At 59.6% G+C, this 115,343-nt stretch carries 102 protein-coding genes (1 of these 102 running past the window's edge); 72 read left to right on the top strand and 30 right to left on the bottom strand.

Going from position 1 to position 115,343, the window contains the following annotated elements; translation table 11 throughout:
* Both F8N44_RS06635 and F8N44_RS06630 read right to left on the bottom strand, forming a co-directional pair.
* Window positions 1-1,938, bottom strand: the 5' portion of a protein-coding gene (locus F8N44_RS06635; protein WP_150649758.1) for a type I secretion system permease/ATPase. The gene continues 222 nt to the left of window position 1, outside the view; only the first 1,938 of its 2,160 coding nucleotides appear in the window; the start codon lies at window positions 1,936-1,938; the stop codon falls past the left edge of the window.
* Between the two features lie 157 nt (window positions 1,939-2,095).
* A complete protein-coding gene (locus F8N44_RS06630) occupies window positions 2,096-3,454 on the bottom strand; it encodes a TolC family outer membrane protein (RefSeq protein ID WP_150649757.1) in 1,359 nt (452 codons plus the stop codon).
* A 532-nt stretch (window positions 3,455-3,986) separates the two neighbouring features.
* On the opposite strand from F8N44_RS06630, the gene F8N44_RS06625 reads away from it, so the two are divergent.
* Entirely contained in the window at window positions 3,987-12,599 is an 8,613-nt protein-coding gene (locus tag F8N44_RS06625; RefSeq protein ID WP_150649756.1) for a retention module-containing protein, read from the top strand.
* 212 nt (window positions 12,600-12,811) lie between these two features.
* Here F8N44_RS06625 and F8N44_RS06615 read toward each other — a convergent pair whose 3' ends face one another.
* From F8N44_RS06615 to F8N44_RS06605, 3 genes are all read right to left on the bottom strand, one after another.
* On the bottom strand, window positions 12,812-13,171 hold the full coding sequence (locus F8N44_RS06615; RefSeq protein WP_064119605.1) for a DUF6124 family protein: 360 nt from the start codon (window positions 13,169-13,171) through the stop codon (window positions 12,812-12,814).
* A gap of 368 nt (window positions 13,172-13,539) precedes the next feature.
* Complete coding sequence (locus F8N44_RS06610) at window positions 13,540-13,935, bottom strand: YbaN family protein (protein WP_150649754.1); 396 nt, start codon at window positions 13,933-13,935, stop codon at window positions 13,540-13,542.
* A gap of 10 nt (window positions 13,936-13,945) precedes the next feature.
* Window positions 13,946-14,533, bottom strand: coding sequence for a YecA family protein (locus tag F8N44_RS06605; protein WP_016984205.1), 588 nt, complete (start codon window positions 14,531-14,533; stop codon window positions 13,946-13,948).
* 408 nt (window positions 14,534-14,941) lie between these two features.
* Between F8N44_RS06605 and recQ the strand changes: the two genes are divergently transcribed.
* From recQ to F8N44_RS06590, 3 genes are all read left to right on the top strand, one after another.
* Window positions 14,942-17,071 (top strand): DNA helicase RecQ, encoded by a 2,130-nt coding sequence (gene recQ / locus F8N44_RS06600; protein WP_150649753.1) that lies wholly within the window; start codon window positions 14,942-14,944, stop codon window positions 17,069-17,071.
* A gap of 407 nt (window positions 17,072-17,478) precedes the next feature.
* Entirely contained in the window at window positions 17,479-17,913 is a 435-nt protein-coding gene (locus F8N44_RS06595) for a MarR family transcriptional regulator (protein ID WP_007919713.1), read from the top strand.
* A 127-nt stretch (window positions 17,914-18,040) separates the two neighbouring features.
* Complete coding sequence (locus F8N44_RS06590; protein ID WP_150649752.1) at window positions 18,041-19,810, top strand: FimV/HubP family polar landmark protein; 1,770 nt, start codon at window positions 18,041-18,043, stop codon at window positions 19,808-19,810.
* A gap of 136 nt (window positions 19,811-19,946) precedes the next feature.
* Here the strand turns inward: F8N44_RS06590 and F8N44_RS06585 are convergent, their stop codons facing one another.
* Complete coding sequence (locus F8N44_RS06585) at window positions 19,947-22,136, bottom strand: patatin-like phospholipase family protein (RefSeq protein WP_150649751.1); 2,190 nt, start codon at window positions 22,134-22,136, stop codon at window positions 19,947-19,949.
* A gap of 71 nt (window positions 22,137-22,207) precedes the next feature.
* On the opposite strand from F8N44_RS06585, the gene F8N44_RS06580 reads away from it, so the two are divergent.
* Window positions 22,208-22,495, top strand: coding sequence for a SelT/SelW/SelH family protein (locus tag F8N44_RS06580; RefSeq protein ID WP_150649750.1), 288 nt, complete (start codon window positions 22,208-22,210; stop codon window positions 22,493-22,495).
* Here F8N44_RS06580 and F8N44_RS06575 read toward each other — a convergent pair.
* Window positions 22,489-23,382, bottom strand: coding sequence for a DMT family transporter (locus F8N44_RS06575; RefSeq protein ID WP_150649749.1), 894 nt, complete (start codon window positions 23,380-23,382; stop codon window positions 22,489-22,491). The two genes, F8N44_RS06580 and F8N44_RS06575, sit on opposite strands and share 7 nt — an antisense overlap.
* A 112-nt stretch (window positions 23,383-23,494) precedes the next feature.
* On the bottom strand, window positions 23,495-24,259 hold the full coding sequence (locus F8N44_RS06570; protein WP_150649748.1) for an AraC family transcriptional regulator: 765 nt from the start codon (window positions 24,257-24,259) through the stop codon (window positions 23,495-23,497).
* Between the two features lie 135 nt (window positions 24,260-24,394).
* Here F8N44_RS06570 and F8N44_RS06565 point away from each other — a divergent pair, with 135 nt between their 5' ends.
* Entirely contained in the window at window positions 24,395-25,210 is an 816-nt protein-coding gene (locus F8N44_RS06565; protein ID WP_150649747.1) for a UDP-2,3-diacylglucosamine diphosphatase, read from the top strand.
* Window positions 25,211-25,294: 84 nt separating this feature from the next.
* On the opposite strand, the gene F8N44_RS06560 is transcribed toward F8N44_RS06565, so the two are convergent.
* Window positions 25,295-25,885, bottom strand: coding sequence for an HD domain-containing protein (locus tag F8N44_RS06560; RefSeq protein WP_150649746.1), 591 nt, complete (start codon window positions 25,883-25,885; stop codon window positions 25,295-25,297).
* 14 nt (window positions 25,886-25,899) lie between these two features.
* Window positions 25,900-26,211 carry a DUF962 domain-containing protein gene (locus F8N44_RS06555; protein ID WP_095187810.1) on the bottom strand — a complete coding sequence of 104 codons (312 nt, stop codon included), beginning with the start codon at window positions 26,209-26,211 and terminating at the stop codon, window positions 25,900-25,902.
* Window positions 26,212-26,375: 164 nt separating this feature from the next.
* On the opposite strand from F8N44_RS06555, the gene F8N44_RS06550 reads away from it, so the two are divergent.
* Window positions 26,376-27,437: an AraC family transcriptional regulator gene (locus F8N44_RS06550; protein ID WP_224794737.1), complete on the top strand. Its 1,062-nt coding sequence runs from the start codon at window positions 26,376-26,378 to the stop codon at window positions 27,435-27,437.
* Here F8N44_RS06550 and F8N44_RS06545 read toward each other — a convergent pair.
* Window positions 27,394-28,848 carry a TrkH family potassium uptake protein gene (locus F8N44_RS06545; protein WP_150649745.1) on the bottom strand — a complete coding sequence of 485 codons (1,455 nt, stop codon included), beginning with the start codon at window positions 28,846-28,848 and terminating at the stop codon, window positions 27,394-27,396. The genes F8N44_RS06550 and F8N44_RS06545 overlap by 44 nt on opposite strands.
* Window positions 28,849-28,969: 121 nt before the next feature.
* Between F8N44_RS06545 and F8N44_RS06540 the strand changes: the two genes are divergently transcribed.
* Complete coding sequence (locus tag F8N44_RS06540) at window positions 28,970-29,536, top strand: nitroreductase family protein (RefSeq protein ID WP_150649744.1); 567 nt, start codon at window positions 28,970-28,972, stop codon at window positions 29,534-29,536.
* 372 nt (window positions 29,537-29,908) lie between these two features.
* Here the strand turns inward: F8N44_RS06540 and F8N44_RS06535 are convergent, their stop codons facing one another.
* The 6 genes from F8N44_RS06535 to F8N44_RS06510 form a co-directional block, all read right to left on the bottom strand.
* Window positions 29,909-31,249, bottom strand: coding sequence for a sensor histidine kinase (locus F8N44_RS06535; RefSeq protein ID WP_150649743.1), 1,341 nt, complete (start codon window positions 31,247-31,249; stop codon window positions 29,909-29,911).
* Between the two features lie 172 nt (window positions 31,250-31,421).
* Window positions 31,422-31,871, bottom strand: a complete 450-nt coding sequence (locus F8N44_RS06530) for a Spy/CpxP family protein refolding chaperone (protein WP_016987938.1) — start codon at window positions 31,869-31,871, stop codon at window positions 31,422-31,424.
* A 231-nt stretch (window positions 31,872-32,102) separates the two neighbouring features.
* Window positions 32,103-32,780 (bottom strand): response regulator transcription factor, encoded by a 678-nt coding sequence (locus F8N44_RS06525; RefSeq protein WP_150649742.1) that lies wholly within the window; start codon window positions 32,778-32,780, stop codon window positions 32,103-32,105.
* Window positions 32,781-32,787: 7 nt separating this feature from the next.
* Window positions 32,788-33,198, bottom strand: coding sequence for a translation initiation factor 2 (locus F8N44_RS06520; RefSeq protein WP_150649741.1), 411 nt, complete (start codon window positions 33,196-33,198; stop codon window positions 32,788-32,790).
* A gap of 122 nt (window positions 33,199-33,320) precedes the next feature.
* A complete protein-coding gene (locus F8N44_RS06515) occupies window positions 33,321-33,620 on the bottom strand; it encodes a YciI family protein (RefSeq protein ID WP_007919677.1) in 300 nt (99 codons plus the stop codon).
* A gap of 1 nt (window position 33,621) precedes the next feature.
* Window positions 33,622-34,218: a septation protein A gene (locus F8N44_RS06510; protein WP_127926280.1), complete on the bottom strand. Its 597-nt coding sequence runs from the start codon at window positions 34,216-34,218 to the stop codon at window positions 33,622-33,624.
* An 87-nt stretch (window positions 34,219-34,305) separates the two neighbouring features.
* Here F8N44_RS06510 and F8N44_RS06505 point away from each other — a divergent pair, with 87 nt between their 5' ends.
* The 6 genes from F8N44_RS06505 to rluB all read left to right on the top strand — a co-directional run bounded on the left by F8N44_RS06505 (window position 34,306) and on the right by rluB (window position 39,321).
* The gene (locus F8N44_RS06505; protein ID WP_122608965.1) at window positions 34,306-35,169 is read left to right on the top strand and encodes a PHP domain-containing protein; all 864 of its coding nucleotides are present in this window, start codon (window positions 34,306-34,308) and stop codon (window positions 35,167-35,169) included.
* A gap of 13 nt (window positions 35,170-35,182) precedes the next feature.
* Entirely contained in the window at window positions 35,183-35,812 is a 630-nt protein-coding gene (locus tag F8N44_RS06500; protein ID WP_038363745.1) for an L-threonylcarbamoyladenylate synthase, read from the top strand.
* A 123-nt stretch (window positions 35,813-35,935) separates the two neighbouring features.
* Window positions 35,936-36,634 carry a segregation and condensation protein A gene (locus F8N44_RS06495; protein WP_172828192.1) on the top strand — a complete coding sequence of 233 codons (699 nt, stop codon included), beginning with the start codon at window positions 35,936-35,938 and terminating at the stop codon, window positions 36,632-36,634.
* Between the two features lie 11 nt (window positions 36,635-36,645).
* Complete coding sequence (scpB, locus tag F8N44_RS06490; protein WP_150649740.1) at window positions 36,646-37,650, top strand: SMC-Scp complex subunit ScpB; 1,005 nt, start codon at window positions 36,646-36,648, stop codon at window positions 37,648-37,650.
* Window positions 37,651-37,754: 104 nt separating this feature from the next.
* The gene (locus F8N44_RS06485; protein ID WP_034153249.1) at window positions 37,755-37,946 is read left to right on the top strand and encodes a DUF1289 domain-containing protein; all 192 of its coding nucleotides are present in this window, start codon (window positions 37,755-37,757) and stop codon (window positions 37,944-37,946) included.
* 154 nt (window positions 37,947-38,100) lie between these two features.
* Window positions 38,101-39,321 carry a 23S rRNA pseudouridine(2605) synthase RluB gene (gene rluB / locus F8N44_RS06480; RefSeq protein ID WP_095050147.1) on the top strand — a complete coding sequence of 407 codons (1,221 nt, stop codon included), beginning with the start codon at window positions 38,101-38,103 and terminating at the stop codon, window positions 39,319-39,321.
* A gap of 197 nt (window positions 39,322-39,518) precedes the next feature.
* Here the strand turns inward: rluB and F8N44_RS06475 are convergent, their stop codons facing one another.
* Together F8N44_RS06475 and F8N44_RS31280 are read right to left on the bottom strand one after the other, a co-directional pair.
* A complete protein-coding gene (locus F8N44_RS06475) occupies window positions 39,519-40,484 on the bottom strand; it encodes a leucyl aminopeptidase (RefSeq protein ID WP_150649739.1) in 966 nt (321 codons plus the stop codon).
* A 71-nt stretch (window positions 40,485-40,555) separates the two neighbouring features.
* Window positions 40,556-40,693: a hypothetical protein gene (locus F8N44_RS31280; RefSeq protein ID WP_003222780.1), complete on the bottom strand. Its 138-nt coding sequence runs from the start codon at window positions 40,691-40,693 to the stop codon at window positions 40,556-40,558.
* A gap of 892 nt (window positions 40,694-41,585) precedes the next feature.
* Here F8N44_RS31280 and F8N44_RS06470 point away from each other — a divergent pair.
* The gene (locus F8N44_RS06470; RefSeq protein WP_150649738.1) at window positions 41,586-43,004 is read left to right on the top strand and encodes an amino acid permease; all 1,419 of its coding nucleotides are present in this window, start codon (window positions 41,586-41,588) and stop codon (window positions 43,002-43,004) included.
* A 67-nt stretch (window positions 43,005-43,071) separates the two neighbouring features.
* Here F8N44_RS06470 and glyA read toward each other — a convergent pair whose 3' ends face one another.
* On the bottom strand, window positions 43,072-44,421 hold the full coding sequence (gene glyA / locus F8N44_RS06465; RefSeq protein WP_150649737.1) for a serine hydroxymethyltransferase: 1,350 nt from the start codon (window positions 44,419-44,421) through the stop codon (window positions 43,072-43,074).
* Window positions 44,422-44,984: 563 nt separating this feature from the next.
* On the opposite strand from glyA, the gene F8N44_RS06460 reads away from it, so the two are divergent.
* Complete coding sequence (locus F8N44_RS06460) at window positions 44,985-45,590, top strand: helix-turn-helix transcriptional regulator (protein ID WP_150649833.1); 606 nt, start codon at window positions 44,985-44,987, stop codon at window positions 45,588-45,590.
* Window positions 45,574-46,452 (top strand): queuosine precursor transporter, encoded by an 879-nt coding sequence (locus F8N44_RS06455; RefSeq protein WP_150649736.1) that lies wholly within the window; start codon window positions 45,574-45,576, stop codon window positions 46,450-46,452. Before F8N44_RS06460 ends, F8N44_RS06455 begins: the two co-directional genes overlap by 17 nt.
* Before the next feature lie 57 nt (window positions 46,453-46,509).
* Here the strand turns inward: F8N44_RS06455 and queC are convergent, their stop codons facing one another.
* Complete coding sequence (gene queC / locus F8N44_RS06450; protein ID WP_150649735.1) at window positions 46,510-47,208, bottom strand: 7-cyano-7-deazaguanine synthase QueC; 699 nt, start codon at window positions 47,206-47,208, stop codon at window positions 46,510-46,512.
* Window positions 47,209-47,365: 157 nt separating this feature from the next.
* Here queC and arfB point away from each other — a divergent pair, with 157 nt between their 5' ends.
* Window positions 47,366-47,779, top strand: a complete 414-nt coding sequence (gene arfB, locus F8N44_RS06445) for an alternative ribosome rescue aminoacyl-tRNA hydrolase ArfB (RefSeq protein ID WP_007920134.1) — start codon at window positions 47,366-47,368, stop codon at window positions 47,777-47,779.
* Here arfB and F8N44_RS06440 read toward each other — a convergent pair.
* From F8N44_RS06440 to phhA, 6 genes are all read right to left on the bottom strand, one after another.
* Window positions 47,776-48,963 carry an MFS transporter gene (locus F8N44_RS06440; RefSeq protein ID WP_191630871.1) on the bottom strand — a complete coding sequence of 396 codons (1,188 nt, stop codon included), beginning with the start codon at window positions 48,961-48,963 and terminating at the stop codon, window positions 47,776-47,778. The two genes, arfB and F8N44_RS06440, sit on opposite strands and share 4 nt — an antisense overlap.
* Window positions 48,964-49,077: 114 nt before the next feature.
* On the bottom strand, window positions 49,078-49,260 hold the full coding sequence (locus tag F8N44_RS06435) for a hypothetical protein (protein ID WP_127926289.1): 183 nt from the start codon (window positions 49,258-49,260) through the stop codon (window positions 49,078-49,080).
* Window positions 49,261-49,330: 70 nt separating this feature from the next.
* Complete coding sequence (locus F8N44_RS32025) at window positions 49,331-49,462, bottom strand: hypothetical protein (protein WP_008088845.1); 132 nt, start codon at window positions 49,460-49,462, stop codon at window positions 49,331-49,333.
* A 267-nt stretch (window positions 49,463-49,729) separates the two neighbouring features.
* On the bottom strand, window positions 49,730-50,923 hold the full coding sequence (locus F8N44_RS06430; RefSeq protein WP_150649733.1) for an amino acid aminotransferase: 1,194 nt from the start codon (window positions 50,921-50,923) through the stop codon (window positions 49,730-49,732).
* Window positions 50,923-51,279 carry a 4a-hydroxytetrahydrobiopterin dehydratase gene (locus F8N44_RS06425; protein WP_003222798.1) on the bottom strand — a complete coding sequence of 119 codons (357 nt, stop codon included), beginning with the start codon at window positions 51,277-51,279 and terminating at the stop codon, window positions 50,923-50,925. Before F8N44_RS06425 ends, F8N44_RS06430 begins: the two co-directional genes overlap by 1 nt.
* A gap of 117 nt (window positions 51,280-51,396) precedes the next feature.
* Entirely contained in the window at window positions 51,397-52,188 is a 792-nt protein-coding gene (gene phhA, locus F8N44_RS06420) for a phenylalanine 4-monooxygenase (protein ID WP_007920123.1), read from the bottom strand.
* A gap of 387 nt (window positions 52,189-52,575) precedes the next feature.
* Between phhA and F8N44_RS06415 the strand changes: the two genes are divergently transcribed.
* From F8N44_RS06415 to F8N44_RS06155, 54 genes are all read left to right on the top strand, one after another.
* Complete coding sequence (locus F8N44_RS06415; protein ID WP_150649732.1) at window positions 52,576-54,135, top strand: sigma-54-dependent transcriptional regulator; 1,560 nt, start codon at window positions 52,576-52,578, stop codon at window positions 54,133-54,135.
* 311 nt (window positions 54,136-54,446) lie between these two features.
* Window positions 54,447-55,187, top strand: coding sequence for a flagellar basal body rod protein FlgF (locus F8N44_RS06410; protein ID WP_007920119.1), 741 nt, complete (start codon window positions 54,447-54,449; stop codon window positions 55,185-55,187).
* A gap of 45 nt (window positions 55,188-55,232) precedes the next feature.
* Window positions 55,233-56,018 (top strand): flagellar basal-body rod protein FlgG, encoded by a 786-nt coding sequence (gene flgG / locus F8N44_RS06405; RefSeq protein ID WP_007920118.1) that lies wholly within the window; start codon window positions 55,233-55,235, stop codon window positions 56,016-56,018.
* 52 nt (window positions 56,019-56,070) lie between these two features.
* Window positions 56,071-56,766, top strand: a complete 696-nt coding sequence (gene flgH, locus F8N44_RS06400; protein WP_038363773.1) for a flagellar basal body L-ring protein FlgH — start codon at window positions 56,071-56,073, stop codon at window positions 56,764-56,766.
* Between the two features lie 27 nt (window positions 56,767-56,793).
* On the top strand, window positions 56,794-57,882 hold the full coding sequence (locus tag F8N44_RS06395) for a flagellar basal body P-ring protein FlgI (protein ID WP_064119566.1): 1,089 nt from the start codon (window positions 56,794-56,796) through the stop codon (window positions 57,880-57,882).
* Window positions 57,883-57,893: 11 nt separating this feature from the next.
* Window positions 57,894-59,186 carry a flagellar assembly peptidoglycan hydrolase FlgJ gene (gene flgJ, locus F8N44_RS06390; RefSeq protein ID WP_150649731.1) on the top strand — a complete coding sequence of 431 codons (1,293 nt, stop codon included), beginning with the start codon at window positions 57,894-57,896 and terminating at the stop codon, window positions 59,184-59,186.
* 24 nt (window positions 59,187-59,210) lie between these two features.
* Window positions 59,211-61,256, top strand: coding sequence for a flagellar hook-associated protein FlgK (flgK, locus tag F8N44_RS06385; protein ID WP_150649730.1), 2,046 nt, complete (start codon window positions 59,211-59,213; stop codon window positions 61,254-61,256).
* A 13-nt stretch (window positions 61,257-61,269) separates the two neighbouring features.
* Window positions 61,270-62,838 (top strand): flagellar hook-associated protein 3, encoded by a 1,569-nt coding sequence (locus F8N44_RS06380; protein ID WP_150649729.1) that lies wholly within the window; start codon window positions 61,270-61,272, stop codon window positions 62,836-62,838.
* Window positions 62,839-62,953: 115 nt separating this feature from the next.
* Window positions 62,954-66,556: a glycosyltransferase gene (locus F8N44_RS06375; protein ID WP_150649728.1), complete on the top strand. Its 3,603-nt coding sequence runs from the start codon at window positions 62,954-62,956 to the stop codon at window positions 66,554-66,556.
* Window positions 66,557-66,781: 225 nt separating this feature from the next.
* Complete coding sequence (locus tag F8N44_RS31615; RefSeq protein ID WP_224794736.1) at window positions 66,782-68,029, top strand: calcium-binding protein; 1,248 nt, start codon at window positions 66,782-66,784, stop codon at window positions 68,027-68,029.
* 56 nt (window positions 68,030-68,085) lie between these two features.
* Window positions 68,086-69,210: a calcium-binding protein gene (locus F8N44_RS31610; RefSeq protein ID WP_224794735.1), complete on the top strand. Its 1,125-nt coding sequence runs from the start codon at window positions 68,086-68,088 to the stop codon at window positions 69,208-69,210.
* Between the two features lie 292 nt (window positions 69,211-69,502).
* Entirely contained in the window at window positions 69,503-70,276 is a 774-nt protein-coding gene (rfbF, locus tag F8N44_RS06365) for a glucose-1-phosphate cytidylyltransferase (protein WP_150649727.1), read from the top strand.
* A complete protein-coding gene (rfbG, locus tag F8N44_RS06360; protein WP_007920090.1) occupies window positions 70,258-71,340 on the top strand; it encodes a CDP-glucose 4,6-dehydratase in 1,083 nt (360 codons plus the stop codon). Before rfbF ends, rfbG begins: the two co-directional genes overlap by 19 nt.
* On the top strand, window positions 71,337-71,897 hold the full coding sequence (gene rfbC, locus F8N44_RS06355; RefSeq protein ID WP_150649726.1) for a dTDP-4-dehydrorhamnose 3,5-epimerase: 561 nt from the start codon (window positions 71,337-71,339) through the stop codon (window positions 71,895-71,897). The genes rfbG and rfbC overlap by 4 nt, the downstream gene beginning before the upstream one ends.
* Window positions 71,894-73,120 (top strand): class I SAM-dependent methyltransferase, encoded by a 1,227-nt coding sequence (locus F8N44_RS06350; RefSeq protein ID WP_150649725.1) that lies wholly within the window; start codon window positions 71,894-71,896, stop codon window positions 73,118-73,120. Before rfbC ends, F8N44_RS06350 begins: the two co-directional genes overlap by 4 nt.
* Window positions 73,117-73,962, top strand: coding sequence for an NAD-dependent epimerase/dehydratase family protein (locus F8N44_RS06345; protein WP_150649724.1), 846 nt, complete (start codon window positions 73,117-73,119; stop codon window positions 73,960-73,962). The genes F8N44_RS06350 and F8N44_RS06345 overlap by 4 nt, the downstream gene beginning before the upstream one ends.
* A 78-nt stretch (window positions 73,963-74,040) precedes the next feature.
* Window positions 74,041-74,775, top strand: a complete 735-nt coding sequence (locus F8N44_RS06340; RefSeq protein WP_150649723.1) for a cephalosporin hydroxylase family protein — start codon at window positions 74,041-74,043, stop codon at window positions 74,773-74,775.
* A gap of 55 nt (window positions 74,776-74,830) precedes the next feature.
* Window positions 74,831-77,746: a glycosyltransferase family 2 protein gene (locus F8N44_RS06335; RefSeq protein WP_150649722.1), complete on the top strand. Its 2,916-nt coding sequence runs from the start codon at window positions 74,831-74,833 to the stop codon at window positions 77,744-77,746.
* A 23-nt stretch (window positions 77,747-77,769) separates the two neighbouring features.
* Entirely contained in the window at window positions 77,770-78,771 is a 1,002-nt protein-coding gene (gene pseB, locus F8N44_RS06330; RefSeq protein ID WP_007920072.1) for a UDP-N-acetylglucosamine 4,6-dehydratase (inverting), read from the top strand.
* Complete coding sequence (pseC, locus tag F8N44_RS06325) at window positions 78,768-79,925, top strand: UDP-4-amino-4,6-dideoxy-N-acetyl-beta-L-altrosamine transaminase (RefSeq protein WP_150649721.1); 1,158 nt, start codon at window positions 78,768-78,770, stop codon at window positions 79,923-79,925. Before pseB ends, pseC begins: the two co-directional genes overlap by 4 nt.
* A gap of 31 nt (window positions 79,926-79,956) precedes the next feature.
* Window positions 79,957-80,577: a pseudaminic acid biosynthesis-associated methylase gene (locus F8N44_RS06320; protein ID WP_150649720.1), complete on the top strand. Its 621-nt coding sequence runs from the start codon at window positions 79,957-79,959 to the stop codon at window positions 80,575-80,577.
* Window positions 80,574-81,269: a pseudaminic acid cytidylyltransferase gene (gene pseF, locus F8N44_RS06315; RefSeq protein ID WP_150649719.1), complete on the top strand. Its 696-nt coding sequence runs from the start codon at window positions 80,574-80,576 to the stop codon at window positions 81,267-81,269. The genes F8N44_RS06320 and pseF overlap by 4 nt, the downstream gene beginning before the upstream one ends.
* Window positions 81,266-82,771, top strand: coding sequence for a UDP-2,4-diacetamido-2,4,6-trideoxy-beta-L-altropyranose hydrolase (pseG, locus tag F8N44_RS06310; protein WP_150649718.1), 1,506 nt, complete (start codon window positions 81,266-81,268; stop codon window positions 82,769-82,771). Before pseF ends, pseG begins: the two co-directional genes overlap by 4 nt.
* Entirely contained in the window at window positions 82,764-83,816 is a 1,053-nt protein-coding gene (pseI, locus tag F8N44_RS06305; RefSeq protein WP_150649717.1) for a pseudaminic acid synthase, read from the top strand. Before pseG ends, pseI begins: the two co-directional genes overlap by 8 nt.
* A gap of 226 nt (window positions 83,817-84,042) precedes the next feature.
* Window positions 84,043-84,969, top strand: a complete 927-nt coding sequence (locus F8N44_RS06300; protein ID WP_007920064.1) for a ketoacyl-ACP synthase III — start codon at window positions 84,043-84,045, stop codon at window positions 84,967-84,969.
* A gap of 88 nt (window positions 84,970-85,057) precedes the next feature.
* Window positions 85,058-86,347: a motility associated factor glycosyltransferase family protein gene (locus F8N44_RS06295; protein ID WP_150649716.1), complete on the top strand. Its 1,290-nt coding sequence runs from the start codon at window positions 85,058-85,060 to the stop codon at window positions 86,345-86,347.
* Window positions 86,344-86,610, top strand: coding sequence for a hypothetical protein (locus F8N44_RS06290; RefSeq protein ID WP_127926309.1), 267 nt, complete (start codon window positions 86,344-86,346; stop codon window positions 86,608-86,610). Before F8N44_RS06295 ends, F8N44_RS06290 begins: the two co-directional genes overlap by 4 nt.
* A 242-nt stretch (window positions 86,611-86,852) precedes the next feature.
* Window positions 86,853-87,704 (top strand): flagellin domain-containing protein, encoded by an 852-nt coding sequence (locus tag F8N44_RS06285; protein WP_123376257.1) that lies wholly within the window; start codon window positions 86,853-86,855, stop codon window positions 87,702-87,704.
* 73 nt (window positions 87,705-87,777) lie between these two features.
* A complete protein-coding gene (locus tag F8N44_RS06280) occupies window positions 87,778-88,134 on the top strand; it encodes a flagellar protein FlaG (RefSeq protein WP_064390852.1) in 357 nt (118 codons plus the stop codon).
* Window positions 88,135-88,216: 82 nt separating this feature from the next.
* Window positions 88,217-89,674, top strand: a complete 1,458-nt coding sequence (fliD, locus tag F8N44_RS06275) for a flagellar filament capping protein FliD (RefSeq protein ID WP_123376256.1) — start codon at window positions 88,217-88,219, stop codon at window positions 89,672-89,674.
* Window positions 89,675-89,803: 129 nt separating this feature from the next.
* A complete protein-coding gene (fliS, locus tag F8N44_RS06270; RefSeq protein ID WP_150649715.1) occupies window positions 89,804-90,199 on the top strand; it encodes a flagellar export chaperone FliS in 396 nt (131 codons plus the stop codon).
* A 10-nt stretch (window positions 90,200-90,209) separates the two neighbouring features.
* Window positions 90,210-90,506, top strand: a complete 297-nt coding sequence (gene fliT, locus F8N44_RS06265) for a flagellar protein FliT (RefSeq protein WP_122593386.1) — start codon at window positions 90,210-90,212, stop codon at window positions 90,504-90,506.
* A gap of 172 nt (window positions 90,507-90,678) precedes the next feature.
* Window positions 90,679-92,154, top strand: coding sequence for a sigma-54 dependent transcriptional regulator (locus F8N44_RS06260; protein WP_007920053.1), 1,476 nt, complete (start codon window positions 90,679-90,681; stop codon window positions 92,152-92,154).
* Window positions 92,155-92,281: 127 nt separating this feature from the next.
* Entirely contained in the window at window positions 92,282-93,475 is a 1,194-nt protein-coding gene (locus F8N44_RS06255) for a sensor histidine kinase (RefSeq protein ID WP_191630870.1), read from the top strand.
* A 5-nt stretch (window positions 93,476-93,480) separates the two neighbouring features.
* Entirely contained in the window at window positions 93,481-94,872 is a 1,392-nt protein-coding gene (locus F8N44_RS06250; protein ID WP_150649832.1) for a sigma-54-dependent transcriptional regulator, read from the top strand.
* A 128-nt stretch (window positions 94,873-95,000) separates the two neighbouring features.
* Window positions 95,001-95,330, top strand: a complete 330-nt coding sequence (gene fliE / locus F8N44_RS06245; protein ID WP_123452716.1) for a flagellar hook-basal body complex protein FliE — start codon at window positions 95,001-95,003, stop codon at window positions 95,328-95,330.
* A 15-nt stretch (window positions 95,331-95,345) separates the two neighbouring features.
* Window positions 95,346-97,133, top strand: coding sequence for a flagellar basal-body MS-ring/collar protein FliF (fliF, locus tag F8N44_RS06240; RefSeq protein ID WP_122608306.1), 1,788 nt, complete (start codon window positions 95,346-95,348; stop codon window positions 97,131-97,133).
* A complete protein-coding gene (fliG, locus tag F8N44_RS06235) occupies window positions 97,126-98,145 on the top strand; it encodes a flagellar motor switch protein FliG (protein ID WP_016771079.1) in 1,020 nt (339 codons plus the stop codon). Before fliF ends, fliG begins: the two co-directional genes overlap by 8 nt.
* 4 nt (window positions 98,146-98,149) lie before the next feature.
* Window positions 98,150-98,956, top strand: a complete 807-nt coding sequence (fliH, locus tag F8N44_RS06230; RefSeq protein WP_150649713.1) for a flagellar assembly protein FliH — start codon at window positions 98,150-98,152, stop codon at window positions 98,954-98,956.
* Window positions 98,946-100,304, top strand: coding sequence for a flagellar protein export ATPase FliI (gene fliI, locus F8N44_RS06225; RefSeq protein WP_077571658.1), 1,359 nt, complete (start codon window positions 98,946-98,948; stop codon window positions 100,302-100,304). The genes fliH and fliI overlap by 11 nt, the downstream gene beginning before the upstream one ends.
* Before the next feature lie 6 nt (window positions 100,305-100,310).
* Window positions 100,311-100,763 carry a flagellar export protein FliJ gene (gene fliJ, locus F8N44_RS06220; RefSeq protein WP_127926314.1) on the top strand — a complete coding sequence of 151 codons (453 nt, stop codon included), beginning with the start codon at window positions 100,311-100,313 and terminating at the stop codon, window positions 100,761-100,763.
* A 159-nt stretch (window positions 100,764-100,922) separates the two neighbouring features.
* Window positions 100,923-101,228: an STAS domain-containing protein gene (locus tag F8N44_RS06215; protein ID WP_150649712.1), complete on the top strand. Its 306-nt coding sequence runs from the start codon at window positions 100,923-100,925 to the stop codon at window positions 101,226-101,228.
* A 5-nt stretch (window positions 101,229-101,233) separates the two neighbouring features.
* Entirely contained in the window at window positions 101,234-102,937 is a 1,704-nt protein-coding gene (locus F8N44_RS06210; RefSeq protein WP_150649711.1) for a fused response regulator/phosphatase, read from the top strand.
* Between the two features lie 31 nt (window positions 102,938-102,968).
* Entirely contained in the window at window positions 102,969-103,316 is a 348-nt protein-coding gene (locus F8N44_RS06205) for an Hpt domain-containing protein (RefSeq protein WP_150649710.1), read from the top strand.
* 104 nt (window positions 103,317-103,420) lie between these two features.
* On the top strand, window positions 103,421-104,782 hold the full coding sequence (locus F8N44_RS06200) for a flagellar hook-length control protein FliK (RefSeq protein WP_150649709.1): 1,362 nt from the start codon (window positions 103,421-103,423) through the stop codon (window positions 104,780-104,782).
* Window positions 104,783-105,497: 715 nt separating this feature from the next.
* On the top strand, window positions 105,498-106,001 hold the full coding sequence (gene fliL, locus F8N44_RS06195; protein ID WP_007920033.1) for a flagellar basal body-associated protein FliL: 504 nt from the start codon (window positions 105,498-105,500) through the stop codon (window positions 105,999-106,001).
* A 9-nt stretch (window positions 106,002-106,010) separates the two neighbouring features.
* Window positions 106,011-106,979: a flagellar motor switch protein FliM gene (fliM, locus tag F8N44_RS06190; protein ID WP_003222890.1), complete on the top strand. Its 969-nt coding sequence runs from the start codon at window positions 106,011-106,013 to the stop codon at window positions 106,977-106,979.
* Between the two features lie 56 nt (window positions 106,980-107,035).
* A complete protein-coding gene (gene fliN, locus F8N44_RS06185; protein ID WP_007920031.1) occupies window positions 107,036-107,485 on the top strand; it encodes a flagellar motor switch protein FliN in 450 nt (149 codons plus the stop codon).
* Complete coding sequence (gene fliO / locus F8N44_RS06180; protein ID WP_150649708.1) at window positions 107,486-107,938, top strand: flagellar biosynthetic protein FliO; 453 nt, start codon at window positions 107,486-107,488, stop codon at window positions 107,936-107,938.
* Window positions 107,938-108,696 carry a flagellar type III secretion system pore protein FliP gene (gene fliP / locus F8N44_RS06175; protein WP_150649707.1) on the top strand — a complete coding sequence of 253 codons (759 nt, stop codon included), beginning with the start codon at window positions 107,938-107,940 and terminating at the stop codon, window positions 108,694-108,696. The genes fliO and fliP overlap by 1 nt, the downstream gene beginning before the upstream one ends.
* Window positions 108,693-108,962, top strand: coding sequence for a flagellar biosynthesis protein FliQ (fliQ, locus tag F8N44_RS06170; protein WP_038363854.1), 270 nt, complete (start codon window positions 108,693-108,695; stop codon window positions 108,960-108,962). The genes fliP and fliQ overlap by 4 nt, the downstream gene beginning before the upstream one ends.
* A gap of 3 nt (window positions 108,963-108,965) precedes the next feature.
* Window positions 108,966-109,751: a flagellar biosynthetic protein FliR gene (gene fliR, locus F8N44_RS06165; RefSeq protein WP_095114145.1), complete on the top strand. Its 786-nt coding sequence runs from the start codon at window positions 108,966-108,968 to the stop codon at window positions 109,749-109,751.
* A 3-nt stretch (window positions 109,752-109,754) separates the two neighbouring features.
* A complete protein-coding gene (gene flhB / locus F8N44_RS06160) occupies window positions 109,755-110,894 on the top strand; it encodes a flagellar biosynthesis protein FlhB (protein ID WP_150649706.1) in 1,140 nt (379 codons plus the stop codon).
* A gap of 139 nt (window positions 110,895-111,033) precedes the next feature.
* Window positions 111,034-111,270 carry a hypothetical protein gene (locus F8N44_RS06155; protein WP_150649705.1) on the top strand — a complete coding sequence of 79 codons (237 nt, stop codon included), beginning with the start codon at window positions 111,034-111,036 and terminating at the stop codon, window positions 111,268-111,270.
* A 168-nt stretch (window positions 111,271-111,438) separates the two neighbouring features.
* On the opposite strand, the gene F8N44_RS06150 is transcribed toward F8N44_RS06155, so the two are convergent.
* From F8N44_RS06150 to F8N44_RS31270, 3 genes are all read right to left on the bottom strand, one after another.
* On the bottom strand, window positions 111,439-111,798 hold the full coding sequence (locus tag F8N44_RS06150; RefSeq protein WP_150649704.1) for a DUF6124 family protein: 360 nt from the start codon (window positions 111,796-111,798) through the stop codon (window positions 111,439-111,441).
* Between the two features lie 654 nt (window positions 111,799-112,452).
* The gene (locus F8N44_RS31275; RefSeq protein WP_191630863.1) at window positions 112,453-113,418 is read right to left on the bottom strand and encodes a hypothetical protein; all 966 of its coding nucleotides are present in this window, start codon (window positions 113,416-113,418) and stop codon (window positions 112,453-112,455) included.
* Window positions 113,419-113,470: 52 nt separating this feature from the next.
* On the bottom strand, window positions 113,471-115,213 hold the full coding sequence (locus F8N44_RS31270) for a hypothetical protein (protein ID WP_191630862.1): 1,743 nt from the start codon (window positions 115,211-115,213) through the stop codon (window positions 113,471-113,473).
* Window positions 115,214-115,343 lie beyond the last annotated feature (130 nt).

Raw genomic sequence — 115,343 nt, 5'->3', positions numbered from 1 at the left:
TTCGTCGAGCAGCATGATCGGCGGATCGAGCAGCAGCGATCGCGCCAGCAAAACGGCCTGACGTTGGCCGCCGGAAAGCAATTGTCCGCGTTCGCCCACGGGCCGGTCGAAACCTTGCGGATGCTGGCGAGCGAGTTCGGTAACGCCGGTCAGTTCGGCCACTTCAAGCATCCGCGCATCGCTGATGTAGCGCGCGCCGAGCGTGAGGTTGTCGCGCAGACTGCCGGCCAGCAGCGGCAGATCGTGAGCGACATAACCGATTTGCTGGCGCAGGTCGGCGACATCGAGCTGGCGCAGATCGAGGCCGTCGAGCAACAGCTGACCTTCCTCGGGTTCATAGAAACCCATGACCAATCGCGCCAAGGTGCTTTTGCCCGACCCGCTGCGACCGATGATGCCGACCCGCTCACCGGGTTTCAGGCTGAAGCTGACATTGCTCAGCGCCGGCGCATTCTGGCCGTTGTAGTGAAAGGTCACGCCGTTGACGTCCAGCGCGCCTTGCAATTGCGTGCGTTCCAGCGGCCGCTGCTTGCCATCGCGCTCTTGCGGCAGAGCCATCAGCGCATCGGTGCTTTTCATGGTCAGTTGCGCTTGCTGATAGCGGGTGATCAGCCCGGCGATCTGTCCCAGCGGCGCGAGTACGCGGCTGCCGAGCATGTAACTGGCGACCAGCGCACCGACGCTTAGGTTGCCGGCGATGATGCTGTAGACCCCAGCCACAATCGTCGCCATCCCCGAGAATTGTTGAATGAACAGCGTGCCATTGGTGGCCAGCGCTGACAAATTGCGCGCATGGCTGTCGAGGCGGGTGAGGGCGCCGTGGGTACTTTCCCATTTGTGCTGGCGCTCGCTTTCGGCGCTGCAGGCCTTGAGGGTTTCCAGGCCGCCGAGGGTTTCGATCAGTACGGCCTGGCGTTCGGCGCCGAGGCTCAGGCTCTTTTGCACGGTGTCACGCAGGCGCACTTGAATGATCATTGCGAAGACGATGGTGATCGGAAACGCCAGTAGCGGAATCACCACCAGCCAGCCGCCGAGCAGACCGATCACCACCAGCATCAGCACCACGAAGGGCAGGTCGATCAGGCTGGTCAGGGTTACCGCCGTGAGGAATTCTCGCAGCCCCTGAAAATCATGAATGCTCTGGGCAAAACCGCCGATGGTCGCCGGCCGTGCCTTCATCGACATGCCGGTGATGCGTTCAAATAAAGTCGCGGAAAGGATCACATCGGTTTTCTTGCCGGCAGTGTCGAGCAGGTGCGCACGCACCACCCGCAACACCAGTTCGAAACCGGTGCCGATCAGCAGCCCGATCGACAGCACCCACAAGGTCGAGGTGGCCTGATTCGGCACCACGCGGTCGTAGGTCTGCATGACGAACAGCGGCACCATCAGCCCCAACAGGTTGATCAGGAAACTCGCGAGGATCGCATCGCTGTAGAGCCATTTCGACAGCTTCAACGTGTCGCGAAACCAGGCATGCACCCGTGGCACCAGCGGTGAACGGAGGTCTTCGAGTTCGTGGCGCGGGCGGGCGAACAAGGCTTGGCCGCTGTAGTGCTCGGTGAGTTCTTCGCGGCTGATCCATTGCTCGCCGCCATCGGCTTCGCTGGGCAGGATCAGCGCTTTGCCGTCGTCGCCGAAACGCCGTAAAACAGCAGTGCGACCGTCGTTGAGCAGCAGCAGAATCGGCAAGTTGAGTGGCGAGATGTCTTTCAGCTCACGGCGCAGAATCCGCGCCTGCAACCCGGCACGGGCGGCGGCGCGGGGCAGCAGGTCCAGGCTCAAGCGTTGTTTGTTCAACGGCAGCCCGGCACTCAGGCTGGCGCGACTGACGGTGGCGCCATGCAGTTTGCAGAGGATCAACAGACCGTCGAGTAACGGATCATCGAAGCTCAGCCGCGGATCGATCCCGGTGTGGCCGGGTTCCATGCTGGTCATATTGATCGCCTCTGTTGAACGGGCACGGGAATCCACACATTGATCGTTCCCACGCTCCGCGTGGGAATGCAGCCCGGGACGCTCCGCGTCCCAAAGCGGACGCAGAGCGTCCATTGAGTCATTCCCACGCAGAGCGTGGGAACGATCAACAGGGGACTTATTTCAGTTCGGGCAGGCGCGCTTCGTTTTTGACCTCAGTCGCGGCGATCGCATCGGCCGGCAGCACCACCCGTTGTTTGCTCAGCAACTGGCCCATGTTCGCCAGCACGCGGTACATCGAATATTCCTCGGTGTAGCGGATTTCGGTGTAGCGACGGTTGGCGTTGTACAGCTCGTTTTCACTGTCGAGCAAGTCGAGCAAAGTCCGTTGGCCGAGGCCGAACTGATCCTGATACGCGGCGCGTACGCGCTTGGTGGTTTCAGCGTATTCGCGGGCGGTCGGGGTCTGTTTCTTCGCGTTTTCCATGGCGTTCCACGCCAGGCGAATGTTCTCGTTGAGCTGACGCAGGGCATTGTTGCGGATGTCCATCGCCTGGTTGATCTGGTGCGCATCGGACGCCAGTCGTGCCTTGTCGCTGCCACCGCGGAACAGGTTGTAGTTCATCACCACACCCACACGCCATTCGTTGTCGTGGCCTTCATCGCCTTGCACGTTGTTGTTCGCGCCGACGGCCGCTTCGGCATCGAAGCGCGGATAGAACGGCGACTTGGCGACTTCGTACTGGCTCTCGGCCGATTGCACGTCAGCCTGCGCGGACTTCAGGTACGGGTTGTTGTCGACCATGCTCTGCTGCGCTTCACGCAATTCGGTCGGCAGTTCGCCACGGGTCGACGCCGGGGTTTCCAGCTCATCGGGCATGCGCCCGACCACGCTGTAGAAATTCGATTCGGCGTCGGCCAGATCAACTTCAGCGGTGTCGAGGTTGTTCTGTGCCAAGGCCTTACGAGCGACCGATTGATCCGAGTCAGCGGTACTGCCGACGCCACGCTCGGTACGCAGGCCGATCTGGTCGTTGACGCGCAAATGCGCCTGCAGGTTGTTCTTGGCCAGGGTCACCAGTTCGCGACGCTTGAGTACTTCGAGATAGACCTCGATGGTGCGCAGGGCCAGATCCTGAGCGGTGCCTTGCGCGTAATACGCACGCGAATTGGACACTCCTTTGGTGCGCTCGACCTCGTTGGCGGTGTTGAAACCGTCGAACAGCATCTGCCGCAGACGCAGCTCGGACTGGGTGTAATTGAGGATTTCGGTGTGGTGATTACCGAAAGCCCGAGTGTTGGTGTTGTCGCTGTAGCCACGGCCATACGCGGCGTTCAAATCGACGGACGGATAGAAGCCGCCCTTGGCCACTTTGACTTGCTCATCTGCCGACAGGCGGGCGTCCACGCGCGAGGCCAGTTCCGGGTGAGTGGCGATGGTGCTTTGAATAGCCTCGGTAAGGTTCATGGCCTGGGCTTGAGAAGTGCAAGCCATGGCCAGCAAAACCGCGCTGCAGAGGGGGGTTAAAACGCGCATGGGTGCATCTCCCTGAGTCCTGATGGTGTGTTACTGTCGCCAAATATTTGACGATATTTTTAGGTGTAAGCGTTTCACTCTTGTAACAACAGAGCTAAGAACATCCTGAAGCGTAGCTAAGAAAAAATTTTCATAAGGCTTATGCCGAAAAAAACTTATGCGCTTTGTAAAAACCAGCACATTGTTCAGCATGAAAGCCTTTGTTTTATGCGCTTCAGGGAGCACAGAAAGGCTTGAGGAAAGTTCCACTCACTTTGCGACATACGGCGAAGTACTGCTGAAGGGGAGGGACGCGTAGCGGCTGAGGGGTGACAGATTTTTGTCACTCGGGTGATTCATCAGCGTTACGTAGCGTTAGTGGGCGTATTGCTTTGATCGGGATGCGGAAGTGCTTGATAGCACTGATGTTTCCGAAAGAAGCCACCTGCGAAACGAACTGTTGAAGGTGCGAGCGTCGCCTCCAACAACCCGGTTGAGCCATGGGCTGCTTCGCTTACCAGTGCCGACGGTGGTCGGCAGCGGAGGATTTCACATGGCAACGCTCATCGGCACAGTCACTAAAGTTATTGGCCAGGTTTTCGCCCAGTCAGCCGACGGTACCAAACGCGCACTGGTGGAGGGGGATCGACTGTTTGCCGGCGATCAACTGATCACCGGCGCAGAAGGTGCCGTCGCCGTTCATCTGCAAAACGGCCAGGAACTGACCCTCGGACGCGGCAGCAGCATGACCATGACCGGTGACCTGCTGGCGGGTCAGGCGGCGCATGTAAATGCCGCTGAGGCCGTGACCCCGAGCGACGCGCAATTGACCGATGTCGAGCAGATCCAGAAAGCCATCGCCGCCGGTGACGACCCGAGCAAAACCGCAGAAGCCACCGCGGCCGGACCGAATGCCCCAGGCGGTGCACCAGGTGAACTGGGCGGCGGCCACAGTTTTGTCTTGCTGACAGAGGTCGGCGGACGAGTCGACCCGATCATCGGTTTCCCCACCGCCGGGTTCGGCGGTATTCCCGAATTCCCTGAAGAACGCCACAACGCGGTGATCGACAACGGCGATGACACCCCGGCTGTGGTGGTGCCGCCACCGGTGAACAATCCGGTGACCCTTACCGGCCTGAATGTGGCGGGCGGCGAACTGAGCCTCAGTGAAGCCAATCTGCCTGACGGTTCGTCGGCCAACCCGGGTGCATTGACACAAAGCGGCAGCTTCACGGTGTTGGCGCCGGACGGATTGACCAGCCTGAGCATCGGCGGCATCAACGTTATCGTTGGCGGTGTGCCGATCGGCTTTGCGCAATCGATCACCTCGCAGCTGGGCAACACCCTGACCATCACCGGCTACAACCCGGCGACTGGCGTTGTCAGCTACAGCTACACCCTCAACGGCAACGAAACTCATGCGGCCGGCGACGGCGTGAACAATCTCAGCGAACAATTCACGGTGATTGCCGGCGACAGCAATGGCGACACCGCGACCGGCACGCTCGACGTCAACATCACCGACGACGTGCCCAAAGCCTTTGATGACAGCAATGGCACGGCGTCTGAAACCCAGCTGACACTGACCGGCAACGTGCTGACCAATGACGTGCAAGGTGCTGATCGCGTGCCCACCGGTCCGGTAACCCCGGGCACTTTTACTGGCACCTACGGCACCTTGGTGCTGAATGCCGACGGCACGTACACCTACACGCTGAACACCAGCGACGCGGACTTCAAAAACCTGCACGGCGGCGGCAACGGCACGGAAACCTTCGCCTACACCCTCACCGATTCCGACGGTGATACCAGCACTGCCAACCTCGTCCTGCAGATCCACAACAACGACGATTCAGTGGTCATCAATGGCCTGAACGTCGAGGGTGGCGAGCTGACGGTCTACGAGAAAAACCTCAGCGACGGCAGCACGCCGGATGCTACCGCGCTGACCCAGAGCGGCACCTTCACCATCACTGCACTCGATGGCGTCACAACGCTGACTGTCGGCGGCATCGCCGTCGTCACCAACGGCGTGGCCGCAGACTTCCCGCAATCGGTTACCACACCGCTGGGCAGCACGCTGACCATCACCGGTTTCAACGCCACCACCGGCGTGGTCAGTTACAGCTACACCCTGGTCGACAACGAAGCACATCCAGCCGCCGGCGGTGCGAACAATCTGCCTGAGCAGTTCGCCGTTACCGTGGTCGATGACAACGGCAGCACTGCCAACGGCACCCTTGACGTGAACATTGTCGATGACCTGCCAAAAGCCGTGGATGACAGCAACGCCGGTACCGCATCGGAAACCCTGCTGACGCTGACCGGCAATGTGTTGACCAACGATGTGCAAGGCGCCGACCGTGTGGTCACCAACGAAAGTACCGGGCCGATCACCGCCGGAACATTCACCGGGACTTACGGCACGCTGGTCCTCAACGCCAACGGCACGTACACCTACACTTTGAACACCAACGACGCCGACTTCAAAAACCTCCACGGCGGCGGCAATGGCACAGAAACCTTTGCCTACACCATCACCGATTCCGACGGTGATACCAGCACCGCCAACCTCGTCCTGCAGATCCACAACAACGACGATCCGGTGATCATCAACGGCCTTGACGTGAATGGCGGCGAACTCACCGTTTACGAAAAAAACCTCACTGATGGCAGCGCGCCAGACTCTACCGCGTTGACGCAAAGCGGCACGTTCACCATCACCGCACTCGATGGCGTAACAACGCTGACCGTCGGCGGCATCGCTGTCGTCACCAATGGCGTGGCCGCAGGGTTTCCACAATCGGTCACCACACCGCTGGGCAGTACGCTGACCATCACCGGTTTCAACGCGACCACCGGCGTGGTCAGCTACAGCTACACCCTGGTCGACAACGAAGCGCATCCAACTGCCAACGGCGCGAACAATCTGCCTGAGCAGTTCGCCGTTACCGTGGTCGATGACAACGGCACCACCGCTAATGGCACCCTCGATGTGAACATCGTCGACGACCTGCCCAAAGCCGTGGATGACAGCAACGCCGGCACCGCATCGGAAACCTTGCTGACCTTGACCGGCAACGTTCTGACCAACGATGTGCAAGGTGCCGATCGCGTACCCACCGGACCGGTAACCCCGGGCACGTTCACCGGTACATACGGCACTTTGGTGCTCAACGCCAACGGCACTTACACCTACACGCTGAACACCAACGACGCCGACTTCAAAAACCTGCACGGCGGCGGCAACGGCACGGAAACCTTCGCCTACACCATCACCGATTCGGACGGTGATACCAGCACGGCGAATCTGGTGCTGCAGATCCACAACAACGACGATCCGGTGATCATCAACGGCCTCGACGTCAATGGCGGCGAACTCACCGTTTACGAGAAAAATCTCACGGACGGCAGCACGCCGGACGGCACTGCGTTGACGCAAAGCGGCACGTTCACCATCACTGCGCTTGACGGCGTCACCACGCTGACCGTCGGCGGCATTGCCGTGGTCACCAACGGCGTAGCCGCAGGCTTTCCGCAATCGATTACCACGCCGCTCGGCAGTACGCTGACCATCACCGGTTTCAACGCCGCCACTGGCGTGGTCAGTTACAGCTACACCCTGGTCGACAACGAAGCGCATCCAGCCGCCAACGGCGCCAACAATCTGCCTGAGCAGTTTGCCGTCACGGTCGTTGACGATAACGGCACCACCGCCAATGCCACTCTCGATGTGAACATCGTCGACGACCTGCCGAAGGCCAACGATGACAGCAACGGAACAGCGTCAGAAAGCCAACTGACCCTGACCGGCAACGTGCTGACTAACGATGTGCAAGGTGCTGACCGTGTACCCACCGGCCCGGTTACGCCCGGCACGTTCACCGGCACTTACGGCACCTTGGTCCTCAACGCCAACGGCACTTACACCTACACGCTGAACACCAACGACACAGACTTCAAAAACCTCCACGGTGGCGGCAACGGCACGGAAACTTTCGCCTACACCCTCACCGATTCCGATGGTGATACCAGCACCGCGAACCTGGTGCTGAACATCCATAACAACGACGATCCGGTGATCCTCAACGGCCTCGACGTCAACGGCGGCGAGCTGACGGTCTACGAGAAAAACCTCAGTGATGGCACCAGCCCCGACACCCCGGCGCTGACCCAAAGTGGCACCTTCACCGTCACCGCTCTCGACGGCCTGCAAACCCTGACCGTGGGCGGTATCAATGTGGTCACCGGCGGCGTGGCCGCAGGCTTCCCGCAATCGATCGTCACGCCGCTGGGCAGCACGTTGACCATTACCGGTTACAACCCGGCGACCGGCGTGGTCAGTTACAGCTACACCTTGGTCGACAACGAAACCCATCCGAATGCCAACGGCGCCAACAGCATCACCGAGAACTTCAACGTGGTGGCGACGGATACCGATGGCAGCACCGCCAACGGCCAGATCAACGTCAACATCGTCGATGATCTGCCCAGCGCCCACCCTGACGCCGCCTCGGTGGCGGAGGGCGGCACGGTCAGCGGTAATGTGCTGAACAATGACATCGGTGGCGCCGATGGCCCGGCCGTGACCGGTGCAGTGGTCGGCGTGCGCGCCGGTGCCGACACTTCGACCTCAGCCATCGGCGGCCTCAACAGCAACATCAACGGCACCTACGGTTACTTGACTCTGGATGCCAACGGCAACGCGGTCTATCACAGCAATCCCAATGCGGTGAACGGCCCGGGTGCGGTGGATGTGTTCACCTATACCGTGCGCGATGCCGATGGCGATGAAAGCACCACCACCATCACCATCGATGTCTCCAACAGCAAACTGTGCGCGACCAGCGACACCGACGTCACCGTCTTCGAGAAAGCGCTGGATTTGACCAAGGACGGCGCGGATCTGGCGCCCGGTACGGTCACTGGCAGCGACCCGACCAGCACCGGCGAAACTGCGTCGGGCACGTTGGTCGGCTCGGTCACTGGCGCAGTCGGTGCGATCAGTTACGCGCTGGTTGGCAGTGCTACTGGCAACTACGGGCAGATCGTCCTCAACCCCAACGGCACGTACACCTACACGCTGACCTCGCCGGCGAGCACCACGCCACATGCCGACGATGGTGCCAACAGCCTGAGCGAAACCTTCACCTATCAGGCCACCGATTCGCTGGGCAACATCGTCACCAGCACCATCGTCGTCAACATCGTCGATGACGTGCCGAAAGCCGTGAACGACAGCAACGCCAACAGCGCCTCGGAAACCCAACTGTCCTTGACCGGCAATGTGCTGACCAATGATGTGCAAGGCGCCGATGTGGTCGCGACCGGGCCGAATGCCGGGCCGATCAGCGCCGGCACCTTCACCGGGACTTACGGCACGCTGGTGCTCAACGCCAACGGTACGTACACCTACACGCTGAACCCCAACGATGCCGACTTCAAAAACCTGCACGGCGGCGGCAACGACACCGAGACGTTCACCTACACCCTGACCGATGCTGACGGCGACACCAGCACTGCCAACCTGGTGCTGAACATCCACAACAACGACGATCCGGTGGTGCTCAACGGCCTCGACGTCAATGGCGGCGAACTCACCGTCTACGAGAAAAACCTCGGCGACGGCACCAGCCCCGACACCCCGGCGCTGACCCAGAGCGGCACCTTCACCGTGACCGCGCTTGATGGTCTGCAAACCCTCACAGTCGGTGGCATTGCCGTGGTCACCAACGGCGTGGCCGCAGGCTTCCCGCAATCGGTCGTCTCGCCGCTGGGCAGCACCTTCACCATCACCGGTTACAACCCGGCCACTGGCGTGATCAGCTACAGCTATACCCTGGTCGACAACGAAACCCACCCGAACGCCAACGGTGCCAACAGCCTCACCGAGAACTTCAACGTGGTGGCGACGGATACCGATGGCAGCACCGCCAACGGCCAGATCAACGTCAACATCATCGATGACCTGCCGACCGCCAAACCCGACACCAGCTCGGTGGCCGAGGGCGGTACGGTCAACGTCAGCGTATTGGGCAATGACACCAGTGGTGCCGATGGCGCAGCGACAGTGGTCGGCGTGCGAGCCGGCAGCAATACCGGCACCTCGGCCATCGGCGGCCTCAACAGCAACATCAATGGCAACTTCGGTTACCTGACCCTCGATGCGGCGGGCAACGCCGTCTATCACAGCAACCCGAACTCGGTGAGCCCACCGGGTGCCACCGACACCTTCACCTACACCATCCGCGACAGCGACGGCGATGAAAGCACCACGACCATCACCATTAATGTCGCCGACAGCAAACTGATGGCCTCGGTCGATCAGGACGTGACGGTGTATGAAAAAGCCCTCGACCTGAGCAAGGACGGCGCGGACCTGGCCCCCGGTACGGTCACCGGCAGCGACCCGACCAACACCAGCGAAACCGCCACCGGCACACTGGTTGGCGCGGTCACCGGCGGCAGCGGCGCGATCACCTACACCCTGGTTGGCAGCGCCACTGGCACCTATGGGCAGATCCAGCTCAACGCCGACGGCACCTACACCTACACGCTGACCTCGGCGCCGAAAACTTCGCCGAGCGCCAACGACGGTGCGAACACCCTTAGCGAAAGCTTCACCTACAAAGCCACCGATGCACTGGGCAACAGCACCACCAGTACCCTCGTGGTCAACATCGTCGATGACGTGCCAAAAGCCGTGGCGTCGGATCGTTCAGTAGCAGCGGTGGAGATCGATTCCAACCTGCTTATCGTTCTCGATATCTCCGGCAGTATGGCCGACGCCTCCGGTGTGCCGGGCCTGTCGCGACTGGCGCTGGCCAAGCAGGCAATCAGCGCCTTGCTCGACAAGTACGACGATCTCGGCGACGTCAAAGTCCAGCTCGTCACCTTCAGCAGCAACGCCACTGACCGAACCTCGGTATGGGTCGATGTGGCGACCGCGAAGACGATTCTCGCCGGCCTGACGGCGGGCGGTGGCACCAACTACGACGCCGCGGTGGCGGTGATGCAAACCGCGTTCAACACCTCGGGCAAACTCACCGGGGCGCAGAACGTCGGTTACTTCTTCTCGGACGGCAAACCCAACGAAGGTGACATCAACGCTGCTGACGAAGCCGCGCTGAAAAACTTCCTCGATGCCAACAACATCAAGAACTACGCGATTGGCCTGGGCAGCGGCGTGAGCAACGCCAACCTTGATCCGCTGGCCTATGACGGCATCAGCCACACCAATACCAACGCAGTGGTGGTCACCGACCTCAATCAACTCAACTCGGTGCTGTCGGGCACTGTGCAGGGCGCGCCGGTCACTGGTTCGTTGCTGGGCGAGGGCGGCACCTTCGGCGCCGATGGCGGTTTCATCAAGTCCATCGTGGTCGACGGCACCACTTACACCTACGACCCGAAAGCCCTCAGTGGCCAAGGCTCGTTGACGCCAAGCGGCGGCACCAATCACGGTACTTTCAACACCGCCAACAACACGTTGAGCATCGCCACCAATAATGGCGGCACATTGGTGATCAACCTCGACAGCGGCGACTACACCTACACCTCGCAGAAAACCACGGCGGTGGTGATCACCGAGAACATCGGCTTCACCGTCAGCGACAACGACGGCGATCTCGCCAGTTCGACCCTGACCGTCAAAGTGATCCCCAACGCGCCGCCAGTGGCGGTGGACGACCACGTCATTACCAACGTGCTCTCGGGCAATATTGTCGTACCGGGCGAACTGCTGCTGGCCAATGACACCGATCCGAACGGCGATACGCTCAACGCCACGCCCACCAGTTTCAACACGGGCTGGATCTCGAAAGCGGCGGACTTCACCGGCACCGGCGCGATCAATTTCACCGGCACCAACGTCAACACCGCCGCCAACCAGAACCTGGCCAACGTGCGTAATTCGTTCAGTGCCAACGCTGCGACAATGACTGCCGTGCTGGTGGTCAGCGGCTATCTCGGCGCGGTGACCAACAGCAACGCTAACGATGAAGACCGCATCACCGTCAACCTGCGCCAGGGCGAAACCCTCAACCTTGATCACAATCTGGCGGCCGGTCACGTCACCATGGAGTACTCGATCAACGGTGGCGCCTACACAACCCTGGCGGACGGGCAAACCCTCACCGCCTCGGCCGATGGTGTTTATCAGATCCACATCACCAATATCACCAACACCTCGGGTGGCAACGTCAACGCGGCGGAAAACTATCAGCTGACGATGACCCTCAACTACGCCGGGGCGCATGACATTACCCCGGACTTCCACGGCAGCTACACCGCCAATGACAACCATGGCGGCAGCGATACCGCCAATGTGAGCATCAGCTATCAGGACGGCCACACCCTCACCGGCACCTCGGGGGATGACGTGCTGGTGGCCGGCAGCGGCGACAACATCATCAACGCTGGCGACGGCAACGATGTGCTCACCGCAGGCTCTGGCAACAACGAGCTGCACGGCGGCGCCGGTAACGATTTGCTCTACAGCGGCCCGGGCAATGATCTGCTCGACGGCGGCACTGGCAGCGACACCGCCAGCTACGCCCATGCCACGGCTGCCGTCACCGTCAACCTCGGCCTGCTCGGTGCGCAAAACACCCTCGGCGCCGGCACTGACACCCTGACCGGCATCGAAAACCTGGTCGGCTCGAACTTCAACGACACCCTCACCGGCGATAACAATAACAACGTCATCAACGGCGGCCTCGGTAACGACATCCTCAACGGTGGCGGCGGTGATGACCTGCTGATTGGCGGTATGGGCAACAACACCATGACCGGTGGCGCAGGGGCCGACACCTTCCAGTGGCTCAAGGGCAACAGCGGCCACGACCTCATCACCGACTTCACCCCCGGCACCGACAAGCTCGACCTGTCGCAACTGCTGCAAGGTGAAAACGGTACCACCGCCTCGCTGGATGACTACCTGCACTTCACCGTCACCGGCAGCGGTGCCTCGGTGCTTACCAGCATCGACGTCAGCGCCATGGCTGGCGCCACGCCGAACCAGACCATCGACCTGGCCGGCGTCAACCTCGCCAGCCACTACGGTGTGACGCCGGGGGCGGGCGGGGTGGTGGCTGGCGGGCATGACACGGCGACGATCATCAGTGGGATGCTGAATGATCATTCGTTGAAGGTGGATACCGTGTAAGCGACTTTTGATTCGGGCCTGAAACGACAAAACCCGCCGTCCCGATCATCGGGGCGGCGGGTTTTTTCTGTCTGATGATATGGCGTTGCTCATTCTGGCCCCTTCGCGAGCAGGCTCGCTCCCACATTGGAACGCGGTCACTGTGGGAGCGAGCCTGCTCGCGAAAGCGCCAGATCTGACGCCGCATAACTCAGCGGTTGATCACGCCTGCATCAACCCGGCAACTCCAGATTATCCATCACCCGATTCACCGCCAGCTCCCCGAGCATGATCAGTTGCGCGATCCCCAGCAGCGTCCTGCGCTGCGACGCGGGGATGAGATGGGCGAAGTCATGGGCGATGGTTCTGGCTGAGGCGAGTGTTTCGCTGGCATCGGCCAGCAGTTCTTCATTTTTGAAGTCTGCGGTCACGGCGTACATCCGGCGGGTTTTTCGGGGCGGTGGCGTGGAGCCGGGTGGGCAGAGATAGTGGTCGAGAGCGCGTTCGGCGGCGTCGTTGAGCTTTTTTGAATCGAGGGATTCGTAGGGGGAGGCGAGATCGGTTTCGGGCGGGTTGGGTGTTGGTTTGATCATGGTGAAGCTCCTATAAGAGTGGAGCCGCCCAGAACTGTCGCTAAACAGGAAGGTGGCGGCTGTACGCAGGTTAGCGAACCGGTTATAGGCACCCGGCAGACCCGAGGGTCTCCCGCATACAGCCACCATAGCGAAGTTGCAGACATTGAATCTGCCACAAAGCATGGAGCGCTGATGCACCTATTACAGATTTGGGTCGCTAAACCCGATCGCTGACTCTTCAGCGACCGCACCACAATAGAACCCGACCCCAAGGCGCACAAGCCGGCGGATTCTGGCGTAGCTGTAGGCAATGGCGCAAGAATTTGTAGCCTGTAAGGCGTGTCTGAAGGTGTCTTTTAAACAATGTTGTTTAAAGGCAAAGAGGCTCAGGATTTGCGCAAAGTCTTCTGCCGCAAAATATAAACCGTCACCAACACCGCACTGGTCAACATGAACCCCCGCGCCCACGGCAATGGCACCAGGTAACACGAGAACAGAATGCTCGCCCACATCAGCCCGATCGCGTAGACCTTGCCTTTGAGCGGAATGCCGTTGCCATCGAGGTAATCGCGGATCCATGGCCCGAGCCGTGGATGCTCGACCAGCCATTGATAGAAACGCGGAGAGCTGCGCGCGAAGCAGGCTGCGGCGAGCAGAAGGAAAGGGGTGGTAGGCAGGACGGGCAGGAAAATCCCGATCACCCCCAATGCCACGCTGAGCCAGCCGACGGCCAGCAAGAAGTAGCGCAACATCAGGGATCGGTTGCCTATGGGATTGTCCATAGGCCGGATCTTAGTGGTGGCGAGGCTTGAGGATCGCCGGTTTTTCGTCGGGTGCCTGGCACAGCAGGTACAGCGCGGTCAGGGCTTCCGGGATCTGCACGATCATGTCGTCCATCAGGTTGGCGTCCTTGGCAATGTCTTCGAACTCGGGTTGTTCGTCGAACAGGCCCGAACCAACCATGATCGGCAGGAGCATTTCGCTGACTTCTTCTTCGGCGGTTTCGAACCAGGCCGCTTCACGCAGGAACACGCCTTCCATGAAGCCGATGCACCAGCCGCGCAGTTCGGAATCGTCCGGCTCGTCGCCCAGGTCCAGTTCGCATGGCAGTTCGAATTCTTCATCCGAAGCCAGTTGACGGGCGATGTGCGCCTTAAGGCCGATCAGGGTGGCTTCGATCTCTTCGCGCTGGGCGTCGCTGCTGTAATGCGGCTCTTCGGCGAACAGGGCGTCGATCCACTCACGCTCCGGTACGTCTTCAGCGCAGATCGACAGCGCGGTCAGGTAGCCGTGAGCGGCCACGTAATCCAGCGCCTCGTCATGCAGCTCGTCGGCGTCGAGGAAAACTTGCAGGCGGGTCAGTTGCTCAGCGAAGGACATTACGGGGCTACCTTGGGGAATAAACAATGCGGGAATTCTAGGCCTTCTTGCGCGCTCAAGCCAGCCGCATGGCAGATTTGCCCGAATTACAGGACTTACTGGACAACAGGAATAACCCTGTGGGAGCGAGCCTGCTCGCGAAGGCGGTGCATCAGACACTTTTGCATCGACTGACGCGCCGCTTTCGCGAGCAGTCTCGCTCCCACAGGGTATTTGTTGTGTGGCAGGTTTATCAGTGTCTTATCAGCGGCACCCTGTGCAGGGAAGGGCTCGGGTATACTGCCGCGTTTTGCGATCCCTGCCCGCCTTGCGGCTGTCGTGCAATGCGCTCTTACGTTTTGTTTAAGCAGCCCCGGCTGTTCTGAACCAGCCTGCGCAGGGATGTATTGGTAGATTTTTGGAGTTTTTATGCTCGAACAGGCTCAACGCGTCCTCAAGGACATCTTCGGCTACGACAGTTTCCGTGGCCGTCAGGGTGCAATCATTGAGCGCGTGGCCAGCGGTGGTGATGCGCTGGTGCTGATGCCTACCGGTGGCGGCAAGTCCCTGTGCTTCCAGGTGCCGGCGCTGTTGCGCGATGGTCTGGCGGTGGTGGTCTCGCCGCTGATCGCGCTGATGGACGATCAGGTCGCCACCCTCGAAGAACTCGGTGTGGCCGCCGCCGCGCTTAACTCCACGTTGAGCGCCGAGCAGCAGCGTGACCTCGCGGCGCGGATCAAGCGCGGTGAAGTGAAGATGTTGTATCTGGCGCCCGAGCGCCTCGTGCAGCCGCGCATGCTGTCGTTCCTGCAAGGCCTGAACATTGCGCTGTTCGCCATTGACGAAGCGCACTGCGTGTCGCAATGGGGTCACGATTTCCGTCCGGAATACCTGCAACTGGGCCAGTTGGCCGAGATGTTCCCCGACGTACCGCGCATTGCCCTGACCGCCACCGCCGACAAGCGTACCCGCGAGGAAATCGTCACGCGTTTGCACCTGCAAAATGCCGAGCGCTTCCTGTCGAGTTTCGACCGTCCGAACATCTTTTACCGCATCGTGCCCAAGGAGCAGCCGCGCAAGCAGTTGCTGGCGTTCCTGGCCGAGCGGCGCAGCGATGCCGGCATCGTCTATTGTCTGTCGCGCAAGAAAGTCGAGGAGGTCGCAGCGTTCCTCAGCGAGCAGGGCTTCCCGGCGTTGCCGTATCACGCCGGTCTGCCAAATGATCTACGTGCCTTCAACCAGAAGCGCTTCCTCAACGAGGAAGGCCTGATCATGGTCGCCACCGTGGCGTTCGGCATGGGCATCGACAAGCCAAACGTGCGCTTCGTCGCGCACCTTGATCTGCCGAAATCCCTCGAGGCGTATTACCAGGAAACCGGGCGCGGCGGCCGTGATGGTCTGCCGGCGGATGCGTGGATGGCTTACGGTCTGCAAGACGTGGTAATGCTCAAGCAGATGCTGCAGAACTCCGAAGGCGACGAGCGGCACAAGCGTCTGGAGCAACACAAGCTCGACGCGATGCTGTCGCTGTGCGAAGAAACCCGTTGCCGCCGTCAGACCCTGCTCGCGTACTTCGATGAAGACATGCCCGAGCCGTGCGGCCATTGCGACAACTGCGTCGACGGCGTGCAGACCTGGGACGCCACCGAACCGGCGCGTCAGGCGCTGTCGGCGATTTTCCGTACCGGCCAGCGTTATGGCGTCGGTCATCTGGTTGACGTGCTGCTGGGCAAGGAAAACGAAAAAGTCCGCAGTTTTGGCCATCAGCATCTGTCGGTGTACGGCGTCGGCAAGGCACTGAACGAGAGCGAGTGGCGCTCGCTGTTCCGCCAATTGGTCGCGCGCGGACTGGCGGATGTCGACCACGAAGGTTATGGCGGTCTGCGTCTGAATGACAGTTGCCGGCCATTGCTCAAGGGCGAAGTGAGCCTTGAGTTGCGCCGCGACCTCAAACCACAGGTCACCGCCAAAACCGCCAGCAAGAGCCCGGCCAGCCAACTGGTGCGCGGCGAAGAGCGCGAACAATGGGAAGCCTTGCGCGCGCTGCGACGCAAACTGGCCGAAGAACACGGTGTGCCGCCGTACGTCATCTTCCCCGACTCGACGCTGCTGGAAATGCTGCGCAGCCAACCGACTTCGCTGGCGGAAATGGCCCGGGTCAGCGGCGTCGGTGCGCGCAAGCTGGAGCGCTACGGCGATGCCTTCCTCGAAGTGCTCGGTGGCGAGGTCGAGGCGCCGAAAGCGGTGGCCGATGTGCGCCACGAACTGATTACCCTGGCTCGCGCCGGCATGACGCCGCTGCAGATCGCCGGTCAGTTGCAGTGCTCGGAGAAGAACGTCTACACCATGCTTGCCGAGGCGATTGGCAAGCAGCAGTTGTCGCTGGAACAGGCGCTGGACTTGCCGGAAGAGTTGATGGGCGAAGTGCAGGATGCGTTCCTCGATGGCGAGGGCGAGTTGCCATCGGTCGCTGAGGTTGCGGAGCTGTTTGCCGGGCGTGTGCCGGAAGGCGTGCTTTACTGCGTGAGGGCTGCGTTGCAATCGGAATTCGAGATGTAATTTGGCCTGGCCCTCACCCCAGCCCTCTCCCAGAGGGAGAGGGGGCCGACCGAGCTGTCTTGCGCTATACATCGACCTGAAAACCCGAGTCGATTATGGATTCACCAAAGCACGCTCAAGTCGCTGAATATCCCGAGCATCCCCCCATTCAGTCCCCTCTCCCTTTGGGAGAGGGCTAGGGTGAGGGCCGTCCAATTCCGGATTCAGCAAAGCATTGCCAAGTCGCTGAATATCTGAAGCATCCCCCATTCAGTCCCCTCTCCCTTTGGGAGAGGGCTAGGGCTAGGGTGAGGGGGGCTCAAGATGTAACGATTCAGTACAGACCGCCACTTGCCTATAACTGCAGCTCATGCTTAGCTGGCTAATAATTAGAAATTTCTTATTTTAAGTCTAACCGTGAGTGTTTTATGCCGTTAACCGATCAACACCGCTTTGGCATGCAACTGGCCCAGATGTCCCGTGGCTGGCGTGCCGAACTGGATCGACGCCTCGCCGGGTTGGGGCTTTCCCAGGCGCGCTGGCTGGTGCTGCTGCATCTGGCGCGTTTTGAAGAAGCACCGACCCAACGCGAGCTGGCGCAGAGCGTCGGCGTAGAAGGTCCGACCCTTGCGCGCTTGCTCGATAGTCTGGAAAGTCAGGGCCTGGTGCAACGCCAGTCCGTGATGGAAGACCGCCGGGCAAAAAAGATCGTCCTCTGCGCGCCGGCCCTGCCGCTGATCGAACAAATCGAAACCATTGCCACGCAACTGCGCCACGAATTGTTCGAAGGCGTCGACGAAGCGGATTTAAAGGTGTGCATGCGGGTTCACGGGCACATTCTGGCTAACCTGGAAAAATCTTGAGGCACATCCACGTGCCGGATCTTTGAGAGATCGCGCGGAGCCGACTATAAGAACTACTGGGCAATATCGTGTTCGTACCGGATGTGCGAACGCATAGAAGTCGGTTTTGCTTATTTAAGGGATGCTCATGCTCGCAAGTCGGCACGTGGTACTGCGCAGTGGCGCCAAATGGTTGCTGGTCGCTGGCATATTCAGCTATTCGGCCGGGTCGATGGCCTTGGGGCTGGGCGATATCACTGTTCATTCAGGCCTCAACCAGCCGCTCAAGGCCGACATCGCCTTGATCGATGTTGGTGGGCTGACGCAAAACGATCTCTCGGTGAGCCTGGCCACGGCAGACGAGTTCGCTCAGGCCGGGGTCGAGCGGGTGTTTTTTCTCAACGACCTCAAGTTCATTCCGATTCTGCATGGCAATCGCCAGATGATCCGGGTGACGTCCAGCAAACCGGTCAACGAACCCTTTGTGAATTTCCTTGTGCAGCTCAATCAGCCCAATGGCCGGTTGCTGCGTGAATACACGGTGTTGATCGACCCACCGGGTTCGCCGGGTATCGTACCGGCCACTGATGAGCCGGATCCACGTGCGCAATCCTCCGAATTCCCCACTGTCGAACCTGCCGTGGCTGCACCACAGGCGCCTCAAGCCAGGCGTGATACCGTGCCAGCCCCCACGCCTGCGACCCCTCCCGCCAACGAAGCACTGGCTGAGCAGTTGGCAGCCAGTGTGTTGCTGAACCAGCAATTGCAAAAGAGCGTCGATGAGCTGAACGCCAAACTGCAAACACAGGATGTGCAGATTGCCGCTGGCAAGAAGCAGATTACTGAGCTGCAAACGCAATTGGTCGAACTCAGGAAAGCACCGCCACCGATCGAGGTAACCCCGGCATCTGTCCCGGTGGTGGCACCTGTTGAGTCCACAGATGACGGTTTGAACTGGCCATTGCTCGGTGGCCTGTTGCTGTTGCTGGGGGCCTTGGCCGGGTTGTTCGTACACCGTCGGCGGCAACAACGGATACCGACTGACGAGCCGCTGCCGCTTTTGCCGCAGGGGCGTGAGCCGGACGTAGCTGCTGCCGAAAGCGCAGAACCCGTCAGTACTCATGCTTCAGCCCAACACCGCGAAGAACCGGCGGCTGGCGATGTATTGGAGGCGGTGGGGATCTATCTGGCGTATGGCCGACTGGGCGAAGCCTGCGGATTGCTGCGCGATGCCTTGCACAAGGAGCCGGAGCGCACCGACATCGGTTTGCAGCTGCTTGAAGTGCTGGGGCGACAGGGTGATAGCACCGCGTACGAACAACAGGAAAGTCATTTGCGTGAGCAGGGCGTGGATACCCAGACGTTGCAGGATGTTCGCGCCCGACATCCGAAACTCGCGGTTACCGCAGCGTTGGCCGCTGTGCCGCCGATCGTGGCGGCGGTTCCTGTTGTTGCAGCACAACCAGCGCCTGAAGCTGATTTCGAGTTGAATCTGGGCGAGCTGTCGATGGATTCCAGTTGGGATCTGGAAGACAGTCGCTCGGCCACCGATGAGCAACCGGCAGACACCTCGGCGCTCGGCTCCGGTCTGCAAGTGCTGCCACAGGACTTTGAATTGCCGCAAGCGTCCAGCGAAGATCCTGAGCTAGAGTGGATCCCTGAACCGGGCGCCGAGCCGCTGGACGAAGATTTTCTCAATGAGTTTGCCGATGCCGAGCCGTCACTGGCGTTGCCACCGCTGGACTTGCAGGAACCTGAGCCGCTACACGACGAAAACTCCGAAAAGCTCGAACAGGCGCAGACGTGCATTGACGACGGTGATATCGACAGTGCGATTGCGTTGCTCAATGAATTGCTCAAAGAGGGCGATGAACCTTTGAAGCAAACGGCGCGGACGTTGCTGGCGGGGATTCGCTGAATCCCTGATCGATTTGCGGTTGATCTGATACCGCCTTCGCGAGCAGGCTCGCTCCCACAATTGGAACGCTTTCCCCTGTAGGCCTTCGCCTGCTCGCGAAGACGGACCTCCAGTCAACATCAATTCATGACCCTGGTCAGAAGGTCTGCCCCAGATTCAGATAAACCGCCTGCTCATTCGCATCATTCAACCCATAACTGAAATTCAACGGCCCCAGCGGCGTGTCGAAACCGATAAACACGCTTGCGGCGTTGATGTAGCCACTGTCGAACTCATTGTCGTTGTTCCACGCCCGTCCACGCTCCAGCGATGCGCCGGCATACAGCGGGAAATCCAGCGGCAGATACGAACGCGGCGTCAACCGGCGGTAGTACACCGCGCGCATCAGGCTAATGTTCTGCCCGGAAATCGCGTCTTCACGGAAGCCCGACAACTGCCGCGCACCGCCGAGCAGAAAGCTTGAGGTCACCACGTTGGCATCATCCAGCGTCCGCCCGTAGCGTCCGCCAAGAATCAGTGTATCCGGGCCATGGCTCATGGCTTTATCGATTTTAAAGTCCCACTGTCGATAGCGCGTGTCCGACCCCAGGCCCGGTTCAAACTGCGTCAGCGTCAGGCTGACGTCCTTGCCTTCGTGAGGGAAGTAAACGTTATCCAGCGAGTCGTAGGAATACTTCAGCGTATAGAAGCCTTCGTTGAAGTTTTCACTCGGCAGATCCTGATCGCCAATGCGCACATCGGCCTTGCCCCAGGCCTCGCCGACGCCGAAGCGCACCTCGCCGTTGTTGCCGATCTGTCGGCCGAAATTGAGGCCGAAACCGTAGCGCTCGACGCGATACTGCGCGATCGGATCGTTGTCGAGCACGGCTTCAACGTTCTGCGCTTCGAACGAGGCGTACGGCGCGACGAAGTAACGCGAGCCGACGTCCAGCGGTTGGTAGAACTCGGTGTACAGCTCTTGTTTGTCGCCAATTTGCGCACGGGTCAGCCATTCAGCGCCGAGGCGGTTGATGCCGTTGATGCGGTAGCTGGCGCCGAGGTTGAAGGCGCTGTCGCCGCGCATGTCATCCGACAGATTGAGGCCAACCCGCAAGTAATCGGTGCCACTGCGTTTGCCTCGGGCGCTGATCACCAGCGTGTGATCCTGGCCTTTGTGCACCACGCGGTATTGCACCTGCTCGAAGTAATCGAGGCCGTACAAGGTGCCCATGTCCGAATGCAAACGTCCCAGATCCAGCGGTTCGCCGATGTGCTGACGAATGTAGTAGCGGATCACATCGTCATCGACTTTCGAGTCGTTCTCGACACGGATCGCGGTGATGATCGGCGTGCGTTGACCCGGCGAGCGCGCGGCGTTGAGTTCGGCGTCCTGAGATTCGACGGGTTTGAGCACGGCGAGGCGTGCGTCGAGGATTCGGGTGGCGCGGTAACCGGCGTCGATCATCTCCTGAGCCTTGCCGAAATCGGTGACGCCGAACGCCGCCAGCGCCGGCTGGATCAGCACATCGGAAGGCTTCAGGGCCGCCAGTTGCTCTTCGGAGTTGCTGCGCGTCATCAGGGTGATCGACTGGTTCAGTACATCGACCACAGTGGTCAGTTGTTTGCGATTGCGCAGCGGGGTGCCGATGTCGACGACGATGGCCACGTCAACGCCCATCTCACGCGCGACATCGAGTGGGATGTTGTCGGTCATGCCGCCGTCCACCAGCAACCGGCCATCGAGTTCGACCGGGGCGAATACCGCCGGGATCGACATGCTCGCGCGGATCACCTGGGGCAAGTGGCCTTTGCGGAACACCACTTTTTCGCCGTTGGCAATGTCGGTGGCCACGGCGCGGAACGGGATCGGCAGTTTGTCGAAATCCCGGGTATCGCTGGTATGCGCCAACAGACTTTCCAGCAGCAGCGCGAGGTTCTGGCCCTGAATCACGCCCAGTGGCAGGCCGAGACTGCCGTCGTCGCGAAAGCTGAGTTTCTGTTTGACCAGAAAGTCGCGGTCATCCTGCTTGCGCCGAAACGGCACGTCTTCACGCGGCGGGGCGTCGGACAGTGCGGCTTGCCAGTCGATGTTCAGCGCGAGTTTTTCCAGCTCATCGATCTTGTAACCCGAGGCGTACAAGCCACCGACCACCGCACCCATGCTCGTGCCGGCGATCGCATCGATCTTGATGCCTTGCTCTTCCAGGGCCTTGAGCACCCCGATATGCGCCAGCCCGCGCGCGGCACCGCCAGACAGCACCAGGCCGACTTTTGGCCGTGAAGCTTCACTGGCATGGACCAGCAGAGGAAGAAAACCAAGCAGCAGGCAGAACAGCAGACGGCGCATTGTGAGTCTCGGGGCAAGCATTAAAGCCGGCTATTATAGCGGCGCCCTCTGTCTCAGGAGTTTCAGCAAACATGACTGTCGCAAAAGCAGAAGTTGTCATCACCTATTGCACCCAATGCCAGTGGCTGCTGCGCGCCGCGTGGCTGGCGCAGGAACTGCTCAGCACCTTTGCTGATGACCTCGGCAAAGTCTCGTTGGTGCCGGCCACCGGCGGAGTGTTTCAGATAACCTGCGCAGGCGTGCAGATCTGGGAGCGCAAGGCTGACGGCGGCTTTCCGGAAGCCAAGGTGCTGAAGCAACGAGTTCGCGATCAGATCGATCCTGACCGCGACCTCGGTCACAACGACCGCAGTCAGTGAGACGCGGCCTCGGCGGCGACGGTTTTCTTGTCGGCGCTGCCGGACATCCGCGCGGAAACGACGATGGCGATGATGATCAGTGCGCCGCCCATCAACATCCGCAGCGTCGGGTTTTCGTTGAACAGCAGCCAGGCGATGGTAATGCCGTAAACCGGCTCCATGGCAAACACCACCGCCGCCGTGCGTGCTTTGATCACCGCCAGACTGGCGACGAACAGGCTATGAGCGACGCCAGTGCAGAACACCCCGAGCAAGCCGATCCACAGCCAGTCCAGTGCCCGCACTTCGCTCAATTGCGGTGCCGCAACCGGCAGCAGACACAGTGCCACCACGACGTTTTGGCACAGTGCCGCTTGCACCGCCGGGATGCGCCCGGAGCTGGCGCGGTTGGTCAGTGACAGCAGCGAGAACAACAAACCCGATAACACCGCCCATAGCAGGCCGGTGGTTGCGCCGCTGGCCAGATCGAACGCCGGGGTTACCAGCACCAGACCAACCGTCACCAAGACCACGAGGATGATTTCGTTGGCGCGGATGCGTTCGCGGAAAATCAGCCCTTCAAGTATCACCGTGAAGGCCGGGAAACTGGCAAAGCCCAATGTTGCGATGGCGACACCAGCGACCTTCACCGAAACAAAGAAGCTCACCCAGTGCCCAGCCAGCAATACGCCGCTAAGGGCCAGACGCCGCCAGTCCACGGCCTGCAGTTTCTGCCAGCCACTCTGGCTGGCGAAACGGGCGAAGAACGCCAAGGCAAGTACGGCAAACGCAGCACGACCGAAGACGATCACAGCGGGGGAGGCGGCAGCGAGCTTGCCGAACACACCGGTCAGGCCAAACATCAAAGCACCGATATGCAGAGCGCCGAGGGCGGTACGCGGAGTCATTGCCATCCTTAATCCAGACACGGTTTCTTGTGATTGATCGTTCCCACGCGGAGCGCGGGAACGATCAATAAGTCCATTGAACCCTGTATCGGCCTACAAGTCTGTCGGCAGGCTATCGTCTTTTGTCGCAGGAATCGCGCCGAAGCTGGCCGGGTGATGCACCGAACTCACGCAGGACCGCGGCCGAGAAGGCACTTTGCGAGCTGTAGCCGACGCGACTGGCAATCTCGCCAATCTGCAGGGCTGTGTCGTGCAGCAGTTGCACCGCCAGATGCAAGCGTCGACTGCGGATGTAATCCATCGGCGTCTGCCCGCATTCGGCCATGAACCGTGCATGCAGGCGGGCATTGGACAATCCGGCGACCCGTGCCAGATCGGCGACTTGCAGCGGATAAGCGGCGTGTTGTTCGATGTGCGCATCCAGCGCGGCATAGGGCAGGCGGCGGGAGGCAACTTCGGCAGGCTGCGCGTGATTGAGACTGGCCAGCAGCAACACCGCGCCTTGTTGCGCGATCAACGGATCGCTGACCGGACTGTTCGCCAGCCAGCTGACCAACTGGTTTTGCCCGGAATCCAGCGACAGGCGCGCCGGTTGATCGAGCAAACGATGACTGGCATCGGCATGCTCGCCCAATGAATCTGTCACCCATTGCCCGTCCGGAATATCCAGCACCAGACAGCGGCTGCCGTCGGGACTGCCGCAGGCATGATGAGCGCCGGACGGAATCACCACAAAACTCTGCTGACGCACCTGACTGCCGCAACCCTCGACCTCGAAATCCAGCGCACCAGACAACCCGAACACCAATTGCGCATGCTCGTGGCTGTGCACGATCAAATCGTGGGTGTACTGACGCAGGGTGAGGATCGGTCGCATGGCAGGTCGTCTCCGAAGTGATCGCCAGTCTACACCGGCGCACGCAGAATGCGTTGTCACAGGACTGACTCGCACTTGTCATGGTCGATTAACCGGGCAGGCGCAGAGTGGCGAAAACATCGCAGAGGGTTGCCCATGACCAGCGCCGAGCTCGCCAGACCCAGCCGTAAACAACGCGTGCGCACCCTGTGGATATCCGACGTGCACCTGGGCACGCGGGATTGCCAGGCCGAGCATTTGTCGACGTTTCTCAAGGGTTATCACGCCGACAAGATCTACCTGGTCGGCGACATCATTGACGGCTGGAAGCTGCGCGGCGGCATGTACTGGCCACAAGCGCACACCAACGTGATCCGCCGTTTGCTGACCATGAGCAAGCGCGGCACCGAGGTGATTTATGTCACCGGCAACCACGACGAATTCCTGCGTCGTTATTCGAAGCTGATCCTGGGCAACATCCAGTTGGTTGACGAGGCGGTGCATGTCACGGCCGATGGTCGACATCTGCTGGTGATTCACGGCGATCAGTTCGATGTGATCACCCGTTATCACCGCTGGCTGGCGTTCCTTGGTGACTCCGCCTACGAATTCACCCTGACCCTCAATCGCTGGCTCAACCACTGGCGTGCGCGTTATGGCTACGGTTACTGGTCGTTGTCGGCGTACCTGAAACACAAGGTGAAAACGGCAGTGAGTTTCATCAGCGACTTTGAAGAGGCCATCGCCCATGAATGCGTGAAGCGCGAATTGCATGGCGTGGTCTGCGGGCACATTCACCACGCCGAGATCCGCAAGGTGGGCGAGGTGGACTACCTCAATTGCGGTGATTGGGTGGAGTCATGCACGGCGCTGATCGAGCACTGGGACGGCACGATCGAGTTGTATCGGCTGGCGGATGCACAGGCGCGAGAGGCGGAGCTAAAGGCGGCCAAAGTCGCTGAACTCGCATAAAAGCAAAAGATCGCAGCCTTCGGCAGCTCCTACAGAGGTACACCTTCCAATGTAGGAGCTGCCGAAGGCTGCGATCTTTTGATCTTAGGCCAGGCTGTGTTCCTCCATTGCGGCCTTGTAAATCGAGTTCTTCGGCTGTGCAAACAGTCTTTCCATCATCGGCTCGAAGAAACTCAATGGCAGTGTGTCGTACTCCGGATCAAACGCCGCCGCATCGTATTTGGCACAGAACTCGGCGGTCGCCTGATACTGCGGATGACCGGCGAACTGCTCGCGCAGATGCCGATCCATGCCCAGATGATGAAAGAAGTAGTAACCCTGAAACACCCCATGCTTCTCGACCATCCACAGATTCTCGGCACTGACGAACGGCTTTAAAATCGCCGCAGCAATGTCCGGATGGTTATACGAGCCCAGGGTGTCGCCAATGTCATGCAGTAACGCGCACACCACGTATTCCTCGTCGCGCCCGTCACGAAAGGCGCGGGTGGCGGTCTGCAGTGAGTGGGTCAGGCGATCCACCGGGAAACCACCGAAATCGCCTTCCAGCAGTTTCAGGTGAGTCAGGATTCGCGACGGCAATTGCTTGGCGTAGGCGCTGAAGTCGGCGGCGATGATCGCCCAGTCTTCCTGCGTACCGTCCTTCATGTGAGTGAAGCGGGCATTGGCATTCATTGGCTGACCCTCATTCAGAACGCCACGCGACCCAGAATCATGTCGCGGTACATGACGAAATCGCCGAGCAGGCTGTACAGCGGATGCTGGAAAGTCGCCGGGCGGTTCTTTTCAAAGAAGAAGTGCCCGACCCAGGCGAAGCTGTAACCGGCCAGTGGCAAGGCCAATAACAGCAGCCAGGCGCCCTTGGCAATGGTCATCGCCAGAATGAAAATGACCAGTGTGGTGCCGATGAAATGCAGGCGCCGGCAGGTGCTGTTGCTGTGTTCGCTGAGGTAATACGGATAGAACTCAGCGAAGCTGTTGAAATGCTTGATGTTTTCCACGACCGCGTTCTCTGTGGTTATTGTTCTGGCGACGAGTTGTTCTGCGGGTAGCTTATTTGAGTCTAGAGTGATCATTGGCGTGGGCCAGTGACTATCGGCGCCACTTTAGTATCCTTGGCAAATCAGGCCGTAGCATGCGGCCCCTCATGTAAAAGAAAAATGCCATGAGCGAACGAACGACTTCTGCAAGCTGGGCGATGGGGATTGTCAAAGCATTGGAGATGGACGGCCTGGATTGCCGGGTTCTGTTCAAGCAACTGGGGCTCGATTACACGGCTCTGGATGATCCGGATGCGCGTTTCCCGCAAGATTCCATGACCCGCCTCTGGCAACGGGCGGTCGAGTTGTCCGGTAATCCGGCGATCGGTCTGAACATGGGCAAAGTGGTGCGACCAGCGTCGTTTCATGTCGCCGGCTACGCGTTGATGTCGAGCAATACCTTGGCCGAAGGCTTCCAGCGACTGGTGCGCTATCAGCGCATCATCGCCGAAAGTGCCGACCTGAGCTTCCGTCTGCTGGAAGAAGGTTATGCGCTGATCCTGACGGTGCACGGCGATCATCTGCCGCCAACCCGGCAGAGTGCCGAAGCCTCGCTGGCCTGTGCATTGGGTCTGTGCGGCTGGTTGACCGGGCGCACGCTGCATCCGGTCAAAGTGCTGGTGCAGGGTGATCAGCCGGAAAATCTGCAACCCTACAAACAAGCCTTCCACGCGCCATTGGTGTTCAACGCGCCGTACGATGCGCTGATCTTCGAGCGGGCCGACATGGAAGCGCCGCTGCCCACCGCCAACGAGGCGATGGCGCTGTTGCATGACCGCTTTGCCGGGGAGTATCTGGCACGATTCTCCGAAAGCCGCGTGACCCACAAGGCGCGACAGGTGTTGTGCCGTTTGCTGCCGCAGGGTGAACCGAAGCGCGATACCGTGGCGCAGACCCTACATCTATCGCAGCGTACCTTGCAGCGCCGCTTGCAGGAGGAGGGCACGAGTTTTCAGCAACTGCTCGATGACACGCGTCGAGAGCTGGCCGAGCAGTATCTGGCGCAGCCGAACATGACCTTGCTGGAAATCGCTTATCTGCTGGGTTTTGCCGACCCCAGCAACTTCTTTCGTGCGTTCCGCCGCTGGTTCGACACCACGCCCGGCGATTACCGGACGCGGTTGTTGCAGGCGCCGGGTGCGATCAGTGACGCCAAAAGGCCGGAATACACAGTACAAACACCGTAATGATCTCCAGTCGGCCGAGCAGCATGCCGAACGACAGGATCCACTTGGCCGCATCGGGCAGGGTGGCGAAGTTGCCCGCCGGACCAATGGTTTCGCCCAGGCCCGGGCCGACGCCGGACACGGTACTGGCGGCGCCGGTCAGCGCGGTCATCCAGTCGACACCGAGCAGCGACAACAGCAGGGCGATCACGCAGATGGTGATGGCGAAGAAGAACGAAAACGTCAGAATCGAGCGCACGATCTCTTCGTCGAGGCGGTGACCGTTGTACTTCTGCTTGATCACCGCACGCGGGTGAATCAGCTGATTAAGGTTGGCCTTGAGCAGGATATAGGCGACCTGGAAACGGAAGATCTTGATCCCGCCCGCCGTCGACCCTGAACAGCCTCCGACAAAGCCCAGATAGAAAAACAGCATCAGCGAGAAGTTGCCCCACAGGCTGTAGTCGCCGAGGGCAAAACCGGTGGTGGTGACCACCGAGGTCACGTTCAGTGCCACGTGGCGCAGCGCATCGAGCCAATGCAGGTTGGTCGTCCACCAGTACCAGGTGCCGAGCACCAGCCAGGTCACCAGCAGCATCCCGAGCAAACCCTGCACCTGCTGATCTCTGATCAGCGCTTTGCGGTTGCCGCGCAGCGTCGCCACGTACAGGGTGAACGGCAGGCTGCCGAGAATCATGATGACCACCGCGACCCAGTGCACCGCCGGTTGCGTCCACTTGGCCAGGGATTGGTCGGAGGTCGAGAATCCGCCGGTGGAAATCGCCGACATCGCGTGGTTGATCGCATCGAACGGGCTCATCCCGGCCCACCAGAACGCCAGGCTGCCAAGAATGGTGATGCCGACGTAAGCCGCCACGATCAGCCGCGCCACCATGTGCGAGCGCGGCATGACCTTTTCCGAGCGGTCCGAGGATTCGGTCTGGAACAGGCGCATGCCGCCGATGCGCAGCAGCGGCAGAATCGCCACCGCCATACCGATAAAGCCGATGCCGCCGATCCAGTGCAGCAACGAGCGCCACATCAGGATGCCCGGAGACATGTCGTCGAGATGATTGAGCACGGTCGAGCCAGTGGCGGTAATGCCCGACATGCTTTCGAAGAACGAGTCGGTGTAGCTGATGTGCTGAGTCAACAAGAATGGCAGCGCGGCAAAAATGCACACCACCAGCCAACTGCTGACGGTCAGCAGGTACATGTCGCGCGGGCGCAGGTGAATGTGTTCCGGTCGGCCGGGAATCACCAGCGCAAGGCCGGCGACGAAAGTGATCATGCTCGCCCAGAGAAACGATGGCAGGTCGCTGGTGCGCTCGAAAATCACCAGGGTGGCCATGGGCACGACCATGGCGACAGCCAGGGTGATCAGGAAGATGCCGATGATGAAACCAATGATCCGTAAGGTCGGCAACGCCATGAAGTCCGCTCGGGCTGATGTGGGAAGGGCGCCATTCTACCCGTGAGGCAGGGCATGTAAACCGGCATCCTGTTGGCAGATGAAGCTAGAATAGCTGCACATTTTTCTCAGGAGGTGGCCGATGCAGGCTCTCGACGCGTTGCTCAACCGTGTTTCCGTTCCACGACTGGTCGAACCGGCCCCCACTGCGGAGCAGCGCGAAGCCCTGTTTGGTGCAGCGTTGCGCGCGCCGGATCACGGGCATTTGCAGCCGTATCGTTTTCTGACCGTCGAAGGCGCGGCGCGTGAGCAGATGGGCGAGTTGCTGGCCGAGGCTGCACAGATGCAGGAAGGCGAAGTCACCGAAGCGATGATCGACAAGGCCCGCAACGGCCCGCTGCGGGCGCCGCTGGTGGTTGTGGTGATCGCTAAATTGCAGGAACACGTTAAATATCCGAAGGCCGAGCAGTTGCTCGCGGCCGGGTGTGCGGCCCACGGGATTTTACTGGCGGCGTATGCGCAGGGGATTGGTGCGGTGTGGCGTACGGGGGATCTGGCGTATTCGCAGCATGTGGCGAAAGGTTTGGGTTTGGTTGAGGGTGAAGAAGTGATCGCGTTCTTGTACCTGGGCACGCCGCAGAAAGAACCGCGTGTGGCGGAGAAGGTTGATCTGGCTGAGTTCGTCAGCGCCTGGCCCGGTAAGGCCTGAAGATCAAAAGCCCCTCACCCTAACCCTCTCCCAGAGGGAGAGGGGACTGATTGGGGGATGCTTTAGAGGTACGCCGACCTGAACGCTCTTCGCTGAATCCAGAACCGGCTTCGTTTTGAGTTGATTTCGTGGAATCCAGAATCGAATTCGTTTGAGTTGATTTCGTGGAATCCAGAATCGAATTCGTTTGAGTTGATTTCGTGGAATCCAGAATCGGCTTCGGTTTGAGTCGAATTCAAAGTTGATCAAGCTTCCGAATCCATAATCGACTCGGTTCTTCAGGTCGATGTCTGACGCAAGACACCTCGGTCGGCCCCCTCTCCCTCCGGGAGAGGGCTGGGGTGAGGGGCTTTGCCGGGGTGAGGGTGGCTTTTAGGGTTGGACGACAGCCCCGGGTACAAGCGGCAATTCCAGACTCGCAACAAACCCGCCCTGCGGATGATTGGCCAACGTCAAACTCCCGCCATGGCGCTCCGCCGCCCTTCGCGCAATCGCCAGCCCCAAGCCATGTCCCGCCGCCGTCTGCCCCGGCGCCCGGTAAAACGGCTCGCCCAGCTGACTCAAATGCTCGGCCTGCACCCCCGGCCCATGGTCACGCACACTCACGACAATTTTTTCGCCCTGACGCGAAGCCTGCATCTCAATCGCCTGACCTTCCGGGTTGAAGCGCTGGGCATTGCGAAGCAGGTTATCAACGGCGCGCTCGATCATGGTCGGCCAGCCCTTCAGATTCAGTTGCGGTTCGGCATCGAGGCACACGATCTGCTCCGGCGATGCAAGCTTCGCATCCTTCTGCAACGTGCCGAGCAGCGCATTCAGATCCACATCTTCGGCACTGGCGTTGTCGGCATCGACCCGAGCCAATACCAGAATTTCGCTGATCAACGCTTCCAGCCGATCGCATTCGCGGGTCAGTCGTGGCCAAAGTTTTTCACGTTCTTCAGGGTTGGCCCGTTCCGCCAGTGCCAGAGCAATCCGCAGCCGTGCCAGCGGTGAGCGCAATTCATGAGACACGTCGCGCAGCAACTGGCGCTGGCTGCCGATCAGGCTTTGCAGGCGCGCGCCCATACGGTTGAAATCGGTGGCGAGTACGCCGAACTCGTCGCGGCGGTTGGCCAGTTTCGCCAGGCTGTTCTGCTGATACGTGGTCTGCCCGAGATCATGCACTGCGCCGCGCAAACGGCTGAGCGGGCGGGTGATGGAGAAGGTCACCAACAGACTGAACAAGGTCAGCACCACCAGCGCAATGCCCAGCGCACTCAGCGGCCAGAGCAGGCTTTCGCGGTGCCAGGCGTCGAGTTCCGGGTGCGGGATGCGGTAGATGAACAGGTAGGTGTCACCGGTTTTTTCGCTGGTGAACTCGTCGGTCAGGCGCCGCCATGGCAGACGTCGGTCATCGTTGTTCTGCCGCGCTTCGAAGGCGGCGGCGCGCCGGGGGAAAGTACCGCGTACCACCGGATCGCCGCTCTCGTTGAGCACCTGAACGTCGATGTGATATTGGCGTTTGCGCTGTTCGAGAATGTCCTGAGCAGCTTCTTCGCCTTGGGCTTCGTAAGTTTGTGTCCATTCGCCGGCGAGGGTGTTGAGGCCCGGATGGCGGCTGAGGATCCACGCGTCCTGGTTGAGCATGTGCCCGAGCAGAATGGACAGCCCGGCCACCAGAGCGATGGCCAGCCAGAAGCTCGCGAGAATACGCCAGAACAATGAACGCACAGAAAATCCTCAAAACAACAACAAAAACCCCTGTAGGAGCTGCCGAAGGCTGCGATCTTTTGATTTTGTTTTTTAAGATCAAGATCAAAAGATCGCAGCCTTCGGCAGCTCCTACAGGGTTCCAGTGAAAACAGGCCCGACGGGGTGAGCCGTCGGGCCTGAAGCTAGAACATTATTGCGCCTTTTGCGCCTGTTGCGCTTTCCACGCCTTGAACTCGGCCCATTCGGCGCGACGCTCGGCCTGTTTCTTCTGGATCTCGTCGAATTTCTTCTGTTGATCCGGTTTCAACACGGCGCGGACATCGGTTTCGGCTTTCTTGTGGTTGGCCGCCATCTCGTCCTTCATGGCTTTCTGGTCAGCCGGCGAGAGTTTTTCCAGGTACTTGTCGACCACTTGCTTACGCTCGTGCATCTGCTCGCCCATGATCTTGCGGATCTGCTCGCGCTGTTCGCGGGACAGGTCGAGTTGGCTGTACGGGCCTTTGCCGTGCATGCCGTGCATCTGACCGCCGTGGCGTGGGCCGTCAAGCGGGCCACCCATCGGGCCGCCGTCTTGCGGCATGGCCATGGCGACGGTTGGCAGAGCGGCAGCGAACATCAGAGCGATAAGAGTCTTGCGCATGGTGAATCTCCTTGTCTCGTTCCCGGTACGTTCCGGATGAGTACAGATTACGGAGATCAAGGTCAGCGGCGGTCAGCGCTGGGTAAAGCTTCGGTAAAGACGCTTCGCGTCCAACCTTACACATGCCCTGTGTAGGAGCTGCCGAAGGCTGCGATGTTTTGATCTGCCTTTTAAAAACAAGATCAAAAGATCGCAGCCTTCGGCAGCTCCTACAGTGGGAATGGGCGCGATTCAGAGGCTATAGAAGTAACCGCGGCTGCGCAGTGCGACGATGCGTGGGCGGCCGTCGGGATGCGGGCCGATTTTCTTGCGCAGGTTGCTGACGTGCATGTCGAGGCTGCGGTCGTACAGGGTCAGCTTGCGGCCGAGGGCGAGCTGCGCCAGTTCCTGTTTGTCCAGTGGTTCGCCAGGCTGCTTGAGCAGCGCTTCGAGCAGACGGCTTTCGGACACGGTAAGGGTCAGTTCTTTTTCGTCGATGCTGACCACACCACGCACCGGGCTGAAACTCAGGTCGCCCAATTCGAGTTGTGTCGACACGGCGGCCGGGTGACTGCGGCGCAACACCGCACGCAGGCGCGCAGTCAGTTCGCGCGGATCACAAGGTTTGGCCAGATAATCGTCGGCGCCCAGCTCCAGGCCGAGGATGCGGTCCAGCGGCTCGCCACGGGCCGAGAGCATCAGCACCGGCAGGTCGGCGTGATCGTGGCGCAATTGCTTGAGCAGCTCCAGACCGCTGCCGTCGGGCAGCATCACGTCCAGCACCACCGCCGCCGGGGCCGTTTCAGCCAAGGCCTTGCGGGCGCTGTGGCCATCATGGCAGGCACGCACGTGGAAGCCTTCCTGGCTCAGCCAGCTACTCAGGAGTTCGCACAACTCCTGGTCATCATCAATCAGTAACAGCTCGCTCATGACTCACTCAATTTAGCCATTGCCGACGTTTTCGGCTTGCTCCACTGGCAAAGATACCGCAGAGCAGCGCCAATAGCGCTACTCCGGCGCCCGTGACGAACCATTGCTGCTGATCAGTCAGCAGACGCGGCAGCGGGCTGGCCTGGGCTTCCTTGAGTTGCAGCTTGAGACGCTGGTTCTCCTGGCGCAACCGGGCGAGCTGGGCGCTTTCACGGGTATTGTCGGTATTTTGCAGTTGTTTGCTCAGTTCTTCCCGTTGCTGCTCGCTGGCCTTGAGGCGCTGCTGCAACTCGGTGATCTGGCTGCCGGCGCTTAACGACAATGGCGTGGAACTGCCGCCTTCGGTGGTTTCCTCACCATGGGCGGGTGCCATGATCGACAACGTGACCAACATCAGACACAACGGACCCTTGCGCATCGCAACACCTGCTTCCAAATGGATATTGGGCAGGTTGTCGGCAGGCAAACGAGAATAATGAGCGATTGAGAACGCGATGAACCGACAAGGTTCATCGCGTGGGAGAGACTTGCGCAGGAAAGTTACGGCAGGACTTGCTTGAATGGCTTGACAACCACGTTGGCGTACACGCCAGCGGCGATGTACGGGTCGGCGTCAGCCCACGCTTGCGCAGCGCTGAGGGAATCGAATTCGGCGACGATCAGGCTGCCGGTGAAACCCGCTGCGCCCGGATCATTGCTGTCGACGGCCGGGTGCGGGCCGGCCAATACGATGCGGCCTTCGCCCTTGAGCGCTTGCAGGCGTTCCAGATGCGCAGGGCGCGCGGCCAGGCGTGCTTCCAGCGAGTTGGCGACGTCGGTGGCAATGATGGCGTAGAGCATGTCAGTCCTCGGTTTTTGGAGTTGTGGTATCGGCATCGTGCAGATGGCGCGACAGGTAAATGCCCTGTGCGACCAGGAACACCAGGGTCATGCCCAGGCTGCCGAACACCTTGAAGTCCACCCAGTAGCTCTGGAAGGTGAAGGCGACGAACAGATTGGCGGCCCCGCAGAACAGGAAAAAGGCGATCCAGGCGATGTTCAGGCGGGTCCAGACCGGATCCGGCAGCGTCAGCGCATGGCCCATGATGCGTTTGATCAGCAGACGGTCACCGATAAAGTGACTGCCGATGAAGGCCACGGCGAACAGCCAGTTGACCACCGGCGCTTTCCACTTCAGGAAGGTTTCGCTGTGGAAGGCCAGTGTCAGGCTGCCGAACACCAGGCAGGCGATCAGGGTCAGCCATTGGCTCTTTTCCAGCTTGCGCTGTTTGATGAACAACGCGCCGTACACCACCAGGGAACTGATGATCAGCATCGCCGTGGCGCTGTAAATACCGCCTACAGTCACTTCATGGCCAGCGATGTCGACGACCCGTGGATCAAGTTTGTAAACGATGAAGAACAGCAGAAGCGGGATGAAATCGATGAATTGTTTCACAGTGAGAGCCAGAAGCTGGATGTGGCGGCATAATAACAAACATATGGGCGCGCGATAGCGCCAGCTGATTTGAGGTTACAACTCCCCGTGAATGTTGATTTGCACTGCCATAGCACGGCCTCCGATGGCGCCCTGGCGCCTGCGGTTCTGGTTGCGCGTGCGTTCGAGAACGGCGTGCGAGTCCTGGCGTTGACCGACCACGACACCCTCGAGGGCCTCGCCGAAGCGCGTACGGCCGCCACTGAGTTGGGCATGCAATTGGTCAACGGCGTCGAATTGTCCTGCACTTGGGGCGGCGCGACCATTCATGTGTTGGGCTACGGTTTCGACGTCAATGCGGCACCGTTGGTCGAGGCGATCGCCAAATTGCACGATGGCCGCTGGCTGCGGTCGGAAGAAATAAGCCGCAAGCTCGCCCTCAAGGGCATGCCCGGCGCCCTCGACGGCGCGCGGAAAATCCAGCAGGAACTGGGCGACAGCGGCAACGCCCCGGCCCGTCCGCATTTCGCCGACTGGATGGTGCGTGAAGGTTTTGTAAAGGATCGCGCTGAGGCATTCCGCAAATGGCTCGGCGCCGGCAAGCTCGGTGACGTCAAGTTGCACTGGCCGACGCTGGAAGACACCGTCGGTACACTGCGAGCCGCCGGTGCCTGGGTCAGCCTGGCGCATCCGTGGCACTACGATTTCACCCGCAGCAAGCGCCGAAAGCTGATTGCCGACTATATTCAAGCAGGCGGGCATGCAATCGAGGTGGTCAATGGCCATCAGCCTGCGGAACAGGTCGGCAGCCTGGCAATCCTTGCCCGTGAGTTCGGTCTGCTGGTCAGCGCCGGCAGTGACTTCCATGGCCCTGGCGGCTGGTCCGAGATCGGCCAGTACCGGCCGGTTCCCGAGGACCTTCCACCCCTGTGGTGTCGGTTCAAACATGACACAGATATTGCCGCCGTCTGAACAGGTAGAGAATGTGAGTCAATTTTTCCAGATTCATCCGGAAAACCCGCAAGCGCGCCTGATCAAACAGGCGGTCGAGATCATCCGCAAGGGCGGGGTGGTGGTTTATCCCACGGACTCTTCCTATGCGATCGGTTGCCAGATCGGCGATAAAACCGCGATCGAGCGTGTTCGCCGCCTGCGTCAGCTCGATGAAAAGCACAACTTTGCGCTGATCTGCAGCGATCTGTCGCAACTGGGCAACTACGCCAAGATCGACACCGGCACCTTCCGTATTCTCAAGGCGCACCTGCCGGGGCCGTACACTTTTATTCTCAACGCCACCCGCGAAGTGCCGCGTCTTTTGCTGCATCCGAAGAAGCGCACCATCGGCCTGCGTGTGCCAAGCCATCCGATCGCGCTGGCGCTGCTGGCCGAACTCGGTGAGCCGCTGATGAGTGTGACCCTGATCATGCCCGGCGATGAAGACCCGCTCAGCGATCCGTACGAAATGCGCCAGTTGCTCGAGCACCAAGTGGACTTGATCGTCGACGGCGGCTTCGGCGGCATCAAGGCCTCCACGGTGATCGACCTGACCGGCGACGACCCGGAAGTGGTCCGCGTCGGTTGCGGCGATCCGACGCCGTTCATGGTCGAGGCCTGAATGTCCGCAGTGGAAACCGTTGTCGATCCCCAGGCCGGCGCTCAGCAGGAACTGCCGTTTGCCATGGTCTATGGCCAGGCGGTCATGGAAATGCCGCTGGATCTGTACATCCCGCCGGATGCGCTGGAAGTCTTTCTTGAAGCCTTCGAAGGTCCGCTCGACCTGCTGCTCTACCTGATCCGCAAACAGAACATCAACATCCTCGACATCCCGGTGGCGGAAATCACCCGCCAGTACATGGGTTATGTCGAGCTGATGCAGTCGGTGCGCCTTGAGCTGGCCGCCGAGTATCTGGTGATGGCCGCGATGCTCGCCGAGATCAAATCGCGCATGCTGCTGCCGCGCGCCGAAACCGTCGAAGACGAAGAAGACGACCCGCGCGCCGAACTGATCCGCCGTTTGCAGGAATACGAACGCTTCAAGGCGGCCGCCGAAGGTATCGACGGCCTCAGCCGCGTGGGCCGCGATGTGATCGTGCCCAAGCTCGACGCCCCGGAAGCCCGCGCGCGCAAGCTGTTGCCGGATGTCGCGCTGGAAGAGATTTTGATGTGCATGGCCGAAGTGCTGCGCCGTGGCGACATGTTTGAAAGCCACCAGGTCAGCCGCGAGGCACTGTCGACCCGCGAGCGCATGAGTGATGTGCTGGAACGGCTCAAGGGCGGCGGATTTGTGCCGTTCGTCGAGCTGTTCACTGCCGAAGAGGGCAGGTTGGGTGTGGTAGTGACCTTTATGGCGATCCTTGAACTGGTCAAGGAATCCTTGGTCGAGCTGGTGCAGAATGAGCCGTTCGCCGCGATCCACGTGCGAGCCCGAGCCGAATAACGAGTCGAAACATGAACCTGACTGAACCCCGCGAGCTGGCACCTCTGCTTGAAGCCTTTCTGTTGGCCTCGGGAAAGCCGCAATCCCTTGAGCGCCTGTTTGAACTGTTCGAAGAAGGCGAGCGGCCCGAGCCTGCGGTCTTCAAGAAAGCCCTGACGCTGTTGGGCAAGTCCTGCGAGGGCCGCGCGTTCGAGCTCAAGGAAGTCTCGTCGGGCTATCGCTTGCAGATCCGCGAGAAGTTTTCGCCGTGGGTTGGTCGACTCTGGGAAGAGCGCCCGCAGCGTTATTCCCGTGCCTTGCTGGAAACCATTGCGCTGATTGCCTACCGCCAACCGATCACCCGGGGCGAGATCGAAGACGTGCGTGGCGTGGCGGTAAACAGCAACATCGTCAAAACCTTGCTGGAACGTGAGTGGATCCGCGTCGTCGGTTACCGCGACGTGCCGGGCAAACCGGCGATGTTTGCCACCACCAAGATGTTTCTCGATCACTTCAACCTGAAGAACCTCGAAGACCTGCCGCCATTGGCCGAACTGCGCGAAATGGAAACCGACCCGGTGCTCGATTTCGACGACGCGCCGGTGCCGCAGGGCTTGCAGGAACTGGCCGACGCCAGCGCCGAGCCGGAGGAAGAGAAAGAGGAAACCAGTTTCCATACATTGTTGCTGGAACTGGACAGCATGGAGGAGGGGATCAAGACCGACTTCGATGATTTGCTGCGGGATGCGGTGGATGGTGAGGCACCGTCGGTTGAAGCAGAGACTGAGGTTCAAGAGGTCGAGGTTGAGCCTGAGATCGCCGAACCGGTCATTGAAGTTGAACTCGAAGCGGAGCCTGAAGCCGAACCGGAAGAAGACATTTTAGGCGTCGCCGAAGCCCGGGAAAAACTCCTGGCCGCTGTCGCCGCCCTCGAACAATCGGCGCCAGAACCCGAACCGGAGCTAAGCGAAGAAGAAGCCGAAGCCCGCGCCCTGGCCGAAGCCATCGAAGCCGAACGCCGCGAGTTCGAAGACTGAGGGGCGCCGAAAAGATCGCAGCCTTCGGCAGCTCCTACATTGAAATACGTCCCCTGTAGGAGCTGCCGAAGGCTGCGATCTTTTGATCTCCCAAAGGTACCCAAATGAGTTCCACTAAAGACCCGTGCATCAGCCTCTGCAAATTCACCGACGACATCTGCCTCGGTTGCGGCCGCAGCAAGCGCGAAATCAAAGCCTGGAAGAAACTCGACAAGGATGACAAGCGCAGCGTACTGGCCGAAGCCGCGCTACGCCTGATCAAACTCGGCGGTGCCGGTCGGCGGAAAAAGAAATAACCTTTGCCTGATCGACTAGTCTCTGATGCGCGACGGCGCACATCCGCGTATGATTCGCGACCCTCCGCCGATCCCTTCGGCCGAGAACCCAGATTTCAATGCTTCAGGCGTCCAATTCAGAGCGCTTGAACAGACCACACCGGGAGGTGCCCAGATGAGCGACATCATTCAGAAAGACGACCAGGAAATCGGCCCAGCAGGCGAAAAGCTGCAGAAAGTCCTCGCCCGTATCGGCGTCGGCTCGCGCCGTGACGTGGAATCCTGGATCAGCCAGGGCCGGATCAAGGTCAATGGCAAAGACGCCACCCTCGGTCTGCGCGTCGACATGCACGACGCCATCACCATTGATGGCAAGGTGATCAAGCGCGAAGAGGCGGCCGAATCGGTACGCCGCGTGATCATGTACAACAAACCCGATGGCGAGATCTGCACCCGTGACGACCCGGAAGGCCGTCCGACCGTGTTCGACAAGCTGCCGCGTCCGAAAGAAGGTCGCTGGATCAACATCGGTCGTCTCGACATCAACACCACCGGTCTGCTGATGTTCACCACCGATGGTGAGCTGGCCAACCGCCTGATGCACCCGTCCTACGAGATGGACCGTGAGTACGCCGTGCGTGTACGCGGTGAAGTCGACGACGAAATGATCGAGCGTCTGAAGGCTGGCGTGGTGCTGGAAGACGGCCCGGCCAAGTTCACCGACATCAAACAGGCGCCGGGTGGCGAAGGCTTCAACCACTGGTACCACTGCGTGGTGATGGAAGGCCGTAACCGTGAGGTTCGTCGTCTGTGGGAATCGCAAGGTCTGGTGGTCAGCCGTCTGAAGCGCGTGCGTTTCGGTCCGGTGTTCCTCAACTCCGACCTGCCGATGGGTCGCTGGCGCGAAATGAGCCAGTACGAAGTCGACATCCTCAGTGCTGAAGTCGGCCTGACGCCGGTAGCGATGCCGCAGCTGAACGCCAAGAGCAAAGACAAGCTTGAGCGTATGCAGCGCAAATCGTCGCGGCCGATGGCCAAGACCGAGCGCGTACGCACGCTGCGTCCAGCCGCTGGCGCGCCGACCGGCCCACGCCCAAGCCGTGAGCCGCAGATCGAAGGCGAGCGTCCAGGTCGCAAACCGGTTGCCCGTGATGGCGAGCGCGCTCCGCGTCCGGCCAACGGTCGCACTGAGCGTGGCGAGCGTGGTGCACCTGCCGGTCGCGGTACGCCAGTGGCGGATCGTCCAGCGGACACCACCAACAAGCGCCCGGCCAAGCCTGCGCCGAAGCGTCCGGGGATCAAACTGGTTGACGGTGACAAGCCGTCGGGCAAACGTCGTGGTGCACCGGCAGGTTCCGGTCAGCGTCCGGGGTTTGGTCGTAAAAAGCCGGAATAAGACAGCTGCGAGCTTCTAGCGGCAAGCTTCAAGCCAAAGCAGAAACGCCAACCTCAGGGTTGGCGTTTTTTTTCGTCTGGCAGAAGTCATGTAGCGACTGATTCGGTCTCTTCGCGAGCAGGCTCGCTCCCACTGGGGATTTATGTTCGACGCCGATCCAATGTGGGAGCGAGCCTGCTCGCGAAGGCGTCAGTCGCCTAAAATACAAAGCGTCCGTCAAACACCGGCTTGTCATCCAGCGCCAACACACCGCCAGAAAAGATCAGGTCCAGGTGATGACTGCCCTTGGCGCCACCGCCCAAACCAAGGTGCAACCCGCAGTGCCGCTCTTCAAACCCGGCATTGCGCGCATACAGATCCTTCACGCCTTCGTTGGTGCCAATCCCCAGCTCTTCAATCCGCCGGTTCGAAGGATTGGCGTCCAGGTATTTGTTGAAATCATGCTCCAGCCCCGGCACGTCCGTGGCGATGCGGCTGATGGTCGAGTTCTCGATCCACAGCTCCAGCGGTGATTCCAGCACGCCATATTTGCGCGCAAACGGGATGGTGCTGAGGAACGTGCCCTTGAATTTCACGTGGCCGTTGATGGCTTCGCTATGAGTCGCGATTTCGCCGGGGGCCAGGTCGAAGTTGCCGACGCCGTTGATGTCGGTCCATTTCTTGATGCTGCTCAGCGGCGTTTCAAACCATGAGCCGTCGTCGTCCTTGAAGCTCAGCGTGGTCGCCTGGGACATGCGCTGGATCAGGTGACTGTTGAGCCCGGCAATCCGCTGCGGGGTGACGCTGAAGGTGTCGTAGAAATACTCGCCGTAGTCCTTGAACAGCAGCGACTTCTTCCAGTTTTCCGCCATCACCGCTTGCAGCGCTCGGACGAAATCCGGGCCGTCGGGGCGCGGGTTGGGCAGGGTGGAAGAGTCGTAGAAGAAAATGTACAGATCGCTGTCGGTGATTGCCGAGGTCAGCGTTGCGGTGCTTTCCAGGTCCAGACGTCGGGCGCTGAACTGGAAACGAGGATGATCGCCAGCCTGTTCGGCGATCGCGCCGGTCAGCGCTTGGTAATCAGCCGTGTGGCCGAGCAATACCTTCGCCGAGTCGAGGCCGGCAAGGGCAGGGTGGTGTTCGAGGTAGTAAAGGAAATGCGAGATCGCGCGGGGCTTATCCATGAGTCCTCCCTGACTGACCGTGAAGAAAGCGGCAGGCACGACCGGCCGGATCGTGCCTGCCCGGGGATGTCTTACAGAGGCCACATCGCCGTGCCGAACGGAACTACCGCGTCGGCTTGCATCATTTCTACAGCCGCCTCGTGGGTCGGTGCTTCAAACCATTCGTCCAGTTGCAGTTCGGTATCCAAGTCTTTTTCCAGTGCTTGCATGGTCGATCTCCTAGTTGACTTTCACGGTTGTGACTGGCCGGTCGAGGTGGCCGGCGAGACGTGAAGAACCTAGTTCAGGGTTTTTTGTTATGCAAAATATTATTCATTTAATTTTTAAATAGACTTTTTATTCTGTTTTTCGGCGGCAATTTTCTTATTTGAAAACAAAAAACTAACCGGCACGTTTCATTAGCAAGCTAGCTACCGTCAATTTGCAGACGTCTGAGAGATATTTCTGAAATGGAAACTATGCGTTACGCGTCGTAAAGAAATGTTTACGAAAAAGCCGGTAAAACCAAGTGAATCCAGACTTCCACGGGCGCTGTAAGGAAAAGCTGCCGAAGCCTGATTGGCCGGGCCCTGCGCAAGGCTCTGGCGCGCTTGTTTCAGCGGCGTTGGCAGGGTGAGATGCGCCCCATGCCTGTCGTGCAGGTGCATAACAAGAAGGAGGCGCAATGAACGCCGTGACTGATCTCCATCTCTCTCCGTGGGACGGTTTTTTCCTCGTCCACGCCGATGGCCTGCAAAGGCCTGACTCAATTTTTGCAGCCGCCCGAGCGTCTCGAGGCGGACTCACGCAATCCCGGCAACCATCACGCTGATCCAGCGGGGTCTGGCAGCAGGGGGTTAGCGGTGTACAATGCGCCGCGTTTTAACTGTGACCCTCTGCGTAATCGCGCAATCTCAAGGCTATCCGCCTTGTTCACTCCGTGGCGCCACAAGCGTTTCGGGTTCGATTTCGTCACAGATAAAAACAAACAGGTGACGCATGACCGTTGTAAACAAGCTGAACTCCTGGTGCCTGCGCTGGGGTTTGATCGGGGCTGCCTGAAATCGCAACCTTGCAGCAACGTCTACTGAACACCATCAAACCTTGCGTGAGACCTTTTTCATGAGTGGACAACCCTCGCAATCAGGCGAGCTGAAACGCGGCCTGAAAAATCGCCACATTCAACTGATCGCCCTCGGTGGCGCGATCGGTACCGGATTGTTCCTCGGCTCGGCCGGGGTGCTGAAATCCGCCGGCCCGTCGATGATCCTCGGCTACGCCATCTGCGGCTTCATCGCCTTCATGATCATGCGCCAGCTCGGCGAGATGATTGTCGAAGAGCCGGTGGCCGGTTCCTTCAGCCATTTCGCGCACAAGTACTGGGGCGGCTTTGCCGGCTTTCTGTCGGGCTGGAACTGCTGGATTCTGTACATTCTGGTAGGCATGTCGGAGCTGACTGCAGTCGGCAAATACATCCACTACTGGGCGCCGGACATCCCGACCTGGGTGTCCGCAGCGGCCTTCTTCGTGCTGATCAACGCGATCAACCTGGCCAACGTCAAAGTCTTCGGTGAGGCCGAATTCTGGTTCGCGATCATCAAGGTCGTCGCGATCGTCGGCATGATTGCGCTCGGCAGCTACCTGCTGGTCAGCGGCAACGGCGGCCCCCAGGCTTCGGTGACAAACCTGTGGTCGCACGGTGGTTTCTTCCCCAATGGCGTCAGCGGTCTGGTGATGGCCATGGCAATCATCATGTTCTCCTTCGGCGGTCTGGAAATGCTTGGGTTCACCGCCGCTGAAGCGGACAAGCCGAAGACCGTGATCCCGAAAGCGATCAATCAGGTGATCTACCGGATCCTGATTTTCTACATTGGTGCGCTGGTGATTCTGCTATCGCTGACCCCATGGGACAGCTTGCTGGAAACCCTCAACGCGTCCGGTGACTCGTATAGCGGCAGCCCGTTTGTGCAAGTGTTCTCGATGCTTGGCAGCAACACCGCCGCGCACATCCTCAACTTCGTGGTCCTGACCGCCGCGTTGTCGGTGTACAACAGTGGCACCTACTGCAACAGCCGCATGCTGCTGGGCATGGCCGAGCAGGGCGATGCGCCGAAAGGTCTGGCGAAGATCGACAAGCGCGGTGTACCGGTGCGTTCGATTCTGGCTTCGGCGGCGGTAACGCTGGTCGCTGTGTTGCTTAACTATCTGATCCCGCAGCACGCGCTGGAACTGTTGATGTCGCTGGTGGTTGCAACGCTGGTGATCAACTGGGCGATGATCAGCTTCTCGCACTTCAAGTTCCGCCAGCACATGAACAAGACCCGGCAGACGCCGCTGTTCAAGGCCCTGTGGTATCCGTATGGCAACTACATCTGCCTGGCGTTCGTCGCGTTCATCCTTGGCGTGATGCTGTTGATTCCGGGCATTCAGATCTCGGTGTACGCGATTCCGGTGTGGGTCGTGTTCATGTGGGTCTGCTACGTGATCAAGAACAAGCGCGGTGCGCAGCAGGCCGTGCACGCGGCAGGTGCTGCCAAGTAAGCGCTGACGCAGAAACACAAAACCCGGCCTGAGTGCCGGGTTTTTTATGGGTGCAAATGTTGGGGCGCTATTGATAGTCGGTGAGAGGATAGTCCCTGCACAACGTTTCGACCTCTGAGCGAAACTGCGCAAGGAGCAGGGGTTCCAGTGTGTAATCCTGTTCGCCGAGCGGTGCCACAGTATTCAGAATCCGGCCTATCAAATTGACGATCTGGCGGCTGCCGTGGACATCGACCCGGCGTTGCGCCAAGGCCCCCGTGCCGATGCGCAGCCCGCTGGTAACAAGTGCCGAGCGGGGATCGCCGGGTACGCGATGTTTGCTGACGATGATCCCGCAATGCCCCAGCGCCGCCTCCGCGATGGCGCCCGTCATGCCGCCACGCAAGCGAACCAGTACCGTATGGTTTTCACTGCAGCCGCCGACCACTTCATAGTCCTGTGCCTGAAACGCCTTGGCCATTTCATCCGCCGTACGGCGGATCTGCGCCATGCAGGCATCGAATTCGGCAGACATTGCGTAACCCAGCGCGGCAGCCTTTGCTGCGATCATGTTGGCGGCAGGCGCGCCCTGCATTCGCGGGTAAACGGCTTGATCGAGGAGGCGGCTGAAGGTGGTCCGCAAGCCGGGAATCTTGGTGTTCGCGTCACGCCCGCTGAGGATCACGCCACCCCGAGGCCCGGCGAGTTGTTTGTGCGTGCAGGTGACGGTGACGTGTGCGGCGTCGATCGGACTTGGATGGCGCCCGGTGGCGACCAGCCCGGCGATATGCGAAATGTCGGCGAGCAGGATGGCTCCGGCCTCATCGGCAATTTCACGAAAACGCTGGAAGTCCACCACGCGGGAATAGGCGGTGGCGCCGCAGAGGATGACGCGTGGGCGATGGGCGAGTGCGAGCAGGCGTACCTTGTCGTAATCGATCAGGCCGTCGGATGTTGTGCCGTACTGGATCGCCTTGTAGTAGGCGCCGGAAAACGCAGCGAGGCTACCATGCGTCAGATGACCGCCATGTTCCACTGCCATGCCCAGCAAGGTATCGCCCGGCTCCAGCAAGGCTGTCAGCACCTGGTAAACGGCGTTCGACGCCGAGTGCGGCTGGACGTTGGCGTATTGGGCCGCGAACAGTTCCCGCGCCCTGCGGATGGCCAGCGACTCGACCAACTCGACGTTCTCGCACCCTGCGCTGTGGCGCTTGCCGGACACGCCTTCTGCGGTCACGTTGACCAGCACGGAAGCGCATGCCACCAAGGTTCGTGGCTGCACTGCGAAGGAAGATGAGATCAACGAAAGCGTGTGCTGTTGACGCGTGACTTCAGCATCGAGAATGGCCGCCAGTTCGGCATCTTCTGCGCGAAGATCCGCCAGGCCACGTCGCAACAAGTCAGCCTGATTCTTGAGCGGTTCAGTAGTGAATGCCATTGCTTGATTCCTTCCCTGTTTACTGTGCGCTGCGACAGCAGCGCGCCTTCCCTGGTTTTGCGTGATGCGAACATCCTGCTTGCCGAATCTGTACAGGCGAATCCATGTTCTGCCGCGGTGCGTGCAAAACCAAACCCTGTACAGGCCTCCCGTTTTTTGTTGTTTCACTCTCTAAAATGAGAAGCCGGCTCGACGCATCATAGATTTTTCAGTGAGGAACGCCACAGAATTAATCAAAAAAATGAACATTGTTCAAAGAAAATGATTCTTTTTGTAGGCGCTGCGGGTGTAAAACAGGCATTGCTCAGTGCCGACTTTCAGGCACCGGGTGAAAGGCAACAGAACGGACGGATCAGTCCAGAGGCTGAAATGATCCTGCAAGTGGGCGGGGTACAGCCTGTGAAAGCTGACTTTTTATACCGAATCCAGGGAGGGAGGGTGCTATGATTTCGCGCGGCACTGACAGGGATAAAACTGCAATTTCCTACCTCACTTGTGTATGTCCGGAATGATCATTCGGGACGTGCCATTGATTGCAGTTCAAAATGGATGATAAGCATGTGATGCATAGAAGAGAAAGATCGGAGAATCTGAAGAACAATATCAAGTACCTGATCAAGAGTCGCGGGGAGACGCAGCTGTCCTTGTGTCACTCCAGTGGTTTGACCCGAACGACCATCTACAACATCCTTGAAGGCAAGGTGGTTAATGTCCAGCAGTCCACTGTTCGCAAGATTTCCGATTTCTTCGGGGTGTCTTACGAAGAAATAGAGACGCTTGATTTTGAAGAAAAGGAAATCATCGAAAGCAGTATTTCGCCACAGGGCAACATGAATCCAGCCGCTGTGCCTGTCATCAAGGAAAGCATGCTGCTGCAAAGTCTGGATAAAAGAATTGGTGAGTTGGCCACGATTTATCCGCTGACTTACTATTTTGGCGCGTCTTTCAACCTGATTGGCGTACTTCTGGAAAACGAAATCAGTGGCATGAATGAGCCCGGCGATCTGTTGATCGTGCAGAAAGGAGCGTCGAGCAGCGACAGGGAAAAACTGGTGTACGACAGAATCACAGCGAAGTTATCTATAAGCCATGAAGGCAGCTTTGATGCGGATCGTGTATGCGTGATCGGAGATGTAATCGAGGAACGATTTAATGGATTACAGTGTTGAAATGGAAAACAGCAAGTACAAGTTGCTGGGATTCGAGAATGGAAAAAGCCTGGCCGTCATCATGGTCATCGCGACAGGCAAAATAATTAAAATAAAGCTAAGTGAAGTGTTGAATAGTGAGATTATGGATAATCTGAATAAAATCGAAGTGAAAAACCTCTATAAGAAGTTTTACTCGCAGGGTGGAGCACTCACCGCTTACGAAATAAATGACCGTCATGAGAGTTCTTGGATGATCTACATCATCCTGAACCTGATGCTGTTCACGCTTTATATTTTTACCAGTATTGCTGCGACAAAACCGATCTACCTCGAGTATTTCGATATTGTCGTAACGCCGGGCACCTTCCTCTATCCGCTGACGTTTCTGATCGTCGACTTGCTCAACGAAACGTTTGGCCTGAGGCTCGCGCGAAAAGCGATCCTGTTCGCATTCATCAGTAATGCCGCGATTATCATTCTGCTGGCCATCACTACCCATCTTCCGGGACTGCCGGGCTGGAAACTCGATGGGGCTTACAATGATGTTATCAGTCAGTTGTCCGCAGTCCTGGTAGCGTCTTCTATATCCTTTTTGGTTTCCGAGAACATAAATTCCTATCTGTTGTGCAAGATCAAGGAACTCACGAATTCCAGATTCCTGTTTTTGCGAGTGTTTTTAAGCACACTGTTTGCCGTGATCATCGACAGTTTTCTTTTCTGCTACATTGCTTTCTACGGGACGATGGAAAATAGCGCGATACTGGGCATGATCTACGTTCAGATCGCAATCAAAGTGGGTTTCGCATTCTTTAATATTTTGCCTGCGTACGGGGCAAGGTCTTTGTTCAAGAAATATCTGACGGGTGCGCAGACGCAGTAAGAGAGGAGGGCGCTCACTGTTGGCGGCATGCTGGAGTGAGCGCTTCTTGTCGCGGTTTTACTTTAAGCCGAGTTTCTCTTTCAAGCTTTGAGTTACCTGCAATTTATTGTTCAGGAACTCATTCAAGCCTTTTGCACGAAGATGGCAGGCATCGCAATCGGAACATCCAACACCTTTGATGCCGTTGTAGCAAGTCAAAGTCTCTTCGCGAACCAGTTCCAGTTGATGGTGGTAATCAGCCAAGGCCCAGGTCTCTGCCTTGTTCAGCCACATCAATGGCGTATCCAGTTGCAGCTTATAGTCCATGCCTGACTCAAGGGCTTTATTCAGAGCCTTGACGAACTCATCCCGGCAATCGGGGTAGCCTGAGAAGTCGGTTTCACAAACACCGGTAATGACCGTTTTAGCCTGGACTTGATAGGCATAGATAGAGGCCAGGGTCAGAAAAAGAATGTTACGTCCCGGGACGAAGGTGCTTGGCAGGCTCTCGCCGGAGCTGTTAACGGTCGGGACCGGAATGTTATCGCGGGTCAGGCTGCTGATGGCTAGCTCGTTGAGCAAGGACACATCCAGCGTTTTATGCACGGTCACGCCGAGCTTTTTGGAAAGTTGCTGTGCAACTTCAATTTCCGCGTGGTGACGCTGACCGTAATCAAAGGTAATGCAGTGGACTTCATCGTAGTGAGTCAGTGCATGGATCAGGCAAGTCGTAGAGTCCTGGCCACCACTAAACACGATAACTGCCTTGTTGCTCATAAGTCTGCTTCCTGCATTAAACGGGTAGTTTTAAAGGTCGCAATGGTAACTCGAAATGACGCTCGATATAAGTGCGCCGGAAGTTGCGCCGCCGGGCAGCCGGTCATGCTCCGGCTAATCGCGGTATCCTGTGCGCTCTGATTAAGGGCGTTTTTCCATGCTGGTGATTTCCAACAACGTGCATCTGCCGGATGCCGAGATCGAACTGACCGCCATCCGCGCGCAAGGCGCCGGTGGGCAGAACGTCAACAAGGTCTCCAGCGCCATGCACCTGCGCTTCGACATTCCGGCCTCGTCCTTGCCCGAGTTCTACAAGGAGCGGCTGCTGGCGCTGCGCGACAGTCGCATCACCAGCGATGGCGTGTTGATCATCAAGGCCCAGCAATACCGCACGCAGGAAGCCAACCGTGCTGATGCGCTGGAACGGCTGGTCGAGCTGATCCTCAGCGCCACAAAAGTCGAAAAGAAACGCCGCCCGACCAAGCCGACCCTTGGCTCAAAGAAGCGTCGGCTCGAATCGAAAACCAAGCGCGGCAGCATCAAGGCCGGGCGCGGCAAGGTGGATTTCTAGTCTTCGCGGTACTTGGCGGTGTGCTTGTAGAGATAAACGCTCAGCGCCAATCCACTTAGCGAGGCGAGGGCGGCGAACAGGAAGATCGAGGCAAAACCGAAGCCTGCCGCAATCGCCCCGGCCAGTGGCCCGGTGATCCCCAGGGACAAATCAATGAACAGCGAATAGGCGCCAACCGCTGCGCCACGGCTGGACGCCGGCACCAGATTCACCGCTTCCACACCCAGCGCCGGAAATACCAGCGAGAAACCAAACCCGCTCAACGCCGCGCCGGCCAACGCCCAATGCGCGTCCGGCGCGAGCCACAACAGCAGCAGGCCAAGGGTTTCCACCGACAGACAGGCAATCGCCACGCGAAAGCCGCCGAGACGGTTGATCAGGTTGCCGAACAGCAGCCGCGCGCCGATGAAGCTGGCCCCGAACAGGCTCAGGCACAACACCGCGTTGTCCCAATGCTGGGTGGCGTAATACAGGGTGATGAAGGTGGCGATGGTGCCGAAGCCGATCGAGCCCAGCGCCAGACCGCAGCCGTGGGGAAACACTTTGCCGAGCACATGCATGAACGGCAGGCGTTCGCCGGCGACAATCGGTGCCGGCGTTTTTGGCCAGGCGAGCAGAAGGCCGAGCGCGGCCAGCAGGATGATACTGACGCCCATGCTCCACAAACCCAACTGGGCGACCAGCCACACGCCGAACGGCGCACCGACCGCCAGTGCGCCGTAACTGGCGATGCCGTTCCAGGAAATCACCTTGGCGGTGTTTGCTGCGCCAACGCGGCCGATGCCCCAGCCAATCGAGCCGGAGCCAACAAGGCTTTCTGCACTGCCCAGCACCAGACGGCCGATCAACAGACTGATCAAACTGAGCATCGGCATGCTTGGTGTCCACGCCGAAATCAGCATGAACACACCGCTCAAGCCACACCCGGCGAGGCCAATCATCACTGCGCGCTTGCTGCCCTGATTGTCGATGATCTTGCCGGCATACGGGCGGCTGAGCAGGGTGGCGAGGTATTGCACGCTGATCACCAGGCCAGCGATCACTGCGCCAAAGCCCAGATCGCTGTGGACGTAACCCGGCAATACCGCGAGCGGAATACCGATGTTCAGGTAACCGATAAAGGTGAAGAGGACGATGGAGACGACTTGCAGCGTGACCGCCAGGGGACGCTGGGGTTCTGGCATAGAGGACGACATGGGTAACGATCCACGGGAACGGCAGATTAGATAGGCTGCTTATGATACCGGCGTGGAAGACTCTGGGGCGGGAAAAGTAAAACTATTTGCCGTATGGCGGCTTCAAGGCTTGTCCGGGGCGACCATCTGCGTGGTAACCAGGGCAGCGAGGGCGTTTTCTTCAGTGCCGAAACGGGCGAGCAGGGCGGCCTGTTTCTCGGGCGAGAGACGGTTCCAGATCTCGATCATTTTCTCGGTCGCACCAATCAGTACGGCGGCTTGGCTTTCAGAGAATTCGTCGGTCATGGCAGGCTCGGGTTCAGGCAGTGTGGAAAGCGCATGTTAGCGCTTTCCACACGGTCTGTACGACGGGGTCTTACTCTTCGTTGTCGGCCGGGCGGCTCTCAACGGCTTCTTTCGGCTCGGGCTGTTGGGCACCGGCTTGCTGCGTGGTCGTCTGCTCAGGTACGTGCAGGCTTGGGAAGGGGAGATTAGGAATCTCGTGCATGGTTGCGCTCCTCGCTAAGTCTGTTGATAGATCTGGTAGATCCGCGCTTTTGGAAAGCCTGCGCAGGATACAGCAGGAAAAATGACAATCAGACTTTTAATTCAAATTAATGCGACAGATGGCCGCAGGGGGCAAAAATAAGGTCACCACAAAACAAATGTGGGAGCGAGCCTGCTCGCGAAGGCAGTGTGTCAGGCAACATTTTCGTTGAATGACACGCCGCTTTCGCGAGCAGGCTCGCTCCCACAGGGTTTTGTGTTGCAGTAACTATTTGCAGACGCTGGCGATGGCGTCGGCCAGCAGCGCGAGGCGCGTGGCGTCGATGCCAGCGACGTTTGCCCGGCCCGAGCTGACCATGTACACGCTGTGATGCTCACGCAGTTGTTTCACTTGCTCCGGCGACAGGCCGGTGTAAGAGAACATCCCGCGTTGCACGCCAATGTGCGCAAAGCGCTCGCGCAGGCCATGCGGCTCCAGTGCTTCGACCAGGCCGCTGCGCAGTTGCGCAATCCGCAGACGCATGGCTTCCACTTCATCGGCCCAACGCGCTTTCAGCTCCGGGTCGGCGAGGATCGTTGCGACCACTGCCGCGCCGTGATCCGGCGGCGTCGACCACAGGTTGCGGGCGATGTTGGCCAGTTGGCTGCGGATGTCGATGAGCTTGTCGGCGGTTTTCGCGCAGACGATCAGCGCACCGGTGCGGTCGCGGTACAGGCCGAAGTTCTTCGAGCAGGAACTGGTGATCAGCAGCTCTGGCACTTCTGCCGCGAACAACCGGGTCGACCACGCATCCTGCTCCAAGCCATCGCCAAAGCCCTGGTAGGCAAAGTCGATCAGCGGCAGCAGATTGCGCGCGCGCACCACATCGAGCACGCGCTGCCAGTCGTCATGATTCAAGTCGAAACCGGTCGGGTTGTGGCAGCACGCGTGCAGCAGCACCACATCACCTTTCGGCACTTCGTTGAGCACGGCGAGCATGGCTTCGACGTCGAGGCGGTTGTCACTGCCCACATAAGGGTAGTGACTGACCTTGACCCCGGCTGCCGCGAAAATGGTTTCGTGAATCGGCCAGGTCGGGTTGCTCAGCCACACGCCTTTGCCCGGCAGGCACTGGGCGATAAAGTCGGCGGCCAGACGCAGCGCACCGGTACCGCCCGGGGTCTGAGTAGCGCCGGCACGTTGTTCGGCGATCAGCTTCGAGTCGGCGCCAAGCACCAGCTCATTGATGACCTTGCCGAACAGTGGGTTGCCGTGGCCACCGATGTAAGTCTTGGTGTCCTGGCTTTCGACCAATCGTGCTTCAGCGATTTTCACCGCTTCAGGGATCGGCGTCAGGCCTTGGGCGTCCTTGTAGACGCCAACGCCCAGGTCGAATTTGCGCGGGTTGCTGTCCTGTGCATACGCCTCCATCAAGCCGAGGATCGGGTCGCCGGGTACCCGGCCGATGGCGTCGAAGTGCATTACTTGCGTCCTTCTGCAGTCTTGGCCACTTCGTCAGTGCGCGCAGCCATGATGAAGTCGTTGCGGTGCAGGCCTTTGATCGAGTGGCTCCACCAGGTCACGGTGACTTTGCCCCACTCGGTCAGCAGGCCCGGGTGGTGACCTTCGGCCTCGGAGATTTCGCCGACCGCGTTGGTGAAGGCCAGTGCGTGTTTGAAGTTCTTGAACAGGAAGACCTTTTCCAGCTGCATGATGCTGTCGCGTACTTCGATGTTCCAGTCAGGGATCTGCTTGATCAGGATCGGCAGTTCTTCGTCGCTGACTTGTGGCGCATCGGCGCGGCAGGCTTCGCAGTGGGCTTGGTTCAAAGTGGACATGGTGTATTCCTGAAATCGAGTGTGTTTTTTTTATTAAAGCTTTTCGGCCGTCAATGCCGTCACGCTAAACCAAAGTGGCGGCGACTGACAGGCTCAATTGTCAGCAAAAGTCGCGGTTCACGCGGCTTTCGGTTTCGGCGGAAATTTCGGTGCGTGCAGACCCAGCTGCATGCCTTGGCGCACCATGGCCATGATGTCTTCATGGGCCACGTCGAACAGACGCTTGAGGTTCGGCAGGACAAAGTACAACGGTTGCAGGATGTCGATGCGATACGGCGTGCGCATGGCTTCGAGCGGATCGAAGGCCTGATGCTCAGGTTCGTCCGACAGCGAATAAACAGTTTCTTTTGGCGAGGAAAGGATGCCGCCACCGTAGATGCGTTTGCCTTGCGGGGTGTCGACCAGGCCGAACTCGATGGTCATCCAGTACAGGCGCGCCAGATACACGCGTTCCTCTTTAGTCGCCTGCAAGCCGAGTTTGCCGTACGTGTGGGTGAATTCGGCGAAATACGGGTTGGTCAACAGCGGGCAGTGACCAAAGATCTCGTGGAAAATATCCGGCTCTTGCAGGTAGTCCAGCTCTTCACGGGTACGAATGAACGTCGCCACCGGAAATTGCTTGCTGGCCAGCAGTTCAAAAAACGTCTGGAAAGGAATCAGCGCCGGAACACGAGCGACCTGCCAGCCGGTGGTCTCGCCGAGCACCTTGTTGATCTCGCCGAGTTGCGGAATGCGGTCGTGGGGCAGACCGAGTTTTTCGATACCGTCCAGGTACTCCTGGCAGGCACGCCCTTCGATCACTTTCAACTGGCGAGTGATCAGCGTGTTCCACACCGCGTGTTCTTCGGCGGGGTAGTCGATAAAACCTTGCGCATCGGGCTCGCGGGCCACGTATTGCGTCTGCTTCATACTGCTCTCCTGCTAGGGGAATTCGTTCTTGTTATGTCCAGCGATGGATTCAGAATTACCTGAGAGCGGGTTGATATGCAGCAGGTTGAATTACCTGCGCGTAGGAAATTTCTCTTTAATTCGTAAAGTTATCGTTACGGTTTGACCGCCGTCGCGCATTTTCGGTGATTTTCAGGTTTGAAAAGCCTGATGGCTGTCACATAATCTTGACAACTATCTGCGCGCCTCGACAGAAAAGTCGTGGTGCTGACCCTTGTGGGAGCGAGCCTGCTCGCGAATGCGATCTGACTGACACCTTCATGTTGAATGTGCCGCCGTCTTCGCGAGCAGGCTCGCTCCCACAGGTTCTGTATTTAACCTTATGACTGGTTTGGCGGGTTTTCTCTTATGCGCATCAAAGTCCACTGCCAGAACCGCATCGGCATCCTGCGCGACATCCTCAACCTGCTGGTGGCGTACGGCATCAACGTCGCGCGCGGTGAGGTCGGTGGCGAGCACGGCAATGCGATCTACCTGCACTGCCCGAACCTGATCAATATTCAGTTCCAGGCGCTTCGTCCAAAGTTCGAGGCGATCGCCGGGGTGTTTGGCGTCAAGCGGGTAGGGCTGATGCCCAGCGAGCGACGGCACATGGAGTTGAACGCACTGCTCGGCGCACTGGAGTTTCCGGTGCTGTCGATCGACATGGGTGGCTCGATCGTCGCCGCCAACCGCGCGGCGGCGCAGTTGCTCGGGGTGCGCGTTGATGAGGTGCCGGGGATTCCGCTGTCGCGCTACGCCGAAGATTTCGATTTGCCGGAGCTGGTGCGTGCCAATAAATCGCGAATCAACGGCATGCGCGTCAAGGTCAAGGGCGACATCTTTCTCGCCGACATCGCGCCGCTGCAATCGGAGCATGACGACAGTGAAGCCATGGCCGGCGCAGTGTTGACCTTGCACCGTGCTGACCGTGTCGGCGAGCGCATCTACAACGTGCGCAAGCAGGAACTGCGCGGCTTCGACAGCATCTTCCAGAGCTCGAAAGTGATGGCCGCCGTGGTGCGTGAAGCGCGGCGTATGGCGCCACTGGATGCGCCGCTATTGATTGAAGGCGAAACCGGCACCGGCAAGGAGTTGCTGGCGCGCGCCTGCCACCTCGCCAGTCCGCGCGGGCAGTCACCTCTGATGGCGCTCAACTGCGCAGGCCTGCCTGAATCGATGGCCGAGACCGAGCTGTTCGGCTACGGCCCTGGCGCCTTCGAAGGAGCACGGGCCGAAGGCAAGCTCGGCCTGCTGGAGCTGACCGCAGGCGGCACGTTGTTTCTCGATGGCGTCGGCGAGATGAGCCCGCGCTTGCAGGTGAAGCTGCTGCGCTTCCTGCAGGACGGCTGCTTCCGTCGCGTCGGCAGCGATGAAGAGGTTTATCTGGATGTGCGGGTGATCTGCGCGACGCAGGTCGACTTGTCGGAACTGTGCGCACGGGGTGAGTTTCGCCAGGATCTGTATCACCGTTTAAATGTGCTTTCGTTGCACATTCCGCCGCTGCGCGAATGCCTCGATGGCTTGACGCCGCTAGTCGAACACTTCCTTGATCAGGCCAGTCGGCAGATCGGTTGCTCACTGCCGAAATTGGCGCCGGCGGCGATGGATCGACTCAGTCATTACCATTGGCCTGGCAACGTGCGGCAACTGGAGAACGTGCTGTTTCAGGCGGTTTCGCTGTGTGATGGCGGCACGGTGAAGGCGGAGCATATTCGTCTGCCGGATTACGGCGTGCGTCAGCCGCTTGGCGATTTCTCGCTGGAAGGCGGGTTGGACGAGATTGTCGGGCGATTCGAAAAAGCGGTGCTGGAGCGCTTGTATTCCGAGCATCCGAGCAGTCGGCAGTTGGGTAAGCGGTTGGGGGTTTCGCATACCACCATTGCCAATAAGCTGCGCGAGTATGAGGTCGGCAAAACCGAGCAATAGCCTAAACATGTGTTGGTAATGATGGCCTCTTCGCGAGCAGGCTCGCTCCCACAGGGGTATGCATTTCAAATGTGGGAGCGAGCCTGCTCGCGAAAGCGATAGTCCAGGCAACACCAGCGCCAGACATTGCCACCTACCGGCATAACACCGCCGGTTTTTCGACTTCGATACATTTCAAATTTCCCCTCGCCATCCCTCAAGTCCTTTGTTTACCGGGTCTTTGTGCGCCAGAAAAAAGTTGGTCTGCAAATTGCTTATGGCTCAGCAGTACAGCGGTGGGCGGCAAACGTCCGGCATGCAGAGGAAAGAGTGTGGACAAGTACCTTTATGTGGCAATGACCGGCGCCAGCCAGAATGCGCTGGCGCAAAAGGCGCATGCCAACAACCTGGCGAACATCTCCACCAACGGTTTTCAGCGCGACCTGGAGCAGGCGCGTTCGATGCCGGTGTTCGGTGACAGCTTTCCGGCGCGTGCGTTTGCCATGAGCGAACGGCCCGCCACCGACTTCACCCCGGGCTCGCTGGTGCAGACCGGTCGTGACCTCGACGTCGCCGTCACCGGCAACGGTTTCATTGCCGTGCAGAACCCGAACGGCGGCGAAAGCTACGTGCGTACCGGCAGCCTCAACGTCGACGCCCTCGGTGTACTGCGCGCCGGCAACGGCATGCCGGTGATCGGCAACGGCGGTCCGATCGCCGTGCCGCCCGAGCAGCAGATCGAAGTCGGTGAAGACGGCACCATCAGTATTCGTGCGATGGGCGAAGGCCCGCGTGTCATGGCGGAAGTCGACCGGATCAAACTGGTCAACCCGGACATCAAGAACATGAACAAGGGCCTCGACGGCTCGATCTACACCAAGGACGGCCAGCCTGCGCCGGCCGATGCCAACGTCAAACTGGTGTCGGGTTTCCTTGAGTCGAGCAACGTCAACGCCGTTGAAGAGATGACCTCGGTGCTGGCCTTGGCCAAGCAGTTCGAGTTGCACGTCAAAATGATGAACACCGCCAAAGACGACGACCAGGCCATGGCTCGGGTCTTGCAGATCAGCTAATTATCAGAACGTCGCGCCGAAAAACAGGCGCACGAGGAGAATCGAATGCTTCCGGCTCTATGGGTTGCCAAAACCGGTCTGTCCGCCCAGGACACCAACCTGACCACCATTTCCAACAACCTGGCGAACGTGTCGACCACGGGTTTCAAACGTGATCGCGCCGAGTTCCAGGACTTGCTGTATCAGATCAAGCGCCAGCCAGGCGCCCAGTCGACCCAGGACAGCGAACTGCCGTCGGGTCTGCAACTGGGTACCGGTGTGCGCATCGTCGGCACCCAGAAAAACTTCACCGCCGGCAGCCTGCAAACCACCGAGCAGCCGCTGGACATGGCCATCGACGGTCGCGGTTTCTTCCAGATTCTGCAACCGGACGGCACCACGTCCTACACCCGTGACGGTACGTTCCACCTCGATTCCAACGGCCAGATCGTCAATGCCAGCGGTTTCGCTCTGGAACCGGCCATCGTCATTCCGAACGATGCCCAGACCTTCACCGTCGGCCGTGACGGCACCGTGTCCATCACGGTTGCTGGCAACGCTGCGTCTCAGGTGATCGGCAATCTGCAAACCGCCGACTTCATCAACCCGGCCGGTCTGCAGGCAGTGGGTAACAACCTGTTCCTGGAAACTGCCGCTTCCGGCGCGCCGCAAGTCGGCACCCCGGGTCTGGCCGGTTTCGGTACGACCCTGCAGAACACCCTGGAAACCTCCAACGTCAGCACCGTGGAAGAGATGGTCAACATGATCACCACTCAGCGCGCTTACGAGATGAACTCCAAGGTGATCTCCACCGCTGACCAGATGCTCTCGTTCGTAACGCAGAATCTGTAATCAAGTCTATGAGGCGGCCATGAGGTCGCCTGCAACACCGTGAGGTAGGGTCATGAATCGCTTTGTATCTGTTCTGGCATTGAGTGGGGTCGTCTCGCTCGCGGGCTGCGTCGCCCCGACGCCCAAGCCCAATGACCCTTACTACGCCCCGGTGTTGCCGCGCACGCCGTTGCCGGCTGCCGCCAATAACGGCTCGATCTATCAGGCCGGCTTCGAGCAGAACCTGTACAGCGACCGCAAGGCTTTCCGGGTCGGTGACATCATCACCATCACCCTGAACGAGCGCACGCAGGCGAGCAAGAACGCCAACTCGCAAATGGACAAGAACAGCGACAACAAGGTCGGTCTGACCTCGTTGTTCGGCTCCAGCCTGACCACCAACAACCCGATCGGTGGCAACGACCTGAGTCTGAACGCCGGCTACAGCGCCGATCGCTCGACCAAGGGCGACGCCAAGTCCGGGCAGAGCAACAGCCTCACCGGTTCGATCACCGTGACCGTCGCTGACGTGCTGCCCAACGGCATCATCGCCGTGCGGGGCGAGAAGTGGCTGACGCTGAACACCGGTGACGAACTGGTGCGCATCGCCGGTCTGGTGCGCGCCGATGACATCGCTACGGACAACACCGTATCGTCGACCCGGGTCGCCGATGCACGCATCACCTACTCGGGTACCGGCGCGTTTGCCGATACGAGTCAGCCAGGCTGGTTCGACCGTTTCTTCCTCAGCCCGCTGTTCCCTTTCTAGGTGGCTACGTTGAATCTGAAAAGCCTTATGGTGGCCGCGCTGTTGATGTCGGCGGCCTTCAATGCACAAGCCGAACGGTTGAAAGACATCGCCAGCATTTCCGGCGTGCGCTCCAACCAGTTGATCGGTTACGGCCTGGTGGTCGGGCTTAACGGCACCGGTGACCAGACGACGCAGACCCCGTTCACTCTGCAGACCTTCAACAACATGCTCTCGCAGTTCGGCATCAAGGTGCCGCCAGGATCGGGCAACGTGCAATTGAAGAACGTCGCGGCGGTGTCGATCAGTGCTGACTTGCCGGCGTTCGCCAAGCCAGGTCAGCAGGTCGATATCACGGTGTCCTCGATCGGTAACTCCAAGAGCCTGCGTGGCGGCACACTGCTGCTGACCCCGCTCAAGGGTATCGACGGCAACGTCTATGCGGTCGCTCAGGGCAACCTTGTCGTCGGCGGTTTCGACGCCGAAGGCCGTGACGGATCGAAGATCACCGTCAACGTTCCGTCGGCCGGTCGCATCCCTGGCGGTGCCTCGGTGGAACGTTCGGTACCGAGTGGTTTCAACCAGGGCAACAGCCTGACGCTGAACCTCAACCGTTCCGACTTCACCACCGCCAAACGTATCGTCGACAAGATCAACGACATGCTCGGCCCTGGCGTCGCGCAAGCCATCGACGGTGGTTCGATTCGTGTCACCGCGCCACTCGATCCGAGCCAGCGCGTCGACTACCTGTCGATCCTGGAAAACCTCGAAGTCGACCCGGGTCAGGCGGTGGCGAAAGTCATCATCAACTCGCGTACCGGCACCATCGTCATCGGCCAGAACGTCAAGGTTTCGCCAGCCGCCGTGACCCACGGCAGCCTGACCGTGACCATTACCGAAGACCCGATCGTCAGCCAGCCCGGCCCGCTGTCCAACGGCCAGACCGCTGTCGTGCCGCGCTCGCGTGTAAACGCCGAGCAGGAAGCCAAACCGATGTTCAAGTTCGGCCCGGGCACCACCCTCGACGAGATCGTGCGGGCGGTGAACCAGGTCGGCGCGGCACCGGGTGACTTGATGGCGATCCTCGAAGCCTTGAAGCAGGCCGGCGCGTTGCAAGCCGACCTGATCGTGATCTGAGGCCGACCCTTATGGATATGCGCAAAAGCGGTCTGGTCAGCAGCAGCGATTCGGGTTCCTACTCGGACCTCAATCGCTTGAACCAGCTCAAGGTCGGCGACAAGAACAGCGATGCGAACCTGCGCAAAGTGGCGCAGGAATTCGAATCGCTGTTCCTTGGCGAAATGCTCAAGTCGATGCGTTCGGCCACTGAAGCGCTGGGCCAGGACAACCCGCTGAACACGCCGGCAGCCAAGCAGTATCAGGAAATGTACGACCAGCAACTGGCCGTTTCCATGTCCCGCGAGGGCGGTGGTATCGGTCTGGCCGACGTGCTGATGCGGCAGATGTCGAAGAACAAACCGATGGCGCCGGGCGAGGCCGCTGCCGCGTCGGCTGCCAAGCAGGAAGAGGCCAAGGCGAAAGCCGCGGCCGTGGTCACGCCGGTTGCCGCCGGCACCGTGGCTACCAACGGCCCGTTGTCGCGACTCAATGGCGAGCGCCCGTTGTGGGCATCGCGTTCGGTGAGCGCGCCGAACACGCAACTCGCCCATCGCAACGACATGGAACTGATCAATCAGCGTCGTCTGGCTCTGCCACCGAAACTGGCCGATCGTTTGCTCGCCGGGCTGGTGCCGTCGGCCACGCCGACAGCGGCAACACAGCTGCCGCAACGCGCCGCAACTGCCGCTACAACCGGTGCCGGTCCGCTGTACAACGGCGACTGGCTGGCACGCGCCGAAGGCGAAAAAGCCGCGGGCGGGCAAATGCAGGTCTACGGTCGCGCCATGGCGCAGATTCCGCTCGCGCCGGCGAAGAAAGCCTTCAGTTCCGCCGATGAATTCGTCAACACCATGCTGCCGATGGCCAAGGAAGCGGCCGACCGTATCGGCGTCGATCCGCGTTATCTGGTGGCGCAGGCGGCACTGGAAACCGGTTGGGGCAAATCGGTCATGCGCGCCCAGGATGGCAGCAGCAGCCACAACCTGTTCGGCATCAAGGCGAGCAGTAACTGGAAGGGCGATTCGGCCCGGGCGATCACCAGCGAGTTCCGCGATGGCGCGATGGTCAAGGAGACGGCCGAGTTCCGTTCCTACGCTTCGTACAAGGACAGCTTCCACGATCTGGTGACTTTGCTGCAGAGCAATAATCGCTATCAAGATGTCGTGAAGTCTGCCGATAACCCAGAACAGTTTGTACGCGAGTTGCAAAAGGCCGGTTACGCAACCGACCCGAACTACGCCAGCAAGATTTCGCAGATAGCCAAGCAGATGAACAGTTTCCAAAACTACGCTGCGGCGGGTGTATCCACCACGCCTTTATAAGGCACAAGGTATAAGGTCTGAACCATGAGTTTGCTCAATATCGGGATGTCGGGACTGTCGGCCAGCCAGTCCTCTTTGGCTACGACAGGCAACAACATTGCCAACGTCGACACCGCCGGTTATTCACGTCAGCAAACCGTGCAGGGCACCAAATCCTCGCAGCAGTTCGGCACCGTGTTCATTGGTACGGGCACCACCCTGGCCGACGTGCGCCGGGTGTACAACTCGTACCTGGAAAGCCAACTGCACACGGCAACTTCGCTCGACAGCGAATCTGCCGCGTTTCTGGCTCAGGCCACACCGCTGGACTCGATGCTGTCGGATACCAACACCGGCCTGACCGGCGTGCTGCAGAAATTCTTCACCACGATGCAGGGCGTTTCGACCTCGGCGACCGATGACACTTCCCGTCAATCGGTGCTGACCGGCGCACAGGCGCTGACCAGTCGCTTCAACACCATCGCCAAGCAGCTCAACGACCAGAACACCACCATCAACGGCAGCCTTGGCGACATGGCCGCTCAGGTGAACAAGCTGGCCACCTCGATTGCCAACCTGAACCAGAAGATCGGTGAGATATCCACCAGCGGTGGAGCGCCAAACGATCTGCTCGACAGCCGTAACGAAGCCGTACGTCAGTTGTCCGAGTTGACCGGCGCGCAGGTCGTCGAGCGTGGTACCAGTTTTGACGTGTATATCGGCAGCGGCCAGCCGCTGGTCATCGGTAACACCACCAACACCCTGAGCACCGTGCCGCTCAAGGACGATCCGTCGCGCATGGCCATCCAGATGGATCGCGGTTCGAGCACCATCGACATCACCTCGGCGATGAGCGGTGGCGAAATCGGCGGCCTGCTGACTTACCGCAAAGAAGTCCTCGATCCATCGCTCAATGAGCTGGGCCGAGTGGCGCTGGTGATCGCGGATCAGGTCAACAGCCAGCAAGCCCAGGGCATCGACAAGAACGGCGACTTCGGCGCGGCGATTTTCAACAACATCAACAGTGCCGCGCTGATCAGTTCGCGCAGCATCGCGCAGTCGGGCAACAGCACCGGTTCCGGTAACCTCGATGTCACCATCAAAGACACCGGCAAGCTGACCACCAGCGATTATCAAGTGACGTTCACCAGCGCCACTGACTACACCGTCAAGCGTTCCGACGGCACCGACCTGGGTGCCTTCAGCACCACGACCAATCCGCCGCCAGTGATCGACGGTTTCACCCTCGCACTCAAGGGTGGTGCGTTGAGCGCCGGTGACAGCTTCAAAATCACCCCGACCCGTAATGCGGCGGCGAGCATTCAGACGGTGCTCACCGATCCGAAGAAAATCGCCGCGGCCGGTCCGTTGACCGGTGTGGCCAGCGCCAACGGTCTGGGCACTTTCACCCAGCCGACGCTGACCAGCAAGATCGATATCTACAACCCGACTGCCCAGGCTGACATGCAGGCGGCGCTGAAGAACTCGACGCCGGTCAAACTGGTGTTCGGTGCGGTTACCGGGGGCAGCCAGTCTTACACTTTTGTGGATGCCAAGGGCGGCCTCATCAGCAGCGGCACTATCGTTCCCGGTCAATCGAACACGCTGGAACTGAAAGTCGGCATCGTCGATGCCAGCGGCAACCCGGTGCTGGACACCAGCGTTACGCCGAACGTGCAGAAAACCTTCTCCGTACAGACCACCGTTGGCGGCACGCCGAAGTCGGGCGAAACCTTCACCATGAACCTGACCGGTGCGGCGTCTTCGGACAACCGCAACGCGCAATCGCTGGTCGCCCTGCAAACCAAGCAGACCATCGACACCGGTTCGGCCAGCAAGGGCATCAGCCTGACTGACGGCTACAACAAGCTGGTGACCAACGTCGGCACCAAGACCGCTCAAGGCAAGTCCGACAGCGCCGCCACCACGGCGATTCTGGACAACGCCAAAGGCGCCCGCGATTCGCTGTCCGGGGTCAACCTGGATGAAGAAACCGGCAACCTGGTCAAATATCAGCAGTACTACACAGCGTCTTCGCAGATCATCAAAGCTGCGCAGGAAACTTTCGCCACGCTGATCAACAGCCTTTAAGGAGTCGTAATTCATGCGCATTTCCACCGCCCAGTATTACGGCACGCAAGCGTCGGACTATCAGCGTAACTTCAACAAGGCTGTTGCCAGCGCCAGCGAGGCGAGCAGCCTGCAGCGCATTACCAATGCGTCCGATGATCCGATCGGTGCCGGGCGTTTGCTGCAATTGGGTCAGCAGGCGGCGATGCTGGATCAGTACAAGACCAACGTTGATACCACCAAAAGTGCGTTGACCGTGCAGGAGTCCACGCTGGACTCCATCACCACGGCACTGGCACGTGCCAAGGAAATTTCCCTGGCGGCCAACAACGGCACGATCACCGACAAGGACCGCCAGGCTTACGCCTCGGAACTGGGCGAGATCCAGAAACAAGTGCTGGGCCTGATGAACTCCAAGGATGCCAATGGCAACTATCTGTTCTCTGGTTCGAAGACCGACACCGCCCCTTACTCGCAGAACGGCGACGGCACCTACACCTACAACGGTGACCAGACCACCATCAATCTGGGCATCGGCGATGGCCTGACGGTCGGCACCAACACCACCGGTTGGGACGCTTTTCAGCAGACCATCAATACCGCCCGAACCAACGTCACCCGAACCGCTCCTGCGGTGGATGATGGCCGTGTCGTGTTGTCCAACGGTACGATCGGCACTGAAGCCACCTACAACGCCAAGTTCTCCGCCGGGCAGCCGTACACTGTCAGTTTCGTCAGCAGCACGCAGATGCAAATCACTGACGCACTGGGTAACGATGTGACGGCTGAAGCCAGCAAGAACGGCGTGATCAGCAACACCAGTGGTTCCAATCAGAGCTTCAGCTTCCGTGGCGTCGACATGCAGCTGAACCTCAACCTGAAGGCGGGTGATACCAACCCGGACGCGGTCATTGCGGGGCACAGCTTTCAGTTGTCCGCGACACCGGACACGTTCACCACTGCGCGTAGCCCGGGCAACCCTTCGACGGCGGTGATCACCGGTTCCAGCATCACCGACCAGGCCGCCTACACCGCGGCATTCCCGCAGGGTGGCGCGGTTCTCAAGTTCACCAGTGCCACGGCGTTCGATCTGTACGCGGCGCCGGTCACGGCGGACAGCAAACCTGTTTCTTCGGGCACTGTGGTCGGTGGTAATGCGACGGCAGCCGGTGTGACATTCGCTTTGGGTAATACCCCCGCAGCCGGCGATCAATTTTCGATCCAGCCAAATAACCACCAGACCCAGAACGTGCTCGATACCTTGGGCCAAATGATCACCGCGCTGAATACGCCAATCGACGGTGATCCGGTCGCCAAGCAAAAGCTGCAGGGCGCCATGGAAGCCGGTATCGGCAACATCGACGCCGCGGCCAATCAGATTGGCACCGCAGTCACGTCGATTGGTGCCCGTGGTCAGTCGCTGGATATGCAGGCGGTTACCAACGACAGCCTGAGCACCGCAAACACGACGACGCAAGGTTCGATCCGCGATTCCGATCCGGCCGAAGTCATGACTCGTCTGACCTTGCAGCAGACCATGTTGCAGGCTGCACAACTGGCGTTCAGTAAGATCAGCCAACTGGGGCTGTTCAACAAGATCTGACGGTAACGGGCGCGTGAGCGCCCGGAACTTCGGTTCTTGAGTTTCCTATGTCTTTTTTTCGCGGTATCAGAGGGCTCGCAATTCCGGGCGGGTTCCCGCCGCTTGCGAGTCCGCCGTGAATTCACTTCCCCTTGTCAGCCTTGTCATTCCTGCCTTCAATCCGCGCTTCTTCGAGCGGGCATTGCGCAGCGCCGTCAGCCAGGGTTATGGCAATCTTGAAATTATTGTGTGCGACGACAGTCGCGGCGATGAAATCGAGGCCATTGTCACAGCGTTGATCGAGCAGAGTGGGGTAGCGGTACGTTACGTGCGCAACCCAAAGACGTTGGGAATGGTCGGCAATCTGCAGGCCTGCCTGGATCAGGCTCAGGGCGAATTCATCAAGTTTCTGTGTGACGACGATCAGCTGTTCACCAGCTGCATCGAGTATCAGGCCGATGTGCTCGCTCATCGTGACGAGGTAAACCTGGTGCTGGCCCAGCGGCTGCTGTGGGACGCCGACGACATGGCGCTGCCTTCGCGGCTGGAAAACACGCCACTGTCACCGATCAGTGGCCTGTTCAAAGGTGAGGATCTGCTGGCGCTTTTTGAGACGTTCCCCTCGAACCTCCTCGGTGGTTTCAGTAATGCCCTGTTCCGTCGCGCCGACATAGTCGAATTGCTGCCGGCGCTGACCCAGCCTGAACACTGCTTTGTTGCTAGCCTCGATTTTGCGCTGTTCGTGTGTTTGCTGCGACGCGGCAATGTGGTGATCTCCAATCATGTGTTGAGTGTCGAACGCCTGTATCCGGATCGTTTGAGCGGCCAGCAAGCCATGAAGGATGCGTTGGCGGTCGAGCAGAAATGGCTGCTGCAAATGCTCGAGGCGCGCAGCGGAGAGTTGGCGCCTGCGAAGGGATGGGCGCGTTATGTACCATTGCCCAAAGCGGATGAGTCGCCTCGGGTCTGGATAGAGCTGCCGCTGAGCCGAACGCTCGGTACCAAGCAGAGCGCCCAGATCTGGCAAATTGGCGCTGACAGCCAGAGTTTTTCCGAACTCTATTCGCAATGGCTGGAGTGCCGCAGGCTCAGTGACGTCCAGAGCAGATTGCTGCCCGACACCCTGGCGGGCTGGCCGTCCACACCGCGCATCGTGCCGATCGTGGTGGATGAGCAGGGCAGTCCGGCGGCGCTGGAGCGCACGCTGGCAAGTCTCGCCGCGCAGATCTATCCGCCCGAGCTGACGCTGGTGCTGTCCAGCGATTGTGCTGAACCGGTACTGGATGGACGTGTGTTCCATTTACCGTTACAGGACGACCACCTGGAACAGATCAACCAGTTGCTGCCGCAACTGGAAGGCGCCGACTGGTTTTATCTGCTGTGCGCCGGTGATCGTTTGGTGGCCCCGGCCTTGCTGATGATGGCTGAGCGTATCGCCTTCAACAGCGCTCTGCACTGTCTGTACAGCGATGAAGGCAGCCTACGTGCGGGGGAGTCGGTAGAACCGGCATTCAAGCCTGACTTCAACCTGGATCTGATGCGCACCTACCCTTATGTCGGCCGCGCCCTGGCGTTCCGGCGCGAGACCTTCCTGGCGCTCGGCGGCTTCGATTCGACGTTTACCGAACTCGCGCCTCACGACATCCTCTGGCGCATGGTTGAGGATCAAGGCACTCAGGTGGTGGGGCATCTGGCCGAGATTGCCATCGAGTCGTCCTTCGATCTGGCCCAGTGGCTGTCGCTACCCGCCGTGACGCAAAACAACGCGCGATTGCTGTCGGCGCATCTTGATCGCCTGGGAATCGCCCACGATCTGCGTCGCGGCAGCGTCGAGCTGCTCAATCGAATCGATTACCGGCATGCCCATCGGCCGTTGGTCTCGATCATCATTTCCACGCGCGACCAGATTGCAGCCTTGCAACGCTGTGTCGAAAGCCTGCTGGAAAAAACCGCGTACAGCGAGTACGAGCTGTTGCTGGTCGACAATGCCAGCGAGACCGCCGAGGCTCGTGCCTGGCTGGACGGTATGGCGCAGCTGGGCAGCGAGCGCGTACGCGTGCTGACCTACCCGCAGCAGGGTAACGTCGCCGCGCTGCGCAACTTCGCCGTGTCTCAGGCGCGGGGCGAATACGTTCTGCTGCTCAACCCCTACACCGTGATCACTCAAGCTGAGTGGCTCGACGAGTTGCTCAATCACGCTCAGCGCCCGGAAGTCGGCATCGTCGGCGCCAAGATTTTCAACCCTGATGGGTATGTGTTGCACGCGGGGCTGGTGCTCGGTTTGCAGGGACCGGCCGGCCTTCCGTTTTATGGTCAGGCCATGCAGTCATCCGGCTATATGTACCGCTTGCAGGTGGTTCAGGATCTGAGCGCCGTCGGCGCCGATTGCCTGATGGTGCGCAAGTCGGTATTCGATGCGGTTGACGGGCTGGACGAGCAGAGTCTGCCGCGCATGCTGCATGAAGTGGACCTGGCCCTGCGCGTAGCCCGTCAGGGTTATCTTGTGGTGTGGACGCCTTACGCGGTGCTGGCGCTGGGCGCGCAGCCAATCGAGGCGGTCATCAATGAAGAAGGGGTCTCGCACAATCAGCAGGAAGAAACGTTCTTCAAGCGCTGGCTGCCGGTCATTGCCCGCGACCCTGCCTACAATCCCAATCTTTCGCTGCACAAGCACACCGCTTCGAGCTTCACGCTCGAGCCAGGCCTGCGCACCGGATGGAGCCCTTTCAGCAATAGCACCTTGCCGAAGATTCTCGGGTTGCCGCTCAACGCCTCCGCGATCGGTCACTATCGAATCACGCAGCCGCTGATCGAACTCGAAGCTGCGGGTCGGGTACAAGGGCAGATTCGCTATAGCGTGAACCTGCCGCCGATAGTTGAAATCGAGCGTATGTCGCCTGATGTGATCGTTTTGCAGGGGCGTTATACCGCGTCGTCGGTCAACGAAATGCCGGTGCTGGGCAAATACTTCAACGCCCGGCGCATCTATGAGCTGGACGACTACGTTATCGATGTTCCCCATCGCAACGCGCACATCCGCAACATGCCGGACAAGTATGAGATGGAGCGTATTGTTCGCCGGGCGATCGGCCTGTGCGACCGTGTCGTGGTCTCGACGCAGCCGTTGGCCAACGCCTTGTCAGACATGCATCACGACATCCGCGTGGTGCCGAACATGTTGGCGAAGGAATTCTGGAGCAACCTGCGCAGCCGGCGCCGTACCTCGAAAAAACCGCGCGTCGGCTGGGGCGGTGGCACCAGTCACCATGGCGACCTGGCGGTGATCGCCGATGTTGTGCGTGAACTGGCGGATGAAGTCGACTGGGTATTTTTCGGCATGTGCCCGGATGACCTGCGTCCGTACATGCATGAGTTCCACGGCGTGATCGGCCTCGACGCCTACCCGGCGAAACTGGCCAGCCTTAATCTCGACCTGGCCTTGGCACCGCTGGAATTCCATATTTTCAACGACTGCAAAAGTAACCTGCGTCTGCTGGAGTACGGCGCCTGCGGTTATCCGGTGATCTGCACAGACACCGAAGCCTATCGCGGCTACCTGCCGTGCACGCGGATCAAGACCAACAGTACGGATGAGTGGCTGCAGGCGATTCGCATGCACCTGGCCGATCCTGATGCCAGTTACCGCATGGGCGACGAGTTGCGTGAGGTAGTGCTGCGCGATTACGTGCTGCGTGGCGATAACCTGCGTTACTGGGAGCATGGCTGGCTGGCGGATTGATCGATCAGCTCCGGCTACATAAAAACAGGCGACTTTTACAGTCGCCTGTTTTTTTTTGCTCCGTGCATTCGTATTTGTATCAATGCCAATACATTTTTTTGCAACGGCTCAAGTTGCGATCCATTCCTGTCGATATCAACACATTCAGAGTTCTTTATCGTTCGCCGCGATGACGTGATCGCCACGCGAACCGGTACCGGTTCACAACAAGGCAAGGAAGAAACAATGGCTGTTATAAACGGGACAAACGGCGCGGATACGCTGACGGGTACCAGTGGTGATGACGAGATCAATGGTCTCGGCGGCAACGACCTGATTCTGGGTGGTGCCGGTGCCGACAAATTGAATGGTGGTGATGGTTTCGACACGGTCGATTACTCAGCTTCCGCAGCGGGGGTCAACGTCGATATTCGGCCGGGTATGGGGCTGGCAGGAGTCGGTGGCGATGCGCAGGGCGATACCCTCACCGGTATCGAAAAGGTCATCGGTTCGGCATTCAACGACACGTTCACCACCGAAGCTTCTCTCTTTGCTACCTACGATGGCGGCGCCGGCGACGACATCTATTACGTCAATGGTGGTGGTGTGACGGTCATTGAGCAGGCTGGCGGTGGCAACGATGAAGTGCGCGTGACCTGGAAAGATCATACGTTGGCGGCTAACGTCGAGCGCTTGACCTATACGGGAACCGGTTCGTTTACCGGCTGGGGTAACGCCAGCGACAACATCATCACTGGTGGTAACGGCAACGATATGTTCTATGGCGGCGGCGGTGCCGACCAGTTCATCGGTGGCGCTGGCCGCGATACCGCGTCGTACCTCGACAGCGCGGTCGCGGTCAGCATCAACCTGAAAATCGGGGTCAACTCGGGGATTGGTGCGGGTGATACTTACAACAGCATCGAAGTCATTGCCGGCTCCAAATACAACGATACCTTCGTGGTCGATAGCCGGATTTCGGGCGTCGATGGCGGTGAAGGCTTTGATACGGTCGATTACTCGACGTCTGCTGCTGCCGTGAATATCGATATCCGTCCGGGCACCGGTCTGGCGGGCGTTGGTGGCGACTCGCAAGGCGTGACGCTGACCGGGGTCGAAAAAGTCATCGGTTCGGCATTCAACGACACGTTCACCACCGAAGCTTCTCTCTTTGCTACCTACGATGGCGGCGCCGGCGACGACATCTATTACGTCAATGGTGGTGGTGTGACGGTCATTGAGCAGGCTGGCGGTGGCAACGATGAAGTGCGCGTGACCTGGAAAGATCATACGTTGGCGGCTAACGTCGAGCGCTTGACCTATACGGGAACCGGTTCGTTTACCGGCTGGGGTAATGCCATCGACAACATCATCACTGGTGGTAACGGCAACGATCTGTTGTATGGTGGTGGCGGTGCCGATCAGTTCATCGGTGGTGGTGGCCTGGATACCGTTTCGTACGTCGACAGCGCTGTTGCGTCAGCGTCAACCTGACAATCGGGGTCAATACCGGGATCGCGCTGGGTGATACCTATAACAGCATTGAAGCAATGCGTGGTTCGAACTTCAACGACGTCTTTGTTGGCGGTACTGCCGCCCTGGCACTTGATGGCGGTACAGGCTTCGATCTGGTCAGCTACGAGTCGTCCTACAGTGGCGTTACCATCGACCTGAAAACCAATGTCAACGCCGGTGATGCTGCTGGCGATACCTTCGCCGGGATCGAGATCTTCCAGGGCAGTAATTTTGCTGACACCTTGTCCGGCACTGCGATCAACGACAACTTCGTCGGTGGCGGTGGCGCCGATGTGATCGACGGTCGTGAAGGGATCGACACCGTCTGGTACCTCAACAGCGCCACGGCGGTGAATATCAATCTGCAAACCGGCGTCAATCAGGGCGGCGATGCGCAGGGCGATGTGCTGATCAATGTGGAGAGCATTATCGGCACCCATTTCAATGACACCCTGACCGGCAATGCGCTGGCCAATGGTCTTGAAGGCGGCCTCGGCAATGACACCATTTATGGTGGCGACGGCAACGATGTCATTTACGGCAGCTTCTACACCCAGCTCGGGCCGTTCGCGGTCGACGTGGCTGCCGCAGGGCCGCAAGCTGACATGTTGTACGGCGGCAATGGCAACGACATGATCGTCAGCGCTCCGGATGACCGTGGCACTATCGCCTATGGTGAGGCCGGTCACGACACGATTTATGTCGTCAGTGGCACTGCAGATGGCGGGGAGGGCAATGACGATCTGCTCGGTACGGGGGCGAACTTTGTCTTGCTAGGTGGTGCGGGCAATGACGCATTGACCTTTGGCGCCTTGCATACTGCCCCTGGGCAGATGAAGGCCAGCGGCTTTGCCAATGGTGGCGAGGGCGATGACACCTACTTCGTCAACACCAGCCTGCTGGTGACTATCCGCGATGACGGGGTCAGCACCAATGACACCTTGATCCTGAATAACATTCGCTCGGCTGACACGTTGCAGCTGGCGCGGGTTGGCGATGATCTGTACCTCAGCGACGGATATTTCCCACCGTCCGACCCAACCCAGCAAGGTGTCAAATTGCAGGACTGGTTCGCGGGTGGCAACACCATCGAACACTTCAAGGCAGCCAACGGTGATGTTCTGCCGATCAATGGCGATGGGTTTGCCATGTTTGGTTGATTCATCTGCCTCGCAGTCGCGTTGAAGGCATTTTGCGCTGTAACGAAGGGAGCCCGATCCTGGTAGATCGGGCTCTCTTTTTTATCCCCCTAGTGCTCGTCGCTGCCGCCGGTGTTGGCAGTCAACGGAGGCAGACGAGCTGGCGCGTTTCCTGCAAGTCCCCCTCAAATCGCCATAAAACGAGCGCTAGCGGTCATCCCACCGGCGCCCGGAGCGGCAAAAGGTTGAGCCAGATGGCCCGCAAAGCTCAAGAAAGCTGCGCGCAGCCCGGTGACGAACAAGAGGGGAGACGATGAAGGCAGTAATTTTGGCGGGTGGCCTCGGCACGCGCATCAGTGAAGAGTCGCACCTTAAGCCCAAGCCGATGATCGAGATCGGCGGCAAGCCAATTCTCTGGCACATCATGAAGCAGTATTCCGCTCACGGAATTCATGACTTCGTGATCTGCCTCGGCTACAAGGGTTATGCGATCAAGGATTTCTTCGCCAACTACTTCCTGCACACCTCCGACGTCACCTTCAACATGCGCGAAAACCGCATGGACGTGCATCAGAATTACAGCGAACCGTGGAGCGTCACGCTCATCGACACCGGCGAGGAAACCATGACCGGTGGCCGGCTGCTGCGTGCCGGCCGTTACCTCAAGGATGAAGAAGCGTTTTGCTTCACCTACGGCGACGGCGTTTCCGATCTGAACATTCGTCAGTTGGTCGATTACCACAAGGCTCATGGCCGCCTCGCGACCGTGACCGCCGTGCAACCGCCAGGGCGCTACGGTGCGCTGGAGCGTCAAGGCGATCAGGTCCTCGGTTTCACCGAAAAACCTCGTGGTGATGGCGGCTGGATCAATGGCGGCTTTTTCGTGCTGTCGCCGAAAGTGTTGCCGTACATCGCTGGTGATGAAACCACTTGGGAGGCCGAGCCATTGGCCCGTCTGGCTCAGGATGAACAGCTCAAAGCCTTTGAGCACGAAGGCTTCTGGCACCCGATGGACACCCTGCGCGACAAGAACCATCTCGAAGCGTTGTGGCAGAGCGGGGAGGCCCCATGGAAGCAATGGGCCTGAGTGCGGATTTCTGGCGCGGCAAACGCGTTCTCGTCACCGGACATACCGGTTTCAAAGGCAGTTGGCTGACCCTGTGGCTGCAAAGCCTCGGCGCGCAAGTCAGCGGCTTTTCTCTGGATCCGTCGACTGAACCGAGCCTGTTCGAACTGGCGCGCGTGCACGAAGGCATCAACGATCAGCGCGGTGATTTGCGTGATCTGGGCGCCTTGCTGGAAATCATCGCCGACACCGAGCCGGAGATCGTGCTGCACCTGGCCGCTCAGCCGCTGGTGCGCGAAGGCTATCGCGATCCGCTCGGCACTTACTCCAGCAACGTCATGGGCACGCTGAACCTGCTCGAAGCGATTCGTCAGGTCGGTTGCGTGCGCGCCTGTGTGCTGGTGACCACCGACAAGGTCTACGCCAACAAGGAATGGCTCTGGCCGTACCGCGAAGACGAAGCCCTCGGTGGACACGATCCTTACAGCAGCAGCAAGGCCTGCTGTGAACTGCTCGCGCAATCCTATGCCGCGTCGTTCTTCCCGGCCGACAAGTACGCTGAACACGGTCTGGCCTTGGCCACTGCGCGTGCCGGTAACGTCCTCGGCGGCGGTGATTTTGCCCCTGAGCGACTGATTCCCGACGTGCTCAAAGCCTGGACGGCCGACGAGCCGGTGACCCTGCGCTATCCGCAAGCCGTACGTCCGTGGCAGCACGCGCTGGAGCCGTTGGCCGGTTACCTGCAACTGGCCGCCGGCCTCTACGAACAAGGGCCGGAATATGCCGGGGCGTGGAACTTCGGCCCGGGCGAAGCGGACATGTGCAGCGTTGGCGAAGTCGTCGAATTGCTCGCCAGCCGCTGGCCGCAGGCGCGCGGTCTGCGCATCGAAAAAAGCGAACTGCACGAGGCCGGCCTGCTGCGTCTGGACAGCAGCCGCGCCCGCCAGGTACTCGGCTGGCAGCCGCGCTGGACCTTGCAGCAGTGCCTGACCCAGACCCTCGACTGGCACCTGGCGTGGCAGAACGGCGATGACATGCGCAGCGTCACCCTCGGCCAATTGAACCTGTATCGAGGCGCGCTGTGAGTGAGTTTTCTCTGAAAGCATTGCCGCTGGCCGGATTGTTCAGCGTCCAGCACAAACGTTTCGACGATCAGCGCGGGCACTTCGCACGGCTGTTCTGCGAAGGCAGCCTGAGTGCGTTCGGCAGTGAATTCCATATCCGTCAGATCAACCATTCCTGCACCCGCGAGAAGGGCAGTGTGCGCGGTCTGCATTATCAGAACGCCAACGCCCCGGAAGCCAAACTGATCACCTGCCTGCGCGGTGAAGTGTGGGACGTGGCGGTGGATCTGCGCCCGGATTCTGAAACGTATCTGCACTGGCACGCCGAGCATCTGAAGGCCGGTGATGGCCGCAGCTTGTTAATCCCGGCTGGCTTCGCCCACGGTTTCCAGACGCTCAGTGAAGATGCCGAGTTGCTCTATCTGCACAGCGCCGATTACGCGCCGGAGCATGAGGGCGGTCTGTCGGTGAACGATCCTCGGCTGGCGATTGCTTGGCCGTTGCCTGTCAATAATTTGTCAGCGCGTGATTCCAGCCATCCCGCGCTCGATCAACACTTTGCTGGAGTGCGTCTATGAACTGCCGTGGGTGCGCCGCACCGCTGAGCCTGCCGCTGATCGACCTCGGCACCTCGCCACCGTCCAACGCCTACGTCCACGCCGATCGCCTGGAACAGGCTGAGCAATGGGTCCCGTTGAAGGTCGCGGTGTGCCAGCAATGCTGGCTGGTGCAGACCGAGGATTACACCAGCGCCGATAGCCTGTTCGACGCCGAGTACGCTTACTTCAGTTCGTTCTCTATCACCTGGCTGGCCCATGCCGAGCGTTATGTCGCCGAGATGGTTGAGCGCTTCGGCCTGAGCGCTGACAGCCGCGTGGTGGAAATCGCCGCCAACGACGGTTACTTGCTGCAGTACGTGGCCGGTCGCGGCATTCCGTGCCTGGGTGTTGAGCCGACGCGCAGCACCGCACAAGCGGCGCGGGAAAAAGGCCTGGAAATCCGCGAACTGTTCTTCGGTCGCGACACTGCTGCGCAATTGAAAAGCGACGGCTGGGGCGCCGATCTGATGGCGGCCAACAACGTGCTCGCGCATGTGCCGGATATCAACGATTTCCTCGGCGGCTTCGCGACGCTGCTCAAGCCAACCGGCGTGGCCACCTTCGAATTCCCGCAACTGCTGACGCTGATGGCGGGCGCGCAGTTCGACACGCTGTATCACGAGCACTATTCCTATCTGTCGCTGACCGCCGTGCAGACCCTGTGCGAGCGCAATGGTCTGGAAGTGTTCGACGTCAGCCAACTGACCACCCACGGCGGTTCGCTGCGCGTGTTCGTGCAGCGCAAGGACGGCCAGCGCCGCGCGGTTCAACCTGCGGTGCAACAACAGTTGAAAGCCGAACTGGATGCCGGGGTGAAAACCGCTGAGTACTACGCCACCCTCGCGCCTGCCGCTGAACGCATCAAGCATGAACTGTTGCGTTTCCTGTTGCAGGCCAAGGCTGACGGTAAACGTGTGGTCGGTTATGGCGCGGCGGCCAAAGGCAACACCTTGCTCAATTACGCCGGGGTCAAACCGGACCTGCTGGCCTGGGTCGCCGATGCCAATCCGCACAAGCAGGGCAAGTTCCTGCCGGGTAGCCGCATTCCGATTGTGGCGCCGGCGCAGATTGATCTCGAAAAACCGGATTACGTGCTGGTGCTGCCGTGGAACCTGCTGCACGAAGTCAGTCAGCAACTGGCGCAAGTGCGTCAGTGGGATGGCCGCTTCGTGATCGCCGTGCCTGAGTTGAGCGTGCTGTGAAGGTTCTGGTCACTGGCGCCACAGGGTTTGTCGGTCGGCATCTGGTCGCGGCGTTGCTTGCACACGGCTGCGATGTTCGCGCCGTGGCGCGCAACGCAGAAACCGCGCAAGGCATGCCGTGGATCAACAACGTCGAGTTCATCGCCGCGGATATTCACGCCGCCGATCTCGATATCCACGCGTTGACCGATGGCATCGACGCGCTGGCGCATCTGGCCTGGCCGGGCTTGCCGAACTACCGGGCGCTGTTCCATTTCGAACACAACCTGATGGCCGATTACCGCTTTATCAAAAGCGCGGTCGAGGCGGGCGTGCAGCAGGTGCTGGTTACCGGCACCTGTTTCGAATACGGCCTGCAAAGCGGCCCACTCAGTGAAAACACCGAGCCGAAGCCGAGCAATCCTTACGGTCTGGCCAAGCACACGCTGCACCTGTTTTTGCAAAATCTGCAGCAGGAGCATCCGTTTACTTTGCAGTGGGCGCGCTTGTTCTATCTGCATGGCGAAGGGCAAAACCCCAACAGTCTGTTGGCCGCACTGGACCGGGCGATCGATGCCGGTGAAGCGTCGTTCAACATGTCCGCCGGTGAGCAGTTGCGCGATTTTCTGCCGATTGAACGCGCTGCCGGTTACCTCGCCGCGATCCTGCAAAAAACCGACTTCAACGGCGTGATCAATTGCGCCAGCGGTCAGCCGGTTTCGGTAAGAGCACTGGTCGAGCAACGCCTGAGCGAGCGCGGCGCTTCGATCGATTTGAATCTGGGGCATTACCCCTATCCGACACACGAGCCCTTGGCGTTCTGGGCCGTGGTCGACCGATTGCAACAGTTACTCGAGGCGTAACGCATCGATTGATGCGCCTCAAGGCGAATGCCTTGTTGGCAGCGTGATTATCAAATGACTTTTCAGTGAGACCGGACAATGAGCGATAACCTAATCAAAGCCTTCGAGGCGGAGTGCCAGGCTGAAGTGACTGCCCAAGGCCAGGACAAGGACTTGAAGGCGCTGGCCCAAGAGTTCTACAACCAGTCGGCCAAGCACAAATACACCTACCATTTCTCGTGGATGGGCCGGCCGATCATCCAGTTGCCTCAAGACATGATGGCCATGCAGGAACTGATCTGGCGGATCAAGCCGGATCTGGTGATCGAATGCGGTATCGCTCATGGCGGTTCAATAATTTACTACGCCTCGCTGCTCGAATTGCAGGGCCACGGTGAAGTGCTGGGCATTGATCGCGATATTCGTGCGCACAACCGCGAGGCCATCGAAAGTCATCCGATGATCAAGCGCATCAGCATGATCGAAGGTTCGAGCCTCGATCCGGCGGTGGTCGAGCAAGTGCGTCAGGCGGCGGCCGGCAAGAAAGTCATCGTCGTACTCGACTCCAACCACACCCACGAACATGTCCTCGAAGAATTGCGTCTCTACGCACCACTGGTGTCGGTCGACAGCTATTGCGTGGTCATGGACACGGTGGTCGAAGACATGCCGGCCGATGCCTTCCCGGATCGCCCATGGGGCCCGGGCGACAACCCGAAAACCGCCGTCTGGGCGTACCTCAAAGAGAACGACGATTTCGAGATTGATCAGGCGATGCAAGACAAGCTGCTGATCACCGTCGCGTCGGACGGTTATCTGCGCCGGGTTCGTTAATCAGTTCCATTATCAAAGCGTTTTTCGGGCGGTTTCGCCGGTCGTGGGAGAAGTTATGCAAGGCAAGTCTGTTTCTGAACAAAAGCTGCCATTGAGCGAGTTGCTGACGGTGGTACTGATCACCCACAACCGCCCGGCGTTTCTGCGTCGAGCGCTGCAGTATTACAGCAGCCTGCCTTGCAAGGTTCTGGTGCTGGACTCGTCTCCCGAGCGCCCGGAAGGTGATTTTTCGGCGGTCGATTACCAGCACCTGCCGCAATTCGCCTACTGGGGCATGCAGGCCAAACTGACCTACGGCGTTGCGCAGCTGACCACGCCTTACATGGTGTTCGCCGCCGACGACGACTTCATCCTGCATGAGTCGCTGGCTGAATCGGTCAACTTCCTGGAAGCGAACCGCGACTATGGTTTGTGCCACGGCTACTGCCTGATGTACCTGGCGCTGGCAGGCAGCGTCACCTACTACCGCCGCGACAAGAAAATCTGCGAAGACTATGCGTCGGAGCGCGCCGAGGATCGGGTCCTCGATTTCATGCACCAGTACGTGCCGCCGTTCTACGGCGTATGCCGTACCTCTATCATTCAGGACTGGTACGCGGCATTGCCGGCGGGCACCAGTTTCGAATGGCAGGAGATCGGCCACACCTATTACCTGCTGGCGAACGCCAAGGCGCGGATCCTGCCGATTCCGTATGTCGTGCGCGAGATCAACGTCGGTTTCTCCGACCACAACACCGAGGTGTATCACGCGCTGTCGTACACCGATTCCAAGTCAGTGGCCGAGCGGGAAGCCTTCGCCGAATTCCTCGCGTCGCTGCCGACGGGTATCAACGATCTCGACCAGGCGCAGCGCAAGGCGTTTGCCCTGGAAAGCTTCGCGGCCATGACCGACAGCCTGGTCAGTGGGCGGGCGTTGACGGCCGAGGTGATTTTCGAGTCGACCTGGAACCCCCTGACCAAGGCGCCTGAGCGTAAATTCGGGCCACGGCAATACGTCGAGATGCCGTTCTACAACCAGCGCTTTTTTGACTTGCTGACCCAGTTCGAGTTTCTGCTGCACGCGATGCCGGCCGGGCGTATTCAACTGGAAAAGCTCGAAGGCATCTGGACCCGGCAGGAGTACCTGCTGCAGTCGCGCAATAACGATACGGCGGAAAGTGTCCTCGACCGTTTGTGGCAGGCCCATGACAGAAACGTGTTCAACCGTCGCGTGGTCAAGCGCCTGGCCGAGCAACTGCAGGTCCTCGGCGAGGAAGATCAGGCGCAGGAAATGGCTGATTGGGGCGCCGGTCTTGAAAGCGTGTCTAACGTCGATCACTACCCGGTCTTCAACAAGATGCGTTCAGGTCGTTTGCTCGACTGGATGGCAGCCCGCAAGCCGGATGCTGAAGAGGCCGGGTTGATTGCCGCGCATCTGGCGGCGAACAATGGCGGACCACAATTCGGCATTTTTCTGCTGGATCTGGACAACGACGTCGACAAGCTGCAAGTCACCCTCGACAGCCTCGTCGAAGGGTACAGCAAAGCTTTCAAAATCGTGGTCTTCACCACGGGCGAGCCGCAGTCTGCGACAACCGCGCAAAATATCCTGCACTTTGTCCGGGTCACGCCGGGCAACTTCATCGACAAACTCAACCTGAGCGCCGCGCAGTCTCCATGCGACTGGTTGCTGCTGGCCAACGTGGGCGAAGAATTCACCGCCGGTGGCCTGTTGCGCGCTGGCCTGGAGTTGATGTCAGCCGCGGATCTTCGCGCGGTGGCCACCGATGAAATCCAGCGCACTGAAGACGGTGCGCTGGTGGATGTGTTCCGCCCAGGTTTCAACCTCGATTTGCTGCAAAGCGTTCCATCGCTGATGGCACGCCACTGGCTGATTCGACGGGACGTTTTCCTTCAAACGGGCGGTTATCAGGCCGATTTCAGCAAGGCGCTGGAGTTTGACCTGTTGTTGCGCCTGATTGAGCAGGGCGGTCTCGGTGGTCTGGCACACCTCGACGAGCCGCTGCTGATCACCCAGGCCGCTGTGTTGCAAGAGAATGCTCATGAGCGCCTGGCGTTGCTGCGTCATTTGGGTAATCGCGGCTACAAGGCCAAGGTCACTTCGTCGCTGCCAGGTACCTGGCAGGTCGATTATCGTCATACCGAACTGCCAATGGTGTCGATCATTGTGCCGGCCAGTGATGACCTGCCAGCGCTGCGCCGTTGCGTGGAGGGCGTGCTGCTCAGAACCCGCTACAGCCGTTATGAATTACTGGTTGCGGCCAACCCGAATCAGTCGGCGGCGGTCAACGACTGGCTGGGCCAGTTGCGCAATCCTCGAGTCAATGTCTTGCGTGCCGATCAGCCGCTCGGTGAGGTGGCTTTGTACAACGCCGCCAGCGAGCAGGCGAACGGTGAGTATCTGGTATTGCTGGCCGCTGACAGTGAAGTCGTCAACCCGAACTGGATCGATTCGCTGCTCAACCACGCCCAGCGTCCGGAAGTGGGCATCGTCGGTGCCAAACTGGTCGACCGCGACGGCAAAGTCTCCCAGGCCGGCTTGATTCTAGGCTTTAACGATGGTGTGGGTTCGGCGTTCATCGGCGAAAAACACACCGCCGGGGGCTACATGCAGCGTTTGGCTGTCGAGCAGAATTACTCGGCTGTGTCGAAGGTTTGCCTGATGGTGCGCAAAGAGCTGTTCAACGCCCTCGGCGGTCTGGATGAAGTGACGTTCGCTGACGGTTTCAGCGATGTCGACCTGTGCCTCAAGGCCGGTCAGAACGGTTTCCTCACTGTGTGGACGCCTTCGGTGCAGGTGCTGCATACCGGCGCGTTGCCAGAGGCTCCCCAAGCACTGGCGACACTGCGTGAGAAATGGAGCGGCGTCTTCGCGCAGGATCCGGCTTACAACGCCAACCTGGCCCTGACCGGCAAAGGTTTCACTCTGGGTGAAAATGCCTCGATCAACTGGGCTCAGTTGCTCGCTTAAGCGTGCCGGACAGGAATCAGCATATGTTCAACGGTAAATCAATCTTCATCTCCGGCGGCACCGGTTCGTTCGGGCGCAAATTCATCGCCCGACTGCTCGAGCAATACCAGCCCAAGCGCGTGGTGGTGTTCTCCCGTGACGAGCTGAAGCAGTATGAAATGCAGCAGACGTTCAACGCGCCGTGCATGCGTTACTTCATTGGTGATGTGCGTGACGCCGATCGTCTGCGTCAGGCCATGCGCGGCATCGACTACGTGGTGCATGCCGCGGCGTTGAAGCAAGTGCCGGCGGCGGAATACAACCCGACCGAATGCATCCGCACCAACGTCAACGGCGCGGAGAACATCATCGCCGCCGCCATCGATAACGGCGTGAAAAAAGTTGTCGCGCTGTCCACCGACAAGGCGGCCAGCCCGATCAATCTGTACGGCGCGACCAAGTTGCTTTCGGACAAATTGTTTGTCGCCGCCAACAATATTGCCGGCGAGCAGGAAACCCGTTTTGCTGTGGTGCGCTACGGCAACGTGGCCGGCTCGCGCGGTTCGGTGGTGCCGTTCTTCAGCAAGCTGATCGCCGACGGTGCTCAGGAGTTGCCGATCACCGACGAGCGCATGACGCGGTTCTGGATCACCCTCGACCACGGCGTGCAGTTCGTCCTCGACAGCTTTGCGCGGATGCACGGCGGCGAAGTGTTCGTGCCGAAGATCCCGTCGATCCGCATTGTCGATCTGGCGCGCGGCATGGCCGAACATCTGCCGCACAAGAACGTCGGCATTCGACCTGGTGAAAAGCTCCATGAGTTGATGGTGCCGCTGGACGATGCGCGGATGACCCTTGAGTTCGAAGATCACTACACCATCCAGCCGTCGATTCGCTTTACCAGTGTCGATGTCGATTTCGCCGTCGACAGACTCGGTGAGCAGGGGCGTGTCGTCAGCGAAGATTTCGAGTATCGCTCCGACACCAACCCGCATTTTCTCTCGGTCGGCCAGATCGCCGATCTGCACGCGAAGCTCTCGGTATGATTCCCTACGGTCGGCAAAGCCTTGATCAGGCAGACATCGATGCCGTCGTCGAAGTGCTGCAGTCGGACTGGCTGACCCAAGGGCCTGGCATCGAGCGTTTCGAGCAGGCAATGGCCGAACGTTGCCAGGCAGACTTCGCCGTTGCGGTGTGCAACGCCACGGCGGCGCTGCACATTGCCTGTCTGGCCGCAGGCTTGGGGCCGGGTGATCGTTTGTGGACGACGCCCAATACCTTTCTTGCCTCGGCCAACTGTGGACGTTATTGCGGGGCCGACGTTGATTTCGTCGACATCGATCCGTTGACCTGGAATCTCGATGCCTTCGCCCTCGAAGCGAAACTCGATCAGGCTGAACAGGACGGCACTTTGCCGAAAGTGCTGGTGGCGGTGGCGTTCTCCGGGCAAAGCTGCGACATGCGCAAGATTGCCGAGCTGGCCGAGCGCTACAACTTCACCGTGATCGAAGATGCGTCTCACGCGGTGGGTGCGTCCTATGCAGGGCGTCCGGTGGGTTGCGGCGAGTTCGCGGCGATGACCGTGTTCAGTTTTCACCCGGTGAAGATCATCACCAGTGCCGAAGGCGGCATGGTGCTGACCAACCGCCCGCACCTGGCCGAGCGCTTGCAGCGCCTGCGCAGCCACGGCATGACCCGCGATCCGCAGCAGATGACTGAATCGAGCCACGGCCCGTGGTACTACCAGCAGATCGAGCTGGGCTTCAATTACCGGATCACCGATCTGCAAGCCGCGCTGGGCTTGTCGCAACTGGGCAAACTGGACGAATTCATCGCCCGGCGCCGCGAACTGGCCGCGCGTTATGATCGCCTGCTGACGTATTTGCCGGTGACGTTGCCCAGCCTTCAGCCGGAGGCGGATTCGGCTTGGCATCTGTATGTCATTCGCGTGCAGACGGATCGCATCAGCTGCAGCCACCGTCAGGTGTTTGAAGGCTTGCGTGCTGCCGGTGTTGGCGTGAATCTGCATTACATTCCCGTGCACTTGCAGCCGTACTATCGCGACCTGGGTTTCGCCGAGGGCGATTTCCCCGAAGCCGAGCGTTATTACGCCGAGGCGATCAGCCTGCCGCTGTTTCCGCTGTTGAGCGATGAACAACAGGATTACGTGGTCGAGCAATTGCGTCGGCTGACCGAATAATTGCCGCTGAGGCAAAGGATGAGTATCTGCAATGCGTCATTTGAGTGAGCAGGAAAAGTTCTGGCAGGGCGACTTCGGTAACCAGTACGTCGAGCGCAATGTCGGCCAACCGCTGGTGGCGACGAATCTGGCGTTGTTTGCCAAAGCCCTGAGCCGTGCCGCAGGCATCGAGAGCCTGGTCGAACTGGGCACTAACGCCGGCAACAATTTGCAGGCGTTGCGTCAACTTCTGCCCCGTTGCGAGCTGTTCGGCGTCGAGATCAATGACAGCGCCTGTGCTCAGGCACGGGCGTTGGACATTGCACAGATCTGGCATGGCTCGCTGTTCGATTTCCCGCGCGAGCGCCGCTACGACCTGACCCTGAGTAAAGGCGTGCTGATTCACTTGGCCCCGGAGCTGTTGCCGACCGCTTATGCGCAGTTGTACGAGCTGAGTCAGCGCTACATCCTGATCGCCGAGTATTACAATCCGGCACCGGTGGAAGTGTCCTATCGTGGCAACAGCGGCAAGCTGTTCAAGCGCGACTTTGCCGGTGAAATGCTCGATCGCTATGCCGATTTGCACTTGCTGGATTATGGTTTCGTCTATCACCGCGATCCGCAGTTTCCTGTGGACGACATCACTTGGTTCCTGTTGGAAAAGCGCCCTTGAGCAACGTCGCAATCATCCCGGCCCGTGGCGGCAGCAAACGCATCCCGCGCAAGAATCTCTTGCCATTCGACGGCGTGCCGATGATTGTCCGTTCGATCCGCACTGCGCTGGAATCGGGCTTGTTCGATCAGGTCGTGGTCAGCACCGACGATGCCGAAATTGCCGATGTGGCGCGAGCCCATGGCGCGCAGGTGCCTTTTTTGCGCCCGGCAGACCTGGCCGATGATTTCACCGGCACGGCGGCAGTGATCGTGCATGCCTTGCAGCAGTTGCCGGCGTACGATTACGCCTGTTGCCTGTATGCCACGGCGCCGCTGTTGCAGGCACGCTATCTGCGCCAGGGCATCGAATTGCTGGAGCAGCACCTGGAGAAGTCTTTCGCGTTCTCCGTGTGCAGTTTCGGTTTTCCGGTGCAGCGTGCGCTGACGCTGGACGGGCAGGGTGCGTTGAGCGCTTTGTATCCGGAATTTCGCAATACACGTTCGCAGGATTTGCCCGAAGCATTTCAGGACGCCGGTCAGTTTTACTGGGGGCGCACTGAGGCGTGGTTGCGCGGCGAGGTGCTCTATTCGCCAGCCAGCCTGCCGGTGATTCTGCCCCGGCATCTGGTGCAGGACATCGACACCCTTGAAGACTGGAAGCGCGCCGAATACCTGTACGCCGCGCTCAAGGCGGGTGGAGAGTTGCAATGAGAGTACTGATTCGTGCCGACGCCTCGCCAACCATCGGCAGCGGCCACATTGCTCGCTGCCTGACGCTGGCGCGAGTGTTGCGCGGGCAGGGTAGCCATGTCGCCTTTGCCTGCCGAAAATTGCCGGGGCATCGGCTCGATATGCTGAACGCCGAAGGGTTCGAAACATTTGCCTTGCCGGATCTCTATTGTGATGAAGACCCACAGCAAGCCATCGAGTCCATGCTGCCGTGGCAGGCCGACATCGACGCGCTGGATCTGTTGTTGGCCGGCCATGCCGGGTTCGACTGGATCATCGTCGATCATTACGGCCTCGATCATCACTGGCAAACCGCCGCCCGGCGCTGGGCGCAGCGCATAGCGGCAGTCGACGATCTGGCTACCCGGCGCTACAGCGCAGATCTTTTGCTCAATCAGAATCTGTCCGGTCTGCATGAAAATTATCAACCGTTGTTACCCGACGGCTGTCGCACCTTGCTTGGTCCGCGCTATGCCATGTTGCGCGAAGAGTTCTGTTGCCCGGCCATCGAAATCAAACCCAGGGCTCGCCGCGTGCTGGTGAATTTCGGCGGCTTCGATGCGGCCATGCAGACTCATCACGCAATGCTCGCCCTGGCCGAATACAGCGAGCTGCAAGTGGACTTTGTCGCCGGTGCCGACAATCCGGCGTGGACGCCTATGCAGGCCTTGGCCGAGACGCGGCCGAACTGGCGCCTGCACAGCTTCGTCAGCGATTTCCATCAGCGCATGACTGAAGCGGATCTGTTTATCGGCGCCGGGGGTGGCACCAGTTGGGAGCGGGCGGCGATGGGGTTGCCGACGATCTGTATCGCCGTGTCAAACAATCAGCAGAGCAACGGCGAAGTCATGGCAGCGGCGGGCGCACATGTGTTCATGGGCGCTCGTGAGCAGGTCAGTGTCGAGCAGTTGCGCGACGCCATCGGCTTTGTCACCGGCAATCCTTATTTGCGCCAAAGCCTGGCCGAGCGCTCGCGACAACTGGTCGACGGGCGTGGTGCCGAGCGTGTCGCGGTGGCACTGGCCGGTGCGGTGCTGAAGGTGCGTGCGGCGACTCTGGAGGATGCGCAGTTGCTGTTCGATGGGCGTAATGCCGAAACGGTACGGCGCTGGTCGCTGGACAGCGGCGTGATCGACTGGCCGCAGCACCTGAACTGGCTGACGGCGAGTTTGCGCAATCCACAGCGCCTGCTGTTGATCGCCGAGGCGGATGACGGTGCGGTCGGCGTTGTGCGGTATGACCTGCGCGGGTTTGAAGCCGAAGTCTCGATTTACCTGATCGAACGGCGGATGGGTCTGGGGTGGGGCAGGGCGCTATTGGCCCGTGGTGAGGCATTTGTTGCCGCGCACTGGCCGCAACTGAAGGTCATCACCGCTCGGGTGTTGCCGGACAATCGTCCCTCGTTGAATGTGTTTCGTGACGCCGGGTTCACTCAGAGTGCTTGTGCGTTCACCCGTGTTTTGAAGGATTCCCCGCATGACTAGTTTCAAGATCGGCAACCGCTTGATCGGTGCCGACGCGCCACCCTTCATCATCGCCGAGATGAGCGGCAACCATAACCAGTCACTGGACGTCGCCCTGCAAATTGTCGAGGCAGCGGCCAAGGCGGGGGCGCATGCGCTGAAGCTGCAAACCTACACCGCCGAAACCATGACGCTGGATTTGTCTGAGGGCGAATTCTTCATCAAGGATCCGGGCAGTCTGTGGGCGGGTACTTCGCTCTACGATTTGTATGAAAAAGCCCATACACCGTGGGAATGGCATGCACCGATTTTTGCTCGTGCCAAGGAACTGGGGATGCTCGCGTTCTCGACACCGTTCGACGACAGCGCCGTGGACTTTCTCGAAAGCCTCGATGTTCCGGCCTACAAGATCGCCAGTTTCGAAAACACCGATTTGCCGTTGATCCGTCGTGTGGCCGCCACTGGCAAGCCGCTGATCATTTCCACCGGCATGGCCAGCATCGTTGAACTGGATGAGGCCGTTCGCGCCGCGCGCGAGGCCGGTTGCAAAGATCTGGTGTTGCTCAAATGCACCAGCACTTACCCGGCAACGCCGCTCAACAGCAACGTGCGCACGATTCCCCATCTGCGTGAGTTGTTCGGTTGCGAAGTGGGGCTGTCCGATCACTCGATGGGCGTTGGCGTGTCGGTGGCGGCGGTGGCGCTTGGCGCGACGGTGGTGGAAAAACATTTCACCCTCGACCGTTCAGCGGGAGGCGTCGATGCGAGTTTTTCGCTGGAGCCGGCGGAAATGGCTAGCCTGGTGGTGGAAACCGAGCGCGCCTGGCAGGCCATGGGCCAGGTGCATTACGGCGTTACCGAGGCCGAGCGCAAGTCGCTGGTCTATCGCCGCTCGCTGTATGTCACGGCCGACATGGCCGCCGGTGACACCTTTACCGGGGACAATCTGCGCGCCATTCGCCCGGGGCTCGGTCTGCCGCCCAAGCACACCGATGCCGTCCTCGGCCGCCGCGCCCGCGCTCCGATCAAGCGCGGCACGCCGCTGGACTGGTCGTTGGTCGAATAACCCGATCTGCACCGATTCGGCAAAATAGCGTGACCTGCGAGTCATAACGCGCATCTTCACTGTATTGTATTGATCGGGGAGATGGCGCCTGGCTCGTTTTCGATTCCAGTGATAGCCCTTTGCGCTCCCCGTGGCTGCCCGTTGTGGCGGCCGTTTTCTGTTTGTCGGCGCCCCTCGAAATCCTTGCGAGCGGTGGTCTTGGGCTGTTTTTTATTGGGAAGCCGTAATGATTGGCATAAAAAGCATTGCGAGCTACGTTCCTGTAGCCGGCGTGGACAATTACGCACAAGGTGCAAAATTCGAGAAGGATGAAGAATTCATCCTTGGCAAGATCGGCTCGGCGTTCCTGCCGCGCAAAGACGCTGAACAGGAAACCTCCGATCTGTGCGTGGAGGCGGCCAATGCGCTGTTTGCCAGCAACCCGGATCTGAAACGTGAGTCGATCGACGCCTTGATCGTCGTCACCCAGAACGGTGACGAAGAAGGCCTGCCACACACCGCCGCCATCGTGCAGGACAAACTCGGTCTGCCGACCAACGTTGCGGCGTTCGATATTTCTCTGGGCTGCTCCGGTTACGTCTACGGCATCTACGCGATCAAGGGCTTCATGGAAGCCGCCGGTCTGAAGAACGGCCTGCTGATCACCGCTGACCCGTATTCGAAAATCGTCGACCCGGAAGACCGCAACACCACCATGTTGTTTGGCGATGCCGCGACGGCCACGTGGATGGGTGAGGATCCGACCTGGGCACTGGGCAAAGCCAAGTTCGGCACCGACGGTTCCGGCGCACCGCACTTGAAAGTCACCGATGGCGTGTTTTTCATGAACGGTCGTCAGGTGTTCAACTTTGCCTTGCTGAAAGTCCCGGCACACTTGCACGAATTGCTGGATGACTCTGGTCTGAAGGCGGATGACATCGATGCCTTCTGCATTCACCAGGGCAGTGCGGCAATTGTCGATGCGGTGGCGCGACGTTTCGAAGGCGAGCCGGAAAAATTCATCAAGGACATGGTTGAGACCGGTAACACCGTGTCGTCGAGCATTCCGCTGCTGCTGGAAAAACACGTCATCGATTCCGACTGGCAGCGTATTGCCTTGAGCGGTTTTGGTGTCGGTCTGTCGTGGGGCTCGGCGATCATCTATCGCCCTTGAGTCTGATCAAAAACGGCGGATACAAAAATAGCGTTCAAGGTTAACCTTGAACGCTATTTTTTTGCCTGAAGAGGGAGCGCGAGGCGCCATGAGCGAGTTTTTTCAAGCCAATGCCGAGGTGTTGCAACGGCGCTGGCCGGCGCTGTTCGAGCGACTGATGGCGGAGGACAGTGCAGCAGTCCAGGCCGAACTGGTGCAGGGGTTGGGTTCGACGCTCAGCGTCAATGGTGTTCAGCTCACCAGCCGCCATGACCGCATCCATGAAGCCCGGATTCAGGCGGCAAGCCTGGCGGACAAGCCGCAATTGCATGTCTACGGTACCGGCCTCGGCGATTTGCCCTGCGTGCTACTGGAGCGCGAAGGGCTTGAGCGTCTGTACGTGCACATCCTCAATGGCGCATTGTTCGCGCTGGTGGTGCAACTGCTCGATCAGCGCCATTGGCTGGAAGATCCGCGCGTCGAGTTGTTTTACGCCGGCGACCATCCAGACTTTTTTACGCCGTTTTTTGCCCTGCCTGCCGAGATGCTGCTGGCCGACGATTTCAACGCGAAAGTGCGTGATCGCTTGGTCAGCGAAGTGCACCTGAGCTTCAACAATCGGGATTTCGATCCGCAGTCACCGCAGATTCAACAGCGTTTGCAGGAATGCCTGCCGGTGCTGCTCGCCGATGCGGATGTGGCGCAGTTGTTCGGCACCTGTGCCGGCCGGGAAGTCTATGTGATCGCCACCGGGCCGACGCTGGAGCAGCATTACCAGCGTCTGGCGGCAATCCGTCAACGCGCCGAACGCCCGTTGTTCCTCTGTGTCGACACTGCGTATCGACCGCTGCGCGAACACGGGATTGTGCCTGACCTGGTGGTGAGCATTGATCAGCGCATCAGCTTTCGCCATCTGCCGTTCGAGGAGTCCGACGGCATCCCGCTGGTGTATCTGCCGATGAGCGATCCGTCGGTGTTGAAGGCGTGGAAGGGCAAGCGTTACGGTGGTTATTCCGCGAGTCCGATCTACGCGAATCTGCGTGAGCAACACCCGCGAGCGCAGTTGCACGTGGGCGGCAGTGTGATTCACCCGGCGGTGGATCTGGCGGTAAAGATGGGTGCCACCGGCATCACGCTGTTTGGTGCTGACTTCGCCTTCCCGATGAACAAGACCCATGCAGGCTGGAACGACGGCGATCTGGGGCCACCGGTGAATCAGGCGCGGCATTGGGTGCGCGATGGCCATGGTCAGCGGGTGACCACACAGCTCAACTTTCGCGGTTATTTGTGTGTGCTGGAGCGCTATATCGCTGCACATCCACAGGTCGAATTTCTCAACAGCAGCCGCTCCGGGGCGCTGATCGCCGGAACCGGCTTCAACCCGGAGTTTGTGCGATGAGTACGCTGAGCCTCTGTAAGGATGAATGTCGCCAGTGTGCGGGTTTGTTTCGCCTCGGGCGCGATGTCGAAGCGGCGCTGACGATGGTCGATGTGTTTGAAAAGGCCCAGCAATGTTTAGCGTCTGCCCCGGCAGAGGTTCAGCAGGAGTGGGCGCAGCTGTTAATGCAAATGCTCGAATGCCAGGAGCGCCAGGACTGGTTGGGGCTGGCTGACTCTATGGAGTACGAGCTGGTGGATTTGCTGGGAAGTGTTCGGGCCTGAACACGCCGACAGCACTGGCCCGCAGGTTTGCGCGGCAGTCGGTTTTATGACGTCATTTTTTCGCGGCGGATGGGCTGCTAAGTCTTTGTTTTCTCGGGGGTGGCAGGGTGATGGCAAATTTTTTTCAAAAAGCCCTCAAGCAACCTGCAAACCCGACGATAACTATTACGAAGGTTCTCTAGGCCATACCCGGCGGTTGCCAGGGCCGGAAGCCGCAGTACCCAACCAACGAGGAATTCGTCATGGCTTTAACAGTAAACACCAACACCACGTCGTTGAACGTTCAGAAAAACCTGAACCGCGCTTCCGACGCTCTGTCGACTTCGATGCAGCGCCTGTCTTCCGGCCTGAAAATCAACAGCGCTAAAGACGACGCCGCTGGCCTGCAGATCTCCACTCGTATGCAATCGCAAATCCGCGGTGGCAACCAGGCTATCCAGAACGCCAACGACGGTATCTCCGTTGCTCAGACCGCTGAAGGCGCTCTGCAAGCTACTACCGACATCCTGCAGCGTATGCGTGAACTGGCTGTTAAAGCACGTACCGGCACTAACGGCACTGCTGACCAGAAAGCAACCAACAAAGAATTCGCCGACATGTCGGACGAAATCACCCGTATCGCAGCTTCCACCAACCTGAACGGCAAAAACCTGCTGGACGGTTCGGCTGGTACTGTGACCCTGCAAGTTGGCGCAAACACCGGTACTGCTAACCACATCGACCTGGTACTGAGCTCCAAGTTCGACGCCGTCAGCCTGTCTGTGGACAAAGGTACTCTGGCTCTGACCGGTACTGACGCTGCTACCGCTGGTAGCAACATCGACAACGCTATCACTGCAATCGACGCTGCTATCGCTGCAATCGGTGATACCCGTGCCAGCCTGGGTGCTTCGCAAAACCGTCTGACCAGCACCATCTCCAACCTGCAGAACATCGTTGAGAACACCACCGCTGCTCAGGGTCGTGTACAAGACACCGACTTCGCCGCAGAAACTGCTAACCTGACCAAGCAGCAAACTCTGCAGCAGGCTTCGACCTCCGTTCTGGCTCAAGCCAACCAACTGCCTTCCGCTGTACTGAAGCTGCTTCAGTAATTTCGGAACAAGTTTGGGCGGGGGAGTGCGCTGGTCGTGCTCTCTCGCCCTTTTACGTTAGGAGGTGATGAGCATGGACATGAGCGTCAAGCTTAACCAGTCTTATCCGGCTCCCAAGCCAGTCACTCCGGTTGCTGACAAACCGTCAGAAACGCCGAAAGTGGCCAAGACTGAAGCGCCCGTCGCTGCCAAGAGTCAGGTTACGGACGACGCCAAGTTGAAACTGGCGGTGCAGGAGATCGAGAAGTTCGTTCAATCGATCAAGCGCAATCTGGAGTTCTCGATCGACGAGCATTCCGGAAAGGTCATCGTCAAGGTGATCGCAAGCGAGACGGGTGAGGTCGTTCGACAGATTCCCTCCGCAGAAGCCCTCAAGCTGGCAGACAGTCTGGCCAATGCGAGTCACGTATTGTTCGACGCCAAAGTCTGATAGCTGGCATGAATAATGTTTGTCCGTTCTCAGGACGCGTGTAACGGTCAAAAGAATGGCAACAATCTGAAGGGAGATGCACATGGCAAGTCCAATTCTACCGGGTTCCGGACTGGGTTCCGGCCTGGACATCGGTGCGATCGTCACTGCGCTGGTCAACGCCGACAAGGCGCCGAAGCAGACGCAGATCGATACCGCCACCAAAGCCAACACGCTGAAGATTTCCGGCATCGGTTCGCTGAAGAGCGCGTTGACTGCGTTCCAGACGGCGATGACCAATCTGAGCAGCAAGACCAATCCTGCATTTGCCGGCTTCACCGCGACTTCCAGCAACACAAACCTGACTGCGACGTCCGACAGTACTGCGGTTGCGGGCAATTACAATGTTGTCGTCACTCAGTTGGCTACAGGCTCGAAAGTCGCCAGCGCTTCTTTTGCCGGCGGTGCCGCCAGTGCCATTCCGAGTGGTACCCTGAAAATCAGTCAGAATGGCACTGATTACAATGTCGACATTCCGGCCGATGCCACGTTGCAGACCACCCGCGACGCCATCAACAAGGCTCAGGGCGCCAACGGCATCTCTGCCAACATCGTGACCGACAGCACCGGTGCTTCGCGCCTGGTGATCAGTTCGAGCAAGACCGGCGAAGGTTCTGACCTCACCGTGAGCGGTATTGCCGGTCTGGAAATCGATGGTACCCAGCCGATGGGAACTAGCCCGGCTGCAGGCGCTTCAGGTGCCGTCAACGGCGTTGCGAAAAACGCCAAGCTGACCATTGACGGTCTTGAGGTCACCAGCAAAAGCAACACGGTGACCGGCGCAATCAGTGGCCTGACTCTGAATTTGACCACGGTCAGCGAGGGCACGCCGCCGAGCAAGCCTACGGCTGTCACCGTGGATGCCAACACCAAAGGTCTGCAGACATCGATTCAGTCGTTCGTCGACGCCTACAACACCTTGAAGACCACCATCGATACGCTGTCCAAGGCGACGCCGGATGCCGATGGCAAGCTGACCGTGCAAGCGGCGTTCACGGGCGACGCGATGCCGCGCGCACTGATTGCCGATATTCGTGGCGAGTTGACAGCTAAGGGCGCTGGCGGTGAGTTGTCCGTACTGTCCCAGTTGGGTGTAATGACCGATCGCAACACTGGTAACCTGACGTTTGATACCGCTGCGTTCACCAAAACCATGGCGCAGCCAGGCATGACTGGCCAGGTTCAGCAGTTGTTCACCGGCACCGACGACACCAATGGTCTGTTGGCGCGCATGAGCAAAGCGGTAGATCCGTACCTCAAACCGGCGACGGGTAGCATTGGCGGTACCGGTCTGCTTGATCAGCGTATGGCCATTCTCACCAAAAACACGAAAAGCCTGACCGACCAGCAACTGGCGCTGGATTTGCGTGTCGCCAACCTGACCAAGACGTTGACTGCCAAGTACAACGCCATGGACTTGCTGGTAGGGCAGATGAAGGCGACGGCGAGCAGTATTACCTCGTTCTTCACCTCGCTGAACGCTCAGCAGTCCGCGAAGTAACAGGCAGGCACGACAAAAACCCGGCTACGCTTTATCGGCGTGTGCCGGGTTTTTGTCTTTTGATCTAAAGTTCTCTGATTCGTTGGCGATACACTGGATATACGAGTCATTGTGGCAATGAGGTAGAACATGAATCCAATGTTAGCCCTTCGGCAGTACCAGAAAGTCGGCGCGCATGCGCAGACATCCGAAGCGAGCCCGCACCGTCTGGTGCAAATGTTGATGGAAGGTGGTCTGGGGCGTATCGCTGAGGCCAAGGGCGCCCTTGAGCGCAAGGACATTGCTGCCAAGTGCACGGCCATCAGCAAGGCCGTTGGCATCATTGGCGGCTTGTGTGAAGGTCTGGATCTGGAAAACAACGCCGAGTCGGTGGCTGAGCTGAACCAGCTCTACATCTACATGATGAAACGGCTTGCCGAAGCCAATCTCAAGAGCGATCCGAAGATCCTTGACGAGGTTGCCGGTCTGCTGCGCACCGTGAAGGAAGGTTGGGACGGCATCGCTCCACCAGGCCCCCAGTTTTAAGGAGATCGTCATGAGTCTTGTATTGCAGCGAATCGCCGATACCCGTGAAGCGTTGGTCACAGCATTGGCCGAGCGTAATTGGGAAGCCATTGGCGAGCTGGATCTGGCTTGCCGTTCCTGCATGGAAGACGTCATGGCTGAGGCTTCGCTGGACGAAGTCGCGTTGCGCGACAATCTTGAAGAGTTGCTCCATGTCTACAAGGAGCTTCTTGAGGTGGCCATGGGTGAGCGGCAAGCGATTGCCAACGAGATGTCGCAGATCACCCAAGCGCAGAAGGCGGCAAAGGTTTACCATCTGTTTGGTTAATTGCCCCCCAGTTAATCCAGGCATGTGCGCCATAAATTTGACTGTGCACGGTTTTTTGACTTAACTAGTGGCTGTTTTCAGATTTCAGGCGTCTACAGGCACATGGTGTCCTGCAAGCGTCTCGCTTGCCCCATTTTTCGGGCATTGAGTTGACTAGGGAAGTTGCTATTGCATGTGGCGTGAAACCAAAATTCTGCTGATCGATGACGATAGCGTCCGCCGCCGCGACCTGGCGGTGATTCTAAATTTTCTCGGCGAAGAAAATTTACCCTGCGGCAGCCATGACTGGCAGCAGGCAGTCGGCTCTTTGTCGTCTAGTCGTGAGGTCATTTGCGTACTGATCGGGACCGTTAATGCTCCTGGCGCGCTTTTGGGCTTGTTAAAGACACTCTCAACCTGGGATGAGTTCCTTCCGGTTTTGTTGATGGGCGATAATTCTTCCGTTGACTTGCCTGAAGACCAGCGTCGCCGAGTGCTTTCGACCCTCGAAATGCCGCCCAGCTACAGCAAATTGCTCGATTCGCTGCACCGTGCCCAGGTTTATCGCGAGATGTATGACCAGGCCCGCGAGCGCGGTCGTCATCGCGAACCCAACCTGTTCCGCAGCCTCGTTGGCACCAGTCGTGCGATTCAGCACGTGCGCCAAATGATGCAGCAGGTCGCCGACACCGACGCCAGTGTGCTGATCCTCGGCGAGTCCGGCACCGGCAAGGAAGTGGTTGCGCGTAACCTGCATTACCATTCCAAGCGTCGCGATGCGCCATTCGTTCCGGTCAACTGCGGGGCGATCCCGGCAGAGCTGCTCGAAAGCGAATTGTTCGGTCACGAGAAGGGTGCCTTCACCGGTGCGATCACCAGTCGTGCCGGGCGTTTCGAGCTGGCCAACGGCGGTACGCTGTTCCTCGACGAAATCGGCGACATGCCGCTGCCGATGCAGGTCAAGCTGCTGCGCGTCCTGCAGGAGCGCACCTTCGAGCGCGTGGGCAGCAACAAGACCCAAAGCGTCGATGTGCGCATCATCGCCGCAACGCACAAAAATCTCGAAAGCATGATCGAGATCGGCACCTTCCGCGAAGACCTCTACTATCGCTTGAACGTGTTCCCGATCGAGATGGCGCCGCTGCGTGAGCGCGTCGAAGACATCCCATTGCTGATGAACGAACTGATCTCGCGCATGGAGCACGAGAAGCGCGGTTCGATTCGTTTCAACTCGGCAGCGATCATGTCGCTGTGCCGTCACGGCTGGCCGGGCAACGTCCGCGAGCTGGCCAACCTGGTCGAGCGCATGGCGATCATGCACCCGTACGGGGTGATCGGCGTGGTCGAGTTGCCGAAGAAATTCCGCTACGTCGACGACGAAGACGAGCAAATGGTCGACAGCCTGCGCAGCGATCTCGAAGAGCGCGTGGCGATCAACGGCCACACGCCGGACTTCACCGCCAACGCCATGCTGCCGCCGGAAGGCCTGGACCTGAAAGACTATCTCGGTGGTCTGGAGCAGGGCCTGATCCAGCAGGCGCTGGACGATGCCAATGGCATTGTGGCGCGTGCCGCTGAACGTCTGCGTATTCGTCGTACCACTCTGGTCGAGAAGATGCGCAAGTACGGCATGAGCCGGCGCGATGGTGATGAACAGGCGGAGGATTGACGCCTGTTTTTCAACTGCTTCATTTATAAGCAGTTTTTTTTAGGCACGGGTATTGCTACAGCCCTCGCAACGTTCCGTTTAACTGACGGTCAGCCAAGCGAGAAGCACAATGCCCCAAGCCGCCCAGATGTCTTCTGCCTCCAGTCCCGAGGGGCAACCGTCCTCCGTAGAACAGGCAAGCCGACAGGGTCTTGAGCAGGCCTTCGAGCTGTTCAGCCAGATGTCCAGCCAACTGACAGACTCCTACAGCATGCTTGAGGCGCGGGTGACCGAGCTCAAGGGTGAGCTGGCGGTAGTCAGCGCCCAGCGCATGCAGGAGCTGGCTGAAAAAGAGCGCTTGGCCAATCGTCTGCAAAACCTTCTTGATCTGTTGCCCGGTGGTGTCATCGTCATTGACGGTCACGGCATGGTGCACGAGGCCAACCCGGCTGCCATCGAGTTGCTCGGGCTGCCGCTTGAAGGCGAATTGTGGCGCCACGTCATTGCCCGCTGCTTTGCCCCGCGTGAAGACGACGGTCATGAAATCTCCCTGAAAAATGGTCGACGCCTGTCGATTGCCACCCGCTCGCTAGACGCCGAGCCGGGTCAGTTGGTGTTGCTCAACGACCTGACAGAAACCCGTCATCTGCAAGATCAACTGGCGCGCCACGAGCGTTTGTCTTCGCTGGGGCGGATGGTCGCCTCGCTGGCGCATCAGATCCGCACGCCGTTGTCGGCGGCCTTGCTCTACGCCAGTCATTTGACTGAGCAGGAATTGCCGGTCGCGACCCAGCAGCGTTTCGCCGGGCGCCTGAAAGAACGCCTGCACGAGCTGGAGCATCAGGTGCGCGACATGCTGGTGTTCGCTCGCGGTGAATTGCCGCTGACCGATCGCCTCACACCCAACGCTTTGATGCAGGCTCTGCAAGCGGCGGCGCTGACCCATGTGCAGGATCTGCCAATCCGCTGGCAGTGCGACAGTCATGTCGGCGAGCTGTTGTGCAATCGCGACACGCTGGTCGGCGCGCTGTTGAACCTGATCGAGAACGCGATTCAGGCCAGTGCCGGCGACGTTCGCCTGAAAGTGCATTGCTACACCCGCGACAACAGCCTGTGCCTGAGCATCAGCGACAGTGGCAGCGGCATCGAACCGGCTGTTCTGGCGCGGCTCGGCGAACCGTTTTTTACCACCAAAGTCACCGGCACTGGCCTCGGCCTGACCGTGGTCAAAGCGGTGGCGCGTGCACATCAGGGAGAATTGCTGCTGCGTTCGCGAGTCGGGCGTGGCACGTGCGCGCAGGTCATCCTGCCGCTGTTTTCCGCAGTACAGGGAGCTGAGTGAACGTCATGGGCATCAAGGTTTTACTGGTCGAGGATGACCGCTCGTTGCGCGAAGCACTGGCTGATACGTTGCTGCTGGCCGGGCACGATTACCAGGCGGTCGGATGCGCTGAAGACGCGTTGACGGCAGTCACGCGCGAAGCGTTCAGTCTGGTGGTCAGTGACGTCAACATGCCTGGCATGGATGGTCATCAATTGCTCGCGCTGTTGCGTGCTCGCCAGCCACAATTGCCGGTGTTGCTGATGACCGCTCATGGCGCCGTCGAGCGCGCGGTCGATGCGATGCGCCAAGGCGCGGCGGATTATCTGGTCAAACCGTTCGAACCCAAGGCTTTGCTGGACCTGGTGGCGCGGCATGCACTGGGCACTATTGGCGCGAGCGAAAGCGAAGGCCCTATTGCCGTCGAACCGGCCAGTGCGCAACTTCTCGAATTGGCCGCACGAGTAGCGCGCAGCGATTCTACCGTGTTGATTTCCGGCGAGTCCGGTACTGGCAAGGAAGTGCTGGCGCGCTACATTCACCAACAATCCCATCGCGCCAGCCAGCCGTTCATTGCGATCAACTGCGCGGCAATCCCGGACAACATGCTCGAAGCCACGTTGTTCGGTCACGAGAAGGGTTCTTTCACCGGTGCCATCGCGGCGCAGGCCGGCAAATTCGAACAGGCCGACGGTGGCACGCTGCTGCTCGACGAAATCTCGGAAATGCCCCTCGGTCTGCAAGCCAAACTGCTGCGCGTGTTGCAGGAGCGCGAGGTCGAGCGCGTCGGTGCGCGTAAACCGATTGCTCTGGATATACGCGTGGTCGCCACCACCAACCGCGATCTGGCGGGCGAAGTGGCGGCGGGGCGTTTCCGTGAAGACCTTTATTACCGTTTGTCGGTTTTCCCTCTCGCTTGGCGTCCACTTCGCGAGCGCACTGCCGATATCTTGCCGCTGGCCGAAAGGTTGCTGGCCAAACACGTCAATAAAATGAAGCACGCCACAGCGAAACTCTCGCCTGAGGCGCAAGCGTGTCTGACGGCTTATCCGTGGCCGGGCAATGTGCGTGAACTGGATAACGCCATTCAGCGTGCGCTGATCCTGCAGCAGGGTGGTTTGATTCAGCCGCAGGATTTCTGCCTGGCCGGTCCCGTGACGTACACCGCGCTGCCCGTCGCAGCGCAGGTGTCTTCAGTGATTCGCGAAGTGGAAATCGAAGCGGATTCTGCCGGTGCACTGGGCGATGACCTGCGCCGCCGGGAGTTTCAGATGATCATCGACACCCTGCGCTCTGAGCGTGGACGGCGCAAGGAAGCCGCAGAAAAGCTCGGCATCAGCCCGCGCACCCTGCGCTACAAACTGGCGCAAATGCGCGATGCCGGGATGGACGTCGAAGGTTATTTGTTCGCCACCTGAAACGTGCCGCAAAAAACTGAAAATGCTTTTCTGAAAGGGGTGCCCATGAGCTGGCACCCTTGTTGCTAATACCTGTGTACCCGCCGAGTGAGTGTCAAAAAATTGCGGGCCGCCCAAGAGAGTAGACCATGAGCCAAGGTATTGAATTTAATCGGTTGATGACAGACATGAAGGCCATGAAGCTGGATGCCATGTCTGCGCCGAAATCGACGACCGCTGTCCCTGAACTGGCGGGCAGCAGCTTTTCCGACATGCTCGGTCAGGCGATCAACAAGGTCAGCGATACCCAGCAGGCGTCGACTCAGTTGGCCAACGCATTTGAAGTGGGCAAGAGCGGCGTCGATCTGACGGACGTGATGATCGCTTCGCAAAAAGCCAGCGTGTCGTTCCAGGCTCTGACCCAGGTGCGCAACAAACTGGTTCAGGCTTATCAAGACATCATGCAGATGCCGGTTTAAGGACGAGATTGAGTCATGGCAGAAGCAGTCGCCGATAACGTTCCGGCCAAGGCCACCCCGATAGACGGCAAACCGCCGCTGTTCGGCCTGTCCTTCCTGGAAAACCTCTCCGAGATGACCATGCTGCGTCAGGTGGGCCTGTTGGTCGGCCTGGCTGCGAGCGTGGCGATTGGCTTTGCCGTGGTGCTGTGGTCGCAGCAGCCGGATTACCGCCCGTTGTACGGCAGCCTCGCCGGCATGGACGCCAAACAGGTCATGGAAACCCTGGCCGCCGCCGACATTCCTTACAACGTCGAACCGAATTCTGGCGCCTTGCTGGTCAAGGCCGACGACCTGTCCCGTGCGCGGATGAAACTCGCCGCTGCTGGTGTCACTCCCAGCGACGGCAACATCGGTTTCGAAATCCTCGACAAGGAACAAGGTCTGGGCACCAGCCAGTTCATGGAAGCGACGCGTTATCGTCGCGGCCTCGAAGGTGAACTGGCGCGGACCATTTCCAGCCTGAACAACGTCAAGGGTGCCCGCGTGCACCTGGCGATTCCGAAGAGTTCGGTGTTCGTGCGTGATGAGCGCAAGCCAAGCGCCTCGGTTCTGGTCGAGTTGTATTCCGGTCGTTCGCTGGAGCCGGGTCAGGTGATTGCGATCATCAACCTGGTGGCGACTTCCGTTCCCGAGCTGAGCAAATCGCAGATCACCGTCGTCGATCAGAAGGGCAACCTGCTCTCCGATCAGGCGGAAAACTCCGAAATGACCATGGCCGGCAAGCAGTTCGATTACAGCCGCCGCATGGAAAGCATGCTCACCCAGCGCGTGCACAACATTCTGCAACCGGTATTGGGCAACGATCGCTACAAGGCTGAAGTCTCGGCCGATATCGATTTCAATGCCGTCGAATCCACAGCCGAGCAGTTCAACCCGGATCAACCGGCGTTGCGCAGCGAGCAGTCAGTCAACGAACAACGCACCGCCAGTAATGGCCCGCAAGGTGTGCCGGGTGCCCTGAGCAACCAGCCGCCGTCGCCAGCTTCGGCACCGCAGACCACCGGTGGCGCCGCCGCGCCGGCCGCCATGGTGCAGCCAGGTCAGCCATTGGTTGATGCCAACGGTCAGCAGATCATGGATCCGGCCACCGGCCAGCCGATGCTCGCGCCGTACCCGGCAGACAAGCGTCAACAATCGACCAAGAACTTCGAGCTCGACCGTTCCATCAGCCACACCAAACAGCAGCAGGGTCGCCTGAATCGTCTGTCGGTGTCGGTGGTGGTTGACGATCAGGTCAAGGTCAACGCGGCCAACGGCGAAACCAGCCGTGCGCCGTGGAGCGCTGACGAATTGGCGCGCTTCACCCGTCTGGTCCAGGACGCCGTCGGTTTCGATGCCAGCCGTGGCGACAGCGTCAGCGTGATCAACATGCCGTTCTCCGCCGAGCGCGGCGAAGTGATTGCCGATATTCCGTTCTACTCCCAGCCATGGTTCTGGGACATCGTCAAACAAGTGCTGGGTGTGTTGTTCATCCTGGTACTGGTGTTTGGTGTGCTGCGTCCGGTGCTCAACAACATCACCGGCGGCGGCAAAGGCAAGGAGCTGGCCGGTCTTGGCAGCGACGTGGAACTCGGCGGGATGGGCGGCCTGGACGGCGAACTTTCCAACGACCGCGTGAGCCTCGGTGGTCCGCAGAGCATTCTGTTGCCGAGCCCTAGCGAGGGTTATGACGCGCAACTGAATGCAATCAAGAGTCTGGTGGCCGAGGATCCGGGTCGCGTGGCTCAGGTCGTGAAAGAGTGGATTAACGCAGATGAGTGATAACCGAGCCGCAACCGTCAAACTGACCAAGGTCGACAAAGCCGCGATTCTGCTGCTGTCCCTGGGTTCGACTGATGCCGCGCAAGTGCTGCGCCACATGGGCCCGAAAGAGGTGCAGCGCGTCGGCGTGGCCATGGCGCAGATGGGCAACGTCCATCGCGAGCAGGTCGAGCAGGTCATGAGCGAATTCGTCGACATCGTCGGCGACCAGACCAGCCTCGGCGTCGGTTCCGACGACTACGTGCGCAAAATGCTCACCCAGGCCCTGGGTGAAGACAAGGCCAACGGCCTGATCGACCGCATCCTGCTCGGTGGCAACACCAGTGGCCTCGACAGCCTGAAATGGATGGAACCGCGCGCCGTTGCCGACGTGATCCGTTACGAACACCCGCAGATCCAGGCAATCGTGGTCGCGTACCTCGACCCGGATCAGGCCGGTGAAGTGCTCGGCAACTTCGACCACAAGGTGCGTCTGGACATCATCCTGCGCGTCTCGTCGTTGAACACCGTGCAGCCAGCGGCACTGAAAGAGCTCAACCAGATTCTCGAGAAGCAGTTCTCCGGCAACTCGAATGCCTCGCGCACCACCCTGGGTGGCATCAAGCGTGCGGCGGACATCATGAACTTCCTCGACAGCTCGATCGAAGGCCAGCTCATGGACTCGATCCGCGAAGTCGACGAAGACCTGTCCGGTCAGATCGAAGACCTCATGTTCGTGTTCAACAACCTCGCCGATGTCGACGACCGTGGCATCCAGGCGTTGCTGCGCGAAGTGTCTTCCGACGTGCTGGTGCTGGCCCTCAAGGGTTCGGACGAAGGCGTCAAGGAAAAGATTTTCAAGAACATGTCCAAACGTGCTGCCGAACTGTTGCGCGACGATCTCGAGGCCAAAGGCCCGGTGCGCGTCAGCGACGTCGAAACCGCACAGAAAGAAATCCTCACCATTGCCCGTCGTATGGCCGAAGCCGGCGAAATCGTACTCGGTGGCAAGGGTGGCGAGGAAATGATCTAAGCCCATGGACAAGCACGACGACGATGTGACGGATCTGATCCGTGCCCGCGATGTCCGTGGTTTCGAATCCTGGGCCATGCCCAGCTTCGACCCGCCGAAACCGGAACCCGAGCCCGAGCCGGAGCCCGAACCGCCGGAAATGGAAGAAGTGCCGCTGGAAGAAGTCCAGCCACTGACCCTGGAAGAGCTCGAAAGCATTCGTCAGGAGGCTTACAACGAGGGTTTCGGCATCGGCGAAAAGGAAGGTTTTCACAGCGCCACGCTCAAGGTCCGTCAGGAAGCTGAAGTGGCACTGGCGGCAAAACTTGCCAGCCTTGAGCAACTGATGGCGAACCTGTTCGAGCCCATCGCCGAACAAGACACGCAGATCGAAAAGTCGCTGGTCGACCTCGTGCAACACATCACCAAACAGGTGATCAAGCGCGAGCTGGCCATCGATTCCAGTCAGATCGAACACGTCATGCGCGATGCGCTCAAGCTGTTGCCGCTGGGTGTGGAAAACGTGCGCCTGTACGTCAATCCGCAGGACTTCGAACAGGCCAAGGCCCTGCGCGAGCGTCATGAGGAAACCTGGCGCATCGTCGAAGACGAATCACTGTTGCCGGGCGGCTGCCGGGTTGAAACCGAGCACAGCCGCATCGATGCAAGCATCGAAACCCGTGTTGGTCAGGTCATGGACAAGCTGTTCGATCAGTTGCACGAACAGGCTTTGCACCCGGCTGAAGCGGATCTGAGCCTGGACATTCCAGAAGACGTAAAACCGGCGGCCGCGCCTGAAGAGCCGCTCGCGGACGAACCCGATGCGCCTTGAACGCACCAGTTTCGCCAAGCGCCTGAGCACTTACGCTGAGGCCACCGAGATTGCCGGCGCGCCGATTCTTGAAGGTCGCCTGCTGCGCATGGTCGGCCTCACCCTCGAAGCCGAAGGCCTGCGCGCGGCCATGGGCACGCGCTGCCTGGTGATCAACGACGACAGCTATCACCCGTCCCAAGTGGAAGCGGAGGTCATGGGCTTTTCCGGCAGCAAAGTCTTTCTGATGCCGGTCGGCAGCGTCGCCGGTATTGCCCCGGGCGCCCGCGTGGTGCCGCTGGCTGATACCGGGCGTTTGCCGATGGGCATGAGCATGCTCGGTCGCGTGCTTGACGGCGCCGGTCGTGCGCTGGACGGCAAGGGCGGCATGAAAGCCGAAGACTGGGTGCCGATGGACGGCCCGACGATCAACCCGCTCAACCGTGACCCGATCAGCGTGCCGCTCGACGTCGGCATCCGTTGCATCAACGGTTTGCTGACGGTCGGTCGTGGCCAGCGTCTGGGTCTGTTCGCCGGTACCGGTGTCGGTAAATCGGTGTTGCTGGGCATGATGACGCGCTTCACCGAGGCCGACATTATCGTCGTCGGTCTGATCGGTGAGCGGGGTCGAGAAGTTAAGGAATTCATCGAGCACAGCCTCGGTGAAGAAGGCCTCAAACGTTCCGTTGTCGTCGCATCTCCGGCGGACGATGCGCCGCTGATGCGTCTGCGCGCCGCGATGTACTGCACGCGCATCGCCGAGTATTTCCGCGACAAGGGCAAGAACGTCCTGTTGCTGATGGATTCGCTGACTCGTTTCGCTCAGGCGCAGCGGGAAATCGCCCTGGCCATCGGCGAGCCGCCGGCGACCAAGGGTTATCCGCCGTCGGTATTCGCCAAATTGCCGAAACTGGTTGAGCGTGCCGGTAACGCAGAGAAGGGCGGCGGTTCGATTACCGCGTTCTACACCGTGCTGTCCGAAGGCGATGACCAGCAGGACCCGATTGCCGACTCGGCCCGAGGCGTACTCGACGGTCACATCGTGCTGTCCCGGCGTCTGGCCGAGGAAGGGCACTATCCGGCCATCGACATCGAAGCGTCGATCAGCCGGGTGATGCCGGCGGTGGTCTCGCCAGACCACATGCAGCGCGCACAATACTTCAAGCAGTTGTGGTCGCGTTATCAGCAGAGCCGCGATCTGATCAGCGTCGGCGCCTACGTTGCCGGTGGCGACCGCGAGACCGATCTGGCGATCTCCCTGCAACCGCAGTTGGTCCGCTACCAGCGTCAGGGCCTCAACGACAAAATCAACATGGGTGAAAGCCAGGCTTACCTCGAAACCCTGTTTGCCCCAGCGGCGGGCGGCTAACCGGTCATGGCCACTGTCAGTCGAGCCGCGCGTCTGGCGCCGGTGGTGGACATGGCCGAACAGGCCGAGAAAACCGCCGTGCAACGCCTGGGCTATTTTCAGGGGCAGGTGAAGGTCGCCGAAAGCAAACTCGCCGACCTCAATGCCTTTCGTCTGGACTACTCCGAGCAATGGATCGTGCGCGGCGCCACTGGCGTGACCGGCCAATGGCTGCTGGGCTTTCAGGGCTTTCTGGCGCAACTCGACACGGCGGTTGATCAGCAGCGCCAGAGCCTGGTCTGGCACCAGAACAAGCTCGAAAAGGCCCGGGAGGAATGGCAACAGGCGTTCGCCAAGGTCGAAGGGCTGCGCAAACTGGTGCAGCGTTATCGCGAAGAGGCGCAACGCCTCGAAGACAAGCGCGAGCAGAAGTTGCTCGACGAGTTGTCGCAGCGGTTACCGCGGCAGAATCCGTTTTAAAACAAGATCAAAAGATCGCAGCCTTCGGCAGCTCCTACAGGGGGATCAGTGTAGGAGCTGCCGAAGGCTGCGATCTTTTGATCTGGCTTCTAACCTTGCTGCAACCCTGTGCAAGTGCTAAACCTTGTACAGGTTCGTCAATGACAAGGAAGCCAGTCAATGTCAGTCGTTACAGAAGTATCTCCGGATGGTCAAAAACTGACGATTTCGGTCAAGGGGCGGTTCGATTTCGGGCGCCATCAGGAATTTCGTGAGTCTTATGAGCGGCTCGACAAGAAGCCTGAGTCCATTGTGGTGGATCTGAAAGAAGCCACCTACCTCGACAGCTCGGCACTGGGCATGCTGCTCCTGCTGCGCGATCACGCCGGCGGCGATAACTCGGACGTGCGAGTCGTCAACAGCAGCTCTGACGTGAAAAAGATCCTCGCCATCTCCAATTTCGACAAACTCTTCGACATCACTTGACGGCCATGCAGGTGCAAGAGCCGCTGACGATCCTGATCGCCGAAGACAGCGCCGCCGATCGCTTATTGCTGTCGACCATCGTCCGTCGTCAGGGTCACGAAGTCCTGACGGCCGCCAACGGTGCCGAAGCGCTTGATCTGTTTCGCCGACAGCAACCCGATCTGGTGCTGATGGACGCGATGATGCCGGTGATGGACGGCTTCGAGGCTGCGCGGCAGATCAAGGCGCTGGCGGGCGAAACCCTGGTGCCGATCATCTTCCTCACCTCGCTGACCGAAAGCGAAGCGCTGGCCCGTTGTCTGGAGGCTGGCGGCGACGACTTTCTGGCGAAGCCTTACAACCAGGTGATCCTCGCCGCCAAAATCAAGGCGATGGATCGCTTGCGCCGTTTGCAGGCGACCGTGCTGCAACAGCGCGACCTGATCGCCAAACACCATGATTATCTGCTCAACGAACAGCGCGTGGCCAAAGCGGTGTTCGACAAGGTTGCGCACTCCGGTTGTCTGAGCGCGGCGAATATCCGTTATCTGCAATCGCCCTATGCTTTGTTCAATGGTGATCTGCTGCTGGCGGCCTACACGCCGGCGGGCGACATGCATGTGCTGCTGGGCGATTTCACCGGTCATGGCCTGCCGGCAGCGGTCGGGGCGATGCCTTTGGCCGAGGTGTTCTACGGCATGACCGCCAAGGGTTACGGCCTGGCGGAAACCCTGCGCGAGATGAACGCCAAGCTCAAACGCATCCTGCCGGTGGACATGTTCTGCTGCGCCACGCTGCTGTGCCTGAGTTTTCAGCGGCGTTCCGTCGAGGTGTGGAACGGCGGCATGCCTGACGGTTATCTGCATCGGATCGCCAGCGGTGAGCGTGTACCGCTGGCAGCGCGGCACTTGCCACTGGGTGTGCTGAGTGCGCAGGCGTTCGACGACCGTACGGAAGTGCATCCGATGGCTGCCGGTGATCGGGTATTCCTGTTGTCCGACGGGGTGATCGACACAAGTGATGCCAGTGATCAACTGTTCGGTGTCGAGCGTTTGCAGCAGGTGTTCGCCGCCAATCGCGAGCCGGATCGCTTGTTCGAGGATATCGAGCAGGCGCTGCAGGATTTTCGCGGTGAGGCGCGCGACGATGTCAGCATGGTCGAGGTCAGCCTGCTGGAACCTGCGCAGGTCAAGACGTCGGCGCCGGTGTATTCCGACAGCGGCCAGTCGTGCCCGCTCGACTGGTCGGTGAGTTTCGAATTCCGTGGCGCGACGCTAAAACGTTTCAATCCGTTGCCATACCTGCTGCAGTTGCTGCTTGAGGTGCATGGGTTGCGGGCGCAGAGTGGTGCTTTGTACAGCGTGCTGGCCGAGTTGTATTCCAATGCGCTGGAGCATGGCGTGCTTGGCTTGGATTCCAGTCTCAAGCGCGATGCGGCGGGTTTCGCTCGCTACTATCAGCAGCGCAATGACCGGCTGGACGCGTTGCAGGATGGTTTCGTGCGCGTGCATTTGCAGGTGCAGCCACACGGCGAGGGCGGCCGACTGATCATTCGTGTTGAAGACAGCGGCAAGGGTTTTGATGTGGCACGAGTCATGGAGCGGCCGCTGGACGGTGTCCGTTTGTCGGGACGCGGCGTCAGTCTGGTCCGGCATTTAGGGCGTAATGCCAGTTGGTCGGACGAAGGTCGTAGTGCTCGCGTGGAGTTTTCCTGGGAGGTTGAGGCATAATCCGCGCAATTCTTGATCAAGGAGTGAACAAGTGACTGACACACATATCGATCGCGAGGCGCTGAGCGTACTGCGCGAAGTCATGGAGGAGGGTTATCCGGAGCTTCTGGATACCTTTCTGGCGGATTCCGAAAGTCGCTTGGTTGTGCTGCAAGAGACAGCGGATGCCAAGGTGTTGTCGGAAGTGGCCCATAGCTTCAAGGGCAGCGCCAGCAACATGGGAGCTGTCCGCTTGGCGGCGCTCTGCCAGGAGCTGGAATCGGACGCCAAAGATAAAAGCCCCTCGGAAATCGCCAGGCTGGTGGCTGACATCAGTGGCGAGTTCGCAGATGTCCGCCCTGTTTACGAAGACGAGCGACAGCACGCGTTGACTCACTGATCCCGCCGTCCGGCGCTTTTCTCAAGCGTCGGACAAAACTGGCCCGGCACTTGCAGCTATCTCCGCAACTGTACCTACGATCCCAGTGCAGCGGAGACCGTTTCATGCCTGCGACCCCCAACATCCTTCTTCAGAACGCCGCTCAGGCCAAGGCGCAAGCCGCCTCAGCGAAAACGTCGGCCATGGCCGTAGATACCGGGGATAAAGCCTCAAGCTTCGCAAAAGTGTTCGCCGATCAGGGACCGGGCAAGCCAGTCGCAAGCATCGATAATTCGCCCAAGGCGTCACGCGACAAGGTGGCTGACAACAGCGGCAAAAAGGATATCGGCAAGGATCCGTCTGCCGCTGCGCAACCGGCGGTTGCCGATAGCGGCAACGACTTGCCTGCCGATAAAACCGCAGCTAGCGATGACACATCCGCCAGCAGCGACGACAGCACCAGCACTGCCCAGACGCCGGTGGTTGATGCGGCGCCGGTTGACCCGACACTTGATCCGGCATTGGCCATCGCTGTGCAGCCGGCTGTCACCACGCCAGTGGTGCAAGCCCCGGCCGCCGCCCAGTCTGAGGCCGAAACCCCTGCGCTCGCCGTTTTGCCGGGAGTGGTCAAAGATCCGGCACCGACCACCGACAGCGATTTCGACCCTTCGGCCGATCCACTCGACTCGATGCCGGCCGTGCGTATGGCGATGGAGCAGGGCGGGCACATTTCCGCTGCCAGCCAGGCGCAACCGAAGGCTTCGCCGGCTCAGGCTCAGGCTGACGGCGAATTGACTGCGGCGCAGAACTTCGCCGCCGGCATGGCCAGCATGCTCGACGTGCAAGCCGACAAGGACAGCACCAGTCAGGGCGGCGACAAAGCGTTTAGCGGCTTGATCGACGACGGCCTCAAAGATCTCAAGACAGCGACCAGCGATACCCGCGTGGATGACTTCGCCAACCGTCTGGCGGCATTGACTCAAGCCGCCACGCCGAAGACCGCGAATGCCGTGCCGGTGAACCAGCCGATCGCCATGCATCAGAGCGGCTGGACCGAAGAAATCGTCAACCGCGTCATGTATCTGTCGAGCGCCAATCTCAAGGCGGCGGACATTCAGTTGCAACCGGCCGAACTGGGGCGCCTGGACATTCGCGTCAACATGGTCCCGGATCAGCAGACGCAAGTGACGTTCATGAGTGCGCACCCGAGCGTGCGTGAAGCGCTGGATGGTCAGATGCATCGCCTGCGCGACATGTTCAACCAGCAGGGCATGGGCCAGGTCGACGTCAATGTCTCCGACCAGAACCGTGGCTGGCAGGGGCAGCAAGGCCAGGAACAGGCTCAGCAGGGCCAGAGTGGTCGCACCAGCGCTGCCGGCGGTCGCCTCGATTCGGCGGATGAAGAATTGGCGCCTGCCGCCATTGCTGAAGCCGCTGCGCTAACCACCAGCGTCATCGGCAGCAGTGCGGTCGACTATTACGCCTGATCAAAATCAAAAGCCCCTCACCCTAACCCTCTCCCGGAGGGAGAGGGGACTGATTGGGGGATGCTCGGGACGTGCGCCGACCGGATACTTCTGTTGTGAATCCATAATCGATCTGGCCTTTCAGGTCGACTTATCACGACAGGGCCCCTCACCCTCTCCCAGAGGGAGATGGGACTGATTGGGGGATGCTTGCGAAGTACGCCGACCTGATAATTCTGCTGTGAATCCATAATCGATCCGGCCTTTCTGGTCGACGTTCCACGACAGAGCCCTCACCCTGGCCCTCCCGAAACGTCGGACCGCCCAGAGGGAGAGGGGACTTATCGGGGGACGCTCGCGAAGTACGTCGATCTGATAATTCTGCTGTGAATCCATGATCGATCCGGCCTTTCTGGTCGACGTTCCACGACAGAGCCCCTCACCCTGGCCCTCCCGAAACGTCGGACCGCCCAGAGGGAGAGGGGGCTGATTGGGGGATGCTTGCGAAGTACGTCGATCTGATAATTCTGCTGTGAATCCATAATCGACTCGGTACTTCAGGTCGACGTATGACGACAAAACAACTCGGTCGGCCCCCTCTCCCTCCGGGAGAGGGCTGGGGTGAGGGTGCCTTTGACTTTGGTGTTGTCTCCGCTTCCACCGACACTTCTGGCATAACACTTGCTCTTGCCTTGCCGTGCGACTGTGAAAACCCGAATAGTGACGGATTATTGGCATGGCGAAGAGCGAAACAGCAGCAGTGAAAGACCCCGCAACCAAAGGCAAACTCAAGCTGATCATTGTGATCGTGCTGGCGTTGCTGCTGGCCATTGGCGCATCCGTGGGGGCGACCTGGTTCTTCATGCACAGTGCCCAGAGCAAGCCTGCCGAGGCCGCCGATGCAGCGCCCGTCGGCAAGCAGCCAGCGATTTTCGAGCCGATGGCGCCAGCCTTCGTTGCCAACTACAACCAGAACGGCCGTCAGCGCTACATGCAGGTGAGCATCACCATGCTGGCGCGTAACCAGGCCGATCTGGAAGCGCTCAAAGTGCACATGCCGGTGATCCGCAACAACCTGGTGATGCTCTTCTCCGGTCAGGATTTCGCCACCTTGGCGACCCCGGTCGGCCAAGAGATGTTGCGCCAGAAGGCCACAGCCAGCGTCCAGGAAGTGGCGCAGAAAGAGCTGGGCAAAGTGGTGATCGAACAGTTGCTTTTCACTAATTTCGTACTGCAGTAGGAACACGACATGGCCGTGCAGGATCTGCTGTCCCAGGATGAAATCGATGCGCTGTTGCATGGCGTCGACGATGGTCTGGTACAGACCGATAACGCTGCCGAACCCGGCAGTGTCAAAAGCTACGACCTGACCAGCCAGGATCGCATCGTCCGCGGACGCATGCCGACTCTGGAAATGATCAACGAGCGTTTTGCCCGTTACACCCGCATCAGCATGTTCAACATGCTGCGCCGCTCGGCGGACGTTGCCGTCGGTGGCGTGCAGGTGATGAAGTTCGGCGAATACGTGCACTCGCTGTACGTACCGACCAGCCTCAACCTGGTCAAGATCAAACCGTTGCGCGGCACCGCGCTGTTCATCCTTGACGCCAAACTGGTGTTCAAACTGGTGGACAACTTCTTCGGCGGCGACGGTCGTCACGCCAAGATCGAAGGGCGTGAATTCACCCCGACCGAACTGCGCGTGGTGCGCATGGTGCTGGAGCAGGCCTTCGTCGATCTGAAGGAAGCCTGGCAGGCGATCATGGAAGTCAATTTCGAGTACATCAACTCGGAAGTGAACCCGGCCATGGCCAACATCGTCGGCCCGAGCGAAGCGATCGTGGTCTCCACCTTCCACATCGAACTCGACGGCGGTGGCGGCGACCTGCACGTGACCATGCCGTACTCGATGATCGAGCCGGTACGCGAAATGCTCGACGCCGGTTTCCAGTCGGATCTCGACGATCAGGACGAGCGCTGGGTCAACGCCCTGCGCCAGGACGTGCTCGACGTCGACGTGCCGATCGGTGCCACCGTGGCTCGCCGCCAGTTGAAACTGCGCGACATCCTGCACATGCAGCCGGGCGATGTGATCCCGGTCGAGATGCCGGAAGACATGATCATGCGCGCCAACGGCGTGCCGGCCTTCAAGGTCAAGATGGGCTCGCACAAAGGCAACCTCGCGTTGCAGGTGATCGAGCCGATCGAGCGTCGCTGAAGCGGCGCTCCAACCCCCAAGCATTTAACTGAATTTTTGCCCGCCGAGGACAAATGATGAACGACGATATGAACGCCCAGGACGACCAGGCACTGGCTGACGAATGGGCTGCTGCCCTGGAAGAAACCGGTGATGGTCAAGCTGACATCGACGCCCTGCTGGCGGCCGACGCAGCCAGCGGCTCGCGTCTGCCGATGGAAGAGTTCGGCAGCGTGCCGAAGAACAACGATCCGGTGACGCTGGACGGTCCGAACCTGGACGTGATCCTCGACATCCCGGTGTCGATCTCGATGGAAGTGGGCAGCACCGACATCAACATCCGCAACCTGCTGCAACTGAACCAGGGTTCGGTGATCGAGCTTGATCGTCTGGCCGGCGAGCCGCTGGACGTGCTGGTCAACGGCACCCTGATCGCGCACGGCGAAGTGGTGGTGGTCAACGAGAAGTTCGGCATCCGCCTGACCGACGTGATCAGCCCAAGCGAACGCATCAAGAAGCTGCGCTGAGTGAAACGGTTTCTCTGGGCTCTGCTGGCATTGCCATTGAGCGTGCTGGCTGCCGAGCCGTCGACAGCCACGACAGTGCCTGCCGCCACCGCGCCGATGGTCACCAGCGGCGTGGCCGGGCAACTGACGCAACTGGTGTTTGGCCTGTTGCTGGTGCTGGGCGTGATCTTCTTCCTCGCCTGGCTGTTGCGCCGGGTGCAGCAAGCCGGACCGGCAGGCAAGGGGCAAGTGATCGAGCTGATCGGTTCGCGCGCCCTCAGTCCGCGTGACCGCTTGCTGCTGGTGCAGGTCGGCAACGAGCAGATCCTGCTCGGTCTGAGCCCCGGCACCATCACCGCGCTGCATGTACTCAAGGAACCGGTCGACGTGCCTGCGACCCGTGAAAAAGCGACCCCGGAATTTGCTCAGCATCTGCTGAAGATTCTCGGCAAGGATCAGAAGGATACGAAGTAATGGGTGCGCTACGCATCGTCTTGACGCTGGCCCTGTTGCTGGCCGCGCCACTGGCGTTCGCCGCCGATCCGTTGTCGATCCCGGCGATCACGCTGGGCACCAACGCCGATGGCGCGCAGGAGTATTCGGTCAGTCTGCAGATCCTGCTGATCATGACCGCCCTGAGCTTCATTCCGGCGGCCGTGATTCTGATGACCAGCTTCACCCGGATCATCATCGTCTTCTCGATCCTGCGTCAGGCCCTCGGCCTGCAACAGACGCCGTCGAACCAGATCCTCACCGGCATGGCGCTGTTCCTGACCCTGTTCATCATGGCGCCGGTGTTCGACCGGGTGAACAAGGACGCGCTGCAACCGTATCTGGCGGAAACCCTTACCGCCCAGCAAGCCGTGGAAAAGGCCCAGGTGCCGATCAAGGACTTTATGCTCGCGCAGACCCGCACCAGCGATCTGGAGCTGTTCATGCGCCTGTCCAAGCGCACCGACATCGCCACCCCGGATCAGGCGCCGCTGACCATTCTGGTGCCGGCGTTCGTCACCTCCGAGCTTAAAACCGCGTTCCAGATCGGTTTCATGATCTTCATTCCGTTCCTGATCATCGACCTGGTCGTGGCCAGTGTGCTGATGGCGATGGGTATGATGATGCTCTCGCCGCTGATCATCTCGCTGCCGTTCAAGATCATGCTGTTTGTGCTGGTGGATGGCTGGGCGCTGATCATCGGCACCCTGGCCAGCAGTTTTGGAGGTGTCTCGCCATGACGCCGGAAGTTGCGGTCGATATCTTTCGTGAAGCCCTTTGGCTGACCACATTGATGGTCGCGATTCTGGTGGTGCCGAGCCTGCTGGTCGGCTTGCTGGTGGCGATGTTTCAGGCCGCGACCCAGATCAACGAACAGACCCTGAGCTTCCTGCCGCGTCTGCTGGTGATGCTGGTGACGTTGATCATCGGTGGTCCATGGATCGTGCAGACCTTCATGGAATACATCATCCAGTTGTACAAAAACATCCCGATGGTCATCGGCTAAGCCATGCAATCGCTGCTTCAGCTGACCGACACCCAGATCAGTACCTGGGTGGCGTCGTTCATGTTGCCGCTGTTTCGCGTGGCCTCGATGCTGATGGTGATGCCGGTATTCGGCACGACGCTGGTGTCGCGGCGGATCCGCCTGTATTTCGCCGTGGCCATTACCGTGTGCATTGCCCCGAGCCTGCCGCCGATGCCGGCGGTCAGCCCGCTGGATCTCAGCGGTTTGCTGATGATTGCCGAGCAGATTCTCGTCGGTGCGGTACTCGGGTTTTCCCTGCAGCTGTTTTTCCAGGCGTTTGCCGTGGCGGGGCAGATTGTCGCGATCCAGATGGGTATGGGCTTCGCCTCGATGGTCGACCCGGCCAACGGCGTCTCGGTCGCGGTGATCGGGCAATTCTTCACCATGCTCGTGACGCTGCTGTTCCTGTCGATGAACGGCCACCTGGTGGTCTTCGAAGTCCTTACCGAAAGCTTCACCACGCTACCGGTCGGCAGCGGTCTGATGACTGCGCATTACTGGGAGCTGGCCGGCAAACTCGGCTGGGTCCTCGGTGCAGCGCTGTTGCTGGTATTGCCGGCAGTTACGGCGCTGCTGGTGGTCAACATCGCGTTTGGCGTGATGACCCGCGCCGCGCCGCAACTGAACATTTTTTCCATCGGTTTTCCGCTGACCCTGGTGCTCGGTCTGTTCATCGTCTGGGTTGGTCTGGCGGACATTCTCAATCAGTATCAGCCGCTGGCCACTGAAGCCTTGCAGCTGCTACGCGAACTGGCACGGGCGCGCTGAGTCATGGCAGAGAGCGAAAGCGGTCAGGACAAAACAGAAGACCCCACGGACAAACGCAAAAAAGACTCCCGTGAGAAGGGTGAGATTGCCCGTTCCAAAGAGCTCAACACCCTTGCCGTGATGATGGCCGGCGCCGGTGCGCTGCTGGTGTTCGGCGGCATGCTCGCCGAAGACCTGATGGAGCTGATGCGCCTGAACTTCACGCTTTCGCGTGAGGTGATCATGGATCAGGGTTCCATGGGCGCATTCTTGTTGAAGTCGGGTCAGATGGCGCTGGTGGCCATCCAGCCGTTCATGATTACGCTATTGCTGGCGGCACTGATCGGCCCGATCTCCCTCGGTGGCTGGCTGTTTGCGGCGGGCTCCCTGGCGCCCAAGTTCAGCCGGATGAACCCGGCGGCAGGCCTCAAACGGATGTTCTCGTTCAAGGCTGTGGTCGAGCTGCTCAAGGCGCTGGCCAAGTTTCTGATTACCTTGGGTGTGGCGTTGGTGGTGTTGTCGGCGGACGTCGATGACTTGTTGCGTATCGCCCACGAGCCGCTGGAAATGGCGATCATTCACAGCGTCACGCTGGTCGGCTGGAGTACCTTGTGGCTGGCCTGCGGCCTGATCATCATCGCCGCCGTCGACGTACCGGTGCAGCTCTGGGAAGCCCACAAGAAACTGCTGATGACCAAGCAGGAAGTGCGCGACGAGCACAAGGATCAGGAGGGTCGCCCGGAAGTCAAACAGCGCATCCGCCAGACCCAGCGCGAAATGTCCCAGCGCCGCATGATGGCAGCGATTCCCGACGCCGACGTGGTCATCACCAACCCGACTCACTACGCCGTCGCGCTCAAGTACGACTCGGAGAAGGGCGGGGCACCGATACTGCTGGCCAAGGGCAGCGACTTCCTCGCGTTGAAAATCCGCGAAATCGCCGTGGCCAACAACGTCATGCTCCTCGAATCGCCGGGGCTGGCGCGTTCGATCTACTATTCCACCGAACTTGAGCAGGAGATTCCTGGTGGTCTGTATCTGGCGGTGGCTCAAGTGTTGGCCTACGTCTACCAGATCCGCCAGTACCGCGCCGGCAAGGGCAAACGCCCGGATCCGCTCAAGGACGACTTGCCGATTCCGCCGGATCTGCGCCGTGATTCCTGACGTTGCCTTGCAGCCATTGGTCTGAGACCTCCCTTTACTGTCAACTCTGACAGGTGCGCTTGCCGTGATTTTGCAGTTTGATGCAAGGTGCAGCCGCGCACTGACGCGGTCAGGCAGGCGAGTGCAAGGGAGCAAGGCAATGAAAGGTATTTTCAGCAGCTACGATGAAAAAACCGGAAGAGGCACCATCACACCGAAGCAATCAGGACGTTCCCTTTCCTTTGCCGAAGCCACGGGTTTTTTTCTGACCGCCAAAGAATACCGATTCAGCATTCCATTGGCCGATGCCCGGCAGGCGAACGTCAAAGTGGGCGGTGAGGTCGAGTTTGAATTGCCCAAAAGCAAAAATGGAAAAGTGAAAATCCTCCGGTATTGAGTAATCGATCGCAAAGCCGCTGAAAACGGGGCGGTGGTTTTTTATGATCGTTCCCACGCGCAGCAAAGGAATGCAGCCCGGGACGCTCCGCGTCCCTTCCGAAGCCGAACGCGGAGCGTCCGTTGAGGCATTCCCACGCAGGAGCGTGGGAACGATCATCGCGTGTCGCTACTGCGGCAAATCCAGATTATCCATCACCCGATTCACCGCCAGCTCGCCGAGCATGATCAGCTGCGCAATTCCCAACAGCGTCCTGCGCTGCGATGCGGGGATGAGGTGGGCGAAGTCATGGGCGATGGTTCTGGCCGAAGCGAGTGTTTCGCTGGCATCGGCCAGCAGCTCTTCGTTTTTGAAGTCTGCGGTGACGGCGTACATCCGGCGGGTTTTACGTGGCGGTGGGGTAGAGCCGGGTGGGCAGAGGTAGTGATCGAGGGCGCGGTCGGCGGCGTCGTGGAGTTTTTTTGAATCGAGGGATTCGTAGGGGGAGGTGGGGTCGGTTTCGGGTGGGTTGGGTGTTGGTTTGATCATGGTGAAGCTCCTTTGAAGTGGAGCCGCTACAACCTGTCGCTAAACAGGAGGGTGGCGGCTGTACGCAGGTTAGCGAACCGGTCAAAGGCACCCGGCAGACCCGAAGGTCTCCCGCATACAGCCACCATGACGAAATCGCGAAAATACAAATCCGCAACGAAGCCTGGAACGCCGATGCACCTTTGACTTGAGTTCGAGTCGCTAAACCCGATCGCTGATTCGTCAGCGACCGACCCACAATAGAACCCGACCCCAAAGCGCACAAGCCGGCGGATTCTGGCTTGGCTGTAGGCAATGGCGCAAGGATTTGTAGCCTTGAAGGCGTGTCTGGAGGTGTCTTTTAAACGCCTGAGTTTAAAAGGCGATTTGCGCTGACTTCACTGGCCCCTTCGCGAGCAAGCTCGCTCCCAAAGTTGAATTGCATTCCATTCACACATTGGGAGTGCATTTCTTTGTGGGAGCGAGCCCTCTCGCGAAAGGGGCATTTCCGGTTAGCGGACAATTCACGCTCACACCTCTCTCTTTCAGTCCTTGGCCAAAGTTGACGGTAGATAAGTCTGTACCCTTTTCTCCCCAGCCGAGCTTCAAACTCGGTCGGGGTTTTACGTCGGCTGCATTTCTGCAATTACCCGAAAGCGAGGGCAAAAAGTCTGCCTATGGCACCTTGCCAAACTCCCAATTAGTAATATAAATTTGGCCGGTTACAGTTATCCTTACCGACGCAATCCCAGGTAATCTTCCTGAATCAATTAAATGGTACTCCGCCCACCTGTTAATAGTCTTACTTATGGTGCCCATCGTTGCTCCGGATGAATTAAGAAAAGCAAACGTGATAGTCGTTGGGCCTAGAATGTTCCCCCCCTCGGCCTTGAGATTTACTCGCTCTGTCGTTTGGCCAATAAAGTCGAGTTGATATGTAATTGATCCTGTCGTGGAGGCCAAATACGGAAAAATTCTCCAATACTCGCAGTTTACATAACTGTTCACATGGCTTTGATGCGAAAACGTAATCCTGCACGTTTCAGTACTTATAGACTGGCCGATTAACAGCTTCCCCGTTGGAAGACTTATGGATTTTAGAACTGTAAAGTTCCAAGGCGCTGACTCTGGCCTCGTTCCATATAGTGCTTTTACTTTGAAACTGTGTTCTACCCTGCCGAGACCACTTACGTTAAAGGTCCACTCACCACTGGCACCATCGGCAGTTGCTTCACCTTGGAACACTGCATGATCGAAAACCTCGACTTTCAGTCCTTTGGCAGCTATGCCTCTGAGGGTCACCGCCAGTTCGGCTGTTGTCCCGCCCTTCGGAATTTCCCTGCCGCTGAGAGTTCCTTTGACTGACGTCAACGTCGGCGCGGTGGCGGCTGTGACGGTCAGCGTCCTGACCGCCGACTCGGCTCCGGAGCCGTACAACGCCTTGGCGGTAAAGCTGTGCGCAGCCACACTCAGGCCTGAAACCAGCCGCTCCCATTTACCTGTTGCGGGATCGGCAGTCGCATTGCCTTTTGACGTTGCACCGTCGAACACTTCGATTTGCTGACCTCTGGCGGCGATGCCGGACAGTTTTACTGCGGTTTCTACCGTGAAACCTGCATTAGGGATTTCGGCATCGCTCACCGAGCCCTTCACGGAGGTCAACGTAGGGGCGGTGGCCGCTGTCACGGTCAAGTTACGAACATTCGAATACAGCGGATTGCTGGGATAAAGTGCTTCGGCGTGTTCTGACCGCATACAACGCCTTGGCCTTGAAGCTGTGCGCGGCCACACTCAGGCCTGAAACCAGCCGCTCCCATTTGCCTGTTGCGGGATCGGCAGTCGCATTGCCTTTTGACGTTGCACCGTCGAACACTTCGATTTGCTGACCCCTGGCGGCGATGCCGGACAGTTTTACGGCGGTTTCTACGGTGAAACCTGCGTTAGGGATTTCGACATCGCTCGCCGAGCCCTTCACGGAGGTCAGTGTCGGGGCGGTGGCGGCGGTGACGGTCAGTGTTCTGGCGGCCGACGTCGCGCCGGAGCCGTACAACGCCTTGGCGGTAAAGCTGTGCGCAGCCACACTCAGGCCTGAAACCAGCCGCTCCCATTTACCTGTTGCGGGATCGGCAGTCGCATTGCCTTTTGACGTTGCACCGTCGAACACTTCGATTTGCTGACCTCTGGCGGCGATGCCGGACAGTTTTACTGCGGTTTCTACCGTGAAACCTGCATTAGGGATTTCGGCATCGCTCACCGAGCCCTTCACGGAGGTCAACGTAGGGGCGGTGGCCGCTGTCACGGTCAAGTTACGAACATTCGAATACAGCGGATTGCTGGGATAAAGTGCTTCGGCGTACAGCCGCCGCGCACCCAGTGGCACTGTGATTGTGGTCTCCCAGTTGCCTGTAGTCAGGTTGGCGGTCGCAGTGCCCCTTGTGGCTGAACCGGACCCGCTGCCGTCACGGATGTTGATCTGCTGACCCAGGCTAGCGGTGCCTTTGAGTATCAGATCGGTGCTGACCGTGATCGTGCCTTCCGGCACTTCCATATTTCTGTCATCCAGCACATTGTCCAGCGTCGGGGTTCTGGCCGCTGTCACGGTCAAGTTACGCACACCCGAAAAAATCGAGCCACTGTGATAAAGCGATTTTGCGTATAACCGACGTGGTCCAAGTGCAACAGTTATCGTGCGCTCCCATGTTCCGGTCACATTATCGGCCGTTGCAATACCCTTGGATTCCGCGCTTGCACCGTTACCGTCAAAAATTTCGACCTTCTGACCATTGCTTGCCTTGCCTTTGAGTTTCAGTGTAGTACTGACGGTCGTTTTGCCGTTCGGTACTTCCACCCCTTTGTCGTCTAGCACATTGTCCAGCGTCGGGACACTGGCCGCTGTCACGGTCAGCGTCCTGACCGCCGACTCGGCTCCCGTGCCATACAACGCCTTGGCCTTGAAGCTGTGCGCAGCCACACTCAGGCCTGAAACCAGCCGCTCCCATTTACCTGTTGCGGGATCGGCAGTCGCATTGCCTTTTGAAGTTGCACCATCGAACACTTCGATTTGCTGACCCCTGGCGGCGACGCCGGACAGTTTTACGGCGGTTTCTACCGTGGTGCCGTTCTGCGGAATTTCGGCATCGCTCGCCGAGCCCTTCACGGAGGTCAACGTAGGGGCGGTGGCCGCTGTCACGGTCAATGTTCTGACCGCCGACTCGGCACCTGTGCCATACAACGCCTTGGCCTTGAAGCTGTGCGCAGCCACACTCAGGCCTGAAACCAGCCGCTCCCATTTGCCTGTTGCGGGATCGGCAGTCGCTTTGCCTTTTGAAGTTACACCGTCGAACACTTCGATTTGCTGACCTTTGGCAGCGACGCCGGACAGTTTTACGGCGGTTTCTACCGTGGTGCCGTTCTGCGGAATTTCGGCATCGCTCACCGAGCCCTTCACGGAGGTCAGTGTCGGGGCGGTGGCCGCTGTCACGGTCAATGTTCTGACCGCCGACTCGGCACCTGTGCCATACAACGCCTTGGCCTTGAAGCTGTGCGCAGCCACACTCAGGCCTGAA

It is taken from the genome of Pseudomonas fluorescens (assembly GCF_902497745.1).
Taxonomy (GTDB): Bacteria; Pseudomonadota; Gammaproteobacteria; order Pseudomonadales; family Pseudomonadaceae; genus Aquipseudomonas; species Aquipseudomonas fluorescens_BM.
Note: the sequence above shows the minus strand (reverse complement) of the source record. Positions and strands in the feature narration are given on the sequence as shown.

Bases quoted from the DNA above. Each gene is read 5' to 3' on its own strand.
- F8N44_RS06395 (WP_064119566.1), top strand. From the start codon at position 56,794: ATGGTGGCCGCGCTGTTGATGTCGGCGGCCTTCAATGCACAAGCCGAA.
- F8N44_RS06525 (WP_150649742.1), bottom strand. From the start codon at position 32,780: ATGAGCGAGCTGTTACTGATTGATGATGACCAGGAGTTGTGCGAACTC.
- F8N44_RS06380 (WP_150649729.1), top strand. From the start codon at position 61,270: ATGCGCATTTCCACCGCCCAGTATTACGGCACGCAAGCGTCGGACTAT.
- F8N44_RS06440 (WP_191630871.1), bottom strand. From the start codon at position 48,963: ATGCCAGAACCCCAGCGTCCCCTGGCGGTCACGCTGCAAGTCGTCTCC.
- F8N44_RS06260 (WP_007920053.1), top strand. From the start codon at position 90,679: ATGTGGCGTGAAACCAAAATTCTGCTGATCGATGACGATAGCGTCCGC.
- fliE (WP_123452716.1), top strand. From the start codon at position 95,001: ATGAGCCAAGGTATTGAATTTAATCGGTTGATGACAGACATGAAGGCC.
- F8N44_RS06550 (WP_224794737.1), top strand. From the start codon at position 26,376: ATGAGCGAACGAACGACTTCTGCAAGCTGGGCGATGGGGATTGTCAAA.
- fliI (WP_077571658.1), top strand. From the start codon at position 98,946: ATGCGCCTTGAACGCACCAGTTTCGCCAAGCGCCTGAGCACTTACGCT.
- fliP (WP_150649707.1), top strand. From the start codon at position 107,938: ATGGGTGCGCTACGCATCGTCTTGACGCTGGCCCTGTTGCTGGCCGCG.
- F8N44_RS06215 (WP_150649712.1), top strand. From the start codon at position 100,923: ATGTCAGTCGTTACAGAAGTATCTCCGGATGGTCAAAAACTGACGATT.
- F8N44_RS06295 (WP_150649716.1), top strand. From the start codon at position 85,058: ATGAGCGAGTTTTTTCAAGCCAATGCCGAGGTGTTGCAACGGCGCTGG.
- phhA (WP_007920123.1), bottom strand. From the start codon at position 52,188: ATGAAGCAGACGCAATACGTGGCCCGCGAGCCCGATGCGCAAGGTTTT.
- fliR (WP_095114145.1), top strand. From the start codon at position 108,966: ATGCAATCGCTGCTTCAGCTGACCGACACCCAGATCAGTACCTGGGTG.
- rfbG (WP_007920090.1), top strand. From the start codon at position 70,258: ATGGAAGCAATGGGCCTGAGTGCGGATTTCTGGCGCGGCAAACGCGTT.
- F8N44_RS06625 (WP_150649756.1), top strand. From the start codon at position 3,987: ATGGCAACGCTCATCGGCACAGTCACTAAAGTTATTGGCCAGGTTTTC.
- queC (WP_150649735.1), bottom strand. From the start codon at position 47,208: ATGAGCAACAAGGCAGTTATCGTGTTTAGTGGTGGCCAGGACTCTACG.
- F8N44_RS06475 (WP_150649739.1), bottom strand. From the start codon at position 40,484: ATGGATAAGCCCCGCGCGATCTCGCATTTCCTTTACTACCTCGAACAC.
- F8N44_RS06335 (WP_150649722.1), top strand. From the start codon at position 74,831: ATGCAAGGCAAGTCTGTTTCTGAACAAAAGCTGCCATTGAGCGAGTTG.
- flhB (WP_150649706.1), top strand. From the start codon at position 109,755: ATGGCAGAGAGCGAAAGCGGTCAGGACAAAACAGAAGACCCCACGGAC.
- pseC (WP_150649721.1), top strand. From the start codon at position 78,768: ATGATTCCCTACGGTCGGCAAAGCCTTGATCAGGCAGACATCGATGCC.
- fliM (WP_003222890.1), top strand. From the start codon at position 106,011: ATGGCCGTGCAGGATCTGCTGTCCCAGGATGAAATCGATGCGCTGTTG.
- F8N44_RS06430 (WP_150649733.1), bottom strand. From the start codon at position 50,923: ATGCACTTCGACGCCATCGGCCGGGTACCCGGCGACCCGATCCTCGGC.
- F8N44_RS06320 (WP_150649720.1), top strand. From the start codon at position 79,957: ATGCGTCATTTGAGTGAGCAGGAAAAGTTCTGGCAGGGCGACTTCGGT.
- F8N44_RS06560 (WP_150649746.1), bottom strand. From the start codon at position 25,885: ATGAATGCCAATGCCCGCTTCACTCACATGAAGGACGGTACGCAGGAA.
- F8N44_RS06460 (WP_150649833.1), top strand. From the start codon at position 44,985: ATGCATAGAAGAGAAAGATCGGAGAATCTGAAGAACAATATCAAGTAC.
- F8N44_RS06470 (WP_150649738.1), top strand. From the start codon at position 41,586: ATGAGTGGACAACCCTCGCAATCAGGCGAGCTGAAACGCGGCCTGAAA.
- fliQ (WP_038363854.1), top strand. From the start codon at position 108,693: ATGACGCCGGAAGTTGCGGTCGATATCTTTCGTGAAGCCCTTTGGCTG.
- F8N44_RS06155 (WP_150649705.1), top strand. From the start codon at position 111,034: ATGAAAGGTATTTTCAGCAGCTACGATGAAAAAACCGGAAGAGGCACC.
- F8N44_RS06350 (WP_150649725.1), top strand. From the start codon at position 71,894: ATGAACTGCCGTGGGTGCGCCGCACCGCTGAGCCTGCCGCTGATCGAC.
- flgK (WP_150649730.1), top strand. From the start codon at position 59,211: ATGAGTTTGCTCAATATCGGGATGTCGGGACTGTCGGCCAGCCAGTCC.
- fliD (WP_123376256.1), top strand. From the start codon at position 88,217: ATGGCAAGTCCAATTCTACCGGGTTCCGGACTGGGTTCCGGCCTGGAC.
- pseG (WP_150649718.1), top strand. From the start codon at position 81,266: ATGAGAGTACTGATTCGTGCCGACGCCTCGCCAACCATCGGCAGCGGC.
- flgH (WP_038363773.1), top strand. From the start codon at position 56,071: ATGAATCGCTTTGTATCTGTTCTGGCATTGAGTGGGGTCGTCTCGCTC.
- rluB (WP_095050147.1), top strand. From the start codon at position 38,101: ATGAGCGACATCATTCAGAAAGACGACCAGGAAATCGGCCCAGCAGGC.
- fliS (WP_150649715.1), top strand. From the start codon at position 89,804: ATGAATCCAATGTTAGCCCTTCGGCAGTACCAGAAAGTCGGCGCGCAT.
- fliG (WP_016771079.1), top strand. From the start codon at position 97,126: ATGAGTGATAACCGAGCCGCAACCGTCAAACTGACCAAGGTCGACAAA.
- fliF (WP_122608306.1), top strand. From the start codon at position 95,346: ATGGCAGAAGCAGTCGCCGATAACGTTCCGGCCAAGGCCACCCCGATA.
- F8N44_RS06565 (WP_150649747.1), top strand. From the start codon at position 24,395: ATGACCAGCGCCGAGCTCGCCAGACCCAGCCGTAAACAACGCGTGCGC.
- arfB (WP_007920134.1), top strand. From the start codon at position 47,366: ATGCTGGTGATTTCCAACAACGTGCATCTGCCGGATGCCGAGATCGAA.
- F8N44_RS06605 (WP_016984205.1), bottom strand. From the start codon at position 14,533: ATGTCCTTCGCTGAGCAACTGACCCGCCTGCAAGTTTTCCTCGACGCC.
- F8N44_RS06585 (WP_150649751.1), bottom strand. From the start codon at position 22,136: ATGCGCCGTCTGCTGTTCTGCCTGCTGCTTGGTTTTCTTCCTCTGCTG.
- pseI (WP_150649717.1), top strand. From the start codon at position 82,764: ATGACTAGTTTCAAGATCGGCAACCGCTTGATCGGTGCCGACGCGCCA.
- F8N44_RS06575 (WP_150649749.1), bottom strand. From the start codon at position 23,382: ATGACTCCGCGTACCGCCCTCGGCGCTCTGCATATCGGTGCTTTGATG.
- F8N44_RS06285 (WP_123376257.1), top strand. From the start codon at position 86,853: ATGGCTTTAACAGTAAACACCAACACCACGTCGTTGAACGTTCAGAAA.
- F8N44_RS06630 (WP_150649757.1), bottom strand. From the start codon at position 3,454: ATGCGCGTTTTAACCCCCCTCTGCAGCGCGGTTTTGCTGGCCATGGCT.
- rfbF (WP_150649727.1), top strand. From the start codon at position 69,503: ATGAAGGCAGTAATTTTGGCGGGTGGCCTCGGCACGCGCATCAGTGAA.
- F8N44_RS31610 (WP_224794735.1), top strand. From the start codon at position 68,086: ATGCGTGGTTCGAACTTCAACGACGTCTTTGTTGGCGGTACTGCCGCC.
- flgJ (WP_150649731.1), top strand. From the start codon at position 57,894: ATGGATATGCGCAAAAGCGGTCTGGTCAGCAGCAGCGATTCGGGTTCC.
- scpB (WP_150649740.1), top strand. From the start codon at position 36,646: ATGAACCTGACTGAACCCCGCGAGCTGGCACCTCTGCTTGAAGCCTTT.
- F8N44_RS06570 (WP_150649748.1), bottom strand. From the start codon at position 24,259: ATGCGACCGATCCTCACCCTGCGTCAGTACACCCACGATTTGATCGTG.
- F8N44_RS06250 (WP_150649832.1), top strand. From the start codon at position 93,481: ATGGGCATCAAGGTTTTACTGGTCGAGGATGACCGCTCGTTGCGCGAA.
- F8N44_RS06340 (WP_150649723.1), top strand. From the start codon at position 74,041: ATGAGCGATAACCTAATCAAAGCCTTCGAGGCGGAGTGCCAGGCTGAA.
- F8N44_RS06595 (WP_007919713.1), top strand. From the start codon at position 17,479: ATGCCGTTAACCGATCAACACCGCTTTGGCATGCAACTGGCCCAGATG.
- fliH (WP_150649713.1), top strand. From the start codon at position 98,150: ATGGACAAGCACGACGACGATGTGACGGATCTGATCCGTGCCCGCGAT.
- fliT (WP_122593386.1), top strand. From the start codon at position 90,210: ATGAGTCTTGTATTGCAGCGAATCGCCGATACCCGTGAAGCGTTGGTC.
- F8N44_RS06255 (WP_191630870.1), top strand. From the start codon at position 92,282: ATGTCTTCTGCCTCCAGTCCCGAGGGGCAACCGTCCTCCGTAGAACAG.
- F8N44_RS06280 (WP_064390852.1), top strand. From the start codon at position 87,778: ATGGACATGAGCGTCAAGCTTAACCAGTCTTATCCGGCTCCCAAGCCA.
- F8N44_RS06455 (WP_150649736.1), top strand. From the start codon at position 45,574: ATGGATTACAGTGTTGAAATGGAAAACAGCAAGTACAAGTTGCTGGGA.
- F8N44_RS06300 (WP_007920064.1), top strand. From the start codon at position 84,043: ATGATTGGCATAAAAAGCATTGCGAGCTACGTTCCTGTAGCCGGCGTG.
- F8N44_RS06210 (WP_150649711.1), top strand. From the start codon at position 101,234: ATGCAGGTGCAAGAGCCGCTGACGATCCTGATCGCCGAAGACAGCGCC.
- F8N44_RS06610 (WP_150649754.1), bottom strand. From the start codon at position 13,935: ATGGACAATCCCATAGGCAACCGATCCCTGATGTTGCGCTACTTCTTG.
- F8N44_RS06520 (WP_150649741.1), bottom strand. From the start codon at position 33,198: ATGCGCAAGGGTCCGTTGTGTCTGATGTTGGTCACGTTGTCGATCATG.
- F8N44_RS06200 (WP_150649709.1), top strand. From the start codon at position 103,421: ATGCCTGCGACCCCCAACATCCTTCTTCAGAACGCCGCTCAGGCCAAG.
- recQ (WP_150649753.1), top strand. From the start codon at position 14,942: ATGCTCGAACAGGCTCAACGCGTCCTCAAGGACATCTTCGGCTACGAC.
- F8N44_RS06150 (WP_150649704.1), bottom strand. From the start codon at position 111,798: ATGATCAAACCAACACCCAACCCACCCGAAACCGACCCCACCTCCCCC.
- F8N44_RS06545 (WP_150649745.1), bottom strand. From the start codon at position 28,848: ATGGCGTTGCCGACCTTACGGATCATTGGTTTCATCATCGGCATCTTC.
- fliJ (WP_127926314.1), top strand. From the start codon at position 100,311: ATGGCCACTGTCAGTCGAGCCGCGCGTCTGGCGCCGGTGGTGGACATG.
- glyA (WP_150649737.1), bottom strand. From the start codon at position 44,421: ATGGCATTCACTACTGAACCGCTCAAGAATCAGGCTGACTTGTTGCGA.
- fliN (WP_007920031.1), top strand. From the start codon at position 107,036: ATGAACGACGATATGAACGCCCAGGACGACCAGGCACTGGCTGACGAA.
- F8N44_RS06580 (WP_150649750.1), top strand. From the start codon at position 22,208: ATGACTGTCGCAAAAGCAGAAGTTGTCATCACCTATTGCACCCAATGC.
- F8N44_RS31280 (WP_003222780.1), bottom strand. From the start codon at position 40,693: ATGCAAGCACTGGAAAAAGACTTGGATACCGAACTGCAACTGGACGAA.
- flgG (WP_007920118.1), top strand. From the start codon at position 55,233: ATGCTTCCGGCTCTATGGGTTGCCAAAACCGGTCTGTCCGCCCAGGAC.
- F8N44_RS06425 (WP_003222798.1), bottom strand. From the start codon at position 51,279: ATGTCCACTTTGAACCAAGCCCACTGCGAAGCCTGCCGCGCCGATGCG.
- F8N44_RS31615 (WP_224794736.1), top strand. From the start codon at position 66,782: ATGGCTGTTATAAACGGGACAAACGGCGCGGATACGCTGACGGGTACC.
- F8N44_RS06590 (WP_150649752.1), top strand. From the start codon at position 18,041: ATGCTCGCAAGTCGGCACGTGGTACTGCGCAGTGGCGCCAAATGGTTG.
- F8N44_RS06540 (WP_150649744.1), top strand. From the start codon at position 28,970: ATGCAGGCTCTCGACGCGTTGCTCAACCGTGTTTCCGTTCCACGACTG.
- fliL (WP_007920033.1), top strand. From the start codon at position 105,498: ATGGCGAAGAGCGAAACAGCAGCAGTGAAAGACCCCGCAACCAAAGGC.
- F8N44_RS06415 (WP_150649732.1), top strand. From the start codon at position 52,576: ATGCGCATCAAAGTCCACTGCCAGAACCGCATCGGCATCCTGCGCGAC.
- pseB (WP_007920072.1), top strand. From the start codon at position 77,770: ATGTTCAACGGTAAATCAATCTTCATCTCCGGCGGCACCGGTTCGTTC.
- F8N44_RS06485 (WP_034153249.1), top strand. From the start codon at position 37,755: ATGAGTTCCACTAAAGACCCGTGCATCAGCCTCTGCAAATTCACCGAC.
- F8N44_RS06615 (WP_064119605.1), bottom strand. From the start codon at position 13,171: ATGATCAAACCAACACCCAACCCGCCCGAAACCGATCTCGCCTCCCCC.
- F8N44_RS32025 (WP_008088845.1), bottom strand. From the start codon at position 49,462: ATGCACGAGATTCCTAATCTCCCCTTCCCAAGCCTGCACGTACCTGAG.
- F8N44_RS06530 (WP_016987938.1), bottom strand. From the start codon at position 31,871: ATGCGCAAGACTCTTATCGCTCTGATGTTCGCTGCCGCTCTGCCAACC.
- F8N44_RS06435 (WP_127926289.1), bottom strand. From the start codon at position 49,260: ATGACCGACGAATTCTCTGAAAGCCAAGCCGCCGTACTGATTGGTGCG.
- F8N44_RS06515 (WP_007919677.1), bottom strand. From the start codon at position 33,620: ATGCTCTACGCCATCATTGCCACCGACGTCGCCAACTCGCTGGAAGCA.
- F8N44_RS06290 (WP_127926309.1), top strand. From the start codon at position 86,344: ATGAGTACGCTGAGCCTCTGTAAGGATGAATGTCGCCAGTGTGCGGGT.